Source organism: Streptomyces sp. NPDC027189, assembly GCF_055566975.1.
In genome coordinates this window covers 57,255-166,487 of record NZ_JBVHRI010000007.1, presented here as the reverse complement: position 1 = coordinate 166,487, position 109,233 = coordinate 57,255, and the positions used below count along the sequence as shown (strand labels likewise).

Genomic DNA, 109,233 nt, shown 5'->3' with positions numbered 1-109,233 from the left:
AGGGGCAGCCAGTGCGCCGACGCGGCGAGCGGCAGGCAGACCCAGTCCTTCATCGGGCGACCGCCCATGGGGTCGAAGAGGTGCGCGCCGGCGAGGGCAAGGGCCTCGGCGTGTTCGGGGGTGTCGCGGTGCAGGCGGACGACCAGTTCACCCTCGTGGAGGCCGACGAACGCCTTGCCGTTCGGGTCCTTGAGGCAGGGCATCCCGAACATCTTGGAGAGCTTCGCCCCGCGCGGTGCGAGGTCCTCGCCGATACGCGCGAACAACTGGTCCGCGTCCGCCATCAGGCGACCTTCCGTCCAGTGAGGGCGAGCAGCCGCTCCAGCGGGGTGGCGTCGGCGGCGGGTTCGAACTCCGGGCCGAAGGCTCCGTTGGCGCGGGCGCCCTCGGCGATCTGTCCGGCGACGGCCGTCGCGGTGGCGACCACGTCGTCGTCGGCCCTGAACGACTGACCCGTGGCGGTAGCCAGGTCCCAGCCGTGCACGGTCAGCTCCATGATGGTGATCATCCCGGCGAAGGGCGCGGGGTAGGTGCTCGACGCGAAGGGCGTTTCACCTTCCCAGGCGCCGGGCTCGGCCCACGCGGCGGCGAGCCGGTCGACGAGCGGCGGGAAGGCCACCCAGGGCGCCTCGGTCAGCTCCTTCGGCGCGTCGGCGGGGACCGACTCCTTCGCTGCGGCGTATCCGCTCATGACGAGCGTGCCGAGCAGGTGCTCGCTGAGCCGGTGGACGTCGAAGTCGGCGCAGGGCGTGGGGAGTTCACGCTTGCCGGTGAGGGCGGGCTGCTCGGCGTACGCCTGCAGGTTGCGGGCGGCGCGGGCAAGCTGGTCGGCGAGTTCCACGGGAGTGGCGTTCATCGGGGTTGCTCCTGTTCAAAAGGACTTGGACCGTCTCGGAAAGGACGGAAAAGGACGGCTCACAAAGACGGACTCGGCTCAGCCGAAAAAGGGATCGGCCTTGCCTGTCTCCGCGTACGACTTGAGCGCCGTGAACTTGGTGGCCCAGCCGTAGGTGAAGTTGCGATAGGCGTCGTCCTGCGCCGGGAATCCGGCGTGCGTGAAGCGCAGCAGGACCCCGCCCTCCGGGACGTCGAGGATCTCGTAGGTCTGCGTGGTGCCGGCCCACGGGCCGTTCTCCCCCGCCAGCACCAGGCGCCGGTCGCCCGACTCGGTGATCCTCAGCCGCCAGGGCTCCGGCACACCGGGGAAGCTCAGCGCGTGCTCGGCTCCGACGCCCTCTCCTATCTCGGCGTCCGCCGTGAACCAGCCACGTACGCCGGTCTCGGTGGTGATGGCTGCGCGGACGGTGTCCGCCTCGGCCTCGATGGTCAGCTGCATCGCGATGTCGGGCATCGGATGTCCTCCCGGGATCGTCAGGTCTGTCGCGAGTGTCCGGTATTGCCCCGAACCTCGTTCTTTAGCCGACACTAAAATAAGTACCGGGGCAGCGCAAGTTAAAGCCGTGACTAAAATAAGCAGCGTGGATCAGGTGAAGGCGATCAGTGAGCCGCGGCGGCGGGCGATTCTGCAGCTCGTGTGGCACGAGGAGCTGTCGGCCGGAGAGATCGCCGAGCGCTTCGACGTCACCTTCGGCGCGGTCTCCCAGCATCTGAAGGTGCTCCGCGAGGCGGGCCTGGTCGTCGTCCGAAAGGACGGCACCAAGCGGTACTACCGCGCGGACCGTGCTGGGATGGGACCGCTGGCCGCCTACCTTGAGTCCATGTGGGGCGACTCCCTGGACGCCCTGGCCGCGCTCGCCGAACAGGCCGAGCGGGAGGAGGAGCAGACGTGACCATCACCCCCGACGGCTCCGTCGTCGTACAGCGGCACATCAAGGCCCGCCCGGAGACCGTGTTCTCCTTCTTCACCGACACCGAACGCTGGCTGTCCTGGCAGGGCATCGAGGGCGTGTTCGACCCGACCCCCGGCGGCGCGTACCGGATGCGGGTCGTCGGTGACGCCACCGCCTCCGGGCGCTTCGAGGAGGTCGAGCCGTACACCCGGATCGTCTTCACCTGGGGCTGGGAGAACGAGGGCGACCCGGTGCCGCCCGGCAGCAGCCGGGTCGAGGTCACCCTCGCCCCAGAACCGGACGGCACCCTGCTCACGCTCACCCACTCCGGACTGCCCGAGCCGGCCCGCGAACCGCACCAGGAGGGCTGGAACCACTACCTCGACCGGCTCACCGTACGGGCGCCCGGCGGCGACCCCGGCCCGGACAGCTGGATGGAGCCGAAGCCCGCCTGAGCACCCCCGGAACCGGGGCCGCCGACGGCCCGGTCAGGTCCCCCACAGCCCGCGCCTGCGGTAACCCGCCTCCCAGAACAGGCGGTTGAGGACGCGGACGGGCGGCGGCAGCGCGCCGAGGAACGCGGCGCGGTCGGCGGGCGGGATGCCGTCGACGATCCACGGTACGAAGACGGCGGCCCCGCGCATGCCCTGCGTCTCGCGCATGCGTCCGGTGAAGGCGCCCCAGTCCGCGGGCGTCAGCACCTCCTGGATGAGCGGCAGGGCGCTCGCCTCCTCGTGCGCCAGGTGGTCGTCGAGGATCGCGGCCAACGCGTGGACCAGTTCGGCGAGTTCGGCCGACCGGTTCCTGAGGGCCGCGTCGACGGCGGCGAGTTGCGGGTCGAGGCGGGCGTGCTCCGCCTCCATCTCCGCGAGGAGGGCGATGTCCTGGGGGCGGCCCGCGACCTTGCGCTGCACCCGGGGCCACAGGTCGCTGTCCTCGGCGGTGTGGTGGATGTGCAGCTGGTGCGTGAAGTTGTCCCAGCCGGCGCGGACTTGAGGGGTGAAGGCGGTGCCGTCCGCCACGGCCTTGCCGAGGCGGTCCAGATCGCGCCGGAACGCGTCGTGGGCGGCGTACATGACGGTGAGGTCGATACTCATGAGGCGACTTCCTCCAGTTCGGGCTCGTACACGGCCAGCGCGTGCGGGTTGGCGGACGGGCCGCGGTGCCGGCGTACGGCAAGGCAGGCGAGCGCGCGGTCAGCAGGACCACGGCGGAGACGAGGATCGCGGGCCCCATCACGTCCACGAAGCCGTGGCCGAAGACCTGGCCGCCGAGCTCCCGCATGCGGTCGGCGACGTCGTGCGGCACTCCGGACGGGGCACCGGCCGACTGCCGGGCGTTCACGTCGGACTCCGCCTTGTAGAAGCCGTCGCGGTAGGCGGCGGGGAGCTGCCCGGCGCGCTGCCGCGCCTGGTCGGTGAGTGAGTTCGCGAGCTGGGCCTGGAGCACGGCGCCGACGACTGCACCCGCGAGCACCGAACCGACCTGCCGCAGCGCATTGTTGACGCCCGATGCGGCACCCGACAGGCGTGCCGGTACGTTGCGCATGACCTCCGTGGCCATCGGGACGAAGGTGCAGCCGGCGCCCAGCCCTGCCAGGAAGAGCGGGAAGGCGACCGTCGTCCAGCTCGAACCGACGTCGGCCGCGGCCACGATCCAGAACAGCGCGGCCGCCCAGGCGAGCAGCCCGGTCATCCGGATGGTGCCATTTCTTGAACACGATGCGTGTCTCCTTGTGCCGAAACCTCGGACTCGCGTTCAAGAGGGCGGCCGCGACGGCCGGTGTGACGCCGGAGAAGCCGCCTGAGACGAACGTCACATTTCGCCGTCCGATGTCACATTCGAGCCCCCTTTTCCCCTCGCAGTAGTGAGCGCAACAAGGGAGGCAAGGCATGTCCGAAAGCCCCGAGGCGGGCACCGACGGCGCGACGCGGGTCTTCGTCGACCACCGCGAGCTGCTGTTCGCGATCGTCTACAACATGCTCGGCAGCGTCGCCGACACCGACGACGTGCTCCAGGAGACCTGGCTGTCCTGGCAGGGCCGCGCCAACCGCACTCCGCTCGACGGAATCACCAACCCGCGCGCCTACCTCGTCCGAATCGCCGTGAACCACGCGCTGGCACGCCGCGCGGCCATCACCCGCCGCCGCGAGACATACGTCGGGCCCTGGCTGCCGGAGCCCCTGCTCGACCAGCCCGCCCCCACCGACTCCGCCGACCACCGGACTCTGCGGGCCGAGTCGGTGTCGCTGGCGATGCTCGTGGTCCTGGAGTCGCTGACCCCGCTGGAGCGGGCGGTGTTCGTCCTCAACGAGGTGTTCGGCTACCCGCACACCGAGATCGCGGAGGTCATCGACCGCAGCCCCGCCGCGGTGCGCCAGCTCGCGCACCGCGCCCGGGAGCACGTGCACGCCCGCCGTCCGCTGTACCGGGCCCATCCCCGGGTACGCCGGCAGGCGACCGAACGCTTCGTGGAGGCCGCGCTCGGCGGTGACATCGCCGCGCTGATGGAGATCCTCGCGCCGGACGTGACGGTGTGGACGGATGGCGGCGGCAAGGCACGCGCGGCCGGACTGCGCCCCGTGCACGGCCGGGACAAGGCGGCACGCCTGTTCGCCGGGTACGCCACGCGCCGCGCGACGAACCTCGACATCCGCTACCGCCGCGTCAATGGGGACGACTCCGCGGTGATCTTCGAGGGCGAGTCCCCGTACGCCGTCATGGTCATGGACCTCACCCCGGACGGCGAGCAGGTCTCCGACGTCTACATCGTCACCAATCCCGAGAAGCTCACGCACCTACGAAGGGACGAAGACGCCCAGGAGCCGAAAGGAGAGCACGCGTGACGACCGTCGAAGGGGCCGCCTCGCGCCCACCGGAGAAAGCGTCCGCAGACGAGCGCACAGCCGAGACGGCGTCCGCCGGCGACCGCCGGGGTGCGACGGCGTCCTCCGGCGAGCGCGTGGCCGACTGGTTCGACGGCCGGCTCGGCGTCTACGCGCTCGGCAAGCAGTATCTGCGCAAGGTCTTTCCGGACCACTGGTCCTTCCTGCTGGGCGAGATCTGCCTCTACAGCTTCGTCGTTCTCGTCCTCACCGGCGTCTACCTCACTCTGTTCTTCCACCCGTCGATGAACGAGGTGGTCTACCACGGCAGTTATGTGCCGCTGAACGGCATCCGCATGTCGGAGGCGTACGCCTCGACCCTGGACATCAGCTTCGACGTGCGCGGCGGACTGCTGATCCGGCAGATCCACCACTGGGCCGCGCTGATCTTCCTCGCCGGGATGCTGACGCATATGATGCGGCACTTCTTCACGGGCTCGTTCCGCAGGCCCCGCGAGGTGAACTGGCTGTTCGGCTGGACGCTGCTGCTGCTCGGCATGTTCGAGGGCCTGTTCGGCTACTCGCTGCCGGACGACCTGCTGTCGGGCACCGGACTGCGGTTCGTGGACGGGGCCCTTCTGTCGATGCCGATCGTCGGCACCTATCTGTCGTTCTTCCTCTTCGGCGGGGAGTTCCCCGGCCATGACATCGTCGCCCGCTTCTACTCGCTGCACGTCCTGCTGATTCCGGGCATCATGGCGGCCCTCGTGGTCGCCCATCTGATCCTGGTCGTCTACCACAAGCACACGCAGTTCGGCGGACCGGGGAAGACCGAACGCAACGTCGTGGGCACCCCGTTCATGCCGGTCTACATGGCGAAGGCGGGCGGATTCTTCTTCCTGGTGTTCGGCGTCATCGCACTGATCTCGGCGGTCGCCACCATCAACCCGGTCTGGGCGTACGGCCCTTACCGCGCCGACCAGGTGTCGACGGGCGCCCAGCCGGACTGGTACCTCGGCTTCGCTGAGGGGCTGGTCCGGGTCATGCCGGGCTGGGAGATCACCGTGGCGGGGCACACGCTCGTGCTCGGCGTGCTCATCCCCGTCGTCGTCTTTCCGCTGCTCCTGGTCCTGATCGGCGTCTATCCGTTCGTCGAGTCCTGGATCACGGGCGACCGGCGCGAGCACCATCTGCTGGACCGCCCGCGCAACCGGCCGATCCGTACGTCGCTCGGGACGGCCTGGATCAGCCTCTATCTGATCCTGCTCGCGGGCAGCGGCAACGACATCGTGGCGACACGCCTCCATTTGTCGATCAACACGGTGACCTGGACGGTGCGGATCGCCCTGATCGTGGTACCCGTCGTTGTCTTCGTCGCAACCCGCCGCATCTGCCTGGGACTGCAGCAGCGGGATCGTGAGCTGGTGGCGCACGGCCGTGCGACCGGCATCGTCAAGCGCCTGCCGCACGGCGAGTACGTCGAGGTGCACCGCCCGCTCAGCCGTGCCGAACTGCACACCCTGACCGAGCACACGCGACGGCTGCCGTCAGCCGGCCGGGACCTCCAGACGGCTGATCCGCAGCCCGCCGTCGGCGGCCCCCGGGTGCCCGCTGGTCATGAGGAGACGGAGCCGTGAACCGCGTACCGCGTCGAAGGTGATCACCGTCGGCGTGTCGGACGCGGTGGCCCAGTCGACGGCCGCGCCCTTCACCGGCACATACTCTCCGCCGTCCCAGACCGAGACCACGACCGACGCGGGCAGGGCATGCGTCCCGTCGACGGTGAAGGAGACCTCGACGCGGTCGACGGTGCGGGGGCGCGCCCAGGTGACCGAGACCCAGTCCTCGGGACGGGCTCCGTTGAACGCGGGCAGCAGGGCCGTCGCCGACTTGTAGAAGGCGTTGGACCAGCCGGTGACCGCGTCGCCGTCGAGCATGGCAGCGGGAAGGGTGTCGGTTCGGCCGGAGTAACTGGCGTCCGCGTACGGGTAGTCCGGGGCTGCGGGGTAGTCCGGTTCGAACGGCGTTGCCGGAGTGGTGGCCTTCGACCCGGCGGGGGTGGTGCGTACCGTCGTGGTCGCCGTACGCAGTCCTTCCGCGCGGGCGGTCACCTTCAGGGTGCCCGCCTTCGTCCCGGACCGGACGATCGCGAGCGCCTTGCCGTGGAAGGCGGTTCGGGTACTGGCCTGGTAGCGCTCGGCGCTCTCCTCACGTCCGTTGTCGAGACCGGCGAGCGAGCCGCCCGCCACGTCGAACGTGAGCAGGTCCTCGGCATCGGGCACCACGACACCATGGGCGTCGACCACCTCCGCGGTCACGAACAACAGTGAACGCCCGTCCGCCGCCAGCGCCTTGCGGTCCGGCGTGAGGCGTATCGCACGGGGCGTCCCGGCGGTGCGCAGGACGTCCGTCGCCACCGTCTTGCCGTCACGGCGGGCGACCGCCTTCAACTCGCCCGGTTCGTACGCCACTTTCCAGCCGAGGTGCAGCTTGCCCGCGCTGCCGTTCGGGCTGGTGTAACTCCCGGGATAGGGACCGTCGGTGAAGGTCTTGTCGTCGCCGGCCGCCTCCGTGGTCTCCAGGTACGGGCGCCCGTCCGCGGTCTTCTTGGTGTCGAACTGCCTGGTACCGAGGGACTTTCCGTTGAGGAACAGCTCGACGGTGCCGACGTTCGCGTAGGCCCAGACCTCGACCGTCTCGCCCGCCTCGTGGCTCCAGCTCATGGGCAGCAGATGGACCATGGGCTCGCCCGTCCACTGGCTCTTGAACAGGTGGTACATGTCCTTGGGGAAGCCGGCCGTGTCGACCGCCCCGAAGAAGGACGCCTTCACCGGAAAGACGTCGTACGGCGTGGGCTCCCCGATGTAGTCGATGCCCGACCACAGGAACTGCCCGGCGAACCACTTCCGGTCCCGGTCCTTCTTGTGCCCGTACTCGCCGCTCATCGTCCAGGAGGCGAGGTTGTTGTCGTACGAGGAGGTCGCGCGCCTGCCGGGGGTGTGGTTCTCGCCGGTGTTGAGGTGCTCCGGTTCCTGGTACGTGGAGCGGGTCGAGGTCTCGGACGACGACTCCGACTCGAAGAGGAACAGGTGCGGATAGGCGGCGCGCAGGGCGTCCACCGACTTGGCGGTGTTGTAGTTGAGGCCGAGCCCGTCCAGTTTGGCGAGCATGAGGTCGGCCGCGGAGCCCTTCGTGGGAACACGGCGGTACTTGTCCGAGCCGATGACCAGTGGCCGGGTGTCGTCCGCGGCCTTGATGGCGCCGATGATCCGGTCGGCCATGGCGAGCCCGGCGGTGGACGTGGAGTCGGGAACCTCGTTGCCAATGGACCACAGCACCACGGCGGGCGAGTTGCGGGCCGCGAGGACCATCTCGGTGGTGTCCTTCTCACACCACTCGTCGAAGAACCGGCCGTAGTCGTAGGTCGTCTTGCCCGTCCGCCAGCAGTCGAACGCCTCCACCATCATCACGATGCCCAGCTCCTCGCAGACCTGGATCATCTGCGGCGAAGGCGGATTGTGGGAGGTCCGGAAGGCGTTGACGCCCATCGACTTCATGATGGTCATCTGCCGGCGTACGGCGTCGATGCTGATCGCCGCCCCGAGCGCGCCCTGGTCGTGGTGCAGGTCGACGCCCTTGATCTTGGCGTGGGCGCCGTTGAGATGGAAGCCCTCGTCAGGGTCGAAACGGAACTGCCGGATGCCGAAGGAGGTGCGGTAGGTGTCGACGGTCTCGCCGCCGACCCGCAGCTCCGTCTCCAGGGTGTAGCGGTGGTCCGGGGTCGCAAAGTCCCACAACTTCGGCTTCCCGACGGTGAGTTCGTGAGTCTCGTCCGCCCGATCGCCGACCGTGACCGTGGTGGCCGTACGGGCAGCCGTACGGCCGTCGGGGTCGACGATCCGCGAGATCACCTCGACCGCGGCAGCGGCACCGGCTTCGTTGACGACGGTCGTGCGCACCCGTACCAGCGCCCGCTCCGCCGTGATGTCCGGCGTCGTCACGTACGTGCCCCACCGCTGGACGTGCACCGGCTCGGTGACCACCAGGCGGGCGTCGCGGTAGATGCCGCTGCCCGAGTACCACCGGCTGCTGGGAAGCTGGTTCTGCACCTTGACGGCGATGACGTTGGCAGTGGTGCCGTCCGTGTGCAGCAGCTCGGTGAGGTCGAAGGCGAACCCCGTGTATCCGTAGGGGTGGCGGCCCACCTCCTTGCCGTTGCAGTACACGTGGGCGTCCATGTAGACGCCGTCGAACTCCACGGAGATCCGCTTGCCGGCGAGGGTGGGCGGCAGTGTGAAGGCGGTGCGGTACCAGCCGAGGCCGCCGGGGAAGAAGCCGGTGCCGCTGGTCGTGCCGTGCTCCGTGGTGGGTGTCTGCTCGATGCTCCAGTCGTGGGGTACAGCCACCTGGCGCCACGCCGAGTCGTCGTAGCCGGGCTGGGCGGCGCCCTCGTACGCGCCCGTGGGGTCGGTGATGCCGCCCGGGTTGACCAGCGCAAAGCGCCAGCCGTCGCGCAACTCGACCGTGCGTCGCCCCGCGGCGCGCCCGGCGGGCGCCGCCCAGGCGTCGGCGGCGCCGGAGAGTGCGCCTGCCGCGGGTACGGCCGTTCCTGCGATCAATACCGATCTTCGAGTGACCGTCATGGCGGCTCTCCCTCATCAGGGCCCATAAGTCATCACAACTGATCGTGAACAAACAGATTCTGACGGGGTGACACACGCGGCCGTCAAGGGTCCGGCACTCACTTCCGCCCCGCACCTCACTTCGGCCGGAAATCCACCTTGCGGATGTGCCGCGTCGGCGGTCCTGGTTCCGGGGTGCGGAGACCTCCCAGCCACTAGGCTGGAACCCGAGTGACGCGCTTGTTCACTGTGAGTGTGCGCAATGGAGTGGCGACGATGAGCCCGGTCCACCCCGTCGACGAGGCCGCCACGGCACGGGCAGTCATCGACGAGAACGGCACCCTGGTCCTCTGGAACGAGGGGGCCCGCCGACTGCTGGGGTACGCACCGCAGGAGGTCGAGGGCCGCCCCGCCGCCGCCCTGCTCGACTGCGCGGACGGCACCACCCCTCCCGAACCCACCGGTGACCGCTGGAGCGGCACGCTCCCCCTGCGTCACCGCGACGGACACACCCTTCCCGTGTGGCTGCTGGCGCATCGCAGGGAAACGAAGGGCGAATGGCTCCTGGTCACCCCGCTGGAGGGCGCGGACCTGCGCGCCTATGACGACCCGCTGATCAGAGCAGTGCTCACGCAGTCGCCGTGCGCCATGGCGATCTACGACGAGCGGCTGCGCCTGTACGGAATCAACGACGCGATGGCCGAGCTGATCGGTCTCCCGGAGGACCGCATCCGAGGTCTCACGTTCTCCGAAATAGGCGGCAAACGAGAGAGTGAGCGGCTCGAAGAGGACCTCTACGGGGTGCTCAGCTCGGGGGAGGCGCGCGACGTGGAGACGTTCATGCGCGCGGGCGGTGAGGACCGCGCGCATGCCTGGATGGTGCGGATGGCCCCGCTCACCGACGCCGAGGGGCGTGTGCGCGGCGTGTGCCTGGCCGTACACGACTTCACCGAGCAGTACAGGGCCCGGGAGCGGCTGCGGCTGGTCAACGAGGCCAGCGTGCGCATCGGCAGCACCCTCGACGTCACCCGAACGGCCCAGGAGCTCGCCGACGTCCTTGTGCCCGCACTCGCCGACTTCGTCAGCGTCGACCTGCTCGATCCGCCGGAGCACGGGAGCGAGCCGCATCCCGAGCCGCCGACCGCCCCGATCACGCTCCGCCGCGCCGCCCATCGATCGGTGAACCCGGGTTCCCCCGAGGCGGTCGTCATGCTCGGCGCGGTCGACGTCTACCCCGCCTCCTCACCGCAGACCGACTCACTGATCGCCGGCCGGACGATCGTGGCACCGGACACGACCACCACGCTGGAGGAGTGGCTGGCCTGGGACAAACGCCGGTGGGAGCGCGTCGCGAAGCACGGCATTCACACCACCATGTCGGTGCCCATCCGGGCCCGGGGCCAGACCCTGGGCGTCGCGGTGCTCACCCGGTTCCGGCAGCCAGGCCCCTTCACCCCTGACGACGTACTGCTCGCCGAGGAGGTCACGGCCAGGGCCGCCGTCTGCATCGACAACGCCCGGCGTTTCTCCCGCGAGCGTGAGACCGCGCTGGCCCTGCAGCGCAGCCTGCTCCCTCAGTCACTGCCCAGGACGGCGGCGCTGGAGGAGGCGGCCTCGCGCTACCTCCCCGCGGCGCGTGCCGGGGTGGGCGGCGACTGGTTCGACGTGATCCCGCTGTCCGGGATGCGGGTCGCGATGGTCGTCGGCGACGTCGTCGGCCACGGTATCCAGGCCTCGGCGACCATGGGGCGACTGCGCACAGCCGTCCGCACGCTCGCCGACATCGACCTGGCCCCGGACGAGCTGCTCACACACCTGGACGACCTCGTCGTGCGGCTGTCCGACGATGCCGGGGCCGAAGCCACCACCGGGGAGGTCGGCGCCACCTGCCTGTACGCGGTGTACGACCCGGTCTCCCGGCGCTCCACCTTCGCCCGGGCAGGGCATCCGGCGCCCTTCATCGTGCCTCCGGACGGTCCGCCCCGGCAGATCGAGCTCCCGGCCGGACCGCCGCTGGGCCTGGGCGGAATGCCGTTCGAGTCCGTGGAACTCGAACTGCGCGAGGGCACGGTGCTGGCGCTGTACACCAATGGGCTGATCGAGAGCCACGGGCGAGATCCCGACGTCGGGCACCAGCTGCTCTCCCGAGCCCTGGAGCAATCGTCCCAGTCCCTGGAATGGGCGTGTCATGCGGTCCTGCAGGCGCTGCTTCCGGCCGGCGGCGCCCCGGACGACATTGCCCTGCTGCTCGCCCGCACTCACGGCCTGGCTCCCTCCCAGGTGGCGACCTGGGACATCCCGGCCGACCCCGCCCTCGTCGCGCCGATCCGCAAGCAGGTGGTCGAGCAGTTGGACACCTGGGGGCTCAGCGAGGCGACGTTCACGGCCGAACTCGTGGTGAGCGAGCTGGTCACCAATGCGATCCGGTACGGCGAGCCGCCCATACGGCTGCGCCTCATCCAGGACGCCTCCATCCTCATCTGCGAGGTTTCCGACGGCAGCCACACCGCCCCGCATCTGCGCCGGGCGAAGACCTACGACGAGGGCGGCCGCGGACTGCTCCTGGTCGCCCAGCTCACCCAGCGCTGGGGCAGTCGGCACACCGCCGAGGGCAAGACCATCTGGGCGGAGATGTCGCTGATCGGCGAGGACTGACGGCCTCCTCGCGGCGTCCGGCCCGGCGTCTGCTGTGATGGGCGGGCGCCACGATCACCTCCCGGAGGGCCGAACCCTGCAGACCCTGCTCGCCCAAGGCCTCTCCGGCGCACGGAACACCCCGCTCGCCGAAGCCGCCTCCACCCCCCTCAGCGCCCCGCTCGCCGAAACCGTCTCGGCCTCCCTCAACACCCCGCTCGCCGAAGCCCTCTCCGTCGTTCTGCTCGTCACGGTGCTCGTCTGCGCGGTGATCCGCCCCTTCAACTGGCCCGAGGCGGTCGTGGCGGTGCCGGCCGCCGGTCTGGTCGTGGTCACCGGCGCCATCTCCTGGGACCACGTGCGCGCGGAGGCCGGCCACCTGGGGCCGGTGATCGGATTCCTGGCGGCGGTCCTCGTACTGGCCCGGTTCTGCGACGACGAGGGGCTCTTCCAGGCGTGCGGAGTGTGGATGGCCCGCTGGGCGGCGGGGCAGCCCGGCCGTCTGCTGACCGCCGTCTTCGCCCTTGCCTCGACGATCACGGCGGCGCTCAGCCTGGATGCGACGATCGTGCTGCTCACACCCGTCGTGTTCGCCACCGCGGCACGGATGGGCGCCCGCCCCAAACCGCATGTGTACGCCTGCACCCATCTCTCGAACACGGCCTCGCTGCTCCTGCCGGTCTCCAACCTCACCAATCTGCTCGCGTTCACGGCCAGTGGTCTGAGCTTCACCCGGTTCGCCGCGCTGATGGTGCTCCCCTGGTTGGTCGCGATCGGCGCCGAGTACGTGGTCTTCCGCCGCTTCTTCGCCTGCGATCTGGGCGCGGCCGCGCCAGCACCGAGTGCCGACGAGCCGCCGGAGGTTCCGCTGTTCGCGCTGGTCACCGTGGGCTGCACGCTGGCGGGGTTCGTCGTCACCTCGGCGCTCGGCATCGATCCGGCGTGGTCGGCCGCGGCGGGGGCGCTCGTGCTCGCCACCCGCGCGCTCGTCCGGCGCCGCGCCACTGCGCTGACCGTGGTGCGGGCCGCCGCTCCGTCGTTCCTCGCCTTCGTCCTCGCGCTGGGCATCGTCGTACGGGCGGTGGTCGACAACGGACTCGCCGACGCCCTCGACGCCCTGCTCCCCAACGGCAGCAGCCTGCCCGCGCTGCTCGGCATCGCGGCGCTCGCCGCCGTGCTGGCCAATCTGATCAACAATCTGCCCGCGGTCCTCGTGCTGCTGCCGCCGGCCGCCGTATCCGGCCCCGGCGCGGTGCTGGCCGTGCTGCTGGGGGTCAACATCGGGCCCAATCTGACCTACGCCGGTTCCCTGGCGACCCTGCTGTGGCGGCGTATCGTGCACCAACACGAACACGGCGTCGACCTCAAGGAGTTCACCCGGCTCGGTCTGATCACCGTGCCTGCCGCGCTGGTCCCTGCCGTACTGGCGCTGTGGATCTCGCTCCACGTCATCGGAGGCTGATGGGCATGCGGGTGATCGTCTGGCTGGTCGAGGGAACATGGCCCGCGTGCGTGGACGCCGTACGCGCGCACGCACCGCACGCCACGGACGTGGTTCTGCTGCACGTCACCGAACCCGGCGTGCCCGGACTGGCGCACGGGGCCTTCGCCGGCCTGCTCGGCCGCGGACACTCCGAGCCCGACCCCGGCGACCGGCTGGAAACCCTCGGCACCACCTCGGCCACGCAGCTCCTCGACGCGGCGGCCGAGCGGCTGGGCCGCCCCGGCACACGCGTCGAACGCGACGGGCGCGTCGAGCGGGAAGTGGTCGCCGCCGCGGAGGGCGCCGACCTGCTCGTGCTGGCCCGCGACGGCGACCGCACCCGCCTGGGACCGCACAGCCTGGGACGGGCCGGACGCTTCGTCGTCGACCACGCGCCGTGCCCGGTGCTGCTGGTCTGGCCCGAAGCGGCACCGGACGTCACGACCATCCCGCCGCCTCCCCCGCACCGCTAGCGGTTCCGTTCCGGTAGGCGCCCGGAGGTGTGCCGTAGCGCTGCCGGAAGACCCGGTTGAAGTGGAAGGCGCTGGTGAAGCCGGAGGCCGCGGCCACCCGCTCCACCGAGAGCTCGGTGACCTCCAGAAGCCGGGCCGCGTGCAGCAGCCGGGCGTCGCGCAGGGCGCGCATCGGGGAGCGGCCGAGCTGCTCGGTGAAGAGGTGGGCGAATCGAGAAGGTGACAGGGCGACGGCCTCGGCGAGCAACCGTACGGTGTGCGGTGCGCTCGGGTCGGCCGCGATCAGCGATTCGGCCCGCCGGATGCGCGCGTCGATGTCGGGGCGGCGCCGCTCCGCCCGGGCGGTGGTGAGCAGGACGATTTCCTCGAGTGAGCAGAGGGTCAACTCTCGGGCGGCGGTGCCGTGCGCGACGGCGACCTCGCCGTCGGCGGGTTCCGCGGGGGCCGGCGGCGGGCCGTCTCCCGTCCAGCGGGCATCGGCGAGCATCCGGTGGAAGGCGGCCTCGATCCGGTCCTCGTTGCGCCGGGTAGGTCCGTGGCCCGGCGCGGGTCCGACGGCGTACAGCCCGTCATCGAGGGCGTACGGCCGCAGCCACCCCGACCAGGCCGCCCTGGCCTGGCAGTGCACCCACCAGAACGCCCAGTGCCCGGCGCCGGTTTCGACGGCATACCGGTGCGCGACGCCGGGCCCGAGGACCACCAGATCGCCGGCCCCGGCCACCACCTGCGACGCTCCCTGTGCGAGCCGCCCGCGTCCGCCCGTCGTCCAGGTGAACAGCCAGCTGTCCGCCCCGTGCGGCCGGTCGACGGCGTATCCCGGCCCTTGGTCGAAGCATCCGATGGTCACCAGGCCGGGCGGCGGGGACGGATCAGCAGCCGTGGACAAAGCGTCAGCACGCACAGACATCCTCCCGACGGGCGCACCCACCTAGCGTGAAGCATCTGCGACACCGAGGAGAAGGGACGGTCGGATGACAATCACGGACAGGCGCGGATTCCGGCAGTTCGAGGAGAGCGGCTTCGCGGTGGTGCGCGGACTGTTCGACCGCGTCGAAATCGACGCACTGTGTGCGGAGTTCACCGCGCTGCAAGCCGCCGGGCCGATCCCCGGGCATTTCGAACCCCGCGCCACGCAGACCGAGGGCCCAGCCGATCCGCTGCACGCCCATCCCCGCGTCATGCACCCGCACCGCATCAACGCCCTGTCCCTGCGCTGCCTCCTCGATCCGAGGCTGCGGAGCATCCTGGAGACCCTGCTGGGCGAGGAACCCCTCGCCGCGCAGAGCATGTTCTACTTCAAGCCACCCGGTGCCCGTGGCCAGGCACTGCACCAGGACAACTTCTATCTGCGCGTCGAGCCGGGTACCTGCGTGGCCGCCTGGATCGCCTGCGACGCGATCGACCGCGAGAACGGCGGTCTGGAGGTCGTACCGGGCACGCACCGGATGGATCTGTTCTGCCCGGAGGAGGCGGACGCGGCCCTGTCCTTCGCGCGCGAGTACGTTCCGCCGCCGCCCGGCCTCACCGCCGTCCCCGTCGACATGGCACCGGGTGACGTCCTCTTCTTCAACGGCAGTCTCGTACACGGCTCCGGCCCCAACCGCAGCCTCGACCGCTTCCGCCGCTCCTTCATCGGCCACTACGTCGGCCGCTCCACCGAGCGCATCGGCGGCTTCTACCGGACGCTGACGATGAGCGGGGATCCCGTCGCCCTGCCGGAGAGCGAGGGCGCGGGGCCCTGCGGCACGGAGTTCGCGGCGCGTACTGCCCACTGACCGGCCCGGTCACTCCGGCGACTCGGGCAGCAGCGGGGCCCCGTCGTCACCAGTGACTACGTCTCCGCCGCCGCGAACTCGTCCACCGGGCGGACCGGCAGGGCCAGTTCACGCCGCGGCCGACGCTCCACCCGACACCGACCGAAGTCATCCGGCGAACGCGGGAATCGCCGAGGTGAAGCCGAGGATCGCGTCGGCGACCGCCCTGGGGTTCTCCAGGAGCATCGCGTGGGTGCCGTCGATCTCTGCGACCGTCACCTCGGCGCGCTCGTCGACGAGTTGAGCCAGGTCTCGGGCGAGCCCCTTGGCGTACGCCGCCATCAGTTCGTCGAGCCAGTCCATGCCCGGGATCGACGGTACGGGCCGCAGCGCGCGCCCCAGCAGCAGCGGTACGGGCACCTGGTGGAAGAGCGCGAAGAGGTCGAGCGAGTCGATCGCGTCCAGCATCTCCAGCGCGTGTACGCGCTCCGGCCCCAACTCCAGCCGTCCGTCCGGTCTCTGGCGCATCGAGCGCAGGACACCGGCTTCCAACAGCTCGTAGGGGATGCCCAGTTGACCGGACATCGCGCGCTGCTGGGCGAGCACTGCCTTCAGCCCCTCGGCGGGAATCGGCTCGCCCGACACCGTCGCCGCCAGCTTCCGCACCTCGGCGAGCCGCTGCTCGACGTACGCCGGCTCCAGGCCCACGTACTGGTCGAGGCGGCCCCATGCGTATCCGTCGAGGTTCACCGCGCCGGGCGTGACCTCCGGATGCTCCAGCGCGTGGCGCACCGCGATCATCCCGCCGAGGGAGTGTCCGACGGGCACCGCGCCGCGGATTCCGTGCTCCTCCAGTACCGCCTCGATGTCCCCGAGCACGTGGGGAAAGTCCCAGGTGCCCGACGGCGAGAGACCGTGTCCGCGGAGGTCCACGGCGAGTACCCGGTGGTGGGGTACGAGGAGCGGGGCGACGGCCGCCCAGTCGGCGAGGGTGCGTCCAGCGCCGTGGAGCAGGAGCAGAGGCGGGCCGTCGCCCCCGTGCTCGTGGACGGCCAGTGCGATGCGGTCTCCGATCATGTCCTGACGATAGAGCTCGGATCAGGATTCCATGAGGAGCTTGAGCGTGGGCAGGGATCCGCCGGGAACTGCCGCAGCCGTCCGATGTCAGAGGGCCGAGGTCGGCGGCCGCGCAGGCCGCCCGGTCGGCCGTGCGACGCGCTCGTCGGCGCCGGCCCGAGCCCCGGCCCCGTGGAGGAGGTGACCGGCTGCCGTTCCGGACAGCGGGCCCTTGACGCGGGCGTGCTCGCACGCTTTGATCCTTGCGTGCCGTGGTGCGACCCGGCACGCAGAGGTGCGCCCAGCCGGTAGCGGACTCGGTTCAAGTCCGGCCAAAGTCGCCAGGATCGCGGGAAGCGTCCGAGGCGGGGTCGTACTCGCGATTGATGGAGCGGACATGCCCGTCAAGCGTGTTTCCCGCGTCGGAGGTCTGGGGGCAACCGCTGTCCTGACAACCCTCCTGACGCTGACCGGCTGCGGTTCAGGGAAGGACACCGGAGCCTCGCCGCACAGCCCGTCCGGTTCCTCCAGCGCTCCGGCCACGTCGTCGTCCCAGGCGCCTGCCTCCGCCTCGGCATCCTCCGCGGCCTCGGCCACCTCGTCGAGGCCCGAGCCCGGCTCGACCTCGAGGGGTGTCGAACTTCCGCCGCTGCACGCCGGCTTCGACTACCAGATCGGCGGCGCCTATCCCCCGCCCCCCGGTGTCCGGATCGTCAGCCGCGACCGTACGGCCTCGCCCGCGCCCGGCCTGTACAACATCTGCTACGTCAACGCCTTCCAGGCACAGCCCGACGAGCGGAAGCAGTGGCCCGCCGACCTGCTGCTGCGGGACGCGCACGGCAAGGTCGTGGTCGACCGCGACTGGGGCGAAGCGCTGCTCGACATCGGTACACCGGCCAAGCGCAAGCGGGTGGCCGCGCGGATCAACCGGTGGATCGACGACTGCGCCGACAAGGGCTTCGACGCCGTCGAGCCGGACAACTACGACAGCTACACGCGCTCCCGGCACCTGCTGACCGCCGACGACGCCACCGCCTTCATCACCCTGCTCTCGGCGCACGCGCACGCCCGGCAGCTGGCCATCGGCCAGAAGAACACCGTGGAGCTGGCGGGGCTCAGGGCCCGGACCGGGCTCGACTTCGCGGTGGCGGAGGAGTGCGGCGAATACGACGAGTGCGGGACCTACGCGAAGGCGTTCCACGACCGGGTGGTCGTCATCGAGTACACCGACAGCGGTCTGCGCAAGGCCCGTTCGGGCTTCGGCGACCGACTGAGCATCGTGCGCCGGGATGTGATGGTGTCGACGCCCGGCCATGCGGACTACGTCCGCAGGACCCGCTGACGGGAGGCGTGATGACTACAGCGATCGCACGCCGGACCCTGCTCGTCGGCGCCGCCGCCGCACCACTCCTAGCCGCCTGTGGCGGTGGCACCTCCGACGGCGTGGGCGCCGACGGCAAGGTCACCGTCGAGCTGTGGCACGGCCAGAACGACACGGGCAGGAAGGCCGTGGAGGCGCTGGTCGCCGGGTTCAACCGGACGCATCCGCGGATACGCGTCGACAGTTCGGGCGGCGGGGTCGTGGCCGACGCGATGCTGCAGAAGGTGACGGCCGCGCTCGCCGCGGGCTCGTATCCCGATATCGCCTACGTGTTCGGCTCGGACCTGGCCAGCATCGCGCGCAGCCCGCGGGTCGTCGATCTCACGTCGGCCGTGCGTGCGGGTCCCACACCGTGGAACGCCTTCTGGGGTCCGGTGCGGGAGGCGGTCACCGTCAACGGCAAGGTCCGGGCCGCACCGGCGGTACTCGACTCCCTGGCCGTCGTCTACAACAAGAAGCTGTTCCGGCAGGCCGGGGTCCCCTTCCCGAAGGCGGGCTGGAGCTGGGACGAATTCGTGGACACGGCAAGGAAGTTGACCGACTCCAGCCGGGGCGTCTTCGGCACGGGCTGGCCCGGGACGGGCGACGAGGACACCGTCTGGCGGCTGTGGCCGATGATCTGGGACCTGGGCGGGGACGTCGTCGCCGACGACGGCAAGGCCATCGGCTTCGCCGACCAGGGCGTTCGGGCGCTGGAGACCCTCGCCCAACTGGCCCGCGGCAAGAGTGTGTACGTCGACCCGAAACCCGGCGGCGAGCAGATGTACCAGGTCTTCCTGGGCGGCCGTATGGCCATGGTCGCGACCGGGCCCTGGCAGCTCCCTGACATCATCACCGCCAAGATCGACTACGACGTGGTGCCACTGCCGACGTATAGCGGCCGGCCGATCACCATCTCGGGCCCCGACACCTGGACCGTCTTCGACAACGGCTCCGCCCGCTCGCGCGCGGCCGTGGAGTTCGTGCGCTGGATGATGCAGCCGGCCCAGGACGTGCGCTGGGGTATTTCGGCGGGCAGCCTCCCGCTCAGCTCGGCGGCCGCGCGCCGACCGGAGTGGCGCCAGCAGTCCCATGACACCACGGGACTCAAGGTGTTCACCGACGCCCTGGCCTCCGCCCGCGTACGGCCCGTGCACGCGGCGTACCCGCAGATCTCGCAGGCGTTGGGGGAGGCGATCGTCTCCGTGCTGCTGGGCAAGGCCTCGCCCTCCCGCGCCCTGCGCCGGTGCGCCGACACGGCGGACGCGGCCCTGCTCATCCCCCGGTGACCTCAGTTTCCCGTGCGACTTCCAGGTGAGGGAGGCCGACATGTCCACTCTGCCCCGTGCCATCACGCTCGCGCCGGGGGCCGCGGTGTCCCCGGCCGCCGCGCGACGCGCCGCCCGCCGCCGTGCCCGACGCGAGACGGCCACCGCCTGGGGGTTCATCAGCCCGGCGGTGGTCGTCATCCTCGGTCTGAGCATCGTGCCGGTCGTCTGGTCGCTGTTGCTCTCCTTCCGGGCCGATGACCTGGTCACACCGGGCCGCTGGGTCGGCCTCGACAACTACCGGGCACTGGTCCAGGACCCCAACTTCCATACGGCGGTGGGAAATACGCTGCTGTACACGGCCCTGTACGTACCGCTCAGCCTGCTCGGCGGACTGGCGCTCGCCCTGGCGCTCAACCGCCGTATCCGGTTCATCGGCCTGTACCGGACGCTTGTCTTCGTTCCGTTCGTGGTGTCGGCGACGGCCCAGGGCGTGCTGTTCTCGTTCATCCTCGACCCGGAGTTCGGGGCGGCGAACTCGCTGCTGCACAAGCTGGGCGTCTCGCCGCAGGGGTTTCTGACCGACCCGGACCAGGCGATCTACCTGCTGGTGCTCATCTCGCTGTGGAGCGGGGTCGGCTTCTGCGTCGTGGTCTATCTCGCCGCACTCCAGGACGTGCCGCCCGAACTCGTCGAGTCCGCGCGGATCGACGGCGCGGGGCGCTGGCGGGTACTGCGCCACATCACCCTGCCGACCCTCACGCCGGTCACGGTCTTCCTGCTGTTGTGGCAGCTGATCACGGCGCTCCAGGTGTTCGACCTGATCTATGTGACGACCAAGGGCGGGCCCCTCGGCTCGACCACCGTCGTCGTCTACTTCGTCTGGCAGCAGGCGTTCCAGATGTTCACGGCCGGCTACGGGGCCGCGGCGGCGTACGTCCTCGCGGTGGCGCTGCTGGTGGCGGGCGGCGCGCTGCATGTCGTACGGCGTCGGCAGGAACGTACGAAAGGAGCGGTCCGATGAGTACGCCGGTCACTTCGAGCAAGCCGGTCACCTCACGGCGGTTCAGCGGCTGGCATCTGCTGCTGGCGCCCCTGGCCCTCTGCTTCGCGCTGCCCCTGGTGTGGCTGGTGCTGAGCTCGGTGATGACCAACGCGGAGATCAACCGGTTTCCGCCGGCGTTGTGGCCCAAGGGCGTCGACCTGGGCGGTTATCGCTATGTGCTCGGCAACGCCATGTTCCCGCGCTGGTTCGCCAATTCGTTCGTCGTCGCGGCTGTCGCTGTCGTGTCGAACCTGCTGTTCGGGGCGCTGGGCGGCTATGCGTTCGCGCGGCTGCGGTTCGCCGGGTCTCGGGTGCTGCTGGGGCTGATGCTGGCAACGATGGTGATCCCGTTCCAGCTGACGATGATTCCGACCTTCCTGGTGATGAGGCAACTGGGCCTGATCGACACGCTCGGCGCGCTGATCGTGCCGTCACTCGTCACTCCGTTCGCCGTCTTCCTGTTCCGGCAGTTCTTCCTCGCCCTGCCCAGGGAGATGGAGGAGGCAGCCTGGATCGACGGGTGTTCACGGCTGCGGGTGCTCTTCTCGATCGTGCTGCCGCTGGCCCGGCCCGCGCTGGCCACGGTCGCGGTGCTGACATTCCTGACCACCTGGAACGACCTGTCGTGGCCGCTCATCGCTATCAACCATGACACGCAGTACACGCTGCAGCTCGGGCTGACGACGTTCCAGGGGCAGCACCACACGAAGTGGTCGGCGGTGATGGCGGGCAATGTGATCACCGTGCTGCCGGTACTGGTGGCGTTCCTGCTGGCGCAGAAGACCTTTGTCCAGTCGCTCACGTCGAGCGGGTTGAAGGGATAGGCCGCCGTGACCGCCATGGGCTTGTACGAGGACTCCTTCGATCTCCTGGTGATCGGCGACGCCAATCCGGACGTCGTGGTCGGCCCCGTGCCGCCTGCGCTCGCCTTCGGGCAGCGTGAACAACTCGTCGAGCACGCCGGGTTGGTGCTCGGCGGATCTGCGGCGATCATGGCGTGCGGGGCCGCGCGGCTCGGGCTGCGGGTCGCGTTCGCGGGCCGGGTCGGTGCCGACCCCGCCGGCGCCTTCATACGCGACGCACTGGCCGCACGCGGGGTGAACGTCGATTTCCTGGTCACGGATCCCCACCTCCCCACCCCGCTCACCGCCGTTCTCACGGCAGAGGACGGAGACCGGGCCATCCTCACCGCGCCCGGCTGTCTGGCGACGACCTGCGCCGATGACGTGCCCAGACAATTGCTGGCCGCCACCCGTCATGTGCACGCGGCGTCGTTCTTCCTGATGCCCCGTCTGGCACGATCTCTGAGCCGGTTGTTCGCGCTGGCTCAAGAGCTCGGAGCGACGACGTCACTGGACACCAACGACGATCCCGCCGGCCGTTGGGAGCGTGACCTCCTCGACCCTGTCCTGAAGGTCACCGACATCCTGCTGCCGAACGCCGCCGAGGCCCTCGCGCTGGCTGGAGAAGGTCAACTCGCCCTCGCCGCAGCGTCATTGGCCCGCCGGGGTCCCCTGGTCGTGGTCAAGGACGGCGCGAACGGCGCCCTCGCCAGCGACGGAGTACGCACGCTGACCACGGACGCCGTACCGGTCGAGCCCGTCGACACCGTCGGCGCGGGAGACAGCTTCGACGCCGGATTCGTCGCCGCGACCCTACGGGGCCTCCGCCTTCGGTCCTCGCTCGCGGTCGGCGCGGCCTGCGGTTCGCTGTCGACACGACGTCACGGCGGTACGGCGGCCCAGCCCACATGGGACGAGGCCCGCGCCGCGACGTCGTACACCTCTGACACGTCGGGCGCTTCAGACACCTCTGACACCACCGACACCACTGGGATGGGGAGCCGCTCATGAACAACACCACGACCGCGAAGATCGCCTTCATCGGAGCCGGGAGTGTGGTGTTCACGCAGGGACTCCTCGCCGACCTGTTCACGTTCCCCGAACTCGCCCACGCGCGGATCGCGCTCCACGACATCGATCCGGAGCGGCTTGCGACGGCGGAGGGCGCCGCCCGCCACACCGCCACCGCACGCGGGGCCAAGCCCACGATCACCACGCATCTCGACCGGCGTGCGGCCCTGGAGGGCGCCGACTTCGTCATCAACATCATCCAGGTCGGCATGAACAAGGCCACCCGCACCGATTTCGACATCCCGGCCCGCTACGGCCTGCGCCAGACCATCGGCGACACGCTCGGCATCGGCGGCATCTTCCGCGCGCTGCGTACCTTCCCCGTGCTGCGCGACCTTGCCTCGGACATGGCCGAACTCTGCCCGAACGCCCTGCTGTTGAACTACACCAACCCGATGGCGATGAACGTCCTCTACCTGAGCCGTATCGCCCCCGACCTGCGCGTGACGGGCCTGTGCCACTCGGTGTACTGGACCATGCACGACCTGGCCCACCTCGTCGGCGTCCCCTTCGAAGAGGTGAACTACCTGGCCGCCGGGGTCAACCACCAAGCCTGGGTCCTGCGCTTCGAGCGTGCGGGGCAGAACCTCTATCCGCTGCTGGACGAGGCGATCGCCACGGACCCCGGGCTACTGCGCCGGGTCCGCGTGGACATGTACCGCCGCCTCGGCCACTACCCGACCGAGACCAGCGAGCACTCCTCCGAGTACGTCCCCTGGTACCTCCACCACGACAGCGAGATCGAACGGCTCCGGCTGCCGGTGGGCGCATACTTGGAGATCATCGAGGAGAACACGGCGAGCTACGAGCGCACTCGCGAGGCCCTGGCCACGGGCGCGCCCCTCCCCGTCGAGGGCACCCTGGAGTACGCCCCGCAGATCATCCACAGCACCCTCACCGGCACGCCGCGCACGATCTACGGCAATGTCCCCAACCGCGGCCTCATCGACAACCTCCCCGCGGACTCGGTCGTCGAAGTCCCCTGCCTCACCGACGCGCTCGGCGTCCAGCCGACCCGCGTCGGTGCGCTTCCACCACAATGCGCGGCCCTCAACAGCGCGTACATCGCCGTCAACGACCTCGTGGTCCGCGCCGCCACCGACCGCGAACCACGCCACATCCGCCACGCCGCGATGGCCGACCCCGCCACGGCCGCCGCCCTTCCAGTGGAACGCATCTGGGACCTGTGCGACGACCTCGTACGCGCCCACGGGGAGCTCCTCCAGCCGGAACTCAGGGCGGAGCTGGGCCACTGACGCCGCAGCGCCCCCGTTCGGCCCCTCCCCGAGAGCCGCGGTTGCGCTGGCGCAGCTGCGGGAGGCGTTGCACGAGGCGACCGTTCGGCTGCCAGTGATCGATGCCCAACCCAATGGCAGGCAGAGCCACACCGCCCTGATAGCCCGTGATCAGCGGGAAGCGGATCAGCTTCCAACGAGTGAATCCAGCCGTCCGGTGAGTGGCGGCCGAGGTGACAGCGGGAAGGCCATTCTGCATACCGGACAAGCGATGGGCAGGGAGCGTCCCGATGCCGAAGTTCCTCATCCAGGCCACCTACACGCCCGAGGGCACCAAGGGTCTGCTCAGGGAAGGCGCGAGTGCCCGCCGCGCCGCCGTCGACCAGGTCGTCACCGACCTCGGCGGCAATGTCGAGGCCATGTACTTCGCCTTCGGGGAGGACGACATCGTCCTCATCATCGACCTCCCCGACCCAGTCTCCATGGCGGCCATCAGCCTCACCGTCAAGGCCAGCGGCGCCCTCCACACCCGGGCCACTCCCCTTCTCACCCTCGACGACATCGACGAGGCCGTCCGCCGACAGGTCACCTTCCGCGCCCCCGGCACGTAGGCCAAAGGGCGAGCGAAGCGGTCGAACTCGTGGGCCACGCGGCCGGCCATAACGCGAGGGAGGACGACCGCAAGAGGTTCCCCGCCCGCCAGATGCGAAGGTCCGCCACGGTCACTACCGGTGGTTCACGGGCGCATCCCGTCATCAGCCGAACGCGCTGTGCCGTGTGTTGCCGTCCCCGACCAGCACCCCCTGGGCGCCGCAGACGCCCACCGTGAGGTGCCCCGGGCGGCGCTCCGCGCGGAGCACGGCGCGGGCCGCCGCGAGGATCTCCTCGTCCTTCTCCACCCCGGAACCGGTCAGCACCTGGAGCAGCCGAGTCCGCCACACGTCGGGGTCCGTCTCGTACGCGTCCAGCACCCGTACGCCGTAGCCGCCGCCCCCACTGTTGCCGCCGGCCCCGGCCAACCTCCGGCGGACCGCCTCTCTCAGCCCGGTGTAGAGGTCATGGACGGCTCCGCGTCCCGTGTCCGTGAGTCCGGCGGCCGCCCCTGTGGCCAGCGCGATGGCCACCAACTCCATCTCGGTCACTGGGATCCCCCTTCAGTTGTGCGGGTTGTGCGATGTCGTGTCCGTCACCATGGCCGGGGGTGCTGCAATGCTGATGAAATTCCGATGATGTACGGGAGCGGAGGCTTCGCGGTGGACGGGGGAACTCCTCAGCGGCTTCGGATCGAGTTACTCGGGCCGCTCCGGGCCTGGCGAAACGCCGCTGGACCTGGGCCCGGTTCGGCGACAGGCCGTACTCGCCGCGCTGGTGCTGTGTGCGGACACGCAGGTGAGCCACGAGCAGTTGCCCGACGACCTGTGGGACGGGCAGGTGCCGGCGTCGGGGCACAAGGTTCTGCCGAGCCACATCCACCCGCTGCGCAAGGCACTTGACGTGGCGAGCGCCGGGCCGACGGAGTCGGTGATCCGCAGCGGCAAGGGCCGGTACCGCTTCGTCGGCCACAGGGTCCGGCTCGATGCGACCGAGCTGGACGAACGGGCCGCCGAGGCGCGGCACGCGAAGGTGTCCGGCGACGTGACCACCGCGATGGACCGGTTCTCCGAGGCGCTCACCCTGTCGCACGGTCAATGACCTGCCGGGCGACGCCGGCCACCTGATCGGGCGGGAGGCCGAGCTGACACAACTGATCGCGCCTTCTCCGCCCGGATCCGTGTCGATCGTGACGGTGGACGGTACGGCCGGGGTCGGCAAGACCGCGCTCGTCGTACCCGCGCCCTCCTTCAGCACCAGTTGCTGAACCCGCTCACCGACCCCAGCTACGACTGGCTGGAGATGGACATCCGCAGCCGCCTAAGCCACGCCTACTTGGCGACAGGCCGCGTCCGCGAGGCGGGCGAGCAGTTCCAGACCGTGCTCGACGTGCACAGCGCCCGTGCGCGTCGCGCTGACAGTCCCTGAGCACCGTCGGTGGTGAAGCCGGATCCTGCTGGACGATGGCCTCGCTGTTGCCCGACGGACGTCGTGGGTCGCACGGATCGGACTGTGGCGGTGCATACTCTTGCCTTCCCCTGAGATGAGCAGGCTCGTACGGAGTGGACGTAACAGAGGGCATGCCGACATTCATGGCCAGCAGGCACGGGGACCGCGTGCCGGTGAGCAGCGCGACGCCGTCGAGGCGATTCGAGTGGCTTCGGCGGCACCGGCGGTGGGTGTTCGTGGTGGCCGTGGTCGCGCTGCTGGCCGAGATGGCGGTCGCGATGGTCACGACGGCCGTCGAGCAGACGCCGACGATCGACGAACCCGTTTACGTGGGCACGGCGGTGGTCTACGTGCAGGAGCACAGTCTGCGCTACAACCCCGAGCATCCACCGCTCGGCAAGCTGATCATCGGGAGCGGGGTGGTGTTCGCCCACGCTCATCTGGACGCGGGCTTCACGGGTGATCAGACGGCGCTCGGGCGGCGGGTGCTGTACGAGTCCGGCAACGATCCGGGGCGGGTGATGCTGTGGGCGCGGCTGCCGGTGATCGTGCTGACGCTGCTGTTCGGCCTTGTCGTGCTCGCCTTCGCGCGCGAACTCGTCGGCTCCGCGGGCGGGCTGGTGGCGCTCGCCCTGTACGCGTTCTCGCCCGACGTCATCGCGCACGGCTCGCTGGCGACGCTCGACGTACCGGCGTCCGGTTTCCTCCTGACGTCGGTGTGGCTGCTGTGGCGGGCGCGGCGGCGTCCGCTCCTGCATCTGCCGCTCGCCGGAGCGGCGCTGGGCGCTGCGGTGGCCACGAAGATGAGCACGCTGCCGGCCGTTCTGGTGCTGCTGCTCCTCGCGGTGGTGTCCGTGTGGCACGGTCGCGACCTCAGCCTGGTCAGGAAGGTTCGGCTCGGCGCGGCGGCCGCGGTCGGCATGGCACTGGTGGCCCTCGCCGTCGTGTGGGCCACCTATCTCGCCGTCGACCCACGGCTGCGCTGGACGACGCCCGCGCATCTCCCGGCCGTCCACGGGCTGCGCGGGCTGCTGATCGACTGGCTGCCCTTCCCGCAGCCGTACCGGGACGGGATGCGCGTCCAGTTCGGCTTCGAGAGCGCGACGTGGGAAGGCTTTCTCCTCGGTCGGCTCTACCGCGGGTCGCTCTGGTACTACCTGCCGGTCGCGCTGTTGGTGAAGACGCCGCTGGGCATGATCGCACTGTGGCTCGCCGGTGCCGTCGCGATGGTGGCCGTCCCTCGGCTGCGAACGGCAGCCCCGTACGTTCTGATCCCCCCGGCCGTGCTGCTTGGCGCGGCGATGCACGGTTCCCGCGACCTCGGCGTGCGCTACGCCCTGTTCGTACCGGTGTTCCTCGCGGTCGCGGCGGCCGGTGTCGTCGCCTTCCGGCGGCGGTGGGCGCACGTCGCCACGGCGGCCTTGGTCCTGTTCGTCGCCGTGAGTTCGCTGCTCACCTACCCGTACTACCTGCCGTACTCCAACGAGGCATTCGGCGGCCCCGCGCAGACCCATCTGCGTCTGCACGACTCGAACGTCGACTGGGGACAGGACTTGGGCCGCCTCGCCGACCGTCTGGACCGGCGCTACCCGCACGAGAAGGTCTGGCTCGTCTACAAGGGCGCCGGTGTGCCGTCGTACTACGGCATCGACGCGGCCGATCCGCGCAAGGCGCCGACGAGCGAGGTGCACGGGCTGCTCGTCGTGTCCGACACCTCGATCGCCAAGGCCGACGACCGGTTGGCGGCGCTGCTCGCCACCAGCACGCCCATCGACGAGGTCGGCCACTCGATCACGATCTACCGTCGGCCTTGAGCAGGTCCAGCACCCGCTCCCAGTGGAACTCCGCGCGGCCGCCGTCCTGTTGCGGCTCCCCGGAGTACGGGTCACCGAACCGGATGCCCATCCCGCGCAGCCGCTCGACACTCGCGCGGTAGGCGGGGTGGGCCGCCAACGCCTCGCTCACACACGGCAGTACGGCGATCGGGACGCCCAGGCCGTACGCCTCGCACAGGGTTCCCAGGGCGAGGGTGTCGGATATGCCGGCCGCCCACTTGTTGACGGTGTTGAAGGTGGCCGGTGCGACGGCCACCGCGTCCGGGGCCGGGAAGGGGCGCGGGTCGCCGGGGGACCGCCAGGCGGACCGGATCGGGCGGCCGGTCTGCGCCTCGACGGCCGTCGCGTCGATGAAGCCGAGGCCCTGGGGGGTGGCGAAGACGCCGACCTCCCAGTTCCGTTCCTGGGCGGCGGTGATCAGTTTGCTGATGTCCTCGGCGATGCCCGCCGCGCAGACGACGACGTAGAGGAAGGGCTTTTCGGCGTGTTGACTCACCCGGGAACCCTAATGAACACACGGGACTTGTCCGAGTCCGGGACCAGTACCAAGTCCGAGACTCGTACTGAGTCCAGGGCCTCTACCGAACCGGGAAGGTGTCTCCCCGCTCCGACTCCGGACGCGGGCCGAAGATCCGGCGCTCCTTCTCCTCGATCGGTACATCGTTGATGCTGGCCTCGCGCCGCGTCATCAGACCGTGCTCGTCGAACTCCCACAGCTCATTGCCGTACGACCGCCACCACTGGCCGTCGGCGTCGCGGCACTCGTACTGGAAGCGGACGGCGATGCGGTTGCCGTCGAAGGCCCAGAGGTCCTTGCGCAGGGCGTACTCGCGCTCGCGCGCCCACTTCGCCGTCAGGAGTTCCACGATCTCCGCGCGGCCCGTCACGAAGGTGTCGCGGTTGCGCCAGACCGAGTCCTCGGAGTAAGCGAGCGAGACCTTGTGGGGATCGCGGGTGTTCCAGGCATCCTCGGCGGCCTGGACCTTCTGGGCAGCGGTCTCACGGTTGAAGGGCGGCAGGGGCGGGCGGTCGGTCATGGGGATTCCTTGATCTCGGCGGTCTCGACAATCCGGATGGATGGAGAACGAGCGTTCTCCATCATGACTGCTAATCTAGAGAACGACCGTTCTCACGTCAAGGAGCCACCCGAATGAACAGCACGGCCGCCCGGGACCAGGCCCTGGCCCTCGCCCGGGAACAGGCGCTCGACGCCGCGGAGGAGCTGTTCTACGGGCGGGGCATCCAGACCGTCGGCATGGACGACATCCGCGGCGCGTCCGGCGTATCGCTCAAGCGGCTGTACCAGCTGTTCCCCGCCAAGGAGCAGCTTGTCGAGGCGTACTTGGAGCGGCGCGACATCCGCTGGCGACAGCGACTGGCCGAGCACGTCGACCAGTGCGAGCAGCCCGAAGAGCGGATCCAGGCCGTCTTCGACTGGCTGCGGCTGTGGTTCGCGGAGCCCGACTTCCGAGGGTGCGCCTGGATCAACTCGTACGGGGAACTCGGCGCCACCTCGCCCCGCGTGACCGCCCAAGTCCGCGCACACAAAAGGGCGTTCAAGGAATATCTGCGGAGGCTGGTGGCCGACGCCGGGCTCCCCTCCCCCCTCGCGGACCAGCTGTATCTGCTCGCCGAAGGCGCCATGGTGACCGCGGGCATCACGCGGACCACGGAGCCCGCCGAGCAAGCGGCGGAAGCGGCACGAGTGCTGGTGGCAGCCCAGCGATAGGGCAACCGCTCCCGGCTGTCCCTGCCCTGCACCGCAGGAATCCGATTCCTCCCCGGCCTGAAGGCCGGGGCATCTCGAAGGAATCAGATGACCTTCGAGCCTCGTACGGCCGTCAGGTCTCGGACACGGTGATGGCACTGACCGGGCAGGCCCGGGCCGCCTCCCGCACCATCGGGTCGCCGCCGCCGTCCTCGCGGCCCGGCAGCAGCTCGCTGAATCCGTCGTCGTCCTGGGTGAAGACGCCCGGGGCGGTGAGGGCGCACTGGCCCGCGCCGATGCAGACGTCCTTGTCGATGGAGATCTCGATGCTCATGTCCGCAGCCTCTTACCAGGTCACAGGGAGTTCCAGCATTCCCTGGATCGTGTCTCCGGGTTTGAAGGGGATGTCGTCGACCGGTGCGGCGAGCCGCAGCCCGGGGAACCGGTCGAAGAGCGACAGCAGCGCGATCTCCATCTCGGCCCGGGCGAGGTTCTGGCCGAGGCACTGGTGGATGCCGAAGCCGAACGCGATGTGCTGGCGGGCCGAGCGGTGCCAGTCCAAGGCGTCGGGTTCGGGGAAGGTGTGCCCGTCGCGGTTGATGACGGAGGTCGAGAAGATCACTCCCTCGTCGGCCTGGATCGTTTTCCCGGCCACCTCGATGTCCTCGGTGGCGACCCGCAGCAGCCCGTCCGCGATGGAGAGGAAGCGCAGCAGCTCCTCGACGGCGGCGGGCATCAGCGTCGGCTCGGTGCGTAGCTCCGCAAGCTGTTCCGGGTGCCTCAGCAGCGTGAACGTGCCGAGCGAGATCATGTTCGCCGTTGTCTCGTGCCCGGCGACGAGCAGGATCGTGGCCAGTGAGATCAGCTCCTCGCGATCGACCGTGCCCTCGCGCAGCTGATCATGGATGAGCTCGTCGAGGAGTCCGTCGCCCGGCTCCCGCTGCTTGCTGTCGATCAATGAGCCGAAGTACGCGTCCAGCTCGTTGCGCGCGTTCTGGATGTCGGCCGCGGCGGGGCCGCGCAGCAGTCTGCGGGACTTCTCCTCGAAGAAGTCGTGGTCGGCGTACGGGACGCCGAGCAGGGCGCAGATCACCATGGAGGGCACGGGCAGTGCGAAGGCGTCCACCAGATCGACCGGCGGGCCCTGCCCCGCCATCCGGTCGAGGAACCGGTCGACGGTCTCCTGGATGCGCGGGCGCAGCGTGGCGACCCGCTTGAGGGTGAAGCTCGGGACCAGCATGCGGCGTTGCGTGTGATGCTCGGGGTCGTCGAGTCCGAGCAGCGCGACGCGGCGGTTGCGCACCGCCGCGAACCGCTCCGTGAGCGCCGGGAAGGCGGGCAGGGTGCGGTCCGACGAGAGTCGCGGGTCGCTGAGGAGTTCACGGGCGGTGGCGTGGCCCGTGACCACCCACACGGCGCGCCCGTCGAACAGGGAGATCCGCGAGAGCGGGCGCGCCTCACGCAAGGGGTCGTAGGCGGTGGGCGGGTGGTAGGGACACGTACGGTCCTGGGGGAAGGCAATCGGTTCCGTCGTGGGGGGTTCCGTCGTGAGGGGCTCTGTCATGGTGACCTCGCAAGCGCTGGTTCCCTCTTGCCGATCATCATTAGATGCCCCGGGCATCTACACGGCCACGTGAAGTTCGGCCAGATGCGCCGGATGCGCGATCTGACCGAAGTGCGGGGGGAGCCGCCGCCGAGTTCTCGGGTTTCCCATGTGTGCCACCGCTCTGGTGGCGCACACATGGCCTGATCTTCTCCAGAGTAGCTCTCCGGTAATTCGCTTGCGTGGGCAAATCCGGTGGCCCCAGGATCTGCCCATGTCCACGATCGAAGCCTTCCTGCCGCTGACTTCCGCCACCGCTCGTCCGGTGCGGGTCCAGCAGCAGCCCGGCCGACCGCGGAGGCCTGCGCTTCCCCGGTCGTGACCGCCGCGCTCGTCGCGGGGCTTCTCGCGGGCTTCGGCATCGCCATGCCCGTAGGAGCGGTCGCGACCTACCTCGTCTTCCTCACCGCTCGTACATCCCTGCGGATCGGCGTCTGCGCCGCGCTGGGCGTCGCGACCGCCGACGGGCTGTATGCCCTGGTCGCCACGCTCGGCGGTGCCGCGCTCGCGGCCGCTCTGCAGCCGGTCCTGCTCCCGCTGCGCTGGGCATCAGGACTGGTGCTGGCCGCGCTGGCGACACGGGGCGCGGTCTCCGCGTTGCGCCAGTACCGCGGTCAGCGGCTCGCCGCCCGCTCGGCACCGGATCCGTCGCGCCCGTCGCGCGCGTATCTGGCGCTGCTGGGGATCACCCTGCTCAACCCCACCACGGTGATCTACTTCGCCGCGCTGGTGCTCGGCAGCCGTACCGCCGAGGCGGTGCGCCCCTTGGAGCAGGGGGTGTTCGTCCTCGCCGCCTTCGTCGCGTCCGCGAGCTGGCAAATCCTGCTCGCCGGGGGCGGCGCGCTGCTCGGACGTGCCCTGACGGGACAGCGGGGACAGCTGGTGACGGCGCTCGCGTCGAGCGCCGTGATCACGGTGCTGGCCGTACGGATGCTGGTTGCCCCGCAATGACGGGGCATCTGTCGGCTCCCGTCTCCGGGCCTGTCACATTTCCCCGCCGGGCTCCGTCGGTGCAGTGCTCGTCGACCACGGCGCGTGCGTCGAGGCGTGATCGGTGCGTACGGCGATGGGGGCGCCCCTGTGTCGTCTGTGTCGTCTGTGTCGTCTGTGTGCGGGAACGGCTCCACGGTGCCGCACGTGTCCGCCGGACGCGATTACACGCGAGGCAATGGTGCGGAAGATTCGGGTCCGCACTGGTGTTGAATCGTGCCGAGACACGACCAGTACGACGCGACGATGGGACGGAAGTCATGCCTCTTGAGGGCGAGTACGAACCCAGCCCGACGCAGTGGGTGCGGGAACAGGTGGAGCTGTACGAGAGCTCCGGCGGCACCAAGGGGAACACCCTGATGGACACGGGCCTGCCCGTCATCATTCTCACGACCCGTGGCGCCAAGAGCGGCAAGATCCGCAAGACCCCGCTGATGCGCGTCGAGCACGAGGGCCAGTACGCGGTGGTCGCCTCCCTGGGCGGAGCCCCCAAGCACCCGGTCTGGTACTTCAACGTCAAGTCCGACCCGCACGTGGAGCTCCAGGACGGCCCCACGCGCCATGGTCTGACGGCTCGTGAGGTCACCGGCGAGGAGAAGGCCCTGTGGTGGGAGCGCGCGGTCGCCGCGTATCCCCCCTACGCCGACTACCAGAAGAAGACCGACCGCGAGATCCCCGTCTTCGTACTGGAGCCGACCGACTGACGCCGGCCGGCTGACGAGCGCACACGCACAGCGGTGGCCCGCACCGGCCCCCCGCGCCGGTGCGGGCCACTCCCCCCCTGGTCAGGCGGCAGTGCGCCGCCACGCCTGTGCGGCGATCAGGATCGCCGACACCGCACCCGGCAGCGCCGCCACCGCTCCCGACGTCCCCGACGAGAAAACGAAGCCCAGCGGGCCGCCGACGAGGAACAGCACCGAGATCCACCACGGGAGCACGCGCGAGCGCAGCAGGGCCACGGTGATGAGCAGCGTCGCCAGAAGCGTGGCCAGTGCGCCAGGGGCCACCAGGCCCATGAGTTGGCCGTCGTGGGCATTGACGTAGTGGACGAAGGCGCGTCCGGCCGGCTCGTTCAGGGCGGCGCTGTCGGTCGCGTACGAGTAGACGGCGGCGATCGAGGCGAGCCCCGCGGCCAGGAACACCCCGGAGAGCACCGCGACCACGGAGCCGATCCGGGCGAGTACGGCTCCGCGTTCGCGCACCAGGATGCAGACGGCGACCGCGAGGCCGACGGTGAACACGGCGATGCCCACGCCTCCATAGGCGTAGAGCGTCCAGAAGGCGCCCCGGTTGTCGGCGACCTTGTCGTACGAGTTGCCGTCGCTGGGGTCCCCTCCCGGCGCCAGCCAGGTGAGCAGGAAGTTCATCACCTGTCCGACGACGACCGCGACCAGGGCGAGCGTGGCGAAGGGCCGCAGTCGGGGCGAGGGCAGGGTGTACGCGGGGCGTTCGGCGGTGGTGGCGTGGGCGGTCATGGCGGTCTCCCGGGCGTCCGACGTGATGGTGCGTCACTGCACTGTCGCGCGACGGGGGTTGGCGCCACATCGGAGCTGCCACGGGCAGATCCTGCGTGTCAGTACGGATACCGACGCCCGCCCTCCGGTCCTACCGTGAGCGCATGCCCTGGCCCCGCCGACTCTCCCTGGTCACCGCGTCATTGACAGCGCTCGTGACCGCAGGGGGCTGCGCGCTGCTGTTCCTGGATCCCGCCCCCGCCGCCGGGGATGTGCTCACCGTCGTCGGAGCGGCCGTGGTTGGGGCCTTCTCCACCGGCCTCGGCCTGTTCGTCTCCGGCCGCCGTCCGGCCAACCCGGTCGGCTTCCTGCTCACGCTCATCGGCCTCGTACCCCCGCTGATCATGCTCGGCGACACCTACGGCCAGGTGAGCGTCGACCGCTCGCGACTACTGCCCGGCGCCGAGGTTGTCCACCAACTCGGCGCCGGACTCTGGACGTTGTGGTATGTGCCGGTCATGCTCCTCGTGCTGGTCTTCCCGGACGGACGCCTGCCGGCCGGCCGCTTCCCGCGCCTGGTGCTGTACGGAGTCCTGATCGACCCGGTCGTCTTCGACGTGCTCGCCGCGCTCGATCCCACCCCGTACGACCCGCCCTTCGCGGACTTCGGACACCCACTGCCGACGGTGCCCGCGTCGCTGATGTGGGTGGCGTACGCCTCGCTCGGGCTGCTCATGCTGCTGCTCGTCGCCTCGATGCTGGTGATGCGGCGCCGCTACCGCACGGCCGAACCGGTGCAGCGGTCCCAGGTGAAGTGGTTCGCCCTCGGCGCTGTCGCACTGCCGGGCACGCTGCTGTTCTGCTGGACGGACTACCTGCTGTTCGGCGAGGTCGGGGTCTTCATCTGGCTGGGGCTCGTCGCCCTCTATCTCGGCGTGCCGTCGCTGACCGCGCTGGCCATCCTGCGACACGACCTGTACGACGTCGACCGCGCCACCAGCGCGGTCGTCACCTGGGCCGTGGTCACGACGGGGCTGCTCGGCGTGTACAGCGCGGCCGCCGCCTCCGGGGGTCTGGCCTTGGGCCGGGGCAGCGCGATCCTGGCATCCGCCGTGACCGCTCTGGTGGCCGCGGCGCTCGTCCCTGTCAAGAACCGGGTACGGCGGCGGGTGGACCGGCGCTTCTATCCCGCACGTCAGACAGCACTGGCCGCCGTACGGGCGCTGGAGCGTTCGGTGCACGAAGGCCGGGCGCGTCCCGAGGAGTTGGAGGATGCGCTGCGGAGCGCGCTGCGGGCTCCCGAGCTGCGCGTGGGCTATCTGCTGCCGGGCGGAACGGAGTTCAGGGACTGCGACGGCGTGCGGGTCACGGCGGGCCTCGAAGTCCGGGCCGCCGAGCGAGGCGAGATGGGGGTCCCCTCGGCCGGAGCCTGGGGGAGGGTGATCGGCGTGATCGACGGGCCGTGTCCGCGCGAGGTCGCCACCGCCTGCGTCTCGCTCGTCGAGACGGTACGGCTGCGGGCCGAACTCGCGGGCGCGCTCGGCGAGGTGGAGGCCAGCCGGAGCCGGTTGCTGCGCGCCGGCTACCGCGAACGGCGGCGCCTGGAGCGGGACTTGCACGACGGCGCCCAGTCACGGCTCGTCACACTCGGCATGGCGCTACGGCTCGCCCAGCGTCACCTCGACGACGGCACGGTCGACGTGGACGGCCTGCTCGACCAGGCCGTGGCCGAACTCGGCACCGCCGTCGCGGAGTTGCGTGAGCTGGCGCACGGTCTTCGGCCCAGCTCGCTGGACGACGGACTGGGCCCCGCGCTGGAGGCGCTCGCCGCGCGGGCGCCGGTGCGGCTGGACTGGCGGCTCGACGGACGGACGCTGCCCGACGACGTCGCGACGACCGCGTACTTCGTGGCGAGCGAGGCCGTCACCAACGCGGTGAAGCACGCGGAGGCCGCGAGCATCGGAGTCGTCGTGCGCGAGGACGGGGACGGCACGGTGCGGGTGACCGTGCGCGACGACGGGCGGGGCGGTGCCAACCCCCGTACGGGGTCCGGGCTCTCGGGGCTGACCGACCGAGTGGCCGCGCTCGGCGGACGGCTGCACATCACCAGCGGGGCCGGTGCCGGGACGACCGTGGAGGCGGTGCTGCCATGCGTATCGTGATCGGCGAGGACTCGGCGCTCTTCCGGGAAGGACTCGCGCGGCTGCTCGCGGACGCGGGGCACGAGATCGTCGGGCGGGCGGGGGACGCCCACTCGCTGGTGGCCGCCGTGGCCGAGGCGCGGCCCGATCTGGCCGTCATCGACATCCGGATGCCGCCCGATCTGACGGACGACGGGGCGCGGGCCGCGCGGCGTGTGCGCGACGAGTTTCCCGAGTTGGGCATTGTGCTCCTGTCACAGCACATCGAGACCCGCAACGCGGTGGAGCTGGTCGCGCAGGGACGGTTCGGCTATCTCCTCAAGGACCGCGTCTTCGACGTCGAGGACTTCCTGGAGGCGCTGCGGCGCGTCGCGGCCGGCGGATCCGCCCTGGACCCCGAGGTGGTCTCCCGCATGCTCGGCGCACACCGGGATCCCCTCGCCTCCCTCACCCCCCGCGAGGCGGAGGTGCTCGGGCTGATGGCCGAGGGCCGCACCAACCTGGGCATCGCACGGCGGCTGTGGCTCACCGAGCGGACCGTGGAGACCCATGTCGGCTCGATCATGGCAAAGCTCGGGCTCGCGACGGGCGAGGAGCACAATCGGCGGGTGCTGGCCGTGCTGGCGTATCTCACGGGGTGAGAGCCGAGCGGCCCGTGTCTCTCTCACGAGGTGCGGGGTTCGAGTCTCTGTCGCGGGTGGGGGGAACGCGTCTCTTTCGCGGGTGGGGGGAACGCGTCTCGCTTGGGGGTGGGGGAACGAGTCTCTTGGGGTGAGGGGTCCGAGCGGACGGTGCCTCCCTCACGTGCGGAGTCCGAGCCACAGGTGCGCACGCACCGCGTGCGGATTTCCGAGCGGTCGGCGCCTCCCAGGGCACGAGGTTCCCGAGCCACCGTTCACGAGGATGCCGGGCCGCTGAAATTTCCTCGGATTCGGCGCGCATGATCCGTCGCCGGCCGGGCACCCGAGCGTCAGGCCCCGCCGCGCTCCCCCGTCGCGGCGGGGCTTCCTCCTGCCGCGTCGCCCGGCGCGGCCGCCCGCGCCGTTCGTGCGTCGGTGACGTCGAGGAAGATCTGGTCGGCCTCCTGGACGGTGTGGGCGACGGAGCGCTTGATGCGGACGGCGACGTCTTCGACCTCCTCGCTGTCGAGCCCCGGGACGAGATCGATACGGGCGGCCACCAGGGTCGAGTCGAGGCCCAGCTGCATGGTCAGCAGCGCCTCCACGCTGTCGATCTCGGGCTGCGCCTCCAGCAGGGCACGGATCCTGCGGCTCTGCTCCTCGTCGGCGGCCTGCCCGATCAGCTGGTCGCGGGCGTCACGGCCCAGCCGGTAGGCGACGTACACGAGCAGCACCCCGATGGCGAGGGAGGCGGAGGCCTCCCACCCGACCTGGCCCGTGACCATGTGCAGCGCCATGCCGGCGGCGGCGAGGGTCACGCCGAGCACCGCGGTGCCGTCCTCGGCGACGACCGTACGCAGCGCGGGATCCCGCATACCGCTCCTACCGCCCTGCTGGTGGACCTGGTGGAGCGCGCGCAGCAGCGAGGCGCCTTCGGCGAGGAGAGCCACCGCGAGGACCGCGAGCCCCGCCACATAGCCGTGGAACGACTCCTCGGCGCCGTTCGTGAAGGCCTCGAAGCCCTGGAAGAAGGAGAAGCAGCCGCCCATCACGAAGATGCCGACGGCCGCGAGCAGCGACCAGAAGAACCGCTCCTTACCGTAGCCGAACGGATGCCGTCGGTCGGCGGGGCGGCGGCTGCGCCGCAGGGCGGCCAGCAGGAACAGCTCGTTCATGCTGTCGGCCACGGAGTGCGCCGCCTCCGAGAGCAGCGCGGGTGAGCCGGCGACCAGGCCGCCGACCGCCTTGGCCACGGCGATCAGCATGTTGGCGCCCAGCGCTACCAGCACGGTGACGCGGGTCTTGCGGTCCGAACGGTTCGGCCGGTCCGTCGAGTCGTTGCCCACACCGGCCGGTTTCCCAGGCCCGTCCGCCTCACACCGCGGGCACGGCGGGAATCGGGCAACGCCCACCCGGGCACCAGGTGCTGTGGGCGTGCGCCCACGACCTCTACCAGACGCCCGGATTCGGTGACACCGTCGACGGGACCGCGTGGGACGGGGCCGGAGGGTGCAGAGGTTCCGGCGCGTGCGCGTCCCTGACCGGAGAGGCAAAGGAGACCAGGTGTCCCAGAAGCGGAAGAAGCTCAAGCTCCCCCTCGCCTACAAGCCTCTGGGCTTCGTGCTGAGCTGGGCGAGCGGCGCCCTCGCAGGACTCGCCTTCCAGCAGACCTGGAAGGCGATACGTCACGAGGAGGACGCGCCGGACGCGCTGGACCAGGACCGCGGCTGGGGCGAGGTGCTGCTCGCCGCCGCCCTCCAGGGAGCGATCTTCGCGGTCGTCCGCAGCGCGGTGGACCGCACGGGCGCGACGGCCATCGAGCGCTCCACGGGTGCGTGGCCGTCCTCGGACAAGGACGGCCGGGGCTGAAGACCCCAAGGCCGGCTGGGACGCAGGACCCCAAGGCCGGCTGGGACTGAAGACCCGAGCGCGGCCGGGACTGAGGACCCGTCAGTGACCGAGGGTGAAGCCCCGCGGGAAGTCAGCCCTGCTTGGGCGCTGTCGAGCGCACCGCCCGGCGCAGCGTGAAGGAGTGCCCGGCCGGGTCGGCGTAGACCCGTTCCTCCTACGGGCCGGCCGCGTCCTTGGTATCGAGCGGGCGCCCGCCGAGGCCGACGACCCGGCGTTCCGCCTCGTCCAGGTCCGCCACATGGAAGTCCAGGTGGACCTGGAGGGCATTCTCGGGGCGCGGCCAGCTCGGCGGCGTCGCCGTCACGTCGCGGCGGAACGCCATCCGCATGCCGTCGGCACCCTTGATCTCCACGCGGTTGGCGGTCGCGTCCGTCTCCTCGGCTTCGAGCAGCTCTTTGTAGAAGGTGGCGAGCTTCTCGGGTTCGGCGCAGTCCAGCACCACGACGCCTGCCGTGACCAATGCCATGTGTCCTCCGCAGGGGTTCCCGGGCGCGGGCGGCCTCCTGCCACCGACTGCCCCACGCTCCCGGGTACCCCGTCCGGCGATTTCAGTCGGCCACCACCCACGCGCCGTCGCGCATGAGGTCGCGTCCCGAGATCTCGTTGGCCTCGCGCCAGGCCTGTACGAGCCGCGGAGTGACGCGGAAGTAGAGGTAGGCGGTGGTGAGTTGACGCGGGTCGAAGGCGGTCTTCTCGGCGAAGGCGTCGCCGACTCCGTCCGGCAGCTCGGCCGACTCCAGCGTCTCCACAGTGCCCTCGACGATGACCACGTCACGGGTCGGGCCGATGCCGAGGCGCGCCCTGCCGGTCGTCCGCAGGTTCCGGCCGGTCGGACTGGCGGCCGGGGTGGCCAGCAGCAGAGTCGTGCCGTCCCAGAGGAACGACAGGGGAATCAGATACGGAGGTCCCCCGTCGCCGTCGGCCGTGGACACCCATGCGTCCTCGTCGTTCTCCAGCCGGTTGAGCGTGTCCAGCTTGCGCTGTTTCGGGGTGCGGGCGGGCGGGTTCATCGTCGGGCAGCCTCCTGGTGGCCGTCGCACGGACAGGTCTTCAGGGTTGACGGGGGACGTCGTAACGACAGGTCTACGGGGTTGACGGGGGACGTCGTACGGACGGGTCTACGGGGATGACGTCTGAGCACTCCTCAGTGTGACGCGCCGGCGTTCTCCCCAGGCGCGTCTACACCTTCCCGCGCTCCGTGATCTCCTCCAGTCGCGCCGCCGCCGCGGTCAGCAGCATGTCCAGCGCCGCCGGATACGCGCTGCGTCGCATGTCCGCCACCAGATGGCGGGCCGTCGCCGCGATGTGCGGGTGTGTGTCGGCGGGCAACCGGGCGTACGTCGCCCTCCAGACGCCCGCCTCCGCCTCGCGCGCGGCCCGTGGGAGGGCGAGGCCCGCCGCGTCGAGGGCCGCGAACGACAGCGCCTGGTCTACGAACGCGTGGTAGATCCGTACGGCGTCGGGATCGGGGAAGCCCGCGCCGCGCAGCACACCGAGGATCGCCTCGACGGCCTCGATCTCGTGGACCCGGCCCGTCACACGGTAGGAGCTGAGGACCGCGGCCTGCGGATGGGCGAGGGACCCGGAGTGCACGCGCAGGCCCAGGTCCCACAGGTCGGCGCGCCACTCCCCGGTGGGGTGCCAGTCGCGCAGCGTGCGGCCGATGAGCTCGTCGGCGATGGCGAGCAGCAGATCGTCGGTGTCGCGGAAGTACCGGTACAGGGCGCTGGGGTCGGCGCCGAGGGCGAGGCCCAGGCGGCGGACGGTGAGGGCGTCGGCGCCGTGCTCCTTGAGCAGCCGTAGCGCCGTCTCGACGATCAGTTCCTCGGAGAGCACGACGCCCGTCTTGGTGGGGCGTCTGCGCCGACGGGCGGCGGGCGGGACGACTCGGTCGTTCGTGGACGTCATGGGCTCTCCCTCCGATGCGGGCACCTTATGTCAACATCGTTGACCTGTTAAGGCCCCGGGCAGTTTCATTTCCGGTCATCGGGCCGGAATCAGGCCCCCGGGTGCGATCGGAGCAGGCCATGACGCAGAAGCCGTACGGTGTGGATCCCCCTTCCTTGCGCAAGACCCTCGGCGTCGTGGACGGCGTCGCGATCGCCGCCTCGAGTACGGCGGCGACCACCAGCATCGGCATCGGGCTCGGGGTGACGGCCGGGGTGGTGGGGCTGCATCTGCCCGCCATCATGCTGCTGGCCTTCCTGCCGATCCTCGGGATCGCGGGCGCCTACTCCCGGCTGAACCGGGTCGAGCCGAACGCGGGCAACGGCTATGTGTGGGTGGGCCGTTCGCTGAATCCCTGGCTGGGTTTCCTGGTCGGCTGGGTGAGCATCGTGGCCACGGTGGCGTTCCTGGCGTACACCACAGCCGTGACCGGTTCGACGATGCTCCAGCTCGCCGGTGAGGCGGGGCTGCACCGGGTGGCGGGCCTCACGCTCGATCCGGGCTCCACCGCGCAGACGACGGCGGTGGGCATCCTGGTCCTCGTCGCCGTCACGTTCACCGCGATCACCGGGGTCAGGACCGCGGCGCGGCTGCAGAGCTGGCTGCTGGTCTTCGAGTACGTCGTCCTGCTGGGCTTCTGCGGATACGGCATCGTCACCGGGCCACATCCCTTCAGCCTGAGCTGGTTCGACCCGTTCGCGATTCCTTCGGCGTCGGCGCTCGCACAGGGGCTGCTGCTGTCGGTCTTCTGCTACTGGGGCTTCGAGGCGGCGTTCACCGTGAACGAGGAGGTGCGCGATCCACGGGACGCGTCGCGTGCCGGGACGATCACGCTGGTGACGATGCTGGGGCTGTTCCTGCTCGGCTCCATCGCCTTCCAACGTGTGCTGTCCGAGGAGGAGTTGGCCGGGCACGGCGCCCAGGGACTGGCCTTCTTCGGCGACCGGCTGGCCTCGCAGCCGCTGGCCGCGCTGCCGCTGGTGGCCCTGATGTTCTCGGCCGTCGCCTCGCTCCAGGCGGGGGTGATCCCGACGGCGCGCGGCATGTTCGCGATGAGCCGGGATCGTACGCTCGGGCCCGTCTGGGCCAAGGTCAGCACACGGTACGGGACTCCGGCGACCGGGACGCTGCTGATCGGCGCGATGGCGACGACCGTGGCCGCGCTCGCCCTGGTGATCCCCCGGCTGGCCGACATGATCATGGCGACGGTCAACGCGGTCGGAATCGTGGTCGCCCTCTCCTACGCGCTCACCGCGCTCGCGGCCGCCGTTCGCTTCCGGGGGCTGCTGCGCGAGGACTGGCGCCAGGGGATACGGGCAGTGGTGCTGCCCTCCTTGAGTGCCGCGGCGCTGCTCGGGCTCGGCGGCTACCTGGGCTGGTCCTTCTACACCTCCACCGACCATCTCGAAGTCAGCGCTGACAACGGGTGGTTCCTCCTGCTCACGCCCGCTGTGATGACCGTCTCCGGTTTCGTGGCCGCCGCGTGGGCGAAATGGGTCCGCAAGTCCCCGTACTTCCGTACCGGGCATGGCACCGACGCAGACGCACCACAGCTGCTCGCGACACCTCACTGAGAAGACCGCACGACACCCGCACGTCCCACCCCGGCAAGGAAACGGAACATGCACGCTGACCTCCTCTTCACCGGCGGCCCGGTCCTCACCCCCGAAGGCCGCACCGCGACAGCCGTCGCCGTGACCGGCGACCGGATCGCCGCCGTCGGACATTCCGAAGTCCACGACCTCGTCGGCCCGAAGACCGAGGTGGTCGACCTCGCCGGACGGCTGCTCCTGCCCGGCTTCCAGGACGCGCACGTGCACCCGGTCCCGGCGGGCCTGGAGCTCACTCAGTGCGACCTGACCGAGGCCAAGACGGCCGAGGACACGCTCGCCGCCGTCCGCGCGTACGCCGACGCCCACCCCGACCGGGAGTGGATCACGGGCGGCGGCTGGTCGATGGAGGCGTTCGAGGGCGGTACGCCGACCAAGGAACTGCTGGACGCCGTCGTACCCGACCGGCCGGTGTACCTGCCCAATCGCGACCACCACGGCGCCTGGGTCAACAGCCGCGCCCTGGAACTCGCGGGCGTCACCCGCGACACGCCGGACCCTGCCGACGGCCGCTTCGAGCGGGACGCCTCGGGCGAACCCAGCGGCATGCTGCAGGAAGGAGCCATGCAGTACGTCGGCCGGATCACGCCTCCGGCCACCCCGGCGGACCGGCTCGCGGCACTGCTGCACGCGCAACGGCATCTGCACGCGCTCGGCATCACCGCCTGGCAGGACGCGCTCGTCGGCACGTTCCTGGGCATGGACGATCCGTCCGGGGCCTATCTGACGGCCGCCCGCGACGGTTCACTGACCGCCCGCGTCGTCGGCGCCCTGTGGTGGGACCGCGCACGCCGGGCGGAACAGATCCCCGAACTCGTCGAGCGACGGGCCGCGTTGAGCCACGGACGGTTCCGGGCCACCAGCGTCAAGCTCATGCTGGACGGGGTCGCCGAGAACGGCACCGCCTCGTTGCTCGACCCCTATCTCGACACATGCGGCTGCGCGACGGCCAACCGGGGCACCAGCTTCATCGACCCGGCCCAGCTTCCCTCATACGTCACCGAATTGGACTCACTCGGGTTCCAGTGCCATTTCCACGCGCTGGGCGACCGGGCCGTACGCGATGCCCTGGACGCCGTCGAGGCGGCGCGGCAGGTGAACGGGCCGAGCGATACGCGTCCGCACCTGGCGCACCTCCAGGTCGTGCACCCCGACGACGTACCCCGTTTCGCGCGCCTCGGCGCCACGGCCAACATCCAGCCGCTGTGGGCCGCGCACGAGCCGCAGATGGATCAACTGACCATCCCGTTCCTCGGTGCCGAACGCGCCGCCTGGCAGTACCCGTTCGGGGCGCTGCTGCGCTCCGGGGCGCTGCTCGCGGCGGGCAGCGACTGGCCCGTCAGCAGCCCCGACCCGCTGCAGGGCATCCATGTCGCGGTCAACCGCGTGAGCCCCGAGGAGGCAGGCCCGGTGTTCCTGCCCGGCGAGCGCATCGGCCTCACGGCCGCGCTGACGGCGTACACGGCGGGATCGGCGTACGCGAACCACCTAGACGACACCGGGAGCGTACGGGAGGGGGCCCTGGCGGATCTGGTCATTCTGGACCGCGACCCGTTTGACGGGCCGCCGGAGGCGATCGCCGAGACGAAGGTGGCACTGACCTATGTGGGAGGCGAGCGCGTCCACGCGGCACCGAACGCCTGACGGCCGACTCCACCTGTGGCGAGGCGAGTTGAGACGCATCACACCCGCATCACGCGTTACAGATCTCACACCATAGATCGTTTAGGCTCTGGGCAGTCTCGAAGCGCGCTTGAGTCATCAACTATCGACTCAGATAGAGCAGTTCGAGTCAGCGGGCGACAATAGCGATCGCCCGTTCGCAGGGGCGGGGGCCTGTGATTCGTCTCAAGAGAGGACGCGAATGCCGCAGGACGTCAGGTTCGACCTCCCCTTCAAGACGCCCGTCAGCGAGCACCTGGAGTACGCCCGAGAGCGCCATCTGCGCTGGGTGTGGGACATGGGACTGGTGCGCAGCCAGGCCGGGTTCGAGGAGTACCAGTCCTGGGACCTCCCCCAGGCGGCGGCACGAACCTACCCCCACGCCTCGGCCGACGACATGGTCGTCCTGATGAACTGGTTCTCGCTGGCCTTCCTGTTCGACGACCAGTTCGACACCGGAAGGCCCGACCGCGCGGACCGCATAGCGGAGGTGGCGCGGGAACTGATAGCCACGCCGCTGCGCCCCGCCGGAACCACTCCCCGTGTGGTGTGCCCGATCACCGTCGCCTGGACGGAGGTCTGGGCCCACCTCTCGGATGGCATGTCCCTGACCTGGCGTACCCGCTTCGCCGCCTCCTGGGGACGCTTCCTCGTCGCGCACACCGAGGAGGTCGACCTGGCGGCGCGGGGTCTTGCGGGCACGCTCGGCCTCGATGAGTACGCGGAGTTCCGGCGCCGCACGGTGGGCATCCACCACAGCATCGACGCCGGTGAGCGCAGCCGCGGCTTCGAGGTGCCGGCGCAGGTGCAGGCGCATCCGCTGATGGTCCGGATGCGCGATCTCGCCGCGGACACCATCGGGTTCATGAACGACATCCACTCCTTCGAACGCGAGAAGCGTCGAGGAGACGGCCACAACCTGATAGCCGTGCTGCACCGCGAACGCGGCTGCAGCTGGCAGGAGGCCGCCGCCGAGGCGTACCGGATGACCACGGAGTGCCTCGGCGAGTACCTCGAACTCGAGACGCGCGTCCCGGAGATGTGCGAGGAGCTGGCCCTGAGCGCCGAGCAGCGCGCGCAGGTCCGGATGGGCGTGGAGGCCATCCAGCACTGGATCAACGGCAACTACGAGTGGGCCCTGACCTCGGGCCGCTACGCCGCGTCGAAGGAAGGGCCGACCGTCACCGCGGAGTTGGCGGGCAGGGGTTCGCTGGACGATCTGCTCGCTGTGTGACTCACCGTTGCTGCCCGGCCGGATCCTCCTACCGGGCAGCAACGGTCCGCCCGGTCCTCGCGGGGTGCGAGGACCGGGCCGACCGTCGTCCCCGCGCTCAGCACCGGGCCGCGGCCACGCGACCGTTGCGACACTCGAAGCGCTCCACACGGCCCGCATCCAGGCCCGCGCGTCGGAGCACGACGTATTGCGCGCCGCCTTCACCCCCCGAAGGGCACCTCAACTACGACCTTGCCGCCCGATCCGCCTTCACCTTCCGGTTGCTGGACTCGGGAGAGAGCGAGGAGGACATCCTGGAGGGGGCCGAACGTGCTGAAAGCGCCGCGGAAGCGGGGCCGGCCGATCGGGGCTTCGGCTACAAGAACCTCAGGTCCCAGGCCGAGGACCTCTCCCGCGCGCCGCTCGGCAAACGGCAGCGCCGCGCCACGGCCCGCATGAACGGCTGACCCCGGAGCACCAGCCGCCCTCAGGCGCTTCGGTGACGTCGAAGAGGGCGGCTCCGAGGCGCTCGCCAGCGGGATCGCGTGCCTTGGAAACCCTGAGCAGCACGTCGGAGAGGTCGGCTTCGCTCGGCACCCGCGGCGATCACTGCGCAGGCGTGCCTTCGGGAGCCTGGCGGCCCGCTTCCACGCTGCCTTTGATGCCGAGTTTTCTGCGCGCCCGCTGGTAGAACGTCGTGCCGCCCAGGCGTACGACTTGAGCCGCCGAGGGACAAGCCGTCACGGTGATCCGGTCGTCCGCGTCGAGGTAGCCGACCACTTCACCGTCGACCTCGACAGCAAGACGCCCTGTCGTAGGCAGCAGTTCGAGGGTGACGTCCTCGTCCGCCGGCAGGACGAGCGCCCTGTCGAACGACGAGTGGGCGCTGGCGGGGACGACGAGGATGGCCTCGACTCTGGGCGACATGATGGGGCCGCCCGCGGCGAAGCTGTACGCCGTTGATCCGGTCGACGTGGAGACGACGACCGCGTCGGCTGCGTATCGGATGAACTCATTGCCCTGGAGGCGGATCGCGATGGCGGCGAGTCCGCTGCCGGGTACCCGAACGAGGGCGATGTCGTTGAACGCACGGAACTCGCGCCCGTCCGGGAGGCGGGTCCGTACGGCCATGCGGGGCTCTGTGGTGTAGTGGCCCTGGTCGACTCGCTCCAGCGCCATGGGCAGGTCGTCGACGTCGATCTCGGCGAGGAAGCCCAACCGGCCCAGGTTGACGCCGAGCACCGGGGTGGCTGTGCCGAAGAGGAGTCGCATGGCGCGGAGCATGGTTCCGTCACCGCCGAGGCTCACGACCAGTCCGGCCCGGGCGACGAGGGCTGCCGCCGGCACGGACACCGCGCTGCAGTCGATACGGCCCACCTCGTCCGGCAGCCCCAGCACCTCGGTCTGGCTCTTGCGGGCCCATTGAACGACCGATTCGATGACCGGTCCCGGGTTGCGTCTGGGATGCAGGATCAGGCCGATCGATCCGATCAGGCCCATGAGGAGTCCCCTTCCGTTGGTACGCACGCCACGTCCGAACCTATCCCGCCACCTCTGCCCGGTATGGCAATCAGGACGGACCTGTGTGCTTACTGCCCGTTTGCCGCAGCGAAGGTGACGCAGGTCAGACCCATGCCCGGCCGGTAGTCCGCGGGTGCGAAGCCATGGTGGCGGCTGATCGCTCCTGTCTTGTCGTCGGCCTCATCGGCGACTGAGCCCCACCAGCCCAGCAGCGCGGCCGGCATCTTCGAGCCAATTCTGGAATCAGGAAGGTGATGGTCATGCGGGTGTTCGTGGCAGGCGGGACCGGGGTCCTGGGGCGGCGGCCCGTGCCGCAGCTCGTGACTGTCGTCAGGCAACGTCATTGATCGCTTTCCGGGGCCGGACTCTCGTAGGTCATGAACCAGTGGCTGTCGAAGTAGCGAGCGGTCGAGTGAGGGCGCAGTGGGTCGGTGAGCAGGCGGTAGATGAACTCCGCGGTCGAGCCGTCGAAGCGGTCCCACTCGGTGTAAGCGTCGTCTGTGACGAGGATGGGCCACCGGTCAGGGTCAGAACCCTCTGTGAGCCAGTAGAACGACGTCCTCTGCTCCGTGCTCGCCCACTGCAGCAACCCACCGGGCGCCGGATACAGGCGATATGGCTCCCACGGGCCGCCGCCGTCGACTCTGGCGCACCGCGCCCAGAACTCATTGAACTCGACGATATCCAGACTGCCGGGCGGCCCGTTGGGAAGCAGGAGACGGAGATAGCCGTCGAAGGCGCCGTACCCGAACCGCTCGACCAGCCCTTTGTAGTCACCGGGCAGCACCGTTCCAAGTCGCGTCTCGACCGCCGTCCAGTCGACCACGTCGCCCCGGTCCGGTGACCACCCTGTGACGGCAACGACACAGTCCACCCAGGAGGCATCCTCCGGCAGCCCATCCGGCTTCTCCATGGCCCGCTCGGCGACCAGCACAACCGGCCGCACATCTCCGTCGGCCAGGACCGCCCCGCAACCGATCCATCGGTCGGCGTACGTCCACGCGCGCATCTCGACGAGTTGATCCCCAAAGGGGACGAGGAGCGGCGCTCCGGTTCGTTCTGTCACCGTCGGATCGACGTACCCGCCTGCGGCCAGGTTGCGTGACCGCCCATACCGGCCGCTGAGTACCTTGCCGAAGTCAGGCAGGTCAATGCCGTCCTCTGCCGCCAGGCACATGTGCTCCGTCCCATGACCGACCTGGTTGCACGCCAGGTCCCCCTGATCCAGCGCCACCAGGGCGTGAATGGCCGCAAGCAACTCCTGTTCGTCCATGACCGGGAGTGAAGCACAAGCCAGTGACACCGCCCCGCCGAGCTGCGTCGGCTGCCCTGCAGACGAGCCGAACGGCACCGGAGTGCCGCACCCACTGCAACCGCAGACGACCGTCAACAACTCCGGACGGCTGTCCGACCAGGAGCACCAGACCTCAATGCCCACCCATCCAGTGGTTCGGGACGAAGAGGTCGTACCAGACGCGTGCCAGGTCGTGCGGGGACCCACGGGGAACACCGGATGCCGAGTCGGCGCCGAATCAAGGCGCACATCACAGCGCCTTCGCCCCTTGGCACCCGGGCTGCGGAGCACCCGGACAGCCAGGCAGCGTCCGCTGACGCCCTCAGCGCGCTCGGGGGAGCCTCGCGCGCCGTGGCTCCCCCTGCGCTCACAGCCCGGCGGTCTGCGATGCGAACTCCACCGGCAGGGTGTCGAGTCGCGCCTCCCAGGTGGAAGCGGTCGAGGTGAGTTCGTCCGCCGGTACGGCGAGGCGCAGGCCGGGCAGGCGGTGCAGCAGGACGTCGACGGCCGTCTCGATGATGGCCTGGCCTATGTTTTGGCCAGGGCACTCGTGCGGGCCGCCGCTGAACGCGAGGTGCGACTGGTTGCCGTACACCGAGACGCCCGCGTCGGGCCGGATTTCCGGGTCGAGGTTGCCGGCAGTGAGCCCGAGGACCAGGAGGTCGCCCTCCTTGATGTGCAGGCCGCCCAGTTCGAGGTCGGCGGTGGCGAAACGCCCCGGAAGCACCGCGAGCGGCGGGGTGTTCCACATGACCTCCTCTACGACCGAGGAGACGTTCAACTGACCGCTCACCAGCCCCGCGAGGCGGGAGGTGTCCGTGAGGACGAGCTGCAGCACGCGGGCGAGCAGGTTGCTCGTCGTGGTGTGGGCGGTGATCAGTACCAGGCGCAGATGGTTGAGGATCTCGTCCTCGTCGAGCTCCGCGTGGTGTTCGAGCAGCCCCGAGGTGAAGTCGGAGCCGGGCTCGACGCGCTTGCGCTCGGCGAGTTCGGCCAGGATCCGCATGATCCGGTCGTTGTGGACGAGGGCGTCCTCGCCGCCCTTGATGACATGAGCACATGACACGGCAAGGTTGCGTCCCTCGCCTTCGGCGAGCCCGAAGACCCTGGTCAGGACGAGCATGGGCAGGTACTCGGCGAAGTCCCCGACCAGATCGGCTTTCCCCTCCTCCGCGAACGCGTCGATCTGCTTGTTCGCGAAGTGCGTGATGTGACGGCGGATACCGCGCCCCGCCACGGCCTGCAGATTGTCCGTGACCGCACCGCGCAGTCTTCGGTGCGGCTCGCCGTCCTGCGACACGCAGTCGGGACGCCAGCCCACCATCTGCATGAGAGGGGAGGCGTTGTCGACGCGTCCTTCCTTCCAGTCCCGCCAGATCCGTGAATCCCGGCTGAACTGAAGAGGGTTGTCGAGCACGCGCCGGTTCTCGCGATAGCCGAGCACCAGCCACGCGGGAACATCGCCTTCCAGCAGTATCGGAGCGATGGCGCCGTGCTCCTTGCGCAGCCGGGCATAGATGCCGTGCGGATCGATCGCCGCGTCCGGCCCGTACAGCCGGGTCACGTCGTCGGCACCGCCGTGTGCGACGGGGCAACCGCGGGGAGCGTCGGGACCGTTTAAGGGCTGGTCGTTCATCGGGGCTCCAGAGCGACGGCAGAGCGTTCCTTGAGGTGACGTATCAGCGCGATGAGCACGTCACGGCTGGATGCCCGGTCGCGGGCGTCGCAGGCCACGACCGGGATGTGCGGGGAGATGTCCAGGGCGTCACGGATCTCTTCGATCGGGTGGTCCTTGGAGTCGGGAAAGACGTTCAGGGCGATGACGAAGGGAACGTCCTGCCGCTCCATCTCCTCGATGGCCCGGAAGCTGGAGGCCAGCCGCCGGGTGTCCACCAGGACCACCGCCCCGAGGGCGCCCTTGAACAGACCGTTCCACAGGAACCAGAACCGCTCCTGGCCCGGCGTCCCGAACAGATACAGGACGAGCTCGTCGTTGATGCCGATCTTGCCGAAGTCCAGGCTGACGGTGGTCTCCGCCTTGTCCGCCACGCCGATCAGGTTGTCGACGTCGGCACTGGCCTGGGTCAGCGTCTCTTCGGTGGTCAGCGGCTTGATGTCGCTGACCGAGCGCACCATGGTGGTCTTGCCGGTGCCGAAGCCACCGGCGATCATCACCTTCACCGAGCGGGTGCCCCCGGCCGTCTGCCGGTCGGGATGGTCAAAGCCTTTGAAGTCCACTGAGTACCTCCTCAAGGAGCGCGAGGTCGGGCCCGCTGCCGGCGCCTGACGCCGGGATGGGATTACGGGCTTCGACGCGGCCTGCGTCCAGCAGATCGGCCAGGAGCACCGCGAGAATGTTGAAGGGCAATCCGAGGTGGGCGCCCAGTTCGGCCACCGACAGCGGATCGCGGCAGCGCCGGATGATCTCCTCGTGCTCGTGCTGCATGACGGGTGCGGCCGCGGCGTGGGAGACGATCAGGGTCGCCACATCAAGGCTCGACGCCGAACCGCCCGGTCCGCTGCGGCCACCGGTGAGGACGTAGTAGCGCTCGAGACCGGACGGGTCCGTGGGCGGGCGGGGAGCACTCATCCAGAGTGCTCCTCCAGGCGCGGAGTGGTGCCGAGGAGCTCACCCATCCTGCGGGCCAGGTCCCTCATCTGGTGGCCGAGAAGACCCTGGTCGAGGCCTTCCTTGGCGAGCACTCCGAGGTACGTCTCCACACCGGCCCGCACCACGAACAGGTGGCCGCCGTCGACCTCGATCATCGCGAGCCGTAGCTGCCCGGCGTACCGGGGGAACTGCTCGGCCACCGGCTGGGCGAGCGCCTGCAGGCCCGCGACGACGGCGGCGAAACGGTCCACGTCGTCGGGGTCCTCGGCGCCGTAGGAGGTGATGGCCTTGCCGTCGCTCGATGCCACGAGGGCGAAGCGGATCTCCTGGATGCTCTCCGTCAGGTCGCGGAGCGCCCAGCTCACGTCGGTTCCCTGTTGCGTCATGTGGACTAGTCGCTCTCTTCAGTGCGGTACTCGGTGGACTCGCGTCCGACAGTCGTCTCGCGTGCGGCGCCCTGGTCGCGTTCCGTGGTCGTCGGCTCGACCGTCTCGCGCCCAGCCGTGGCGAACGCGGCCAGGCCCGCGAAGGACGCGTCCGGCGGTACGGCGGCCACGGTCTCCTCGGTCCGTTCGGCAGGTCTCGACCTGGTCGGCTCGCCCCGCTTGCTCCTGCGTCGGGGCAGTCCGCCGGGCGTGGTGTCCACGACCTCGACCGGCGCCTCGGTCGGGGCGGCGACGGGCTCTGCGCTCGACGTCACGGCAGCCGTCCGGTCGGCCTGGGCCGGGGCGGTCACCGTGGCCGGGAGCGGGCTGAAGTACTTGTGCGGGACCACGACGACCACCGAGGTGCCGAGCCAGGGCGAATCCGCGAAGGTGACACGGATGCCGTACCGGCGCGCAAGCGCCCCCACGACGCGCAGGCCGAGGTTGGCGTCCTCCGAAACACCACCGAGGCCCGGCCCTGCCGCAACACCTTCGAGCGCCTGTTCGGCCTCGCGCTTCTTCTCCTCACTCAGGCCCTTGCCCGCGTCCTGGATCTCGATGCCGACGCCGTTGGGCACCTCCTTGCCGGAGACGACCACGGGCTCGGTGGGCGGCGAGTAGCGCGCCGCGTTGTCGAGGAGGTGGGCGAAGATCAGCGTGAGGTGGTCCACCAGCCCGCCGTCGACGCCGAGTTCGGGCAGGTGGCGGACCTGGACGCGGTCGAAGTCCTTGATGCGGCCGATGCCGCCGCGAACCACGCTGAGCAGCCGCTGCGGTTCCTGCCACTGGCGTCCGGGCCGGTCCGAGCCGCCGAGCACGCCGATGCTGGCGGCGAGACAGTCGGCGGGGCCGATCTCCTGGTCCAGTTCCATGAGGCCCTGGGCGACCGCGGGCAGCCGCCCGTGTTCGCCCTGCATCTCGTGCAGTCGCCCGCGCAGCTTGCTGGTCAGGACGTGGATGCGGCTGCCGATACTGATCACTGCCTGCTCGGCGGAGGTCGAGCGGTCGAACTCCTCCTCCATGGCGATCAGCGCGGTCCTGAGAACCTTGCGCAGCTCTGCCCGCAGTTCGGGGCTCGCGTCCCGCTCATCGGCGACCGACGGCAGAATGTCATCGATGGCGTCGCCGGCCCGCAGCCGTTTGAGCGCGTCGGGCAGATATGTGTCGGCAAGTCGCGCGACGACGGCCTGCTGCAGGGCGAGTTGCTCCTGCCAGACCTGGCCCTCCTCGGCGATCCGCGACTCGAAGGCCATGGCCTCGCCGGAGAGCCGGGCTTCGTAGGCCTGGACCTCCTCGGTGAGTCGCGCCTCGAAGGCCTGGGCCTGCTCGGCGAGTTGGCCCTCCAAGGCGGAGCGCTCGGCCGTGAACTTGCGTTCCAGGCCTGCCACATGCTGCTGCCACTGCTGCGAATGCTCGGCCTGCGAGGCGCGGAAGTCGCCGGTGGCGCGACGCAGTTGGCGCTGGGTGCGGACGAGGAGTCTGACACAGACGGCGCTGGCCGCGGTGGCCGCGGCGCCGGCGAACGTCGCGGGGATCTGGACCTGGTCGGGTCCCGCGACGGCGGTGGCAACGGTTCCAGCGCCTAAGGCCAGCGGCATCAGCCACCAGCTGTACCAGGCGACGGGCGCACGCGCCGCCGGGGGCGGAGTGGCAAGTTCCATCTGCATCCTTCGAAAGCAACACGATCGAGCGGGGGGGTGTGCAGGCGCCGTACGCGTCGGGGAACGCAACGTGAGGCGACCGAGTGTGTTCGCGTCAACTCGCAGCGCCGCAGGGGAGCTTATCGGGTTCGAGATCATAACGATCAACTCCCCTCCCTTTACCCGTGAGTGTTCGGTCACGCTCCGGCAGAAATGTTCAGCAGCCTCCCCGGCGTCGCCCATCGGGTGCGTGCTCGTCAGCGCGGGGCCGATGTGCCCGAGGCCGAGAGACACACGGTGGGGCAGCCGAGGGCGCGGGCGTATTCCGTCCGCGCAACGGCTTGCGTAGACGCTGCAGAACTGGTTGCAGTGCGGGCAGGACGCCGGCGCGGTGGCGGCGCGGCTCACCGTGCGTCCGCAGAGGGTGCGCAGTCGGATGCGGACGAGCTCTTCAGGGAGCAACTCCACGATCCGACAGCCCAGTTCGAAATGCAGTCGGCGTTACGGTCACTCACCCGGCGGCCGACGGAGGCGTCCCGCTGATCTCACGCCCTGCGGAGCATGCGGTTGGCGCCGGCGGCGGCCGTCGTCGCGAGCAGCCAGCCCAGGCATACGAGGACCACGGCCGCCCACTGCAGTCCGCCGCGGGGGCTGAACGCCTGCTCCTGCCCGAAGTCAACGAGCGGCAGCACCAGGTCGAAGGTGTAGATCGCCGCCTGGAAATGGGGCGGCTTGCCCGGGTCGATGGCCTGCGGAGGCCACCGCGTGAACAGCAGGATTCCGCTGAGCATGATCGCGCACAGCCACCACGCGGCGCGCATCGGCCGGTAGCCGTACCCCACGGTGATGTTCTGGAGACTGCTCCACACCCGCCCCGGCCACGGCAGGGTGGCGCGCAGGCGCCGCTGCTTGGCGAGCAGGACCGTGCGCGCGTCTCCGTCGTGGCCGTGCCGGCGAAATGCGGAGGCCAGTTGTTCGTACGGCTGGGGGGTGAAGCCCTCGGGATCGCCGGCGAGCAGAGGAAGCCGCTGTACGGCGGGGAGTTGGGGCAGCAGGCTCTCGTAGACGACCCCCTCCAGGCGCACCGCGCTCGGCCAGCTGTCCGGCGTGCCGCGCAGGATGGTCAGGCGGGTGTGACTGAGGTCGACGGTTCCGTGCAGCGGCTCGCGAGGGCGCAGATGGAGTTCGGACGCGGTGGAGCGGCGACAGGTGAGGGCGGGAGTTCCGGACGGTACGTCGATGACGGCGTCCTGGAAGCAGACCCGGCTGCGCACGGTGATGCTGCTGAGCGTGACCCTGCCGCGCGCCGTGAACCCGTCGCAGCAGTTGAACACGGCACCCACGTCTATGCCGTGGGCACGCAGCGCGGGCCCTTGTTCAGCGGTGAGCGAGGCCCCTTCGAAGAGGGCGCCGCCACCCACCCGGGCGTCGCACAGATCGACAGTGCCCTGCGCGACGAGCCCCCCGCGGCAGTCCAAGTCCCCTCCTATGTGCAGCCTGTTGGCCTTGAGCGCAAGCCCCGACGGGTTGAGCAGCTCGGCCCGCTTGAGCACGACGCTGCCGCGTACGGAGGTGTCCCGCAGGTCGGTGCAGCCGTCGACGCGCAGCCCCGTGCCGGCCTGGATGTCCCCGCCGATGGTGGCGCACAAAAGCTGCAGCGCCCGCTCGCCGCGCCGCTCACCATGCCCGGTCAGGCGGCTGTTCTCCAGGTGCAGCGAGCCGCCGATCGAGGCGCCGTAGAGATCGATGGGGCCCTCGACCCGGCACCCGGAGATCTCGCACTTCCAGCCGGTCGTGACGCCCACGGCCGACAGGCCCGGCAGCACGCAGTCCCGCATCTCCAGCGCGCCCAGGTGCGCGCCGTCGAGGCAAGGTATCTGCTCGAAGTGGCAGTTGCGTAACCGTAAAGTCCCCGCGACAACGGCCTCGGCCAGGTCCAGCCGCCCGGTGATCCGCACATCCCTGAGCCTCAGCCGCGGCAGATGCCCCGCCTCGGCCGCCGGCGGCGCCAGCAACAGCCTCCGCACGACGGACGCCCGTACCTCGCCCCGGTCCGCGAACCACTCCCCTCGGCGGAACGCGGCCCACATCCCCCGTTCACTCCCGCTCCATCCACCCGGCGCGAGGCTGCCCGACACGTCAACTCCCCTTCCAACGACGGCAAAACGCTGCATCGCTACCCGCCGCTTCCGCACGACAACCCGAGCCGTGCGACGCCGGGTCGCCAAGTGGCCAACAACACGTGTGCCGCTGGGGGCGGGAAGGGAATTCATACCTGCGCCATGATCACCAAGAAGGGAGCACTGAGCCGTCGTGACAGTCACCGCGCCTCCCCCCATACCCAAGGCGGCAGGATCGTTTCCGCTGCTGGGTCACGCGCACCCCCTCATGCGCGACAACCTCGGCTTCATCGCCTCACTGCGTGGCTATGGGCGACTGGTCGAGATCCGCATCCCGAAGCCGATGATCGTCATCAATGACCCTGATCTGATCCGCACCATGCTGGTGGACCTCGGGCCGACCCTGGACAAGGGCCGCTTCTTCGAGAAGATGGGCCAGTTGCTCGGCGACAGCGTGGTGACCGCCGCGGGGGCGGAACACGTCCGCAGGCGACGCCAGTTGCAGCCCGCCTTCCGTCACACGGAGATCACCCGGTACGTCGACCTGATGCGCGAGCAGGTGACCGGTACCGTCGCGACGTGGACGCCAGGACAGACCATCGACGTGCGCGAGGCGATGGTCAAGCTCTCGCTCGACATGCTCGCCGCGACCGTCTTCGCCTCCAGCCTCGACGATCAGGCCTTCCAGCAACTGCGCCGCGACCTGTCGGTGGTGATGAACGGCGTCGGCGCGCGCATCATGCTCCCCGACTGGGTGGAGCGACTCCCGTTGCCCGCCAACCGGCGCTTCAATGCGGCCCGCGACGCCGTGCGAGCCACCATCGGTCAAGCGGTCGAAAAGCTGCGGTCTTCCGGCCATGACACCGGGGACATGCTGTCCCTACTGCTCCAGGCACAGGACGAGGAGACCGGCGAGCCGCTGACGGGGCACCAGATCTGTTCGGAGATCCTGACGTTGGCGGTGGCGGGCACCGAGACCACGGCGTCCGTGCTCTCCTGGGTCCTGTACGAACTCGCCCGCAATCCCGAGGTCGAGGAGCGGGTCCACGCCGAGCTGGACGAGGTCCTCGCGGACCGCCCGGTGGCTTTCGACGACCTCACCCGGCTGCCCTACCTGGGCCGAGTCATCACGGAGGCCCTTCGACTGCACCACACCGGCTGGCTCGTCACCCGCCGGACGCTGCACCACACCCGCATCGGGCAGTGGGAGATCCCGGCCGGAACGGAGCTGGCCTACTGCCAGCACGCCCTGCACCGGGATCCCGAGCTCTTCCCCGATCCGCTGACGTTCGACCCCGATCGCTGGCTGGACGACAGCCGGGCATCGCTGCCCGACGGGGCGTTCCTCCCATTCGGCGCGGGCAAGCACAAGTGCATCGGCGACCGTTTCGCCCTGGCCGAACTGACGACCGCGATCGCCACGCTCGCACGGGTCTGGCGCCTCGAACTCGCCCCTGGGCAGACGGTCCGTCCCGTGGCCCGGGCGACCGTACGCCCGAGCACGCTGCTGATGACGGCGAGTCCCCGAGAGGCGCCCGAGGCCTGACGCGGGGCAGCCTCACAGGACCAGGTAACTTCTTGGACAGGTGTCCCGTTATAGTGGACACCTGTCCAAGAAGTGCACGACCGAGCAGTGGGGCTTACTGACGATGGATACGGTCGCAAACGTGCTGGTAGGCCTCGTGGCCGCGCTGCACGCCTACATCCTGGTGCTGGAGATGTTCCTGTGGGAGAAGAAGCCGGGGCGGGGGCTGCACGGTTTCGACCCGGAGATGGCCAGGGCGACCGCGCCGCTGGCCGCCAACCAGGGGCTCTACAACGGGTTTCTGGCGGCGGGCCTGGTGTGGGGTCTGATCGCCGGGAATCCGACCGGGTTCCGCGTGCAGGTCTTCTTCCTGGTGTGCGTCGTGGTCGCGGGTGTGTACGGATCCGTCACCGCGAACCGCCGCATCCTCTTCGCACAGGCCCTGCCCGGCGCGGTCGCCCTGGCCGCCGTCCTCGTCGCGCGGTGACGCCCGAGGACCCGCGGGCCGCCCGGACCCGGGCGAAGCTGCGCCAGGCACTGCTGGAGGAGTGCGCCGAGCGGCCACTCGAGGAAGTCGGCGTCGCCGCGCTGGTGCGGCGGGCCGGAGTCGGCCGGGCCACGTTCTACGTGCACTACACCGACCTGGAGGCGCTGGCCGTCGACGCCTGCGCCGATGTCGTACGGGACGCCGTGGAGGCACTGCACGCGTGGCGCGGGCGGCCCGACCCGGTGTCCGCGCCGCCCGCCCTCCGCACATTCTTCGCCGAACTGGCCCCGCACGCCGCCCTCTACCGCGCACTCCTCGGCCCGGGCGGCGGTGGCCCGCTCGGTCTCGTGCTGCACCGGGATCTGCGCGCCCGCAGCCTGGCCGAGCGCACCCTGGCGGGCGCTCCCGATGCCCCGCTCGTCGCCTCCGCCGTCGCCGCCACCTTCGCGGGGGTGCTCGCAGACTGGCTGCACGGCCTGCTGGAGGGCACCCCGGAGGAAGTCGCCGATCAGGTCTGGCAGTTGCTGGTCGCCCTGCACCTGAGCCGCTGACGGGTCATTTGCAGCCCACCTGCTGCTTCGTCGCGGGCCACGCCTCCACGCCGTCGGGTGTGCGTATGTACGCCGTCGACTTGCCCGCCGTCAGCCAGAGTTCCCAGTCGTGGAAGCGGTAGCCAGTGTCCCGCGCGCCGACCGGCATACGGGCGTCCTGGTCGTACGCGGCGGTCAGCACCTGGCTCCCGAGCACCCCCCGCGGATCGCGCGCGTACTGCCTGAGCTCCCGGCCCTGGCCCAACCACAGGAAGTGCGCGCTTTCCCAGTCGCAGTGCTCCGCCCCGACCGAGCTGCTCACCTCGGTGGTGGGCACGCGGCGGCCGTCCCGATCCGTCCATATCTCGAACCTCGAGTCGGTGAAGCTCGCCGGGAGTTCGGACGGATCACAGGAGGCGGTGGCCTCCGGGCCCCATCCGGGGCGGTGCGGCTGGTCCTTGGCGACGACGACGGCGACCTTGGTCCTGCCCTTGACGTCGTACGAGAACAGGACACGGTCCTTGTCCTTGCGCTCCACCCGGTAGCCGTGGTCCGGCAGCCCGGGCTGGTCCATGTCGAAGTAGGCGTTCAGGCCCTCCTCCGGCGTCGAGCCGCCGTCCTTGCGGCCCCACTCGTCGCCCCCGCCGCCCATGTAGATCTCTCCGTCGCACTCCAGCGCCCGGCCCGCCGCGCCCGAACTCTCCTTGGCCGCGCGCACACTGCCGTCGCCGATCTCCTTGATCGGCACGTCCAGCGCTCCGGAGTACGGTGTGGCCGGGGGCGTTCCCTCGACCACGAGGTCGTCGCGCGTCCCGTCGTCGCACCCCACCACCGTCAGGCCGACGAGAGCCGCCACCGCGATCCACTTGCGCATCCCCACCCCTGTTCTCCGAACCACCGTGTCGCTCCTCCGACGCACGAGGGACGTGGATCGTTCGGCGGCCGGCGGGTGGCCTCGGGCGTGCGGCGCGGCCGACGACCGGGAAGGCCCCACTGCGCGTCGGTCAACGGCACACCCTGACCCACGTCCGGATGATCCGAACGGAGACGGCCTAGCGGGTCGTCTGGAACGTACGCCGGTATGCCTGCGGCGAGACACCGATCGCCGCGTGCAGATGCTGGCGCAGCGAGGTGCCGGTCGCGAAGCCGACCTCGCCGGCGATCTGGTCCACCGAGAGGTCGCTGGACTCCAGCAGATGGCGGGCGCGGGATACCCGCTGCTGGATGAGCCAGCGGCCGGGGCTCATGCCGACCTCGTCGTTGAAGCGTCGGGCGAAGGTGCGCAGGCTCATCCGGGCGTGGCCCGCGAGATCGGTCAGTGTCAGCGGGTCGCCGAGGCGGGCCAGGGCCCATGCACGGGTGGCGGCCGTGCTCGTCGCCGAGGGTTCCGGCACGGGCTGCTCGATGTACTGGGCCTGGCCGCCCTCCCGCAGGGGCGGGACCACACAGCGCCGGGCCACCTTGTTGGCCAGCTCGCTGCCGTGGTCCTTGCGGAGAATGTGCAGACAGACGTCGATGCCGGACGCGGCGCCGGCCGAGGTGAGAACCGAGCCGTCGTCGACGAACAGCACATCCGGGTCCAGCGACACACGCGGGAACAGACGCCGGAACTCGTCGACCACCTGCCAGTGCGTGGTCGCCCGGTGCCCGTCCAGCAGACCCGCCGCCGCCAGGACGAACGCACCCGTGCAGATGGAGACGAGGCGGGCGTCGGGCCGGATCAGGGCGAGCGCTGCGGTGAGCTCGTCGGAGGGCTCCGCGACGAGCCTCGCCGGGGCGATCGCCGCGATCACCACCGTGTCCGCCGTGGACAGCGCCTCGGGACCGTGGTCGGCGGTGACCGAGAAGTCGGCGTTGGTGCGGACCGGGCGGCCGTCGACGGTGCAGGTCACCACCTCGTAGCGGCCGTCCGCCGCGCCGAAGATCCGGCTGGGGATGCCCAGCTCGAAGGGATAGACGCCGTCCAGCGCCAGGACGACCACTCGCTCCACGGAATGCATGGCACGATCCTATCGAAGGTTGGCAATCATGCCATTTTCTTGCCGGGCCGACCCCGGCACGCTGGGACACCATGAGCACTGTGAACACCATGCGAGCCATCAGTCAGGACGTCCTCGGCGGTCCCGAGGTACTCAAGGAAGTGCAGGTGCAGCGCCCCGCGCCGCGCCCCAACGAGGTACTGGTCCGGGTGCGCGCGGCCGGCGTCAACCCCACCGACTGGAAGCACCGCGCGACCGGCGGCTTCCTCGGCGAGCCGCCCTTCGTCCTCGGCTGGGACGTCTCCGGCGTCGTCGAGGCGGCCGGAATCGGCGTCGCCCGCTTCAAGCCCGGGGACGAGGTCTTCGGCATGCTGCCCTACCCGTTCGGCCACGGCTCGCACGCCGAGTACGTCACCGCCCCCGCCCGCGCCTTCGCGCACAAGCCGTCCGGGATCGACCACATCCAGGCGGGCGCGCTTCCACTGGTCTCGCTGACCGCCTGGCAGGCCCTGGTCGAGACCGCCGACATCCAGCCGGGCCGGCGGGTGCTGATCCACGCGGCCGCCGGCGGGGTAGGGCATGTGGCCGTGCAGATCGCCAAGGCGAGGGGCGCGTACGTCATCGGTACCGCGAGCGCGGGCAAGCACGAGTTCCTGCGGGAGATCGGCGTGGACGAGGCGATCGACTACCGGGAGACCGACTTCACCGAGGCCGTGAAGGACGTCGACGTCGTCCTGGACACGATCGGCGACGAGTACTCCGTCCGCTCGCTGCGCGTGCTGCGCCCGGGCGGGATCGTGGTCTCGATCCTGCCGGTCGGGTCAAAGGACTTCTACGAGGAGGCCGAGCGGCTCGGCGTACGAGCGGTCAGGATGCTCGTCGACGCCTCCCACACCGGCATGAAGGCGATCGCGGAGCTCGTCCAGGCGGGGAAGCTGAGCGCGACGATCGCCGGCACCTTCCCGCTGTCCGATGCCGCCGAGGCGCATGCGCTCGGCGACACCGGCCGGACCACGGGGAAGCTCGTCCTGGTCGTCGACTGAAGGCAGTCGGCCAGAAGTCGCTGTCTAGATGATCTATTCCAAGGGGTCGGTGATCGTAGGCGATCAGTGAGCGTAGGACGGTTTGCCCGGTGGCGTCGTTGTGCCAGATCGCGGCGGTCAGCGCGAGGATGCGTTGCATGACGCGGGCTATGACACCTCCGGGTGTGAGCCCTCGGTGCCGTTCGAGGTCAAGCTGTCCCTTGAAGGTCTCGTTGATCGACTCGATGACCTGCCGCAACGGCTTGAACAGGGCTGCGCCAGGCCGTTCCCGTTCACCTTTACGGGCAGGCCGCAGCAACTGGACTCCATACTCGGACAGTTCGCGTTCGAAACCACGGCCGAAGTAGTTCTTGTCGCCGATGAGAGTCCGTCGGGGCGCTCTCGCAGAAGCTCGCATTCGGCTGCCAGGAGGTCAAGGAGGGTCTCGCGTTCGTCGGCCTTGGCCCCGGTCAGGGCGAAGGCGATGGGCAGGCCCTGAAGGGTGCAGATCAGGTGCAGGCGCAGGCCCCAGAAGAAGCGGCTGTGGCTGGCGCAGTAGCCGTATTCGGCCCAACCTGCCAGGTCGGAGCGTTTGACGGTCTCGCGGGAGCGGCCGCATTCCACCGAGGTGGAGTCCACGACCCATACGTCGTCGCTCCACACCGAGGTGGTGGTGGCCAGGATCCGGTTGACGCTTCGCATCAGACCGGCGGCCTTGCGCAGCCTCTCGTTGTAGCCGGGCTGCTCCGGCAGGTACGGGAACAGGTGCCTCAGGTGGGCCCGGGCATGCCGGAGCCAACGGGCCTCGGAGGTATAGCCGAGCATGGCCTGCATCATCGACAGCGTCACCAGTTCGGCATCGCTGAGCTGCGGCGTCATGCCGACCACCGGCCGCCACGGGGCGAGCTGCGGCGAATCCATCAGCAGGTCGTCGGTCCTGACGTAGAGTGCGGTCGCGAGGGAGTCTATGTCTGGCGTCACAACCTGACTGCGGACTCCCTCGTCTCATGCGCGCAGCCAACCCTTGGAATCGATCATCCAGTGAGACCGCTACCGTTCGGTACGAGACCGTTCGCGATTCAAGCGGCCGGTTTGTGCGCGGTGGCGTGTCGTCACGCCTAGTCCTCCGGTTCCCAGGCGCGGAGCAGGTCGAGCAGCTCCGGGTCCCCGTCGAGTTGCAGGGAGTCCGCCGAAATGCGGTCGTACAGGTAGAGGACCAGATCACTGGCTGTGCCGCGAATGGAGATGCCTGCCGCGTCCGGGTCCTCGCCGGTAGCGGACAGCCGGGTGGTCCGTGCACCGTCGCCGTCGACCGTGAGGCGCCAGGAGCGGCCCTCGGTGGCGTGGAAGTCGAAGGCGGTGGGCTTGTGCGGCCAGGCGCTCGTCGTGAAGCAGGTGATGAACAGGGTCTCCTCGACACCGTCGAGCGCCAACTCGACAGGCAGTGAGGCCGGCTCGCCCACGGTGAGCTGGGCGTCGTAGGTGTGCACCGCGATCTCCTGGACCTGGTGCCGTGCGACGCCACCGGCGGTGTGCGGCGTCTGCGTGTTACCCCAGCCGGTGAAGCAGCCCTGGTCCGGTCCGGCCTCCCGCAGGGCCGCCAGCAACAGCTCGGTTGAGGCGGCCAGCCAGGCCAGCACGGCCTCGCGCTCCTGCGGCGCGACCGCGTCACCCTGGGCCGGGGTCCTGGACGTGGCGTCCGGCCCGGCGGCGACGGTGGCCGCCCAGCGGCGGCGGCCCTCGCCGATGTGCTGCACCAGGTCGGACAGCGTCCACCCGGGGCAGGTCGGCACGGGCAGGTCGAGGCTGGGCGCGGCGGCGATCGCGGCGCGGAAGGCGGTTGCACGTTCGTCGATCAGCCGCAGCAGATCGGGAAACTCCAGAGTCTTGTGCACAGCGGTAGTTCTATCATCTTGATCCATTTGCCCGACAGCGGTTTTCCCAGCCGGTACGGCGGGGAACTCCGGCCCAGGCGAGCCCACGCTCGGGCTTCCGCTACGCCACAGCCGAGCCCCGCGTCCCAGGCGACAGACCCACGGTCCACTCGATCGCTCCGGCCGCCTCGGCCTCGGCCAAGATCGCGGTGGACAGCCGCTCCCAGGTCCCGTCCAACTCCCAGGTCCGGAAGCGGCTATACACGTCTGCCGGTGATGCTCATCCCCTGCTGCTGCCGACAACCGCAACAGGAGACCGCGTTCTTGCTGTTCAGCGCCTCAACGCGCAGCCCAGGACCCCTTGGAATCAATCATCTAGAAGGTGAGTACGGGCTTGATCGTCTTGCCCGCGCTCATGTCCCGCACCGCCCGCTCGATGTCCGCGAACGGATAGTGGCTGATCAGGCGGTGCAGCGGGAGCCGTCCGTCCTGGACGAGCGCGACCAACGCGGGGATGGAAGTCTGGGTCTCACTGTCGCCGAGGGTGAGGCCCACGACCTTCTTGCCGGGCAGCAACGCGTTGACGTCCAGGGCGACTTCGGTGCCGAAGGGCGGCGCGCCGACGACGACCAGGGTGCCGCGCGGGGCGAGCGCGTCGGCACCCATGCGCAGTACGGTGACACTGCCCGTGGTCTCCACGACACCGTCCGCGCCCCGGCCGTCGGTGAGGGCGAGCACCGCCTCGGTGACATCGGCCTCGGCCGCGTTCACGGTGTGCGTGGCGCCCAACTCCCGGGCCAGTTCGAGCCGTTCGGTGACCTTGTCCACGGCGATGACCGTGGTCGCGGGGGTCAGGGCCGCCGCCATCACCGCGGACAGGCCGACGGCTCCGGCGCCGAGGACGACGAGGCTGCTGCCGGCTTCGGGCTTCAGCACGTTCCAGACGGCGCCCACTCCGGTCTGCACCCCGCAGCCCAGCGGGGCGATGGACTCCAACTGGACGTTCGGATCGACTTTCACCAGGCTGCGCTCGTCCACCAACGCCCGTTCCGCGAAGGACGACTGCCCGAAGAAGTGGCCGCCGAGCGGCGCACCGTCGCGGCTGATCGTGCTGGTCCCGTCGGCGCGCCGACCGCCGATGAGGTTCAGCGGCAGCCAACTGGCGCAGTACGCGGGGTGTCCGTCACGGCAGTTGTGACAGCCGCCGCAGGAGGTGAAGGACAGGACGACATGGTCACCGGGGGCAACACCGGTGACATTCGCGCCGACGGCCTCGACGACTCCCGCCCCCTCGTGCCCCAGGACTCCGGGCAGCGGGAAGAGCAGACCGCCACTCGCCACACCGAGGTCGGTGTGACACAGGCCGGTCGCCACCATACGGACGAGGGCCTCGCCGGGGCCGGGCTCGTCCAGATCGACGTCGGTGAGGGTGAACGGCGCTCCTCCGGACTCGACCACGGCGGCACGAGTAGTGGTGGACATCGCATGAACTCCTTTGCGGGGGCGCTCAGTCGAGCGAGACGACGACGGACTTGACCTTGGTGTAGGCGGCCAGCGCCTCGGGCCCGTACTCCCGGCCGAAGCCGGAGTCCTTGACCCCGCCGAAGGGAACCGCGGGGTCGAGCATCGCCCAGTCGTTGATCCAGACGATGCCCGCCTGGAGCCGGTCGGCGACGCGGTGCGCGCGGGTCAGGTCGGTGGTCTGGATGCCCGAAGCCAGGCCGTACGGGGTGGAGTTGGCCAGCTCGACGGCCTCGTCCTCGGAGTCGAAGGCCTGCACGGTCAGGACCGGACCGAAGATCTCTTCCTGGATGACGCGGGAGTCGGCCGCGAGGTCGGCGATCACGGTGGGCTGGTAGTAGAAGCCGCCGTTCAGGTCGAGGCGCTCACCGCCGCAGACGATGCGGCCGCCCTCCTTACGGGCCAGGGCGACGTACTCCTCGACCTTCTTCAGGTGCTTGTCCCCCGCCATCGGGCCGACCACCGTGGCCGCGTCCCGGGGGTCGCCGACCGGCACACCGGGGACGGCGTCGGCGAGGATGCCCAGCAGGGTCCCGTACACGGAGCGCTCCACCAGCAGGCGCGGCCCGCCCATGCAGAACTGCCCGGTGTTGAAGACGAAGCCCTTGATGACCGCGCCGACCGCCGTCTCCAGGTCGGCGTCCGCGAAGACGAGGTGGGCGGCGTTGCCGCCCAGTTCCATGGTGACGGGCTTGAGCGCCTCACCGGCGACGCTCGCCGCATGCCGGCCGACGGCGGTGGACCCGGTGAAGGCGACTTTGTCGATGCCGGGGTTGCGCAGCAGCGCCTCGCCCGCGACCGGGCCGCTGCCGGTGACGACGTTCACGACGCCGTCCGGGACACCCGCTTCCTGGAGCAGCCGGGCCATGTACAGGGCGCTGAGCGGGGTCTCGTCGGCGGGTTTGTGCACCACGGCGTTGCCGGCCGCGAGCGCCGGGGCGAGCTTCGAACTGGACAGGATCAGCGGGAAGTTGAAGGGGGTGATCGCGGCGACCACGCCGAGCGGTCCGCGGCGCGTGTACGCGAAGGCGTTGAGCGGGGTGTCGCGGGTGGCACCGTCGAGAGTCTGGGCGAGCGCGGCGCAGTACTCGTACTCGTCGGCGGCGGTGAGCACGTCGACGGGGCGGCAGAGGGAGAGGGGCTTGCCGACGTCGAGGCTCTCCAGGGCCGCGAGCTCGTCGGCGTTCGCGCGGATCAGCTCGGAGACACGGTGCAGCACCCGGCCGCGCTCACGGCCGCTCATCGCGGCCCACGGGCCATGGTCGAAGGCCTCCCGTGCGGCGCGTACGGCCGCGTCGACATCGGCCGCGCCCGCCTCCGCGACGGTCGTGACCACCTGGCCCGTGGAGGGATCGATCACATCCGTACGCGCTCCGTCGGCCGCCTCGCGCCACTGTCCACCGATGAACAGCTGCCCGGGCCCACTCTCGAAGGTGGTCGTCATTGCCCACTCCTCAGCCTTGATCGCCAAGATTTCAACAAACAGGAATCCTGTTGGTTGGCAGTCTCGTTACGGACAGGTTTCCTGTCAATGCCTTAGGCTGAACACATGGTCGGCACCCAGGCAACCAAGGCACCCCCGTCATTGCTCTACATGGTCAAGCAGGTGGAACTCGTCGTGCGCTCACACCTTGACGAGCTGGTGAAACCGGCTGGAATCACCGCATTGCAGTACACCTCGCTCACCGTGCTGGAGCGGCACGACGGCCTTTCGGCGGCGCAGCTGGCGCGCGACTCGTTCGTGACGGCGCAGTCCATGGCCGACCTGGTGCGCTCACTGGAGAGTCGCGGACTGGTGCGCCGCGAGCGCAATCCGCGCAACCGGCGCGAGCTGCTGATCCTGCTGACCGACGAGGGACGCGAACTGCTCGCGCGGTTCGCGGGAGCCGTACGGGAGCTGGAGGAGCGCATGGTCCGGGACCTCACCTCGCACCAGACCGATCAGTTCCGTCAGGCGTTGTCCAAGGCGTGGCACGCACTGTCGTGAGGCGGGCACTCGGCCTCACAGGACCGTGGTGCACCGACAGCGGGGACAACTCGCCGCGCAAATCGAAGACATATGTCAACCGAACATGCTGGAATTCACTCCATCGAGGGTAACTTGCAGAGCAAGGAACGGTTTTGCAACCACGGGTGCCCCGTTGGCGTGTCTACGCTCGCCTGACGCCGTCGCCCTGGCCCCTGCCCTCGCGAGGCAGGTCAGCTGCCGGTTGGAGGTGATGACTTCGTGGCGCACGACCCCGCACCGCTCACCCGGCATCTGCGCATCCACCAGGACCGCGGTCACCTGGTGCTGGAGTTCCACGGGGAGATCGACATCCTCGCGGCCATGGAGATCACCCCGATCCTGGACTCCGCGACCGGGGGCCCGGCACCGCAGGTCGTGATCGACCTGCGGCCCGTCGACTTCTTCGACTGCTCGGGCCTGCGCCTGCTCTACCGGGCCAGGCGCCGTGTCCTCGCCCGGGACGGACGGCTGCACCTCGTCTGCACCCAGCCGCTGACCTTGCGCATCCTCCGGGTGACCGGCCTCGCGCGCCTGCTGCCGCCTTCCTCTTCGCTGGACGAGGCCCTGGCCCGGCCCGAGGCCACGTCGGGTTCCGTGTGACCGCTTCCGGCCCCCGGTGACTACTTCCGGATCTTTGTGACCTGCCCCGCCCCGACCGTCCTGCCACCCTCGCGGATGGCGAACTTCAGCCCCTCCTCCATGGCGATGGGCTGGATCAACTGCACCTGCATCGTGGTGTTGTCGCCCGGCATGACCATTTCCGTGCCCTTGGGGAGGGTCACCACTCCGGTCACGTCCGTCGTACGGAAGTAGAACTGCGGCCGGTAGTTGTCGAAGAACGGCGTGTGCCGGCCGCCCTCGTCCTTGGACAGGATGTACGCGCGTGCCTCGAACTCCGTGTGCGGGGTCACCGAGCCCGGCTTGATGACGACCTGCCCGCGCTCCACGTCCTCGCGCTTCACGCCCCGCAGCAGCAGTCCGACGTTCTCCCCCGCCCGGCCCTCGTCGAGGAGTTTGCGGAACATCTCGATACCGGTGACGGTGGTCTTCGTCTTCTGCTCGTGGATGCCGATGATCTCGACCTCGCTGTGGACCTTCAGCACACCGCGCTCGATGCGGCCGGTGACGACCGTGCCGCGGCCCGTGATGGTGAAGACGTCCTCGATGGGCATCAGGAAGGGCCGGTCGACGTCGCGTACCGGCTCGGGCACGAACTCATCGATCGCGGCGAGGAGTTCGAGGATGGACGCACTCCACTTCGGGTCGCCCTCGAGGGCCTTGAGCGCGGAGACCTGTACGACTGGGACGTCGTCGCCCGGGAACTCGTACTCGGTGAGCAGCTCGCGCACTTCGAGCTCGACGAGTTCCAGGATCTCCTCGTCGTCCACCATGTCGGTCTTGTTGAGCGCGACGACGATGTACGGGACGCCGACCTGGCGTGCCAGCAGGACATGTTCCTTGGTCTGCGGCATCGGCCCGTCGGTCGCCGCGACGACCAGGATCGCGCCGTCCATCTGCGCGGCGCCCGTGATCATGTTCTTGATGTAGTCCGCGTGCCCCGGGCAGTCGACGTGGGCGTAGTGCCGGTTCTCCGTCTGGTACTCGACATGGGCGATCGAGATCGTGATACCGCGCTGGCGTTCCTCGGGAGCCTTGTCGATCTGGTCGAACGGCGTGTAGGGGTTCAGGTCGGGGAACTGGTCGTGCAACACCTTGGTCATGGCCGCGGTCAGCGTCGTCTTACCGTGGTCGATGTGACCGATGGTGCCGATGTTGACATGCGGCTTGGTCCGCTGGAATTTCGCCTTCGCCACTGCAAGCCCTCCTGATCACCTGGGTGACGCCGAGCGTTGCTTCGCGGCTTGCCGGCCGAGCGCCGCACCTCCTACCCGGTGCGCGCTGCGCCGCCTTCCTGCCCGAGCCAACGGGCAGGAAGTTCCGCTCCTTCCTGTCTATTCGCTCTGCGGAGCGTCGAACAGGGCGCTGACGGACTCGCCGTTGTGAATGCGCCGCACGGCCTCGGCGAGCGCCGGGGCGATGGACAGGATGCGCAGCTTCTCCGTGTGGTCCGCGACCGGGACCGGCACGGTGTTCGTGCACACGATTTCCAGGATGTCGGGCTGTTCGGTGAGCCGCTTGAGCGCGCCGGCGGCGAACAGGCCGTGAGTGCAGGCGACCCGGATCGACCGCGGCCCCAACTCCCGCAACCGCTCAAGGAGTTCGAGGACCGTACTGCCCTTGGCGATCTCGTCGTCCAGCACGATGACATCGCGCCCGGTGACGTCGCCGATGACAGCGCTGATGCTCACCCGGTCGTCGGCGAACCGCTGCTTGGCACCGGCGGCCACCTGGGCGCCGATCAGCCGCGCGAACGCCGCCGCCTCCTTGGCGTTGCCCAGGTCCGGCGACACCACCGTGGTACGCGACAGGTCGTAACTGCGGAAGTGCGCGGCCAGCTCCCGCAGGGCGTGCAGGTGGTCGACCGGCACCGAGAAGAAGCCATGCACCTGCGGCGAGTGCAGCGTCATGGCGAGGACGCGGCTCGCCCCGGCCGCCACCAGCAGGTCCGCCACGAGCCGCCCGCCCATCGAGATCCGCGGCATGTCCTTCTTGTCCGAGCGGGCGTACGAGTAGTGCGGCATGACCACGGTGATCCGCCCGGCGGACGCGCCGCGCGCCGCGTCGCACATCATCAGCAGCTCGACGAGGTGCTCCTGCACCGGCGTGACCAGCGGCTGGATCAGGAAGACATCGCGCTCGCGGCAATTGGCCTGGAGCTGCACTTCCAGGCAGTCGTTGGCGAACCGGCTGACCCGGGTCGGGCTGAGGGGCACACCGAGATGCGCGCAGACCTCGGCCGCCAGCTCGGGATGGGCACTTCCGCTGAACACGGCGATGTCACGCACGACCGCTCCTTGCATGATCGAACCGGGTTGCGTCGCCGGTTGGCATGATCGACCCGGGGTGCGTGCTTCATGCTACTGGGCACCATTCGGCCACTCGACCGGGGGGAAATCCGGTTGCGGACAGTCACCCGGACCACGCCATCATGACGGTGCCAGTGCCCCCTCGAATTCAGGAGAACGGAATGCGCCGATTCCTCGGAACTTCCCAGCGCCCCCACCGGACGACTGTTCTCGAGGACTCGACCACGCATGCACGCACTGAACATCGGAATTCTGGCTCACGTCGACGCGGGTAAGACCAGCCTCACCGAGCGGCTGCTGTTCGACGGCGGCGCCATCGACCGGCTCGGCAGCGTCGACGCCGGGGACACCCGTACGGACGACGGGGAGATCGAGCGGCGGCGCGGCATCACCATCCGCTCGGCCGTCGCCGCCTTCACGGTCCGTGACGTACTCGGCGTCGGAGACGTACAGATCAACCTGATCGACACCCCCGGGCACTCCGACTTCATCGCCGAGGTCGAGCGGGCTCTGGAGGTCCTGGACGGTGTGGTGCTGGTGCTCTCCGCCGTCGAGGGCGTCCAGGCACAGACGCGTGTCCTGATGAAGACCCTGCGGCGGCTCGGCCTGCCCACCCTCGTCTTCGTCAACAAGATCGACCGGGCGGGCGCACGGGAGGAGGGGCTCCTCGACGACATCCGGCGCCGCCTCACGCCGTACGTCGTGCCGCTCGCCCGCGTGACGGACATCGGCACCGGGATCGCCCGCGTGCTGCCGCGCCCGCTCGACGACCTCGCGGCCGGCACGCTCGCCGAGGTGGACTCCGGCATCCTGGCCGCGCTCGTGGACGGCCCGCCGCCCACGCCGGACGACCTGTGGGCCGCGCTGGCCGCGCACACCGCCGACGGCTCCGTCCATCCGGTCCTCTTCGGCTCGGCGCTCGGCGGACAGGGCGTAGCCGAGCTGGTCGAGGCGGTGGTCCGGCTGATGCCCCGCCCGACGGTCCCCCGCTCCGGTGAACCACGCGGCACGGTCTTCGCCGTACGGCCCGGACCCGGCGGCGAGCGGACGGCGTACGTGCGTCTGTACGAAGGTGAGGTGACGCGCCGCGAACGGCTCACGTTCCTGCGCCGCGAGGCCGACGGCCGGACCACGCGGGTGCCCGGCCGGGCGCTCGGACTGGAAGTGATCGGGCAGCCCGGAACCACCTCCCTCACCCCGGGAAACATCGCCTCGCTGCGCGGCGTCGCGGGCATCCGCGTCGGCGACCGGCTCGGCGAAGTCACCGACCGCGCACCGCAGTTCGCGACCCCGACTCTGGAGACGCTGGTACGGGCCAAGCACCCCGCCCAGGCCGCCCCGCTGCGCTCCGCCCTCCTCGCGCTGGCCGACCAGGACCCGCTGATGCACGCCAGGCCGGCCGTGTCCGGCAGCACCGCGCTGCTGCTCTACGGCGAGGTCCAGAAGGAGGTCCTCGCGGCCACGCTCGCCCAGGACTTCGGCATCGAGGCCGACTTCGAGCCGAGCCGGGTGCGGTTCCTGGAGCGGCCGGACGGCACGGGTGAGGCGTACGAGGAGATCCAGCGCCACGGGCACACCGGGTTCTGGGCCACGGTCGGGCTGCGTATCGAGCCGGGACCGCGCGGCTGTGGCGGTGTCTTCACCTACGAGACCGAACTCGGCGCCTTGCCGCGGGCGTTCCACCAGGCCATCGAGGAAACGGTCCACGCGACCCTGCTCACCGGTCCGCGGGGATGGCCGGTGACGGACTACCGGGTCACGCTCGTCCGCTCCGGATTCGCCGCTCCGATCAGCACGGCCGCCGACTTCCGCGGACTCACCCCGCTCGTGCTGCGCCGCGCCCTGGAGCGGGCGGGAACACGGGTGTACGAGCCGTATCACGCGTTCGAGGTGGAGCTCCCGCTCGACGCGCTGGCCCCGGTGACAGCCCAACTGGCCGCCAGCGGAGCGGAGTTCAAGGAGACGACCGGAGGGCGCACCGCCTGGCTGGTCACCGGTGAGCTGCCGGCCCGGCAGGTGCGGGACATGGAGCTGCGGCTGCCGGGGCTGACGCATGGAGAGGGGGTGTGGTGGTCGCGCGCATCGGGCGACCGCCTCCTTCGGGCGCTGCGCTGAGTCTGTTCCAGAAGTCGTTGAGCGGAGCCGGGATGCGATCCACGACCTCGGTGAAGACCGGGGCGTCTGCGCGCTGCCCAGCGTTGACCACGGCGGCCAGGACATGCCCGGAGGCGGCGACCGCGAGGTGGAGCTCGATGGTCAGGCCGCCGCGCGAGCCCTCGGCCCCGGCAGCAGTACCGGGCTGCCGGGGCCAGGCTCAATCCGTGCGGGTCACTTCACGAAGCGGTACTTCAGGTGGGTGGCGAGGGGCGTGTCGACCACCCGGACCGGCTCGAGGTTCCGCCGCCCGGCGCCCAGTCCCTCGAAAAGCCGCCGCCCTCCTTGACCAGGGCCGGCCGGGGGCGGTGGGTGAGCACGAAGACCGGGGCCCGGAACGGCGGGTTGTCACCCCAGAACTCCTCGCCCGTGTCGTACATCATCCGGCCCATGACCACTGCTCCGGTGGCATCGAACCACTCGCGCATCAGCTCGGAGTCGCGGTTCTCCTCCCCGCCGGTCATGCCCTGGCGCTGCCGCCAGCTCGCCAGGTTGTGGATCCACTCGAAGAGCGGCTCGGCGCCGTCGCCTCCCGGGTTGTCAACGGCGACGTTGGTGCCGGCGACGTAGCCGTCGAGGGAGATGGCCATATCCGCGGTTACGGTCACGATGGAGTTGCTCCTGAAGTCCTGTGATGTGCTGCCTTTACCTTCACGTCGATCGGGAACGGATGCATTCGACATTCCCCGCGACATATCCTCGCCACTTGAGCAGCGAGCTGCGCCTTGGCGACGCGGCGTTGCGGACGAACTGCTGCAGGGCTTGCATGAGCCGTTCCGCCTCCTCAAGCCTCATACCCACGACGAGGCAAGATCGGCACACCTCGCGAAGCGCTACCAGCCCCTGCCCCGATGCCGGTGGATCGTCCAGCAGATTCGGTACGTCGAGCAGACGCCGTGCGCCCTGGGCGTACGGCGAACTGCGCTCGGAACGGGGTCCATCGGTACCCGACTTGCCCCGTCGTTGCTCCATCGGCCAACAAAGCTGCCTGTCAAGGGACTTGGAGGGTACACGGACGGTTGAAAGGAGGACCGTCGACATGACGACGTCCATCAAGCGCATGCCCGGCTGGGCAAAGGTGGTCAGCGCTTTCGTGCTGGTACTCGTGCTGCTCTTCGCCGGGCTGCGGCTGGCCCTCTTGCCGGGGCTGCGCGATGTGTTCGGCACCGAGACGCACGACCGGTCGGGCCCCGCCCTCCTCAAGTCGATCCAGGACATCAGCCGTTACGACGCGGCATCTGGCAACTTCCAGGTGGTCGTGGACCTGGAGAAGGACGCCAAGTACCTGCCCGACGCGATCCGCGGCACCCGCACGCTGTACGTGGGGGCCGGGACTGTCGACGCGTATGTCGACCTCGGCACGCTGGGCGAGAAGGACGTGACGGTCAACGCCGACCGTACGTCCGCCACGCTCCACCTGCCGCACGCGGCGCTGGGCAAACCCGCGCTCGACCCCGATCACTCCTACGCCGTCTCCAAACAGCGCGGTCTCCTCGACCGGATCGGCGACATCTTCTCCGACAACCCGAACGACGAGCGGGCCGTCCAGAAGCTCGCGGCCAAGCACATCGGCGACGCCGCGAAGGACAGCCGCCTCACCTCACGCGCCGAGGCGAACACCACCGGCATGCTGGAAGGCCTGCTGCGTTCTCTGGGCTTCACGGACGTGACGGTCACGTACGGTGCCTGAGCGGCCGAAGCCGACGTGGCCTGCCGGGTGGCAGTCCGCTGCGGGCAGGCAGACGATGGAAGGGGCAAGGGAAGGGAGCCGTCATGCTCGAGATCAAGACGGTCGACAAGCCGGATGAACGGCGTGATTTCCCCCGCGGCCACCTCGAAGCCGTCCACATGACCGGGCTCGACTTCGCCGTGGGAACCTTCGAACCGGGCTGGCGCTGGTCCGAGTCGGTGGGCCCCATCGTGGGGACCAAGAGCTGCGAGATCCACCACAACGGATATGTCGTCCAGGGGCGGATGCACCTCCGCATGGACGACGGCGGCGAAGGAGAAGTCGGCCCCGGCGATGTATTCGTGTGCCCGCCCGGGCACGACGCATGGGTCGTGGGCGACGAGCAGGTGATCGTGTACGACTTCGCGGGAGGCATGGCAACGGATTACGCGAAGGCGGCGAACGACTAGGACGTGTGGTGCGTTTCTGGTACCGGTCCTCTCTACCGGTCCTCTGTTTCAGTCTTCTGTCCCGGTCTCGTCGAAGCCGGGTGGCCGTCCACCGCGTGAGACTTCGCGTGGCGGGCGGCCCAGTTTCTCTTGGTGAGGTGCGATCGGCAGGCGGAAGAGGTGTGTCGTCACACCAGCACGGCGCCGCCGTCCGCGGTCACGATCGTGCCGGTGGCGAACTGCTGCCGCATGAGGAAGAGATACGCCTGGGCGATGTCTTCCGTCTCGCCGACGCGCCCCACGGGCAAGGACGCGGCCGTCTGCGCGTACAGGTCCTCGCGCTCTCGATCGGTCATCCGCGACCACAGCGGGGAGCGCACGACGCCTGGTGAGACCGCGTTGACGCGAAGCGGCGCGAGTTCGACGGCCATGGCTCGCACCATGGACTGAACAGCGCCGCAGATACTGGCGGCCACGGTCCAGCCGGCTCCCGGCCGGTCGGCGGCAATGCCCGTGGTGAGCACGATCGACCCACCTCGCCGCATGTGTGGTGCCGCGGCGCTGACCGCCGCCAGCGCCCCGAAATAGCGCAGTATCGTTCTGCCGCTGTCGACCACCACCTACTACACACGTACCGACATCGCCTACGTACCCATCGAGGACATCGGCCCCCATCAGGTCTGCCTCGCCTGGAGCAGCACCCGCCACTCCCCGCTCATCGACGAAGTCGCGGACCTCGCGGAGGCGCAGTACGCCCCGCACGTCACCATCAGCCCCTGGCCTTGCCGCCGAAGGCCTCCTTCCGGATGAGGTCGAAGAAGCTCGGCGTCCCCTCCGTCGTGCGCACGTCGACATAGGCGCGCACATGCGGACCCTCCACCGTCTGCCGCAGCAACGCGTGGGCGAGGTCGGCCCGCGCGGTATACCGGCCCGGCAGGCGCGACATGCCGATCTCGTAGTCGCTCACCGCCCCCGCGTCGAACAGGCCGCCCGGGCGGACGACCGTCCAGTCGAGGTCGGTCGCGCAGACGATCTCCTCCATGCGCCGCATGTCCTCGTACACCGTGCGGCCCATGAACCGCACGACTGCCGGCTCGAGCACCTTCCGGAAGAGCAGCCGCTCGCCCGGCGCCGGTGTCCCGAAGAGAACCGTGGAGGTCACGGCGACGAGGCGTCGTACGCCGTGCTTGATCATGGCCTGCGTGACGTGAGTGATTCCGGTGGAGTACACGCTGACCGGATCACGGCTGTAGGGGACACCGAGCGCCGAGATCACGGCGTCCTGACCGGCCACGGCGCGTTCCACCGCCTCAGGGTCGTACACGTCCGCCTCGACCACCCGCACCCGCGACCCCCTCACCGGAAAGTTCTCGGGCTGCCGCGTGACCGCGGCGACCGCGTGGCCTGCCGCGCTCGCCTGCTCGACGACCAGGCGCCCGGTCGGTCCGTTCGCTCCGAAGACGACGATGTTCATGGGGTGTCTCCCTCTGACTCCGACGGTTTTCGCGAACAAGAGGGCGGGGACGGCCGGAGTGTGACACCACAGCGAGCCTCTGAGACGCGGCCCACATTCTCCGGCGTGTTCGACCGCGCCCGGACACGGGTTCAGGGTCGGTCCGTTCCTAGGGGCACGACGCGCGGGGCAACCCGCTCAGCCGCCCAGAATCCCCGGCAGCGCCAGCGCCCCCAGCAGCGACGCGCCCGCCAGCATCCAGGCGACGTAATCGCCGATGTGGCCGGACTGGAGGCGCCGCAGCGGGCCTGTCCAGGGCTGCTCCCCCAGCAGCGTCGGGCGGGTCACGGCGAGTGCGGCCAGGCCCAGGGCCAGGGCGGTGGAGGCGAGGCCGAGGAGTACTCCGGAGAGGGTCCAGTGCGGCGAGGTGATCGCCCCGCCGGACCCCGCCTCGCTCACTCCGTGCCCCACCAGTTCGGCGAAGCCGGGCGCCACGCCCACGGCGAGGGACGCGGCCAGCAGCAGCGCGGGGACCGAGGTCATCGTGTCCGGCACGCGCTTCAGCCGGTGCCGGGTCTCCGGTTCCTCGCCGGTGCCGGTCGTCTCGTACGGCGACTCGTCCTTCGGCCTGGGGCCGAGGCCGAAGAACACCCGCGCGGCGACGCGCAGCACCGCGGCCGCGGTCACCGCCGACACGGCGACGAACACCACGGTGAGTGGTTCTCCGACCGCCTCCTCGGTGATCGCTTTCCCGAGCCCGGTCCCGAAGGGCGGCAGCCCGGCGAGGCCCAGCGCCCCGACGCCGAACATCACGCCGACTCCGCGCAGCGACCGGGCGCGGCCGTGCAGCGCGTGTTCGTCGACACCGCCGTACCGGTCGAGCAGGATGCCCGTGCAGGCGAACAGGGCGGCCTTCACCCCGGCGTGCCCCAGGATGTACAGCGCGACGCCTTCGTCCGCCTCGGGCGTGAGCCATCCGATGCCGATCACGAAGAGCCCCATGTGGGCGACCGTCGAGTACGCGAGCAGACGTTTCACATGCCGCTGGTACCAGCACATGAGCGCGCCGACCACGCTTGTCAGCACGCCGAGGACGACCAGGGCGCGCTCCACATCGGCCGCGGGGATCCCGCCGGGCCCGGAGAAGACCGTCCCGTACACCCGCCAGATGCCGTACGCGCCGAGTTCGACCATCACCCCGGACAGCAGCATGCACACCGGTGTCGGCGCGACCGCGTGCGCGTCCGGCAGCCAGAAGTGGAAGGGCACGGCCGCCGCCTTGACCAGCAGGGCGGTCAGGACGAGCACGAAGGCCGCGAGGGTGAGGGCGTCGGGCCCGCCGTGCTCGTCGAGACCGCGGCCGATCTTCACCATGGCGAGCTCGCCGGTGCGCGCGTACAGCAGCCCAATGCCCAGCAGCATGGCGTACGCGCCCAGGGAGTTGACGACCCCGAAGGTCAACGCGCCCTGCACGGCCTTCGCCTCCTCGACGCGATGGCCGGTCAGCGCGTACGCCACGACGCTCATCAACTCGAAGAACACGAAGGCGTCGAAGAGGTCGCCCGCGATCGCGAAGCCGCACATGCCGCCTTGGAAGAGCAGCATCAGGGCGGGGAAGGAGCCAGCGTGGCGGCGCGGCGGTTCCTCGAAGTAGCGCCAGGAATACGCCAGCGCCGCCAAGGTCAGCAGCGACGCGAGCGCCGCCATACCGAGCCCCGGGCCGTCGCCGACGAGGACGATCCCGACGCTCTCCCCCTCCTTGGGCTGCCAGCCGCCCACCCACTCGACCAGCGGCGGCGAGGAATTGAGCAGCAGGACGACGGCGAGTCCCGCCGTGCCCGCGGAGACGACGCAGCCCAGCGTCTCGGCGACGGCCCGCGGCAGCCGGCGGCCGCCGGCGACGAGCAGCCCGGCCCCGAGCAGCGGAAGGGCGACGAGGAGCGGCAGCAGGCGGTTCATCAGCCGCGCAGCTCCGAGAGTTCGTCGGGGTCGACGGTGCCGTGCCGTTTGGAGATCTGCATGACCAGGGCGAGCAGCAGCGCGGTGACGGTGGCGCCGACGACGACGTCGGTGAGGGCGAGGGCCTGCACGACCGGGTCCACCACGGGCCGTGAGCCGGGCTTGACGTCGGAGAAGACGGGGGCGGTGCCGCCGTCGCGGTAGCCGACGGCCAGCAGCAGGACGTAGGTGGCGGCCTGGCAGACCGCGAGGCAGCCCACGGCATGGATGAGGTTGCGGCTGGTGGCGATGCCGTAGCACCCGACGAGGAAGATCCACACGGCGACCGGATACGGCAGTACGGACATCACTTCCCGCCCTCCTGTTCGATCTCCACGGCCTGATCCAGAAAGCGGGCGAGCAGTACGACGACCGCGCAGGCGACCTCCATGCCGATGGCCGCGTTCAGGAGGGGAACGGTCCCGCCGGACGCCAGGGTGTTGAACGTGCCGTACGGGAGCAGGGTGTTGGCGAGGAACGCCGCGCCGCCGATGAGCCCCGCGAGACCCGTGACGAGATAGGCGGACGCGGCGAGCGCGTCACCGGCCTCGTACAGGCCGACCGGTCGGATCCGTTCCAGGGCCCGGTAGTCGGCGCCGAGATAGAGCAGGTGGAGGGCGGTCGCGGCGACCACGCCGCCCTGGAAGCCGCCGCCCGGACTGAGCTGTCCGTGGGCGATGACGTACAGGCCGGTGAGCAGGGCGACGGGCAGGACGATCAGCGCGTAGCGGCGCACGGGCAATGCCACGTAGGCGGGTTCCGGCTTCGCGCGCCGCTCGTCGCGGGTCTGGCGCAGCAGCACGACCGTGCCGAGGACCGAGGCGAAGAGAATGCTCATCTCGCCGAGGGTGTCGAAGGCGCGCTGGTCGAAGTTGACGGACGCGATGGTGTTGGCGGTGCGCCGGGCCAGCGACGCGCGGACCGCCCGGTCCCCGTACGGGTGTGCCGCGCCGCCGAAGCCGGGCAACTGCAGACAGGCGGCGATGAGCAGCGCCGCGAGGCCCGTACCGCCCACAGCCAGGATCCACAGCCGTACGCGCCGCGTCACCGGGCCTTGTCCTTCTTCCGCCCGCGTCGCCGGACCTTGCGGACCGACAGCAGCAACAGGAGCGGGGTCAGGGCGGAGCCCACGGCCAGCTGGGAGAGGGCCACGTCGGGGGCCTGCAGCACGGTGAACAGGACGGCCAGGGCCGTGCCGAGGACCGCGAGGACGAGGGCCTGGCGCTCGGGATCGCGCACCGCGACGGCCGCGGTGGCGCTGGCCGCCACCAACAGCAGCGTCACGACGATGAGCGGGTCATCCATGGCGGCTCCCCCCGAATCCGCCGGCCAGGGCCCGTGCCGCGATGAGGTTCCCGCCGATCAGCAAGGCGCCAGTGACCAGGAGCTTCACCATCGCGCGGCCCGGTCCGCCGGCCACGCACAGGGCGAGCACGACGACGGCACCGAACCCGGCGACCGCGTACGTGAGCCATGGAGCCTTCGGCGGGTCCTTCTCCAGATCCTCGGCGAGCAGCCGGGCGAAGACCAGGGTGCCGACCGGGCCGAGGAGGGCGAGGACCAGGGCGAGATCGACGTACGACGGCCGGTCGTAGCCCTGCGCGAGGAGCAGCAGGCTGGGGCAGGCCAACGACGTGGACAGGTTCTGCGCGACGATCCGGCGCCGCAGCGGCCCGGTGGCGACGCCCCACACCGTGGCGCCGAATCCCCCGGCGAGCGCGGCCGTCGCCGCGACGGTCCAGCCGTTCACCGCCTCCGCACCGCCCGCCGCGCACCGCCCGCCGCGACGGCGCCGACCAGCGCGGCGGCCACCCCCACGACGAGTTCCAGCGTGTCCACCGTGCTGATGAGGACCAGCCACAGCACCACGAGAGCGGCCCACCACGCGAGGAATTCGAGCGCGCCCCTGAGGGCGGCACGCAGGTTCATACGCCACCTCCGGGGCTCCTCTTTCTCCGCTTTGCCCAGAAATATCGGCTGCGCCATCCAAACATCGCCGTGCCCTGGCGAGGCGGCGGCGCGCGAATGGGCTGGTGCCCGGAGTGCCCTGCCGGCGCGAAGGGAAACCGGTCACGCAGCGGCGGGACGTCCGGGCCGTGCCCACTGTTCACGCGATCTGCTTCGGCGCGCGTGATCGGGCGGGAACTGGTGTGCTGGTACGGGGGGCCGTCGTTCTCGTTCCCGTTCCCGTTCCCGGAGGGATCCCGATGAGCACTTATCGAGCCGCACAGGTGGCCGCCGCCGGCAGTCCGTTCGAGATAGTCCAGCGTGAGGTGCCGCAACCGGGCCCCCGTCACGTACGAGTCGCCGTGGACGCCTGCGGAATCTGCCACAGCGACTCCGTCTTCGTCGACGCCCAGGTACCGGGCGTACGGTTCCCGCTGGTTCCCGGGCATGAGATCGCCGGGCACATCGAGGAACTCGGCGAGGACATGCAGGACAGAGGCTGGCGGGTGGGCGACCGGGTGGCGGTCGGCTGGTTCGGCGGCAGCTGCGGCCACTGCACGCCCTGCCGGCAGGGCGACTTCGTCGTGTGCCAGAACCTGAAGGTCCCCGGTTGGGCGTACGACGGCGGTTTCGCCGAGTCGGTGATCGCACCCGCCGACGCCCTCGCCCGGATCCCCGACGCGCTGGCGGCGCCCGATGCGGCACCTCTGGCCTGCGCGGGGGTGACCACCTTCAACGGACTGCGGCGCAGCTCCGCCCGGCCGGGCGATCTGGTCGCCATTCTCGGCATCGGCGGTCTGGGCCACCTCGGGGTGAAGTACGCGGCCGCGATGGGCTTCGAGACCGTGGCCATCGCCCGTGGAGCCGACAAGGCCGACTTCGCCAAGCAGCTCGGCGCGCACCACTACATCGACAGCACGGCGGACACCACTGTCGCGGACGCGTTGCAGTCCCTGGGCGGCGCCAAGGTCGTCCTGGCCACGGCCGCCAATTCCGACGCCATCACGGCGACCGTGGACGGGCTGTCCCACCGGGGCGAGCTGGTGGTCATCGGTGTGGACATGGAGCCGCTGGGGATCAGTCCGGTCCAGCTGCTCATGAGCGGCAGGATCGTCCGCGGGCACTCGTCCGGCACCGCACAGGACGTGCAGGACACCATGGCCTTCAGTGCCCTGCACGGGATCCGGCCGATGATCGAGACCGTGCCGCTGGACCAGGCCGATCAGGCGTACCGGAAGATGATGTCCGGCGCCGCCCGCTTCCGCATGGTGCTCACCAACGACTGACCGGGCCGGCGCCGCCCCGGTCGGCCACGTCTCACAACCGCGATCCCGAATCAACGCCCCCACAGGCCGTGCCGCTCGGCATCGAAGCCTCCATCGGGGGTAACCGCCCTTACCCAGAGGGCAGTTGAAACCGGGAGGATCGCATGGTCCGTACGGCGTTACGCACGCGTGCCGCGAAATCCGGGCGTCGGACGTCGGCGTCGCCGCGGAAGGCGAAGGAACTGCCGCTTCCCGTACGGCTGTTGGCCATGCTGTTCGCCTTCGTGGCCATGGTGGGCTTCGCCGCCGCGCTGGCCCGGCTGACGCTGGAGCCATCCCCGGCGTCGGAGGCGCTGGCCCACAGCAATCTCCACCCGGGCCGGTCGCTGCACGCCTACCTCTCCCAGCCGGAACTGCGCGACGCCGTCAAGCAGATCGGCGGGAACCTGTTGCTCGGGGTGCCCTTCGGGTTGCTGCTGCCCGTGCTGGCCCCAACGGCCCGGGGGATCCTGCGCGTTCTCGCGCTCACCGCCGCGGTCATGCTGCTCGTCGAGCTGGTCCAGGGCGCGCTCATCACCGGGCGCGCCTTCGACATCGACGATGTCATCCTCAACACGGCCGGGGCGCTGGTGGGTTATCTACTGCTCGGGCGCCGGCTCGGCCGGGCGGTACATCCGCGTGACCGTCATCGCACCCGTCGCACCCGTCGCACCCGTCGCGGCGATGCGAAGGCCTGACGCACGTCCTCGCCGTCCCTCGCATGCGTTGTCGCTGCCCCTCGCACGCGTTCTCGGCGAACTCGTCCCAGCACACAGAAGAGTTGGTCCGGACCAGACTCTTGACACCCCCTTACCTCACTTCTTAAATCAAGAGGCGAAGCATGCACCCCCCACCTCAGTCGGCCCACCCGTTTCCGGGGTCGCCGTACGGAAGAGAGAGTCATGGACTCCCCACGCCTGCTCCGCCGATGTCTCTTCGCCGCGCTGTCCGCCGCGCTCGTCGCGTCCGCCGCCGTCGCTCCCGTCCACGCGGGCCCCGCGACGACCGCGGCTGCCGCCGCCGTCACCTTCCAGGACAATTTCGACGGCCCCGCCGGTTCGGCCGTCGACTCGTCCAAGTGGCAGATCGAGACCGGCGACAACGTCAACAACCACGAGCGGCAGTACTACACGTCCGGCAACAAGAACGCGGCCCTGGACGGCCAGGGCCATCTGGTGATCAACGCCCGCAAGGAGAATCCGGCCAACTACCAGTGCTGGTACGGCACTTGCCAGTACACCTCGGCCCGGCTGAACACCTCCGGGAAGTTCACCACGACGTACGGCCATGTCGAGGCCCGGATGAAGATTCCGCGCGGGCAGGGCATGTGGCCCGCGTTCTGGATGCTCGGCACACCGGTCAACTGGCCGGACTCGGGCGAGATCGACGTCATGGAGAACGTCGGCTACGAGCCGTCGACCGTGCACGGCACGATCCACGGTCCCGGGTACTCCGGCTCGGGCGGCATAGGCGCCGCGTACTCCCTGCCGAACGGCCAGGCCTTCGCGGACGCCTTCCACACCTTCGCGGTGGACTGGGCGCCCGACTCGATCACCTGGTCGGTGGACGGCACGGTCTACCAGCGGCGTACGCCCGCCGATCTGGGCGGCAAGACGTGGGTGTTCAACAAGCCGTTCTTCCTGATCCTCAACCTCGCGGTCGGCGGTTACTGGCCGGGAGACCCCGACAGCTCCACCTCCTTCCCGCAGCAGCTCGTCGTGGACTCGGTGACGGTGACGACGAGCGACAGCTCCGGCGGCACCGGCGCTCCGATCAAAGGCCTCGCGGGCAAGTGCGTGGACGTGGCGGGGGCGAACTCAGCGAACGGCACCCCCGTACAGCTCTACGACTGCAACGGCACCGCCGCCCAGAACTGGACGGTGTCCTCGGACGGCACGATTCGCGCACTGGGCAAGTGCCTGGACGTCACCGACAACGGCACGGCGGACGGCTCCACCGTCCAGCTGTGGGACTGCACGGGCGGACCCAACCAGAAATGGGCCGTCAGCTCGGCCCACGACATCGTGAACCCCCAGGCAAACAAGTGTCTGGACGTCACGGGCAACAACTCGGCGAACGGCACGCGGCTGCAGATCTGGACGTGTACCGGCGCGGCCAACCAGAAGTGGACGGTGGGCTGAGAAGACCGCTCGGGCGGGCGAGCGGAGGGTCCGGCGGGGTTGACCCCGGCCGGACCCTCCGTGCTGAGCAGTCCTACGGTTCCTGACCGTCCGCCCGCGGCCCCCACCGCGGGCGGACGGAACCGGTCGGCCGGTGTCGGCCCGTCAGCAGCTCATCGCCCAGGTGTGCGAGTCGACGCCAGGGCGCTCCGCCCAGCCGTGGCCTCCCTCCCCTCTGCCGTCGTGGCGCATCCCGTCAGCGCTGGCGCTCCCAGTAGGGCCGGCACCGCCGGGCCCGTCGGCGTGATGGTGCGCAGCGCGCGAAGCAGTCGCACGCCTCAGCCGGCCTCGCAGCCCATCGTCGTATCGGCGACGCCGTCAAGACGGGCGCCCCAGGGCCAGTTGCCGGCCAGGTCGTGGGCGCGGATCAGCCGGTAGCAGCAGGTGTCGCGTCCCCAGTCGATGGCGTACACCGCGGTGTCGGCGTTGGACCGGAAAGAGGCGGCCTTGTCGTGGCGGAACTCCGGCACGTCCGTATAGCCGGGTGGTGTGTAGCACCGGGACGAGCCGTGCTGTCCAGCGGCGCTCCAGAAGCACACGTCTCCGGCCGGCGGCGCGCCGGCCGCGGTGGCTGGGGCGGTGCCCATGAGGGCGGTGGCGGCGGGCGGGCTGTTGCGGCAAGAGCGGCTGCGGGCACGGCGAAGCCACGGAACATGACGACTCCCGGCGGGAAAGGGGACGCCGGGGCGGTCGTGATCACCCGGCGAGATCAACGTGCCCTGGCGGGAGCGGGCACATGCGCGGTTCCCACCGAATGATGATCTTTGCTGGGGTGCGGGTGCGTTCGCGCCCCCGCAGCTCACACCGGTGCGAAATCCGCAGGTCCGCGCGCCCCCGAGCCGCCACTGGACGCCGTGCCGGCACCGGACGCTCGCGCGGCACGGCCGTACGTCGGCGTGTCACAGCCGGATGCCCTGGGCCCCTGCCCGGCGCTCCCCGGCCCACCCGAACCCTGCCCGGTATCAGCGCGGTTTCCAGGTGAGCTTGTCGCCGCCCACCCAGCGGACGACCTCCGGGTCGTCGAGGTCGTGGACGGTGATGCCGTAGGCCGCGGCGGTCTCCAGGACATCGGTGATCGCCTTGGCCTCGCCGACCACTTCGCCGTCGATCTCCATGATCCGGAACGGCGGCGTACCCGGCTGCACCCCGAGCACCATGATCCGTGGGTGGGAGATGTGGGGGCTCGCAATTTCGGTCATGAATAGAGCGTAGAGCGGTTACCCCGGGTCAGCCGTGGAGCGGTTGCAGCACCCCCGCCCCGGCGGCCCCACGTCCGGCCGGAGGGCCGGAATCGGCCTGTTCGCCCAGCCGGGTGAGCGGCCGGGGGACGCCCCTGCCTCAGAGCCCGCGGTCCGTTCGCCCTGCGGGCCCACGAGGCCTGGGCAACGGTGAACGGTGAAGGGAGCCGGAGCGAGCAGGCGCCGATGGACCCCGTCGAGGCCCTGGACCGGATCGCGTCCCCGCTGGAGCGGGACTAGGCGCCCACGCTCCCGGCCGGCTCGACTGGCAGATCCACGGCTGCGCCCGGGCCGAGGAGTGCCGGGTGCCCGCCGAGCGAGTGATCACCACATGGACCGCGGAGGAGCTCCTGACCTGGGCCGTGGACCGGGAGGCTCCGGCACGTGTGACAACCCGCTGACGTGGTCCCGCCTGATCTGATTTATTCGGCCCAGGACATCTCGTGGGTACGTGGAGAGGCGAAGACGTGAGTGAGAGCCAGGGGCCGGTGGGCGGTTCGTCGAGGGTGAATACCGGCGTGGCGCACAATGCCCGGGTCTGGAACTACTGGATCGGCGGCAAGGACAACTACCGGGTCGACCAGGCCGTCGGTGACCAGGTCGCGGCGATGTTTCCGGTGATCCGGGACGTGGCCCGGGCCGACCGCGCTTTCCTCAGCCGCGCGGTCGGGTATCTGGCCGCCGACTGCGGGGTGCGGCAGTTCCTGGACATCGGCACCGGGCTGCCGACCTTGGACAACACCCATGAGATCGCCCAGCGGATCGCGCCCGAGTCGAGGATCGTCTACGTCGACAACGACCCCATCGTGCTCGTCCACGCCCGTAGCCTGCTGACCAGCGCACCCGAGGGAACGACCGACTACATCGACGCCGATGTCCACCACCCTGACGGCATCGTCGAGGGTGCCACCGCGACCCTCGACCTCAGCGAGCCCGTCGCGGTCATGATGCTGGGCATCCTGAACTTCGTCCTCGACACCGAGCAGGCACAGGACATCGTCGGCCGGATCATGGCCGCGGTCCCCTCCGGCAGCTATCTCGCCCTCACCCACCCCACCACCGACCCCGACCTGGGCGGCGAGGGCAACATCGACGCCATGAAGTTCTGGAACGAGAACGCCACCCCGCCGATCACCGCCCGCAGCCGCGCGGAGATCACGGCGTTCTTCGACGGCCTGGAGCCGGTCGCGCCCGGAATCGTCTCGTGCTCGCGGTGGCGCGCCGGGTCCGGCTCCCCCGTGGCCGTCCCGCAGTTCGGCGCGGTGGCCAGAAAGCCCTGACCGGCGTGGCCCGTCGGGGCGCGGAGTTCCCGGCGGCGCCCCGTCTCCGCGAGGCCGTGACGCACGTCACCGCGCAAGCCGCCCCTTCCAGGGAACACTCCCCGGTAGTTACCCGTTGAACGATCCGTGGGTGCGGATGGGACAGTGTCCCCGGGCCTCACCTTTGCCCACAGGGACGATCGTTCGGCTGAAGCCCTGTGGAGCCTTTCGCCGAGAGGCGACCGCCATGCGTGCCCACCACAGGCGGCCCCGACCGAGATTCCCCCGTCCGGTCGGGGTCTTTTTCTTTGCCCGGGGGCGGCACCACGGCGTCCGCTTGACTTCGAGTCCGCTCCAATTCGTAGCGTGCGACGCATGACCACTGCACAGCACAAGATCGGCTCGGGCTTCGGTGCCCGGAGCACCGCCGACGACGTCCTCGAGGGAATCGATCTCTCCGGAAAGCTCGCGATCGTCACGGGCGGCTACTCGGGCCTCGGCCTGGAGACCACCCGCTCGCTCACCAAGGCGGGCGCCCGAGTCGTCGTCCCCGCCCGGCGCCCGGCCGTTGCCCGCGAGGCGCTGGACGGCATCGAGGGGGTCGAGACCGACGAGCTCGACCTCGGCGACCTGGAGAGCGTGCGCGCCTTCGCCGAACGGTTCCTCGCCTCGGACCGTGTCGTCGACATGGTGATCAACAACGCCGGGATCATGGCGTGCCCGGAGACGCGGGTCGGGCCCGGCTGGGAGGCCCAGTTCGCGACCAACCACCTCGGTCACTACGCCCTCGTCAACCGGCTCTGGCCCGCGATCCAGCCGGGCGGAGCGCGGGTCGTGTCCGTGTCGTCCACCGGTCACCACGCCTCCGGCATCCGCTGGGACGACGTGCACTGGCGGCACGGCTACGACAAGTGGGAGGCGTACGGGCAGGCGAAGACGGCGAACGTGCTGTTCGCCGTGCAACTCGACAAGCTCGGCCGCGAGTCCGGCGTACGGGCCTTCTCGCTCCACCCCGGTGGCATCCTCACTCCGCTGCAGCGGCACCTCCCCAAGGAGGAGATGGTCGAGCGCGGCTGGATCGACGAGAACGGCACCCTGCTGCACCCCGAGATCTTCAAGGCACCCGAGCAGGGCGCGGCCACCCAGGTGTGGGCCGCGACCTCGCCGCAGCTGGCCGGCATGGGCGGCGTGTACTGCGAGGACTGCGACATCGCCGAGCCCGCTCCTGAGGACGCGGAGATGCGATTCGGCGTACGGGACTACGCGGTCGACCCGGAGCAGGCCGCGCGGCTGTGGGAGCTGTCGGCGGAGCTGACCGGGGTCAACGCGTTCGCGTGACCTTGGCGAGACGCCAGGCCTGACCTCCGCGGCACGCCGGGCCTGACCTCCGCGGGACTTCAGGCCCGGCGTTCACGGGACCTCGTGCGCGGGCCATGAACTCGCGCAGGTCCGCGGTGAGTTGCTCGGCGTGCGTGGCGAACAGGCCGTGGCCGGCTTTCGCGTAGACCTTGAGCGTGCTGTCGGGCAGCAGCTCCGCCGCTCGGCGACCGGTCAGGTCCAGGGGCGCCGACGCGTCGTGCGTACCGTGGACGACGAGGACCGGCAGGTCGAGCTTGGTCAGCTCGGGGGCCACGTTCAGGGTGACCACGAGGTCGCCCAGGGCCGCCCCGGCCCGTGCGGTCGCTCCGTGGCAGCGGTTGACCATCGACTGCACATACGCCTCGGAGAGGTCGTTCCCTGGGAGGTCGAGCGCGAAGAACGCGCGGGCGCCGTCCGCGAAGAACGCGGCCCGGTCGCGTCGGAACGTCTCATTGCCGGCCTCGATGAGCGCCGGGTCCACGCCTGCGGGGTGATCCGCGGACCGCGCGGGCCCCGGCGCCATGCCCGCGACCAGCGCCACCCGGGCCACCCGCTCGACACCGTGCCGAGTCAGGCAGCGCACGATTTCGGCGGTGCCCAGGGAGTGCCCAACCAGCGTCACCTCCTGCAGGTCGAGATGGCGCAGCAGCCCGTCCAGATCGTCGGCGAGGCTGTCCAGATCGAAGCCGCCCCACACGTCGTCGGACCGGCCGTGCCCGCGCCGGTCGAGCCCGACACACCGGTACCCGGCGTCGGCGAGGGGCAGCATCTGGTACTCCCACATCTCCGTACCGAAGTAGCTGCTGTTGACGAACACGACCACCTGTCCGTCGGCGGGACCGTAGTCGACGAAGTGCAGCCGGGCGCCATCGACGGGGCTCTCGAAAAAGGGCATGGAAATCCTCCCTGAATCCGGTGACGGGCGTGTCGATCGGGTACGCCCTTCATGGTTCCGGGAGGCCGCCGGCGCGTCGATTACCTCACAGGTCATGCTCCGCCCGCTCCGGCGCCCTGTTGCCTGCGCTCCACCCGCTCACGCTGCGGAACCACCGTGTACTTCGGGTCCTCGGCCGAGGCGATCCCGGCGGCGAAGACGCCGAAGCGGGTGCAGGCGGAGCCCGTGAGCAGGGCGAGGCCGGACAGCGCCGCGGCGGAGCGGCAGCGGCCGCCGAGGGCGCCGGCCACGGTGAGGGCTCGGGCCGTGCGCAGCAGCACACCTGCCCTGCCCTCCCGGTAGGTCTCCGCGACGAGCCCGAGGCGCCGTTCCGCGGCCTCGGTGACCGCGGTCTCGGCGAGCGCGGCCAGCCCGCCGGCCCAGCGGGCGGGGGCGTTCTCGGAGGTCAGGCCGACCACCAGGGCCATGCCCGCGGCGGCGGCCGTCGCCGATGCGGCGAACAGGTGGGGCAGTTCGCGGTGGACGCCGTGCCACGCGGGCACTGCCGTGTCCGCCGCCAGCACTCCGGTGTACGCCGCAACGGCTGGTCCGAGGAGCGCGGCGGCGCCGGTCGCGGCCGCGCCGACGCGCGGCAGCCGACCCGTCACCGCGCCGGCCGCGGCCGCTCCCGCCGCGGGCCCGTACAGGGACAGCAGCCAGGATCCGACGCTCATCGGAGAGGTGGGCTTGAAGACCCGGAGCATGTTCGCGAAGCGGTCGGGTCGTCCCAGGTCGTTGATGAGCGCGGCGGCGGAGAGCGAGACGGCCACGAGCGAGCACACCTTCATCGCGGTCGCGGTGGTCGTACGCCCGGTCAGGTGGGCACCCGCCGCGAGCACCGACCCGGCGCCGGCGAGCCCGCCGAGGAAGAAGTATCCGGCGATGTCCCGGGCGGCCCAGGCGGGCGCCTTGATGACGGGCCGGCCGTAATACGACTCGAACTCCGCCCGCGGAACCATGAGTTGCTCCCCGCGACCGCGGCGTCCGCGGCCACTCCCCCGCCCACGTCGCGGGGGTTCCTGCGGGCTCGCGCTCCTGGAGCTGGTCATCGGCGCCCCTTCCCGGCCAGGGCGAACGACAGAGCCACACCGCCCAGCAGGGACAGGGCGGCCGCGCCCGCGTGCTTCCACATGGTGGGCAGGTCACGGGTGGTGACGACGGGGTCCGGGGGCAGCGCGAGTACGTCAGCGGTGTTCCGCGAAACCACCCACCCGGGATCAGTGGGCCTCCGCCAACCTGAAGTTGCAGGTCAAAGGGCTGGTGTGGCCGGTGCTCGGGGTGCTCGCGCTGGTCGTGCGCGGCAGTCTGCGGAGTAGATCATTTGACGGCGGGGGCGGGCTGTGGGTGGCCAGTTCACAGATTCCCTACGTGCGGCCGCATAAGGGGGTGACTGTGCGTGATCACCGGGTTGACGGTCGTCCTCCGTTGTGTGCTCAAGCTGCTGACGGGCTCCAGGGCGGGGGTCCGGTCGCCGTGGCTGACGGACCCCCGCTCGACGCTGACCGCTTACTGCGGCTGTGTTGCGATCTGGATCAGGTTGCCGCAGGTGTCGTCGAAGACTGCGGTGGTGACAGGACCCATCGCCAGGGGCTCCTGGGTGAAGCGAACGCCGAGGGCGTGCAGGCGCTCATACTCCGCCTCTACGTCGGTGACGGCGAACTGGGCGAGCGGGATGCCGTCCTTGACGAGCGCGTCGCGGTAGGGCTTGACGGCCGGGTGGCCGGCGGGCTCCAGGAGGAGTTCGGTGCCGTCGGGCTCGTCGGGCGCGACAACGGTCAGCCACCGGGTCTCCTCGCCCAGTGGGACGTCGTGCTTCTTCACGAAGCCGAGGATCTCGGTGTAGAAGTGCTCGGCCTTCGCCTGGTCGTCGACGAAGACGCTGGTCAGATGGATCTTCATGGAGTGCTCTTCTCCGGTCCGGATGGGGCGGGCATGGGCCATCGCTCGGCTATCTGCCGCAGCGGGGCTGTGTTCAGGTCGTGGAACTTGTAACGGCCCTCCCGTCTGGTCCCGACGAGCCCGGCGGCCTCCAGCAGGGCGAGGTGCTGGGAGACCGCCTGACGCGAGATGCCGAGCCGGTGCTTCATGCTCAGTCGCGAGCAGATCTCGAACAGCGTCTGTCCGGACTTCTCCGTGAGCTCGTCGAGGATGATGCGGCGGGTGGGGTCGGCCAGAGCTTTGAAAAGGTCGTCGGCCACGACCACAGGATAGGCAAGTGTCTACTTGCCTATCAAGTCGAGGGCGGCGGTCTGCGGGGTAGATCGTCTGTCAGCGGTTGACTTCGAGGTTCGTCAAGACAAGTAAGGCGCGCAGGAGGCGGGTCGCTTGGACGGGGTCGGTGCGGAGTTTGGTGAGGGTCCGCCAGTTCTTGAGGTGGGCGAAGCCGTGCTCGACCGGTGCCCGTCCGACGGCGAGGACGCGGTTGGCTTCCTTCTGGCCGGGTGTGAGCTTGTGGGTGCGGCTGGCGTGGAAGCCTGTGACGATCACAGGGGCGCGTACGTCGTTGTCCAGGCCGCGGAAGCCGAGGTCCGCGAGGGCACCAAGGCCGGCGGCGCGTAGGTGGGCCAGGATGTGATCGTGGCGGGCGGCGGTGTTGTCGTGGGTGCGGCCGGGCCGGGCTGCGGAGATCCAGATCAGGCGGCCCTTCTCATCGGTCAGGGCGAGGAAGTGCAGGCCATGACTGCGGTGCTTCCCGGAGTAGTTCCGCCGGTTTGCCCTTCCGGTGCGGCGCTGGGTGGGGATGAAGGTGCCGTCGATCAGGACCACCTCCCTGCCCTGCTTGGCGACCTTCCTCAGAGCGCGGTCCAGGCGCGGTGCCTGAGCGGCGAGCAGGGTGATCAGTTCGTCGCGCCAGCGGCGGACGGTGGACTCGGACACGTTGTTGCCGCTGGCCATGTCGGCCAGGCGCTGGTCGTGACGCAGCACGGCCAGGACGATTACCGCGATCCGTCCGGGCGGCAGGATCCGCCACCTGGAACGGATCGCCTTCAGGCGGCGACGCAGCAGGCCGGCGAGGTGGTTGACGGTCCGCGTGGACAGCGGCAGACGGCACCGGTAGACAAGCGGGCAGGTGTCCTCGGCGCGTTCTTTGGTTTTCGTCACACAAATCCAACGGCCGCCGGGGGCACCGTGGTTACGCCCGCGGCACACCACTCTGGGCGACAGCGTCTCCGGTCACAGGCAGGTGGTGAACTTGCCGTCGGGAAGTTTGCACAGCCAGCCGCGATCAACAAGTCTGACCAGCCTCCCGCGCAGCGGTTCAAGCTTGGCCCGTACGGCAACGTCGACTCCCAGCATCTCGCCGACCTGCCGGGTCATGACCGGCCCGGCGGCCTGCCGCACAGCGCCAAGAATGCGCTGGTAATCCGGCGGGAGCGTGGTCCTCTCCAGGTCCGGCGTGCGGTGCGGGATCAGCATCACCGCCCGGCCGCCCACCTGCCCTGGCGCCGGCGCGACCGAGGTGCGTTCGTCGGCGAGCTGTTCGCTCACCCTCTCAAGGACCCGCTCGGCGACGGCGAGCTCGTCCCGTTCGGCCCGCACCTCCGCCAGCTGCTTGGCCAGCTGTTCTTCGAGTTCGTCCAGTTCCGCGCGCCGCGCGGTGATCCGCTCCAGCAGCTCGGGATCCATGCACCGGATCGTAGATGGCCGCCTGGCCCCAGCGAGCAGGAACCAGCGAACCGTCCGGCTCTGTCAAATGATCTACTTCGCAGACTGCCGCGCACGACCAGCGCGAGCATCCCGAGCACCGGCCACACCAGCCCTTTGACCTGCGACTTCAAGTTGGCGGAGGCTCAGTGCGGAGCGCGCTCCTCCAAGGCCGTACGCCAGGCGGGGGACCGGCCCTCTTGTACGGGCTCGGCGCGTCGGCCGCCCCGCGCGAAGAAGTCGGCGAGGGGAAGGATCGCGGCACCGACCGTGACCGCGTCCGGGCCGAGCTTGCCGAGGTCGATGGAGACGCGCTCGGCGGGGTAGCGCAGGGCGTACGAGGTCGCGTACCGGCGTACGGCGGGCAGGAAGCGGGTTCCCAGCTGGAGGCCCGCCCAGCCGCCGATGAGGATCCGCTCGGGCTGGAAGAGATTGATCAGGTCGGACAGGCCGGCGCCCAGGTACTCGGCGGTCTCCTCCAGGACGGCGAGCGCCACCGGGTCGGGCTCCTCGTCGCCGGCGGGGTAGGCCGCGGCGAGCATCGCGGTGAGCGCGGTCTCCTCGTCGGTGCCCTCCGGGGGGCGTCCGCCCTCCTCGCGCCAGCGGTCCAGGAGCGCCTCCGCGCCCGCGTACGCCTCCAGGCAGCCCAGGGCGCCGCAGCGGCAGCGGCGCCCCCTGACCCGTACGGTCAGGTGCCCCCATTCCACGGACCGGCCGTTCTCCACCTCTTCCGTGACGAGGCAGGCGCCGACGCCCGAGCCGAAGAGGACGACGACCGCGTTGCGGGCGCCGCGTCCCGCGCCGAACCACATCTCGGCCTGGCCCAGGGTCCGGGCGCCGTTGTCCGCGAAGTACGGGACGGTGTCGGGGAGTTCGCAGGTGGAGCGGAGCAGGGATTCGAGCGGGACCGCGTCCCAGCCGATCGTCTGGCCGTGCACCACCGCACCGCGCTCCGGGGTGCGGGCCACGATGCCGGGGACGCCGATGCCGACGCCGAGGAGTTGCTCCGGGGCGATCTCCGCCTCGGCGAGGACCTCCGCGATGCCGTCGCGGATGTGGCCGACGATGAGCTCGACGTCATACTCCTGGCGCTTCAGGGGCCGGTCGGCCTCGAATCCCTGACGCTCCAACGGCCGTTCGGTGCGGGCGAGTTCGGTGAGGGTGAGGTCGAAGAGCTCGACGCGGACGCGGGTTTCGCCGACGTCCACGCCGATCATGTGGCCGCTGCCGGGTGCGACGCGCAGCAGGGTGCGCGGGCGGCCGCCGTCGGAGTCGACGCTGCCCGCCTCCTCGACCAGTCCGTCGGCGACGAGTTCGGCGACCACGTTGCTGATGGAACCGGAACTCAGTCCGGTGGCCGGGCCCAGTTCGTAGCGGCTCATCGGCCCGTCGAAATACAACCGTTGCAGTACGGCGGTGCGATTGCCCCGCCGCAGGTCACGCACTGTCCGCCCGTTCCGCCCCGCCATGAGATTCCCTTCCGGCCTGCCCGACCTGCAAGATACCCCTGCGCGATCCCTTGACGCGACTTTCTTCCGGGTCTTAACTCACGTCCTAAATTAAGCCATGAGGGTCGTTCGGGAAGTGAACACACTCCCGTGCGGCTCTCCTCTGGAAAGGGACGCCTGAGCCATGCGCAGAATCCGAGCCGCGGCCGCCGGTGCGGTCACCGTATCCATGCTGACCGCCGTGACCGCCTGTGGTGGCGGCTCGTCGACGGGGGGCGGGTCCAACGACTCGCCGAAGACGCTCACGTACTGGGCCTCGAACCAGGGCGCCACCATCGAGGTCGACAAGAAGGTCCTCCAGCCCGAACTCGACAAGTTCGAGAAGCAGACCGGGGTCAAGGTGAAGCTGGAGGTCGTGCCCTGGTCGGATCTGCTCAACCGGATCCTCACCGCCACCACCTCGGGTCAGGGCCCCGACGTCCTGAACATCGGCAACACCTGGAGCGCCTCCCTGCAGGCCACCGGGGCGCTGCTGCCGTGGGACGCGAAGAACTTCGACAAGATCGGGGGCAAGGACCGCTTCGTCGACTCGGCCCTCGGCTCGACGGGCGCGCAGGGCAAGGACCCGGCCGCGGTGCCGCTGTACTCGATGGCGTACGCGCTCTACTACAACAAGAAGATGTTCGCCGACGCGGGCATCGCGAATCCGCCCGCCACCTGGGACGAGCTGATCGCCGACGGCAAGAAGCTCTCCAAGGGCGGCAAGTGGGGCCTGGGCGCCGAGGGCTCGAACCCGTCCGAGAACATCCACCACGCCTTCGTCTTCGCCAAGCAGCACGGCGCCGACTTCTTCACCGCCGACGGCAAGCCCGACTTCACCAATGACGGTGTCGTCACCGCGGTCAAGCAGTACGTCGACCTGATGGCCAAGGACAAGATCATCGCCCCGGGCAACGCCGAGTACGCGCAGAACCAGTCGGTGAGCGACTTCGCCAAGGGCAAGAACGCGATGCTGCTGTGGCAGTCCGCGTCCGCCAACCTCACGTCGCAGGGCATGAGCGCGGACGCGTACGGCATCGCTCCGGTGCCCGTGCAGTCCGGCACCCCCGGCACCGGCACGAACGTCAACTCGATGGTCGCGGGCATCAACCTGGCGGTCTTCAAGAACACCGACAACCTCGACGGTGCCACGAAGTTCGTGAAATTCATGACCAGCGACGGCGAGCAGAAGATCCTCAACACGGCGTACAGCTCGATTCCGCCGGTCAAGGCCGCTCAGGCGGACACCACGTTCAACACCGCGGCGAACGCGGTCCTCAAGGACACCCTCGCCAACAGCGCCGCCGCACTTCCGCAGGTCGCCGACGAGTCCCAGTTCGAGATGGCGGTCGGTACCGCCGTCAAGGACCTGTTCGCCGACGCCGCCGCCGGACGCGCGGTGACCACGGCGTCGGTGAAGGCCAAGCTCGAGAAAGCCCAGCAGCAGATGCCGAAGAAGTGAGCGCGAGCACCGACATGACCACCACGACCGCCTCCGCCGAATCCGGCGAGCGGACGGTGCGCAAGGACTCTCCCGGTGCGGCGCGCGGCCCGCGCCGCACCGGGCGGATCAAGCGCATCGGACTGCCTTACCTGCTGCTTCTGCCCGCCCTGGTCCTCGAACTCCTGGTCCACCTGGTGCCGATGGTGATCGGCATCGTGATGAGCTTCAAGGAACTCACACAGTTCTACATCCGCGACTGGGGCACCGCGCCCTGGTCCGGCCTCGACAACTACAGGGTGTCGGTGGACTTCGACGCGCCCGTCGGCGAGGCGTTGCTCCACTCGTTCCTCGTCACCGTCGGCTTCACGCTGCTGTCGGTCGGCCTGTGCTGGCTGATCGGCACGGCGGCCGCGATCTACATGCAGGACACCTTCCGCGGCCGGGGCCTGCTGCGCGCCCTGTTTCTCGTCCCGTACGCGCTGCCCGTGTACGCGGCCGTCATCACCTGGGTGTTCATGTTCCAGCACGACAACGGCCTGGTGAACCACGTCCTGCACGACCAGCTGCACCTCAGCGACAAGCCGTCCTTCTGGCTGATCGGCGACAACAGCTTCTACGCGCTGCTCACGGTCTCGGTGTGGAAGGGCTGGCCGTTCGCCTTCCTCATCGTCATGGCCGGACTGCAGAACATCCCGGGCGAGCTGTACGAGGCGGCCGCCCTCGACGGGGCCGGCATGTGGCAGCAGATCCGCCGTATCACCCTGCCGTCGCTACGCCCGGTCAACCAGGTGCTGATCCTGGTGCTGTTCCTGTGGACGTTCAACGACTTCAACACGCCGTACGTCCTGTTCGGCAAGACGGCTCCCGAGGCCGCGGACCTCATCTCGGTCCACATCTATCAGGCGTCGTTCGTCACCTGGAACTTCGGCACCGGGTCGGCCATGTCCGTACTCCTGCTGCTCTTCCTGCTGCTCGTGACGGGCGTGTACCTCGTGCTCACCTCACGCGGACGGAGGACCGCCGATGTCTAGGTCCCCGATGGCCCCGCCGCGCTCCTTCCTCTGGTCCCGGCGGATCTTCCTCACGCTGCTCACCGGCTTCGTCCTGGTGCCCGTCTACGTCATGGTCTCCAGCTCTCTGAAGCCGCTCGCGGACGTCACGGGGAAGTTCCGCTGGCTGCCGAGCAGCCTGACCCTCCGCCCGTACATCGACATCTGGTCGACGATCCCGCTCGCCCGGTACTTCGTGAACTCGCTGATCGTGGCGGGCGCGGCGACGGTCTGCTCGGTGGTGATCGCGGTCTTCTCCGCGTACGCCGTCAGCCGCTACACCTTCCGCGGCAAGCGTGTCTTCACGGTCACCGTGCTGTCCACGCAGATGTTCCCCGGCATCCTCTTCCTGCTGCCGCTGTTCCTCATCTACGTCAACATCGGCAACGCCACCGGCATCGCCCTGTTCGGGTCGCGCGGCGGACTGATCCTGACGTATCTCACCTTCTCGCTGCCGTTCTCGATCTGGATGCTGATCGGGTACTTCGACTCGGTGCCGCGCGACCTGGACGAAGCGGCGCTGGTGGACGGCTGCGGGCCGCTCGGCGCGCTGTTCCGGGTCGTCGTTCCGGCCGCGATCCCCGGCATCGTCGCGGTCGCCGTCTACGCCTTCATGACCGCCTGGGGCGAGGTGCTGTTCGCGTCGGTGATGACCAACGACACCACACGCACGCTCGCCGTCGGGCTCCAGGGCTATTCCACGCTCAACAACGTGTACTGGAACCAGATCATGGCCGCCTCGCTCGTCGTCAGCGTTCCGGTGGTCGCGGGCTTCCTGCTCCTGCAGCGCTATCTCGTCGCCGGGCTGACGGCGGGAGCCGTCAAGTGACCGACTCTCCTCTTCCCGAAGGGACTTCCGTGACCATCGACCTTGCCGCACTCCCCGAGGACTTCCTGTGGGGCACGGCCACGTCGGCCTATCAGATCGAGGGCGCCGTCGCCGAGGACGGCCGCTCCCCCTCCATCTGGGACACGTTCTCGCACACCCCCGGCAAGATCGACAACGGCGACGACGGGGACCTCGCCTGCGACCACTACCACCGCTGGCGCGAGGACATCGCGCTGATGCGCCAACTCGGCACCAACGCCTACCGGTTGTCGGTCGCCTGGCCGCGCGTGGTGCCGGGCGGCGACGGCCCGGTCAACGCCAAGGGGCTCGACTTCTACGACGGGCTGATCGACGCGCTGCTGGAGGCGGGCATCACGCCGTCCGTCACCCTCTACCACTGGGATCTGCCGCAGGTGCTCCAGGACCGGGGCGGCTGGACGGTCCGCGAGACGGCGCACCACTTCGCCTCCTACGCGGCGGTCGTCGCGGAGCGGCTGGGTGACCGCGTCCAGCACTGGACCACGCTCAACGAGCCGCTGTGCTCGGCCTGGATCGGCCATCTGGAGGGCCGGATGGCCCCGGGCCTGACCGACCTCACGGCCGCGGTCCGCGCCTCCTACCATCTGCTTCTGGGGCACGGCCTGGCCACCCAGGCGGTCCGCGCCGCGGTGCCCGGCGCCCAGGTCGGCATCGTCAACAACCTGTCCAGCGTGGAGGCCGCCACCGACCGCCTCGAGGACGTCGCGGCCGCCCACCGCCTGGACGGACACACCAACCGCTGGTGGCTCGACCCGGTCCACGGCCGCGGCTTCCCTGCCGACATGCGCGAGGTGTACGGGATCGAACTCCCCGAACTCCCGGGCGACTTGGAGACCATGGCTCAGCCCTTGGACTGGCTGGGTCTCAACTACTACTTCCCGTCCACGGTCGCCGACGACCCCACCGGGCCGGCCCCGCGCGTGCGCACGGTCCGCCGTCTCGGCGTGCCCCGCACCGGCATGGACTGGGAGGTCGGCGCCGACGGTATCGAGCGCCTCCTGATGCGCCTGACCGACGACTACGGAGCCCGCAAGCTGTACGTCACGGAGAACGGCTCCGCCTACCCCGACGTCGTACGTCCCGACGGGACCGTCGACGACCCCGAGCGCACCAAGTATCTGGAACAGCACCTCGCGGCCTGCGCATCGGCGGTCCGCAAGGGCGTTCCGCTCGCCGGCTACTTCGCCTGGTCGCTGCTCGACAACTTCGAATGGGCGTACGGCTACGACAAGCGCTTCGGACTCGTGCACGTCGACTACACGACGCAGAAGCGCACGATCAAGGGCAGCGGGCACCGGTACGCGGACATCATCCGGGCCCATGGCGGGCGGGGGCGCAGCGCGGCATAGGTCCTGCCGCGAGGCAGACGGGAATGTGACGACAGGACCTAGCGGAGTTCGTCGAGGGCGGCGAGCAGTTCCGGGGCCACCGCCTCGCGCACCCAGGCGAGTCGTTCGGCGCTGGACGCGCGGGGCACGGTCTCGACGAGCATGATCAGGTAGAGGTAGCTGCGGTAGAGGGCGAGGCGTTGCCGGGCCGAGGGATCGAACTCGGCTCGACCGCCCGCCTCCTGATAGCCAGTCAGGAAGTCCCTGTCCTGCTTGATGTCGGCGAGCAGTGCCAGCGAGACGAAGTCGGCCAGCGGGTCGCCCCAGAACATGCGCTCGCCGTCGATCAGACCCCCGATCCGGGGCGCCGTGCCGTCCGGCCGCTCCACCAGGATGTTGCCCTGCCACAGGTCGAAGTGGACGAGGCGGGGGACGGTGACCTCGTCCAGGGCGTCGTACGCGGTCTTCGCCGTGCGGGCCACCTCGTCCACGGGGCGGGGCAGCCAGGCGTCATGGCGTCGAGCGTCGCCCAGGACGGCGTCGTACATGGTGGTGAAGGCGGTCCGCCAGTCGGGAGCGAGGGGGCCGAGGGCTCCGGAGGGGTAGCCGAAGCCCGGGCCGGTCACACTGTGGAGACGGGCCACCAGGTGACCCAACTCGATGCGCAGGACCGCCTGTTCACCGGGTTCCAGGTCACCCCACGGTGTGCCCGGGCAGTGGGTCATCAGGAGCTGGCGCTCCCCGGCCGTGACCACTTCGGGCGCGGGTACGCCGACCGTCGCGGCCGCCCGGTAGAACTCCGCCTCCGACCGGAGGAGTCCTCGCTCGTGGCTCAGACCGGGAGCGGTGGCCGGGGGAGGGATCTTCAGCACGTACCGGGTGCCGTCGGCGAGTCGTAGTTCCTCGACCGTGTTGTACGTCCCGCCCGACAGGGACCGGCAGTCGACGAGACTGTCGGGCGGCAGTCGCGCCGTGTCGAGAACCCGCCGAGCCCGCTCCCAGCTGTCCACCGCAGCCCCCCTGTCGCTTGTGGGCCCACTCTGCCAGGTGGACCCACAAGCACGTACTCCTTATCCGGGCGCAGGCGTCCTCATCCGGCGGCGTAGACGTCCTCGACGTAACGTCCCGACGCGATCAGGTCGTTCAGCCGGCGCTCGGAGTCGCCGCCCGGGGTACGGTCCGCGTGCAGCGCCCGGAAGGCCTCGCGGACACCGGGTGCCATGCGGGAGCGGCCGGGGCCGGTGGCGGAGATGTCGATCAGGGAGGTCGTGGAGACTTCCCACGGTGTGACGGGGCTTCTCTGCGGCTTGACTGGGCTTCTCTGCGGTCTGACGGAGGTTCTCTGCGGATCGGCTGGAGGCCGACCATCCGTTCCTGCTCGGCGGCGGCGTCTTCGCTCCAGACGTGATCGAGAGCTGGATCGCCTTCAAGCACGAGCACGAGATCGACCGATGCGGCTGCGCCCGCACCCGTACGAGTTCGCCCCTGCTTCGACGTCTGACCACTGTGTGGTCGAGGGTGTTCCGGGCGGTTGCAACCGCCCGGAACACTCACGACGCCAGAACAGCAGCGGGCTTACCTGGCGAGTTCGGCCGGTTCGTCCAGCCGCGTCAGCTTCCGCGGGTTTGCCATCGCGTGGATCCGGGCGACTTTCCCGTTCTCCACCACGAGGCTCACCGCGGCCAGTCGGCCGTCGATCTCGATCCGGCCCGCAGGCGCGCCGTTGAGCCACACGGCCGACACCACCCGGCCTGGGCGAGCGAGCATCTTCGCCACGAGTTCGGCCCCGTGGACCGGAGCCGGAGCGGCGGCCGAAAGCCCGCCACCGTCGGCGATCAGGACCACGTCCGGCGCCATGACGTCCAGCAGTTCCTGCAACTGGCCGGTGCGCAGCGCGGCCAGGAACCGCTCCACCACGGCCTGCTGCTCCGACCGGCACACCTGCACCCGCGGCCGCCGAGCCGCCACATGCTCGCGTGCCCGCCGCGCGATCTGCCGCACCGTGGCCGCGGACTTGCCAACGGCCCCGGCGATCTCGCCGTAGGGCATCTCGAAGACCTCGCGGAGCACGAACACCGCCCGCTCCGCCGGCCCGAGCGTTTCCAGCACGGTCAGCATCGCGATCGAGACGCTCTCCGCGAGTTCGACGTCCTCGGCGACATCAGGGCTGGTCAGCAGCGGTTCCGGCAGCCACTCGCCGACGTACTCCTCGCGGCGGCGCGACAACGTCCGCAGGCGGTTGAGCGCCTGCCGTGTGACGACCCGGATGAGGTACACCCGTGGGTCACGCACCTGCGCACGGTCGACGCCGGCCCACCGCAGCCAGGACTCCTGCACCACGTCCTCCGCGTCGGCCGCCGAGCCGAGCATCTCGTAGGCGACCGTGAACAGCAGGCTGCGATGGGCGACGAACGGGTCCTCGGTCATGCCGTCGACGCTACGCCGGACTTCTCAGGACGCGCGGCCAGCGGAATCTCGCAGGCATCGGAGTAGCCCTGCGACGTGATCCCGTGTGCCGTATTGCACCTGGTCGCCATGTTGGCGAAGCCGATGAACACGGTGAGTTCGACCAGCGCCGCGGGGCCGAGCCGGTCGAGCAGACGCTTCGACAGCTCGTCGGTGACGGTCGGCGGCGTGTTCGTCATGGCCTCGGCGTACTCGAGAACGTCGCGCTCCAGCGGCGTGAACACCTCCGACTGCCGCCAGCGCGGCACCTGGCTCGCCTTGGCCAAGTCCAGGTTCTGGTTCAGCGCGTGGAAGTAGTTGATATCGAGGCACCAGCTGCAGCCGACCTGTGCCGCGACGGCCATGTGCGCGAACGTCTTGAGGCTCGCGTCGGCCGCGTCCCACTGGCCCACCTTGGCCGAGAACTCCTGGTTGGCCTCGGCGAGCTTGGGGTTGTTCCACTGCACCTCGACGGGCTCGGGCACGGCACCGAGCTGCTTGATCATGTTTTCGCGGAGCTCGGCGCTGAGCTCGGCCTTCGGGACGCGAAGCGTCATGGTGTTCTCCTTGTACGTGTGCCTGTTTGGCCGTTGGGCATGAAGACACCGCCGGGCTCGCGCATGTGACAATCACCCTCGCCACCGCGCACGGATCATCAGCGAGCACAGGCCCGCGGCCTCTCTCGGACGACACTCACGCCACCTGGTTGAGGTCGAAAACAGCCTCTGATCTGGGTCTATCTTGATTGCGCTACTTGATGGGCGGCGTGGGAGGAAGGCGCGGGTGGACCTGACGCGGGCGGATGCCGTGGTGTGGCGGAATCGGGCGCTGTTGTTGTTCGACCGGATTCCGATGCCGGTCGCGGTGTGCGATGTGTACGGGGCGATCGTGCCGGCCAATCCGGCGATGGCGACCGACTGGGGTGAGACGCCGGGGCGGCTGCGGGGCCGTAACGTGCTGGATCTGTTCCGGCCGCAGGAGGCGACGCAGGTGGAGCGGATCGCCCAGGCGCTGCGGCTGCGGCATCACTCCCGGTATCCGATCTCGGTGCGCTGGGACGCGGCCGACGGTGTGCGGCGCCACGGGGAGCTGACCGCGGATCCCGTCAGCGACAGCGTCGAGGCGTCCACGGCCCGCCCTGCTGGTCACGCTCCGTGTGCTCGGCGAATGTCCCGGAGCCGCCGAACCGCCCGCCCCGCCCGTCACGGACGGCGAGGCCCGCATCCTCGCGCTGCTCGCCGGGGGCGCGACCACGGCGCGGGCCGCCCGGGATACGGGCCTGACCGTGGACGGCGTCAACTACCACCTGCGGCGGCTGTCCGAGCGCTGGGGCGCGGCCACCCGTACCGAACTGGTCGCCCGCGCCTACGCGCTGGGGATGCTGACGCCCGGCGTATGGCCGCCCACGGCCGTGCCGGCGCCCTGAGGGGCACCGAAGCGGGCGAGGCAGTGCCACACCATCTTCAGGTCCTGCAGTTCGTGACGTCCTGTACGTGCCGCGTCCCCGATGATCCGTGGGTCGAGGTATCCGTCCTCGGCGATACGGGCGCCGAGTGCGACGAACTCCGCACCGCGGAAGTCCGCGTGGCGGCGCAGCTCCGCGACGGAGAGCCGGTATCCCGGATGCCATTCGACCGGGCACGGCAGCCGCCGGGCAGCCGCCTCCACGGGCGTGTCCCGGTAGCTCGCGTCCAGGACCAGTGCCTCCATGTCCCGCGCCACTACGACCCGGCCGTGCACCTGTGCCTCGATGTAGTCGTCGAGGGCGTCCCGGTCGTCCGCCTCGGCCAGTTCGATCAGGGACATGCCGGCCGCCACGCCGAACGCGGACGGCTCGGCCGCGCTGTCGGGGTAGCAGAAGGTGGCGCGCCGCAATGCCTTGCCCGTCATCCGGAAGTGCGAGGAGCCGAACCGGGGTGACGCGCCGACCAGTTGGCGACGGAAGTTCAGCCCGCCGTACACAGGGCGCTCCTGCGCGGGCGCGGTGTCGTACGCCGCGCCGAAGATCCGGCTCTCCCAGCGCCAGCGGTCACCGCCGGGACGCGCGGTCAGCCCACCATTGCTCGTGCCCGTCACGAACTGCGAGCGGTACGTGCCGTCCTGGGCCAGCGCTTCCAGGATCGGGAGCCCGCGCACGAGCCGGTCCGGGTGGAAGTTCAGGGTCACCCGCAGCGTCGGATCCAGCGCGGGGCCCCTGGAGCGGGCCGCGACATGGCGGAGGGCCTGCTCCCGCGGTGTGCGGCCGTTCCCGAAATGCATTGGATGTCTCCCGCGAGGCTGGGTAACTTGACGCAAACCTAGTGCTCCTAGGTTTGCAGGCTCGCGGGTGTCACCCTCAAGGCCTGCAGGTTCCACCCATCGATACCCTCGATCCCCCAGGAGAGCTCCCCTATGAGATCACTCACCGAGCAGGACATCCGCAACTCATTTATCAACTGCTCCAAGGGAGAAGCCAAGCGCCTCGCGATACCCCGTGACCTCGACGACCGCCCCTGGGACGACCTGGACTTCCTGGGCTGGCGAGATCCCGGGGCGCCGGACCGCAGCTATCTCGTCACCGAACGGGCCGACGACATCGTGGGCATCACCCTGCGCTTCCCGTCCTCCCAACGCGGCTTCCTGCACCGCAGTATGTGCTCGCTGTGTCTGACGACCCACCCGGGCAACGGGGTCTCGCTGATGACGGCCCGCAAGGCGGGCACGGCCGGCCGCGAGGGCAACTCGGTCGGCGTCTACATGTGCGCCGACCTCGCCTGCTCCCTGTATGTGCGGGGCAAGAAGATCCCCGACCCCGGGAGCCGCTTCGAGGAGACCCTCACGGTGGAGGAGCAGATCGACCGGACGGTGGGGCGCCTGTCGGCCTTCCTGGAGAAGCTGTACGTCTGACTCCTTGCCGCCCCGGCACAGCCGTACGTCTACTTCCTGGACGTCTCGTTCGCGCCCATGTCCTGCGTGCCGATGACGGACAGCAGCTCCAGCTGCGCGGCGCCCTCGGTGCCCGGTGGGGCGGTGAACCACAGCAGGCGCTGGCGTCCGTCCTCGCTGAACAGGCTGTGGCAGTCCAGCTCGATGACGCCCAGCGCGGGGTGGACGATGCGCTTGTGGTCGGCCCGGCGCAGGGCCACGTCATGGGTGTCCCACAGGGCGGCGAACTCCTCGCTGCGTCGCCGCAGTACGGCCACCATCCTGGTCACCTCGCTGTCGCGACCGCGCCGGGCGGCGACAGCCTGGAGGTCGGCCACGAAGACCCGGGAGTGGTGCGGGTGTTCGTCGGGCGGATAGATCGCGCGAGCGGCGGGGTCGGTGAACCACCGGTAGACGAAGCTCGCCGCCGGGCCGCGTACCGCAGGGTGTCGGCCGACGAGGGCGGCGGCCGGCTCGTTCTGGACGAGGGTCTCGTGCAGATCGGTGATGACCTGGGCGGGGGTCGTCGTGAGCCGGTCCAACAGACCGAGCAGGGCCGGCTGGACATGCGCGGTCGGGCCGTGCGCCACCGGGGGCAGGGGCCGGTCGGCGAGGTGGAAGAGGTGGTCGCGCTCGTCGCCGCCCAGGCGCAGGGCCCGGGCGAGCGCGGCCAGGGTCTGCTCCGAGGGCTGGGCGCCGCGTCCCCGTTCCAGCTCGGTGTAGTAGTCCGCCGACAGGCCGGCCAGCTGTGCGACCTCCTCGCGCCGCAGGCCGGGCACCCGGCGCCGGGGTCCGGTGGGCAGGCCGACGTCGTCCGGCCGGATCCGGTCACGCCGGGACTTCAGGAACGCGGCGAGTTCGGGAAGGTTCACTCCCCCATCGTCACCCGACGAGCGAGGTCCGAACCAGGGGATGACAACCCCTGGGTGGGCGCAGCCCTGGCTGGGGACGACGTACCGGTTGATGGTGGACGGGACGGCGGAGCACGGCGACGACGTCGATCCCACGCCCTCGATTCCCGCCCTCGCCATTCCCGTAACCCACCGCAGAAGGAGATCGACATGCCGTTCGCGAACTTCAAGGTCCCCGCCGGCACCCTCACCGAGAAGCAGAAGGAGCTGATCATCACCCGCACCACCGACCTGTACGCCGAGATCTACGGCGAACGCGCTCGCGCCACCACCCTGGTACTGGTCGAGGAGGTCCCCGACGGCGGCTGGGGCATCGGCGGGGACGTACTGACCCTCGCCAAGATCCAGCAGACGCCGGAGGGCTAGAGGGAGGGACGTCGGCTGCAGGGCCAGCCCGCGCTACCGGACGAACCCGCCATCGCCACCCCGCCGGCCACCCTCACGGTTTCAGTGCTCGAAGGACTCTCGGCAGGCTCTCGTAAGCGCCGCCGGGCTTCACCGATCGGATGGGGCCCTGCGCGCCTGGGGAGGCGCCGTCTGCAACTGCTGGGGCTGCTTGCCGCGTTCCGCGTCGTACCGGGCGAGGACGGCGAGGAGGTCCGTCACGGTGAGACCGGCTTCGGCGGGGTGCCGGAGGAAGGCCCCTGGATCGATGCGGTAGGTGTTGGAGCGTCCCTGCCGGGTGTGGGAGAGATAGCCCTCCTGCTCCAGATCGGAAATGATCTTCTGGACGGCACGCTCGGTCAGCCTGCAGCGCGCCGCCATGTCGCGGATCCGGGTGTTGGGGTCCTCGGCGATCGCCGCCAGCACACGCGCGTGGTTGGTGAGGAACGTCCAGCCTGTGTGTGTCTCCGGTACTGCACCCATGAAGCCAGAATATGGCGCGACATTCACGAAAACAAAAGGGTGAAAGAAATTTCATGTATCGCTTGACGGGTGACGCAGCTTGGCCGAGCCTGGAAGAGGTGGAGACGGGCTGATGCCTCGGGAGCGGCTGCGATGTCACAACGTGCGCTTTCCCCCACGACCGGGGAGGCTGCCTCCTGCGCGGCGGACGCCTCGCCGAGTGAGCGTCCGCAGCCATGGCTGCAGATCGAAACGTACCCGGCAGACGACCGCGTGCTGGTCGTGGTGTCCGGCGACCTCGACATCGACACCGAAGAGACGCTCCAGGGCGCCCTGCGCGACGCCCTCGCCGGCTCCGTCAGCGGCGTGGATCTCGACCTGAGCGGAGTCGAGTTCTGCGACTGCTCCGGGCTCAACGTCCTGCTGCGTATGCGCAGACGTGCGCTGGCGGACGCCAAGACCGTCGCCATCCGCACCACCGGCGCCACGGTCGAGAGGCTGCTCGACCTCACTCACACGCATCCCCTGTTCGCGTGGACGAACGAGGACGCGCAGTACGACGATGCCGATCAGGACCTGCGCATCGAACTCCTCCAGCTGCGGCAGGCCATGCAGACCCGTCCCGTCATCGACCTGGCCCGCGGCGTCCTGATGGCCACCTTCGCCCTGAGTGCCGAGGCCGCCTGGAAGGTCCTGGTCACGGTCTCCCAGCGCACCAACACCAAACTGCGCCACGTGGCCCAGGACTTGGTGAACAGCGTCAACGGCGACCCGCTGCCCGAGCCGCAGCAACAGCAGTTCGCCGCGGCGGTCGCCGACCACAGCACACACTCGGCGCCGCCCTCGGATGCTCAGGGCTGAGCGCGGCGACAGCTCTCCTCGCGATGTCGGCTCTGGGCGCCCTGCGGTGTCGACTCTCGACGCCCGGCCCTGTCAACTCTCCGCGATGGCAAGCACGATCTTGCCCCGGTTGTCGCGTCGCTCCAGACGCTCGTGGGCCGCGCGCGCCTGGTCCAGCGGGAGCACGGTCTCGACCGGTACGCGGTATGTGCCGGACGCGACCCGCTCGGCCAACTCCCGCAGGTCCGCTCGGGGGTCGTAGCCGTGGATCTGCAGGTTGGTGAGCTGGAAGCCGAGGACGGCCGCGTTCTTAGGGTAGAAGTCGCGGGTGTCGACGGTGCTCGGCTCCAGCGCCACATTGGCGAGGGCGACCACCCGCCCCCCGTGCCCGATCTCACGCAGGCTCCGTCCGAAGGCGCGGCCGCCGACGGTGTCGAGCACGACGTCAGCGCCGCGCCCCTCGGTCAGCCGCAGCACCTCTTCGACCTCCGCGTCGTCGGGGTGCGCCGAGGTGTCGAGGGTGACGTGGGCACCCAATTCGGCGGCCCAGGCGGTCTTCTCCGGTGAACCGGCGACCGCGACCACCCGCGCGCCGGCCTCGGCGGCGATCTGCACGGCCGCGCTGCCGACCCCGCTCGCGGCGGCCTTCACCACCACGGTGTCGTCCTTGGTCACCTTGGCCAGATGGCGCAGGCAGTACCAGGCGGAGAGCCAGGCGACCGGCAGGGTGGCGGCCTCCGTCAGATCCACGCCGTCCGGCAGGACCGTCACCCGCCCGGCCGGTACGACGGCCAACTCGGCGTAGAAGCCAGGGGCGTTCACGCTGTCCAGGGCCATGACCCGCTGCCCGACTCTGATGCCGGTCACCCCCTCCCCCACCGCGGCGACGATTCCGGCCGCCTCGACGCCCGGTATCAGCGGCGGCCGTCCGGCCCGGTGGTACACCCCGGCACGGATCAGCGCGTCCGCCCGGTTCACGCCCGCCGCCACGACCTTCACCAGCACCTGGCCGGGTCCCACCACCGGATCGGGCACCTCCACCGGCACCAGCACCTCGGGCCCGCCGAACTCGTCGATCCGCACCGCACGCATACCCGTACCCGCTCTCTCATGGCGACGCCGGAGCACCGCTCCACCCACTGGAACGGTGACACCGGTTCAATTGGTGTCACGATGCGACACCCCATGAACCGGTGTCAAGCGCTAAGCTCGGACCATGACCAGCCCCGCCCCGGACCCGATGCCGGCGTTCCCTTTCATCGGCGGCCGTCCTTGCCTGAACTTCGTCGCCACGCTCGGCAAGCGCCACACCGGTACGCCCCTCGAACGACTCCCCGACCCGGACGCCCTCGCCCGCTGGATCGGCGAGGCGGGTCTGCGCGCCGGGGCGGACGACGCGCCGGTCCGGGTCACCGAGGGCGATCTGGCCCACGCCCGCACGCTGCGCGAGGCCGTCTACCGCCTCGTACGCGACGCGATGGACGGAGACACCCCGGAGCCGGCCGATGTCGCGCAGGTCAACGAGGCCGCCGCCCGTCCCGACCTCGCTCCGCAGCTCGGCGAGCCGGAAGGGAGCCCTCAGCCGCCCCCGCGCTGGACGGCCGCCGATCCCGGGCCTGCCGCCTTGGCGACGGTGGCCCGGGATGCGGTCCTTCTGCTCGGAAGCCCTCTGCTGGCCAGGGTCAAGGAGTGCGAGAACCCCGACTGCTCGCTGCTCTTCCTGGACGACTCCCAGGCCCGGCGCCGCCGCTGGTGTTCCATGGACCGCTGCGGCAATCTCGCGAAAGTGGCCGGTTACCGGTCCCGCAGCCGCGCCGCCTCCACCCGATGAAGGTGGATCAGGATGTCGTGGCTCGGGGCAAGCGCGATGTCGTACGGCCCGTCCGGGTAGTCGGTGCCGATACTGCGGGTCGGCCGGGCCTCGTTCAGCCAGTCGTGGGCCGGTGATCCGACCGTGCGCAGGTCGAGCACGTAGTCGCGGTATCGCACACGGTCCAAGGTGCGCTCGTTCGTGCCGGCGCCGGCGGTCCCCAGGGTGAAGCGCTGCACCTTGCCGTCCGGGCCTGTGGCGTTGAACGAGCCGCGGTCGAAGGTGAGGCCCACACTCACATACGCCGAGCCGAGGCTGTCCCGCAGGAAGGCGCCCTGCATCCTGGGGTAATTGGCCGGGTCGTACGTCTCGTAGCCGACGTGGGCGTCGTGCGCGGAGAGCAGGACCTTGGTGCCCGTGTGCCGCTGCCACCAGGCGACGTTGTCCGCCATCAGCGAGTCGCGGTACCGCATGGCGGCGGCGATCTGCGTCCGGTCCTCGAAGTCGAAGGCGTATCCGCGGGCGGTCTGGTCGATGGCCGTCGCATGCTGGACCGCCCAGTCGTACGCCTCCTGGTCGGTGCCTGAAGGCTGTTGCTTCAGCAGCTTCAGGGCCTCGCCCGTCCTGACCGCCATCTCCTTGCGTTCGGCGAGAGGCTTGTTGAAGTACTGCTCCATGTATGGCCCCGTCGCCACGGTGGGGCGCAGGCCGCGGTAGAGCTCGGTGAAGGCCGCGCAGAGCTCAGGGTGGGTGCGGGCCACATAGTCGGTGACCTTGTCGTAGAGCTCGGGTCCGGCCCAACCGAAGTCGTCGCCCATGAACTGGACGGGGTCGTGCGGGTGTTGGACGTTGTAGGCGCGCATCCACGAGACGAGCGCCAGATAGTCCGAGTTGTTCCACCACGAGTAGTCGCGCTGGAACTCGTCGCTCATGATGCGCCGCGGGTCGCCCTTGCCGTGCAGCACGTAGTCGTTGAGGCGCAGACCGGTGCTCCAGGAGCCCTCCAGGGCGAAAGTGCGGAAGCCCTTCTCCTCGACGAGATGGCGGAAGACGCGGTCCTTGAGGGCGAAGAAGTCGTGCGAACTGTGCGTGGCCTCGCCGAGGCCCACCACGCGCGCGTCGCCGATCATGCGGTCGAGGGCGCGCAGATCGCTCGTGTCGCCGTACGGCTCCACGGTCCGCAGCGGGTGTGCGCCGCGTTCGAGGGCCGCGACGACCTGGTCGTCGGTCGTCACGGTCGCGTAGTCGGTCGTCGCGGTGGCCGACGCCGGGGGCGCGCCGCCCAGGGACGTGCCGAGGCAGATGAGCAGGGACAAGGCGTATCCGGACCGATGCCGTTTCATGATCCAAGGCTCCCGTGCGGTGCTCCCGCGGACCATCCGGCAGGCCTCCCATCGGGGTTGGGGAAAACCTCGCGACGGGCACTGCGGTTTTCCCCAGGCTCCCAGTGATGGCTTCAGGACGCGGTGGGCGTCCAGTGCGGGTCCCGGCCGAGGAAGGCGAGCAGCGCCTCGGCTCGGCTGTAGCCCTCGGACACCTCGCGCGCGGGGGCGAACACCCCGAACGAGTCGCGCAGATGATCGGCGAGCCGCTCGGCGGCGGCCCAGATGCCCTCGGCCAACTCGTTGTCCAGCGGCGCGTCCTGGCCCGTGGCGACGGCGATGTCCCAGGCGTGCACGGCCGCGTCCATGGCGCCTGCCGCGGCGGCGAGACGCAGCGGCAGCGGCAGCGGCCCCAGGGGGGTCGCCACCTCCTCGGCGTCGGCGGGCAGGGCCGCGTAGGTGTCCGCGACGTCACGCAGCACCTTGTCGAGCGCGGCCTGCGCGTCGGCGTCCAGCAGGTCGGCCGGCCGGAAGGCGTCGGAGTCGGGCCAGCCGGCGCCGGTGATCGCGGCGCCGTACGCCTGCTGATCGAGTCGCGCGTGGTTGAGCACCTGGCGTACCGTCCACTCACTGCACGGTGTCGGCGAACCCCACGCCTCCTCCGGCACGGCCGCGACCACCTCGCGCAGGTAGGCGTGCGCCCGCGTCAGCAATTCGATGCCCTCGACGTTGTTCATCCTGGTCCCCTCCCGGCGCCCATCGGCTGATGAGGACAATCTAGGGCGGCTTGCGGACAGATACGGTCCTCAATAAATACGTTCGGTACACCTGTGGAACGGGAAAAGCCCAAGGATGCGAGAGGTACGTGAGGAATGGGCGACATCGGTCGCCCAGCTCGTGAAGCGACACCGTGAGCCGGTGGTCGTCCAGACCGTCAGGTCGACGGCCGCCGCGACGATCGCGTACGTCATCGCTCTGCACCTCAGTCCCGAGCCCGCGCCGCTCACCGCGCCCCTCACCGCGCTGCTGGTCGTGCAGGTGACGCTCTACTCCACGATCACCACCGGTGTCCGGCGCGTGAACTCCGTGGTGGCCGGCGTCGTCATCGCCATCGGTTTCAGCATCCTCGTGGGGCTGACCTGGTGGAGTCTGGCGCTGATCATCCTCGCCTCGCTGGCGGTCGGGCATCTCGTACGGGTCGACGAGTTCGTGCCCGAAGTGGCGATCAGCGCCATGCTGGTCCTCGGTGTCACCAGGGTGGGCGACACGGCTTGGGCACGGGTCGTGGAAACGCTGATCGGAGCCGTCGTGGGGCTCGGCGCCAACCTCGTGTTCCCGCCTCCGGTGTGGGTGAGCGAAGCCGGCCGGTCCATCGAGGATCTGGCGCGCCGGACGCGGCAGTTGATGCTGCGGATCGGCGAGGAGGCCGCGGGCCGCACCCCCTTCCAGCTGGCGGCCGAGCGGCTGCACGAGGCGCGCCGGCTCGACCACGACATCGTCGCGGTGGACGCGGCGCTGCGGCAGGCCGAGGACAGCCTCAAGCTCAACCCACGCGTGCGCGAGGGTTTGCTGTCCCGGGTCGTGCTGCGCACCGGACTCGACACGCTGGAGATCTGCACGGTGGTCCTGCGGGTCCTCGCGCGCAGCCTCACCGATCTCGCCAAGGAACGTGAACCCCAGCCGCTGTTCGAAACGCAGGCCGGGGCCACCCTGGAGCAGCTGCTGTCCGAGGTCGCGGACGCCATCGTCAGCTTCGCCGTCCTGGTGACCACCGATGTGAGCCAGAGCGCCGCGTCGGCCGAGGCACGGCTCAGCGCGGAACTCACCACGGCGGCCGCCACCCGGGACAAGCTCGCCCAGCTCTTCCTCGAAGAGATCCAGCGGGACGCCCGTCAGTGGCAGCTGCACGGCGCCGTCCTGACGGAGGTCAACCGCATCATCGACGAGCTCGACACCGAGCACCGCACCCGCCGGCTCCTGGAGGAGCTGGACCGCGCCACCCGCGAACAGCGCGAGCGCCGACCGCGCCTCACCCGCCTGCGCCAACACCTGCGCCTCCCGGATCGGCTGCGCCGCGACCGGAACCACCGCGCTGCTCCTCGTCGTTCTACGTGAGGAAGCGGTACAAGGAAGTGGTCCGAGAAAGTGGTCCGACGTAGAGGCATGGCTACGGCGTCGAGACAGCGATACGACGAGGGGGCGGGCGGATGACCGAGGGCACCGTACGGATCGACGGAGACACACTGCGGCTGCCGGGCGGGGTGCAGGTGCGGTTCAAGCGGACCCTGCGGCTGCCCGAGACCGGCACGCACGCGCTGCCTCCGGGGCTCGGCGACTTCCCGATCCGGCGCGTCGAGGACTACGCGGACACGGTGCCCTCCGAATGGCGGGCACGCGGTGGTGTGATGCTGCCCGTGTATCTGCGCGAGGCGATGTGGCTGAGTTTCGCCGGGACGTCGGAGCCGGCCGCCCTGCAGGTCGGCGTGGGCAAGGTGTGCGCGGTCTCGGGCAAGAAGTGGAGTTCCCGGCTCACCCGGCACCCGCAGAACTATGTGGTGCTGCCGCGCCAGCCATGGCTCGACGGCATCAACTCCGGGAAGGGAACCGTCCGCCAGTTCGTGGCGGTGCCGCTGGGGCTGGGAGCCACCGTCGAGGGCCAGGTCACCGGCGAGGAGGTGTGGGGCGGCATACAGCTGCAGTCCTTCCCGCTCAAC

General features: G+C 70.1%; 111 protein-coding genes and 7 pseudogenes (2 of these 118 running past the window's edge). 54 read left to right on the top strand and 64 right to left on the bottom strand.

Going from position 1 to position 109,233, the window contains the following annotated elements; genetic code table 11:
* The 3 genes from ACZ4RZ_RS19340 to ACZ4RZ_RS19330 form a co-directional block, all read right to left on the bottom strand.
* Nucleotides 1-284 carry the 5' portion of a hypothetical protein gene (locus tag ACZ4RZ_RS19340; protein ID WP_467746052.1) on the bottom strand. 31 nt of this gene lie to the left of the window's left edge, so the window shows 284 of its 315 coding nt (coding positions 1-284); the start codon lies at nt 282-284; its stop codon lies off the left edge, out of view.
* Complete coding sequence (locus tag ACZ4RZ_RS19335) at nt 284-856, bottom strand: TIGR03086 family metal-binding protein (protein WP_467746051.1); 573 nt, start codon at nt 854-856, stop codon at nt 284-286. Before ACZ4RZ_RS19335 ends, ACZ4RZ_RS19340 begins: the two co-directional genes overlap by 1 nt.
* A gap of 78 nt (nt 857-934) precedes the next feature.
* Nucleotides 935-1,351 (bottom strand): SRPBCC domain-containing protein, encoded by a 417-nt coding sequence (locus tag ACZ4RZ_RS19330; RefSeq protein ID WP_467746050.1) that lies wholly within the window; start codon nt 1,349-1,351, stop codon nt 935-937.
* Between the two features lie 127 nt (nt 1,352-1,478).
* Here ACZ4RZ_RS19330 and ACZ4RZ_RS19325 point away from each other — a divergent pair, with 127 nt between their 5' ends.
* Both ACZ4RZ_RS19325 and ACZ4RZ_RS19320 read left to right on the top strand, forming a co-directional pair.
* Nucleotides 1,479-1,790, top strand: a complete 312-nt coding sequence (locus tag ACZ4RZ_RS19325) for an ArsR/SmtB family transcription factor (protein WP_467746049.1) — start codon at nt 1,479-1,481, stop codon at nt 1,788-1,790.
* Complete coding sequence (locus tag ACZ4RZ_RS19320; RefSeq protein WP_467746048.1) at nt 1,787-2,245, top strand: SRPBCC family protein; 459 nt, start codon at nt 1,787-1,789, stop codon at nt 2,243-2,245. The genes ACZ4RZ_RS19325 and ACZ4RZ_RS19320 overlap by 4 nt, the downstream gene beginning before the upstream one ends.
* 33 nt (nt 2,246-2,278) lie before the next feature.
* Here ACZ4RZ_RS19320 and ACZ4RZ_RS19315 read toward each other — a convergent pair whose 3' ends face one another.
* A complete protein-coding gene (locus ACZ4RZ_RS19315; RefSeq protein ID WP_467746047.1) occupies nt 2,279-2,887 on the bottom strand; it encodes a hemerythrin domain-containing protein in 609 nt (202 codons plus the stop codon).
* Between the two features lie 154 nt (nt 2,888-3,041).
* Between ACZ4RZ_RS19315 and ACZ4RZ_RS19310 the strand changes: the two genes are divergently transcribed.
* Complete coding sequence (locus tag ACZ4RZ_RS19310; protein WP_467746045.1) at nt 3,042-3,215, top strand: hypothetical protein; 174 nt, start codon at nt 3,042-3,044, stop codon at nt 3,213-3,215.
* 102 nt (nt 3,216-3,317) lie between these two features.
* On the opposite strand, the pseudogene ACZ4RZ_RS19305 reads toward ACZ4RZ_RS19310, so the two are convergent.
* A pseudogene (locus ACZ4RZ_RS19305) lies at nt 3,318-3,485 on the bottom strand (MFS transporter); the annotation flags it as partial.
* A 197-nt stretch (nt 3,486-3,682) separates the two neighbouring features.
* Here ACZ4RZ_RS19305 and sigJ (ACZ4RZ_RS19300) point away from each other — a divergent pair.
* Together sigJ (ACZ4RZ_RS19300) and qcrB are read left to right on the top strand one after the other, a co-directional pair.
* Nucleotides 3,683-4,636 (top strand): RNA polymerase sigma factor SigJ, encoded by a 954-nt coding sequence (sigJ, locus tag ACZ4RZ_RS19300; RefSeq protein ID WP_467746044.1) that lies wholly within the window; start codon nt 3,683-3,685, stop codon nt 4,634-4,636.
* 116 nt (nt 4,637-4,752) lie between these two features.
* Nucleotides 4,753-6,252, top strand: coding sequence for a cytochrome bc1 complex cytochrome b subunit (gene qcrB / locus ACZ4RZ_RS19295; RefSeq protein WP_467746470.1), 1,500 nt, complete (start codon nt 4,753-4,755; stop codon nt 6,250-6,252).
* On the opposite strand, the gene ACZ4RZ_RS19290 is transcribed toward qcrB, so the two are convergent.
* Entirely contained in the window at nt 6,163-9,258 is a 3,096-nt protein-coding gene (locus tag ACZ4RZ_RS19290) for a glycoside hydrolase family 2 TIM barrel-domain containing protein (protein ID WP_467746042.1), read from the bottom strand. The genes qcrB and ACZ4RZ_RS19290 overlap by 90 nt on opposite strands.
* 255 nt (nt 9,259-9,513) lie before the next feature.
* On the opposite strand from ACZ4RZ_RS19290, the gene ACZ4RZ_RS19285 reads away from it, so the two are divergent.
* Genes ACZ4RZ_RS19285 through ACZ4RZ_RS19275 form a run of 3 tightly spaced genes read left to right on the top strand, consistent with a single transcriptional unit; the run spans nt 9,514 to nt 13,827 of the window.
* Entirely contained in the window at nt 9,514-11,892 is a 2,379-nt protein-coding gene (locus tag ACZ4RZ_RS19285; RefSeq protein ID WP_467746040.1) for a SpoIIE family protein phosphatase, read from the top strand.
* A 37-nt stretch (nt 11,893-11,929) separates the two neighbouring features.
* Nucleotides 11,930-13,333 (top strand): arsenic transporter, encoded by a 1,404-nt coding sequence (locus ACZ4RZ_RS19280; protein WP_467746039.1) that lies wholly within the window; start codon nt 11,930-11,932, stop codon nt 13,331-13,333.
* 5 nt (nt 13,334-13,338) lie between these two features.
* Complete coding sequence (locus ACZ4RZ_RS19275; protein ID WP_467746038.1) at nt 13,339-13,827, top strand: universal stress protein; 489 nt, start codon at nt 13,339-13,341, stop codon at nt 13,825-13,827.
* Here ACZ4RZ_RS19275 and ACZ4RZ_RS19270 read toward each other — a convergent pair.
* Nucleotides 13,793-14,734: a helix-turn-helix domain-containing protein gene (locus ACZ4RZ_RS19270; RefSeq protein ID WP_467746036.1), complete on the bottom strand. Its 942-nt coding sequence runs from the start codon at nt 14,732-14,734 to the stop codon at nt 13,793-13,795. The two genes, ACZ4RZ_RS19275 and ACZ4RZ_RS19270, sit on opposite strands and share 35 nt — an antisense overlap.
* Before the next feature lie 64 nt (nt 14,735-14,798).
* On the opposite strand from ACZ4RZ_RS19270, the gene ACZ4RZ_RS19265 reads away from it, so the two are divergent.
* Nucleotides 14,799-15,602 (top strand): phytanoyl-CoA dioxygenase family protein, encoded by an 804-nt coding sequence (locus tag ACZ4RZ_RS19265; protein ID WP_467746035.1) that lies wholly within the window; start codon nt 14,799-14,801, stop codon nt 15,600-15,602.
* 147 nt (nt 15,603-15,749) lie between these two features.
* On the opposite strand, the gene ACZ4RZ_RS19260 is transcribed toward ACZ4RZ_RS19265, so the two are convergent.
* Nucleotides 15,750-16,658 carry an alpha/beta hydrolase gene (locus ACZ4RZ_RS19260; RefSeq protein ID WP_467746033.1) on the bottom strand — a complete coding sequence of 303 codons (909 nt, stop codon included), beginning with the start codon at nt 16,656-16,658 and terminating at the stop codon, nt 15,750-15,752.
* Nucleotides 16,659-17,034: 376 nt separating this feature from the next.
* Between ACZ4RZ_RS19260 and ACZ4RZ_RS19255 the strand changes: the two genes are divergently transcribed.
* The 7 genes from ACZ4RZ_RS19255 to ACZ4RZ_RS19225 all read left to right on the top strand — a co-directional run bounded on the left by ACZ4RZ_RS19255 (nt 17,035) and on the right by ACZ4RZ_RS19225 (nt 24,069).
* A complete protein-coding gene (locus tag ACZ4RZ_RS19255) occupies nt 17,035-17,979 on the top strand; it encodes an endo alpha-1,4 polygalactosaminidase (RefSeq protein ID WP_467746031.1) in 945 nt (314 codons plus the stop codon).
* 11 nt (nt 17,980-17,990) lie between these two features.
* Nucleotides 17,991-19,286, top strand: a complete 1,296-nt coding sequence (locus tag ACZ4RZ_RS19250; protein ID WP_467746030.1) for an ABC transporter substrate-binding protein — start codon at nt 17,991-17,993, stop codon at nt 19,284-19,286.
* A 40-nt stretch (nt 19,287-19,326) separates the two neighbouring features.
* On the top strand, nt 19,327-20,289 hold the full coding sequence (locus ACZ4RZ_RS19245; RefSeq protein WP_467746028.1) for a carbohydrate ABC transporter permease: 963 nt from the start codon (nt 19,327-19,329) through the stop codon (nt 20,287-20,289).
* Nucleotides 20,286-21,134, top strand: a complete 849-nt coding sequence (locus tag ACZ4RZ_RS19240) for a carbohydrate ABC transporter permease (RefSeq protein WP_467746027.1) — start codon at nt 20,286-20,288, stop codon at nt 21,132-21,134. The genes ACZ4RZ_RS19245 and ACZ4RZ_RS19240 overlap by 4 nt, the downstream gene beginning before the upstream one ends.
* A 15-nt stretch (nt 21,135-21,149) precedes the next feature.
* Nucleotides 21,150-22,163 carry a carbohydrate kinase family protein gene (locus ACZ4RZ_RS19235; protein WP_467746468.1) on the top strand — a complete coding sequence of 338 codons (1,014 nt, stop codon included), beginning with the start codon at nt 21,150-21,152 and terminating at the stop codon, nt 22,161-22,163.
* Nucleotides 22,160-23,479 carry an alpha-galactosidase gene (gene melA / locus ACZ4RZ_RS19230; RefSeq protein ID WP_467746026.1) on the top strand — a complete coding sequence of 440 codons (1,320 nt, stop codon included), beginning with the start codon at nt 22,160-22,162 and terminating at the stop codon, nt 23,477-23,479. The genes ACZ4RZ_RS19235 and melA overlap by 4 nt, the downstream gene beginning before the upstream one ends.
* A gap of 269 nt (nt 23,480-23,748) precedes the next feature.
* Nucleotides 23,749-24,069 (top strand): GYD domain-containing protein, encoded by a 321-nt coding sequence (locus ACZ4RZ_RS19225; RefSeq protein WP_467746024.1) that lies wholly within the window; start codon nt 23,749-23,751, stop codon nt 24,067-24,069.
* Nucleotides 24,070-24,213: 144 nt separating this feature from the next.
* Here ACZ4RZ_RS19225 and ACZ4RZ_RS19220 read toward each other — a convergent pair whose 3' ends face one another.
* The gene (locus ACZ4RZ_RS19220) at nt 24,214-24,600 is read right to left on the bottom strand and encodes a hypothetical protein (RefSeq protein WP_467746023.1); all 387 of its coding nucleotides are present in this window, start codon (nt 24,598-24,600) and stop codon (nt 24,214-24,216) included.
* A 247-nt stretch (nt 24,601-24,847) separates the two neighbouring features.
* Between ACZ4RZ_RS19220 and ACZ4RZ_RS19215 the strand changes: the two genes are divergently transcribed.
* Entirely contained in the window at nt 24,848-25,150 is a 303-nt protein-coding gene (locus ACZ4RZ_RS19215) for an AfsR/SARP family transcriptional regulator (protein ID WP_467746021.1), read from the top strand.
* A gap of 491 nt (nt 25,151-25,641) precedes the next feature.
* Complete coding sequence (locus ACZ4RZ_RS19210) at nt 25,642-27,312, top strand: phospholipid carrier-dependent glycosyltransferase (RefSeq protein ID WP_467746019.1); 1,671 nt, start codon at nt 25,642-25,644, stop codon at nt 27,310-27,312.
* On the opposite strand, the gene ACZ4RZ_RS19205 is transcribed toward ACZ4RZ_RS19210, so the two are convergent.
* Nucleotides 27,290-27,829 (bottom strand): flavoprotein, encoded by a 540-nt coding sequence (locus ACZ4RZ_RS19205; protein ID WP_467746017.1) that lies wholly within the window; start codon nt 27,827-27,829, stop codon nt 27,290-27,292. The genes ACZ4RZ_RS19210 and ACZ4RZ_RS19205 overlap by 23 nt on opposite strands.
* 82 nt (nt 27,830-27,911) lie before the next feature.
* Nucleotides 27,912-28,370, bottom strand: a complete 459-nt coding sequence (locus ACZ4RZ_RS19200; RefSeq protein WP_467746016.1) for a nuclear transport factor 2 family protein — start codon at nt 28,368-28,370, stop codon at nt 27,912-27,914.
* Nucleotides 28,371-28,483: 113 nt separating this feature from the next.
* On the opposite strand from ACZ4RZ_RS19200, the gene ACZ4RZ_RS19195 reads away from it, so the two are divergent.
* Nucleotides 28,484-29,062: a TetR/AcrR family transcriptional regulator gene (locus ACZ4RZ_RS19195; RefSeq protein WP_467746014.1), complete on the top strand. Its 579-nt coding sequence runs from the start codon at nt 28,484-28,486 to the stop codon at nt 29,060-29,062.
* A 112-nt stretch (nt 29,063-29,174) separates the two neighbouring features.
* Here the strand turns inward: ACZ4RZ_RS19195 and ACZ4RZ_RS19190 are convergent, their stop codons facing one another.
* Together ACZ4RZ_RS19190 and ACZ4RZ_RS19185 are read right to left on the bottom strand one after the other, a co-directional pair.
* Nucleotides 29,175-29,369 (bottom strand): ferredoxin, encoded by a 195-nt coding sequence (locus tag ACZ4RZ_RS19190; RefSeq protein ID WP_467746467.1) that lies wholly within the window; start codon nt 29,367-29,369, stop codon nt 29,175-29,177.
* Between the two features lie 18 nt (nt 29,370-29,387).
* Nucleotides 29,388-30,605: a cytochrome P450 gene (locus ACZ4RZ_RS19185; RefSeq protein WP_467746012.1), complete on the bottom strand. Its 1,218-nt coding sequence runs from the start codon at nt 30,603-30,605 to the stop codon at nt 29,388-29,390.
* A gap of 357 nt (nt 30,606-30,962) precedes the next feature.
* Between ACZ4RZ_RS19185 and ACZ4RZ_RS19180 the strand changes: the two genes are divergently transcribed.
* Both ACZ4RZ_RS19180 and ACZ4RZ_RS19175 read left to right on the top strand, forming a co-directional pair.
* Nucleotides 30,963-31,595, top strand: coding sequence for a LysE family transporter (locus ACZ4RZ_RS19180; RefSeq protein WP_467746010.1), 633 nt, complete (start codon nt 30,963-30,965; stop codon nt 31,593-31,595).
* 299 nt (nt 31,596-31,894) lie between these two features.
* The gene (locus ACZ4RZ_RS19175; RefSeq protein WP_467746008.1) at nt 31,895-32,338 is read left to right on the top strand and encodes a nitroreductase family deazaflavin-dependent oxidoreductase; all 444 of its coding nucleotides are present in this window, start codon (nt 31,895-31,897) and stop codon (nt 32,336-32,338) included.
* A gap of 81 nt (nt 32,339-32,419) precedes the next feature.
* On the opposite strand, the gene ACZ4RZ_RS19170 is transcribed toward ACZ4RZ_RS19175, so the two are convergent.
* Nucleotides 32,420-33,109, bottom strand: a complete 690-nt coding sequence (locus ACZ4RZ_RS19170) for a DUF4386 family protein (protein ID WP_467746006.1) — start codon at nt 33,107-33,109, stop codon at nt 32,420-32,422.
* A 143-nt stretch (nt 33,110-33,252) separates the two neighbouring features.
* Here ACZ4RZ_RS19170 and ACZ4RZ_RS19165 point away from each other — a divergent pair, with 143 nt between their 5' ends.
* Complete coding sequence (locus ACZ4RZ_RS19165) at nt 33,253-35,250, top strand: sensor histidine kinase (RefSeq protein ID WP_467746005.1); 1,998 nt, start codon at nt 33,253-33,255, stop codon at nt 35,248-35,250.
* Nucleotides 35,238-35,870: a response regulator gene (locus ACZ4RZ_RS19160; RefSeq protein WP_467746003.1), complete on the top strand. Its 633-nt coding sequence runs from the start codon at nt 35,238-35,240 to the stop codon at nt 35,868-35,870. Before ACZ4RZ_RS19165 ends, ACZ4RZ_RS19160 begins: the two co-directional genes overlap by 13 nt.
* A 329-nt stretch (nt 35,871-36,199) precedes the next feature.
* On the opposite strand, the gene ACZ4RZ_RS19155 is transcribed toward ACZ4RZ_RS19160, so the two are convergent.
* Complete coding sequence (locus ACZ4RZ_RS19155) at nt 36,200-37,138, bottom strand: cation diffusion facilitator family transporter (protein ID WP_467746465.1); 939 nt, start codon at nt 37,136-37,138, stop codon at nt 36,200-36,202.
* A 274-nt stretch (nt 37,139-37,412) separates the two neighbouring features.
* Between ACZ4RZ_RS19155 and ACZ4RZ_RS19150 the strand changes: the two genes are divergently transcribed.
* On the top strand, nt 37,413-37,718 hold the full coding sequence (locus ACZ4RZ_RS19150) for a DUF4235 domain-containing protein (protein ID WP_467746002.1): 306 nt from the start codon (nt 37,413-37,415) through the stop codon (nt 37,716-37,718).
* Nucleotides 37,719-37,830: 112 nt separating this feature from the next.
* Here ACZ4RZ_RS19150 and ACZ4RZ_RS19145 read toward each other — a convergent pair.
* The 3 genes and pseudogenes from ACZ4RZ_RS19145 to ACZ4RZ_RS19135 all read right to left on the bottom strand — a co-directional run bounded on the left by ACZ4RZ_RS19145 (nt 37,831) and on the right by ACZ4RZ_RS19135 (nt 39,668).
* Nucleotides 37,831-38,226: pseudogene (locus ACZ4RZ_RS19145) on the bottom strand (VOC family protein).
* An 82-nt stretch (nt 38,227-38,308) separates the two neighbouring features.
* Nucleotides 38,309-38,770 (bottom strand): pyridoxamine 5'-phosphate oxidase family protein, encoded by a 462-nt coding sequence (locus ACZ4RZ_RS19140; protein WP_467746001.1) that lies wholly within the window; start codon nt 38,768-38,770, stop codon nt 38,309-38,311.
* Nucleotides 38,771-38,939: 169 nt separating this feature from the next.
* Nucleotides 38,940-39,668, bottom strand: coding sequence for a TetR/AcrR family transcriptional regulator (locus ACZ4RZ_RS19135; RefSeq protein WP_467745999.1), 729 nt, complete (start codon nt 39,666-39,668; stop codon nt 38,940-38,942).
* 119 nt (nt 39,669-39,787) lie between these two features.
* On the opposite strand from ACZ4RZ_RS19135, the gene ACZ4RZ_RS19130 reads away from it, so the two are divergent.
* From ACZ4RZ_RS19130 to ACZ4RZ_RS19115, 4 genes and pseudogenes are all read left to right on the top strand, one after another.
* Nucleotides 39,788-41,281, top strand: coding sequence for an APC family permease (locus tag ACZ4RZ_RS19130; protein WP_467745997.1), 1,494 nt, complete (start codon nt 39,788-39,790; stop codon nt 41,279-41,281).
* Nucleotides 41,282-41,329: 48 nt separating this feature from the next.
* Nucleotides 41,330-42,961 (top strand): amidohydrolase, encoded by a 1,632-nt coding sequence (locus tag ACZ4RZ_RS19125; RefSeq protein WP_467745996.1) that lies wholly within the window; start codon nt 41,330-41,332, stop codon nt 42,959-42,961.
* 220 nt (nt 42,962-43,181) lie between these two features.
* The gene (locus ACZ4RZ_RS19120) at nt 43,182-44,213 is read left to right on the top strand and encodes a 7-epi-alpha-eudesmol synthase (protein WP_467745995.1); all 1,032 of its coding nucleotides are present in this window, start codon (nt 43,182-43,184) and stop codon (nt 44,211-44,213) included.
* Nucleotides 44,214-44,370: 157 nt separating this feature from the next.
* Nucleotides 44,371-44,659, top strand: a pseudogene (locus ACZ4RZ_RS19115) (DUF6204 family protein).
* 139 nt (nt 44,660-44,798) lie between these two features.
* Here ACZ4RZ_RS19115 and ACZ4RZ_RS19110 read toward each other — a convergent pair.
* The 9 genes from ACZ4RZ_RS19110 to ACZ4RZ_RS19070 all read right to left on the bottom strand — a co-directional run bounded on the left by ACZ4RZ_RS19110 (nt 44,799) and on the right by ACZ4RZ_RS19070 (nt 53,821).
* Nucleotides 44,799-45,692: an NAD(+)/NADH kinase gene (locus ACZ4RZ_RS19110; RefSeq protein WP_467745993.1), complete on the bottom strand. Its 894-nt coding sequence runs from the start codon at nt 45,690-45,692 to the stop codon at nt 44,799-44,801.
* Between the two features lie 89 nt (nt 45,693-45,781).
* Nucleotides 45,782-46,057, bottom strand: coding sequence for a hypothetical protein (locus ACZ4RZ_RS19105; RefSeq protein WP_467745992.1), 276 nt, complete (start codon nt 46,055-46,057; stop codon nt 45,782-45,784).
* Nucleotides 46,054-46,986 (bottom strand): hypothetical protein, encoded by a 933-nt coding sequence (locus tag ACZ4RZ_RS19100; protein ID WP_467745990.1) that lies wholly within the window; start codon nt 46,984-46,986, stop codon nt 46,054-46,056. Before ACZ4RZ_RS19100 ends, ACZ4RZ_RS19105 begins: the two co-directional genes overlap by 4 nt.
* Nucleotides 46,987-47,374: 388 nt before the next feature.
* Nucleotides 47,375-48,643 (bottom strand): cytochrome P450, encoded by a 1,269-nt coding sequence (locus tag ACZ4RZ_RS19095; RefSeq protein WP_467745988.1) that lies wholly within the window; start codon nt 48,641-48,643, stop codon nt 47,375-47,377.
* Nucleotides 48,640-49,245, bottom strand: coding sequence for a GTP-binding protein (locus ACZ4RZ_RS19090; protein WP_467745987.1), 606 nt, complete (start codon nt 49,243-49,245; stop codon nt 48,640-48,642). Before ACZ4RZ_RS19090 ends, ACZ4RZ_RS19095 begins: the two co-directional genes overlap by 4 nt.
* Nucleotides 49,226-49,597 carry a DUF742 domain-containing protein gene (locus ACZ4RZ_RS19085; RefSeq protein WP_467745986.1) on the bottom strand — a complete coding sequence of 124 codons (372 nt, stop codon included), beginning with the start codon at nt 49,595-49,597 and terminating at the stop codon, nt 49,226-49,228. Before ACZ4RZ_RS19085 ends, ACZ4RZ_RS19090 begins: the two co-directional genes overlap by 20 nt.
* The gene (locus ACZ4RZ_RS19080; protein WP_467745984.1) at nt 49,594-50,004 is read right to left on the bottom strand and encodes a roadblock/LC7 domain-containing protein; all 411 of its coding nucleotides are present in this window, start codon (nt 50,002-50,004) and stop codon (nt 49,594-49,596) included. The genes ACZ4RZ_RS19085 and ACZ4RZ_RS19080 overlap by 4 nt, the downstream gene beginning before the upstream one ends.
* 5 nt (nt 50,005-50,009) lie before the next feature.
* Complete coding sequence (locus tag ACZ4RZ_RS19075) at nt 50,010-51,704, bottom strand: sensor histidine kinase (protein ID WP_467745983.1); 1,695 nt, start codon at nt 51,702-51,704, stop codon at nt 50,010-50,012.
* Between the two features lie 524 nt (nt 51,705-52,228).
* Complete coding sequence (locus ACZ4RZ_RS19070; RefSeq protein ID WP_467745982.1) at nt 52,229-53,821, bottom strand: bactofilin family protein; 1,593 nt, start codon at nt 53,819-53,821, stop codon at nt 52,229-52,231.
* A gap of 175 nt (nt 53,822-53,996) precedes the next feature.
* Between ACZ4RZ_RS19070 and ACZ4RZ_RS19065 the strand changes: the two genes are divergently transcribed.
* From ACZ4RZ_RS19065 to ACZ4RZ_RS19055, 3 genes are all read left to right on the top strand, one after another.
* Entirely contained in the window at nt 53,997-55,349 is a 1,353-nt protein-coding gene (locus ACZ4RZ_RS19065; protein ID WP_467745980.1) for a cytochrome P450, read from the top strand.
* 103 nt (nt 55,350-55,452) lie between these two features.
* Complete coding sequence (locus ACZ4RZ_RS19060) at nt 55,453-55,815, top strand: DUF1304 domain-containing protein (RefSeq protein WP_467745978.1); 363 nt, start codon at nt 55,453-55,455, stop codon at nt 55,813-55,815.
* Complete coding sequence (locus tag ACZ4RZ_RS19055) at nt 55,812-56,366, top strand: TetR/AcrR family transcriptional regulator (RefSeq protein WP_467745976.1); 555 nt, start codon at nt 55,812-55,814, stop codon at nt 56,364-56,366. The genes ACZ4RZ_RS19060 and ACZ4RZ_RS19055 overlap by 4 nt, the downstream gene beginning before the upstream one ends.
* Nucleotides 56,367-56,370: 4 nt before the next feature.
* Here the strand turns inward: ACZ4RZ_RS19055 and ACZ4RZ_RS19050 are convergent, their stop codons facing one another.
* Together ACZ4RZ_RS19050 and ACZ4RZ_RS19045 are read right to left on the bottom strand one after the other, a co-directional pair.
* Nucleotides 56,371-57,219, bottom strand: coding sequence for a hypothetical protein (locus tag ACZ4RZ_RS19050; protein ID WP_467745974.1), 849 nt, complete (start codon nt 57,217-57,219; stop codon nt 56,371-56,373).
* 178 nt (nt 57,220-57,397) lie between these two features.
* Entirely contained in the window at nt 57,398-58,345 is a 948-nt protein-coding gene (locus tag ACZ4RZ_RS19045) for a GlxA family transcriptional regulator (protein ID WP_467745972.1), read from the bottom strand.
* A gap of 71 nt (nt 58,346-58,416) precedes the next feature.
* Here ACZ4RZ_RS19045 and ACZ4RZ_RS19040 point away from each other — a divergent pair, with 71 nt between their 5' ends.
* Nucleotides 58,417-59,367: an NADP-dependent oxidoreductase gene (locus tag ACZ4RZ_RS19040; RefSeq protein WP_467745970.1), complete on the top strand. Its 951-nt coding sequence runs from the start codon at nt 58,417-58,419 to the stop codon at nt 59,365-59,367.
* 49 nt (nt 59,368-59,416) lie between these two features.
* On the opposite strand, the pseudogene ACZ4RZ_RS19035 reads toward ACZ4RZ_RS19040, so the two are convergent.
* The 4 genes and pseudogenes from ACZ4RZ_RS19035 to ACZ4RZ_RS19020 form a co-directional block, all read right to left on the bottom strand.
* A pseudogene (locus tag ACZ4RZ_RS19035) lies at nt 59,417-60,327 on the bottom strand (IS982 family transposase); the annotation flags it as partial.
* A 137-nt stretch (nt 60,328-60,464) separates the two neighbouring features.
* Nucleotides 60,465-61,241 carry a maleylpyruvate isomerase family mycothiol-dependent enzyme gene (locus ACZ4RZ_RS19030; RefSeq protein WP_467745968.1) on the bottom strand — a complete coding sequence of 259 codons (777 nt, stop codon included), beginning with the start codon at nt 61,239-61,241 and terminating at the stop codon, nt 60,465-60,467.
* 354 nt (nt 61,242-61,595) lie between these two features.
* Nucleotides 61,596-62,702, bottom strand: coding sequence for an NAD(P)-dependent alcohol dehydrogenase (locus ACZ4RZ_RS19025; protein WP_467745967.1), 1,107 nt, complete (start codon nt 62,700-62,702; stop codon nt 61,596-61,598).
* A 25-nt stretch (nt 62,703-62,727) separates the two neighbouring features.
* The gene (locus ACZ4RZ_RS19020) at nt 62,728-64,185 is read right to left on the bottom strand and encodes an aldehyde dehydrogenase family protein (RefSeq protein WP_467745965.1); all 1,458 of its coding nucleotides are present in this window, start codon (nt 64,183-64,185) and stop codon (nt 62,728-62,730) included.
* A 105-nt stretch (nt 64,186-64,290) separates the two neighbouring features.
* Between ACZ4RZ_RS19020 and ACZ4RZ_RS19015 the strand changes: the two genes are divergently transcribed.
* Together ACZ4RZ_RS19015 and ACZ4RZ_RS19010 are read left to right on the top strand one after the other, a co-directional pair.
* The gene (locus tag ACZ4RZ_RS19015; RefSeq protein ID WP_388863374.1) at nt 64,291-64,728 is read left to right on the top strand and encodes a MarR family winged helix-turn-helix transcriptional regulator; all 438 of its coding nucleotides are present in this window, start codon (nt 64,291-64,293) and stop codon (nt 64,726-64,728) included.
* A gap of 240 nt (nt 64,729-64,968) precedes the next feature.
* Nucleotides 64,969-65,349 (top strand): anti-sigma factor antagonist, encoded by a 381-nt coding sequence (locus ACZ4RZ_RS19010; RefSeq protein WP_467745963.1) that lies wholly within the window; start codon nt 64,969-64,971, stop codon nt 65,347-65,349.
* A gap of 20 nt (nt 65,350-65,369) precedes the next feature.
* On the opposite strand, the gene tuf is transcribed toward ACZ4RZ_RS19010, so the two are convergent.
* Nucleotides 65,370-66,563 carry an elongation factor Tu gene (tuf, locus tag ACZ4RZ_RS19005; protein ID WP_467745961.1) on the bottom strand — a complete coding sequence of 398 codons (1,194 nt, stop codon included), beginning with the start codon at nt 66,561-66,563 and terminating at the stop codon, nt 65,370-65,372.
* A gap of 138 nt (nt 66,564-66,701) precedes the next feature.
* Nucleotides 66,702-67,655 carry a ribose-phosphate diphosphokinase gene (locus ACZ4RZ_RS19000; protein WP_467745960.1) on the bottom strand — a complete coding sequence of 318 codons (954 nt, stop codon included), beginning with the start codon at nt 67,653-67,655 and terminating at the stop codon, nt 66,702-66,704.
* A 249-nt stretch (nt 67,656-67,904) separates the two neighbouring features.
* On the opposite strand from ACZ4RZ_RS19000, the gene otr(A) reads away from it, so the two are divergent.
* On the top strand, nt 67,905-69,791 hold the full coding sequence (gene otr(A), locus ACZ4RZ_RS18995; RefSeq protein WP_467745959.1) for a tetracycline resistance ribosomal protection protein Otr(A): 1,887 nt from the start codon (nt 67,905-67,907) through the stop codon (nt 69,789-69,791).
* 233 nt (nt 69,792-70,024) lie between these two features.
* Here otr(A) and ACZ4RZ_RS18990 read toward each other — a convergent pair whose 3' ends face one another.
* On the bottom strand, nt 70,025-70,438 hold the full coding sequence (locus ACZ4RZ_RS18990; protein WP_467745957.1) for a dihydrofolate reductase family protein: 414 nt from the start codon (nt 70,436-70,438) through the stop codon (nt 70,025-70,027).
* A gap of 431 nt (nt 70,439-70,869) precedes the next feature.
* Here ACZ4RZ_RS18990 and ACZ4RZ_RS18985 point away from each other — a divergent pair, with 431 nt between their 5' ends.
* Together ACZ4RZ_RS18985 and ACZ4RZ_RS18980 are read left to right on the top strand one after the other, a co-directional pair.
* Nucleotides 70,870-71,520: a DUF4230 domain-containing protein gene (locus ACZ4RZ_RS18985; protein WP_467745955.1), complete on the top strand. Its 651-nt coding sequence runs from the start codon at nt 70,870-70,872 to the stop codon at nt 71,518-71,520.
* Between the two features lie 83 nt (nt 71,521-71,603).
* Nucleotides 71,604-71,969, top strand: coding sequence for a cupin domain-containing protein (locus tag ACZ4RZ_RS18980; RefSeq protein WP_467745954.1), 366 nt, complete (start codon nt 71,604-71,606; stop codon nt 71,967-71,969).
* A gap of 167 nt (nt 71,970-72,136) precedes the next feature.
* On the opposite strand, the gene ACZ4RZ_RS18975 is transcribed toward ACZ4RZ_RS18980, so the two are convergent.
* The 8 genes from ACZ4RZ_RS18975 to ACZ4RZ_RS18940 form a co-directional block, all read right to left on the bottom strand.
* Nucleotides 72,137-72,565, bottom strand: a complete 429-nt coding sequence (locus tag ACZ4RZ_RS18975) for an SDR family oxidoreductase (RefSeq protein ID WP_467746463.1) — start codon at nt 72,563-72,565, stop codon at nt 72,137-72,139.
* Between the two features lie 152 nt (nt 72,566-72,717).
* Nucleotides 72,718-73,422, bottom strand: coding sequence for an NAD(P)-dependent oxidoreductase (locus ACZ4RZ_RS18970; RefSeq protein WP_467745953.1), 705 nt, complete (start codon nt 73,420-73,422; stop codon nt 72,718-72,720).
* Nucleotides 73,423-73,599: 177 nt separating this feature from the next.
* Nucleotides 73,600-75,360, bottom strand: coding sequence for a complex I subunit 5 family protein (locus ACZ4RZ_RS18965; protein WP_467745951.1), 1,761 nt, complete (start codon nt 75,358-75,360; stop codon nt 73,600-73,602).
* Nucleotides 75,360-75,707, bottom strand: a complete 348-nt coding sequence (locus ACZ4RZ_RS18960; RefSeq protein ID WP_467745950.1) for a sodium:proton antiporter — start codon at nt 75,705-75,707, stop codon at nt 75,360-75,362. The genes ACZ4RZ_RS18965 and ACZ4RZ_RS18960 overlap by 1 nt, the downstream gene beginning before the upstream one ends.
* Nucleotides 75,707-76,447: an MnhB domain-containing protein gene (locus ACZ4RZ_RS18955; protein ID WP_467745948.1), complete on the bottom strand. Its 741-nt coding sequence runs from the start codon at nt 76,445-76,447 to the stop codon at nt 75,707-75,709. Before ACZ4RZ_RS18955 ends, ACZ4RZ_RS18960 begins: the two co-directional genes overlap by 1 nt.
* The gene (locus tag ACZ4RZ_RS18950; RefSeq protein ID WP_467745946.1) at nt 76,444-76,704 is read right to left on the bottom strand and encodes a hydrogenase subunit MbhD domain-containing protein; all 261 of its coding nucleotides are present in this window, start codon (nt 76,702-76,704) and stop codon (nt 76,444-76,446) included. Before ACZ4RZ_RS18950 ends, ACZ4RZ_RS18955 begins: the two co-directional genes overlap by 4 nt.
* The gene (locus tag ACZ4RZ_RS18945; RefSeq protein ID WP_467745944.1) at nt 76,697-77,149 is read right to left on the bottom strand and encodes a monovalent cation/H+ antiporter complex subunit F; all 453 of its coding nucleotides are present in this window, start codon (nt 77,147-77,149) and stop codon (nt 76,697-76,699) included. Before ACZ4RZ_RS18945 ends, ACZ4RZ_RS18950 begins: the two co-directional genes overlap by 8 nt.
* Nucleotides 77,146-77,328: a hypothetical protein gene (locus tag ACZ4RZ_RS18940; protein ID WP_467745942.1), complete on the bottom strand. Its 183-nt coding sequence runs from the start codon at nt 77,326-77,328 to the stop codon at nt 77,146-77,148. The genes ACZ4RZ_RS18945 and ACZ4RZ_RS18940 overlap by 4 nt, the downstream gene beginning before the upstream one ends.
* Nucleotides 77,329-77,606: 278 nt before the next feature.
* Here ACZ4RZ_RS18940 and ACZ4RZ_RS18935 point away from each other — a divergent pair, with 278 nt between their 5' ends.
* The 3 genes from ACZ4RZ_RS18935 to ACZ4RZ_RS18925 all read left to right on the top strand — a co-directional run bounded on the left by ACZ4RZ_RS18935 (nt 77,607) and on the right by ACZ4RZ_RS18925 (nt 80,791).
* The gene (locus tag ACZ4RZ_RS18935) at nt 77,607-78,632 is read left to right on the top strand and encodes an alcohol dehydrogenase (protein ID WP_467745941.1); all 1,026 of its coding nucleotides are present in this window, start codon (nt 77,607-77,609) and stop codon (nt 78,630-78,632) included.
* A 143-nt stretch (nt 78,633-78,775) separates the two neighbouring features.
* Nucleotides 78,776-79,348, top strand: coding sequence for a VanZ family protein (locus ACZ4RZ_RS18930; protein ID WP_467745939.1), 573 nt, complete (start codon nt 78,776-78,778; stop codon nt 79,346-79,348).
* Between the two features lie 204 nt (nt 79,349-79,552).
* A complete protein-coding gene (locus ACZ4RZ_RS18925) occupies nt 79,553-80,791 on the top strand; it encodes a ricin-type beta-trefoil lectin domain protein (protein ID WP_467745938.1) in 1,239 nt (412 codons plus the stop codon).
* A gap of 317 nt (nt 80,792-81,108) precedes the next feature.
* Here ACZ4RZ_RS18925 and ACZ4RZ_RS18920 read toward each other — a convergent pair whose 3' ends face one another.
* Nucleotides 81,109-81,417 (bottom strand): hypothetical protein, encoded by a 309-nt coding sequence (locus ACZ4RZ_RS18920; RefSeq protein ID WP_467745936.1) that lies wholly within the window; start codon nt 81,415-81,417, stop codon nt 81,109-81,111.
* A 375-nt stretch (nt 81,418-81,792) separates the two neighbouring features.
* Nucleotides 81,793-82,029 carry a hypothetical protein gene (locus ACZ4RZ_RS18915; protein ID WP_467745934.1) on the bottom strand — a complete coding sequence of 79 codons (237 nt, stop codon included), beginning with the start codon at nt 82,027-82,029 and terminating at the stop codon, nt 81,793-81,795.
* Nucleotides 82,030-82,310: 281 nt separating this feature from the next.
* Here ACZ4RZ_RS18915 and ACZ4RZ_RS18910 point away from each other — a divergent pair.
* The 3 genes and pseudogenes from ACZ4RZ_RS18910 to ACZ4RZ_RS18900 form a co-directional block, all read left to right on the top strand.
* Nucleotides 82,311-82,469, top strand: a pseudogene (locus ACZ4RZ_RS18910) (PHP domain-containing protein); the annotation flags it as partial.
* 66 nt (nt 82,470-82,535) lie between these two features.
* On the top strand, nt 82,536-83,348 hold the full coding sequence (locus tag ACZ4RZ_RS18905; RefSeq protein ID WP_467745933.1) for an SAM-dependent methyltransferase: 813 nt from the start codon (nt 82,536-82,538) through the stop codon (nt 83,346-83,348).
* A 354-nt stretch (nt 83,349-83,702) separates the two neighbouring features.
* Nucleotides 83,703-84,665: an SDR family NAD(P)-dependent oxidoreductase gene (locus tag ACZ4RZ_RS18900; protein ID WP_467745932.1), complete on the top strand. Its 963-nt coding sequence runs from the start codon at nt 83,703-83,705 to the stop codon at nt 84,663-84,665.
* Here the strand turns inward: ACZ4RZ_RS18900 and ACZ4RZ_RS18895 are convergent.
* The 8 genes and pseudogenes from ACZ4RZ_RS18895 to ACZ4RZ_RS18860 form a co-directional block, all read right to left on the bottom strand.
* A complete protein-coding gene (locus ACZ4RZ_RS18895) occupies nt 84,649-85,581 on the bottom strand; it encodes an alpha/beta fold hydrolase (RefSeq protein ID WP_467745930.1) in 933 nt (310 codons plus the stop codon). The genes ACZ4RZ_RS18900 and ACZ4RZ_RS18895 overlap by 17 nt on opposite strands.
* A gap of 92 nt (nt 85,582-85,673) precedes the next feature.
* Nucleotides 85,674-86,579 (bottom strand): NrfD/PsrC family molybdoenzyme membrane anchor subunit, encoded by a 906-nt coding sequence (gene nrfD, locus ACZ4RZ_RS18890; protein WP_467745928.1) that lies wholly within the window; start codon nt 86,577-86,579, stop codon nt 85,674-85,676.
* Between the two features lie 86 nt (nt 86,580-86,665).
* Nucleotides 86,666-86,806 (bottom strand): annotated as a pseudogene (locus ACZ4RZ_RS18885) (4Fe-4S dicluster domain-containing protein); the annotation flags it as partial.
* A 320-nt stretch (nt 86,807-87,126) separates the two neighbouring features.
* The gene (locus ACZ4RZ_RS18880; RefSeq protein ID WP_399095016.1) at nt 87,127-87,519 is read right to left on the bottom strand and encodes a VOC family protein; all 393 of its coding nucleotides are present in this window, start codon (nt 87,517-87,519) and stop codon (nt 87,127-87,129) included.
* Nucleotides 87,516-87,818, bottom strand: a complete 303-nt coding sequence (locus tag ACZ4RZ_RS18875) for an ArsR/SmtB family transcription factor (RefSeq protein ID WP_399095013.1) — start codon at nt 87,816-87,818, stop codon at nt 87,516-87,518. The genes ACZ4RZ_RS18880 and ACZ4RZ_RS18875 overlap by 4 nt, the downstream gene beginning before the upstream one ends.
* Nucleotides 87,819-87,888: 70 nt before the next feature.
* Nucleotides 87,889-88,722: a transposase family protein gene (locus ACZ4RZ_RS18870; protein ID WP_467745926.1), complete on the bottom strand. Its 834-nt coding sequence runs from the start codon at nt 88,720-88,722 to the stop codon at nt 87,889-87,891.
* A gap of 72 nt (nt 88,723-88,794) precedes the next feature.
* Complete coding sequence (locus ACZ4RZ_RS18865) at nt 88,795-89,247, bottom strand: hypothetical protein (protein ID WP_467745925.1); 453 nt, start codon at nt 89,245-89,247, stop codon at nt 88,795-88,797.
* 164 nt (nt 89,248-89,411) lie between these two features.
* A complete protein-coding gene (locus tag ACZ4RZ_RS18860; protein WP_467745923.1) occupies nt 89,412-90,734 on the bottom strand; it encodes an ROK family transcriptional regulator in 1,323 nt (440 codons plus the stop codon).
* A 163-nt stretch (nt 90,735-90,897) separates the two neighbouring features.
* Here ACZ4RZ_RS18860 and ACZ4RZ_RS18855 point away from each other — a divergent pair, with 163 nt between their 5' ends.
* The 4 genes from ACZ4RZ_RS18855 to ACZ4RZ_RS18840 are packed head-to-tail and all read left to right on the top strand — an operon-like array spanning nt 90,898 to nt 95,462.
* The gene (locus ACZ4RZ_RS18855) at nt 90,898-92,214 is read left to right on the top strand and encodes an ABC transporter substrate-binding protein (protein WP_467745921.1); all 1,317 of its coding nucleotides are present in this window, start codon (nt 90,898-90,900) and stop codon (nt 92,212-92,214) included.
* A 14-nt stretch (nt 92,215-92,228) separates the two neighbouring features.
* Nucleotides 92,229-93,227 (top strand): carbohydrate ABC transporter permease, encoded by a 999-nt coding sequence (locus tag ACZ4RZ_RS18850; protein ID WP_467746461.1) that lies wholly within the window; start codon nt 92,229-92,231, stop codon nt 93,225-93,227.
* 7 nt (nt 93,228-93,234) lie between these two features.
* A complete protein-coding gene (locus ACZ4RZ_RS18845) occupies nt 93,235-94,074 on the top strand; it encodes a carbohydrate ABC transporter permease (protein WP_467746460.1) in 840 nt (279 codons plus the stop codon).
* A 29-nt stretch (nt 94,075-94,103) separates the two neighbouring features.
* Nucleotides 94,104-95,462, top strand: a complete 1,359-nt coding sequence (locus ACZ4RZ_RS18840) for a GH1 family beta-glucosidase (protein ID WP_467745919.1) — start codon at nt 94,104-94,106, stop codon at nt 95,460-95,462.
* Between the two features lie 38 nt (nt 95,463-95,500).
* On the opposite strand, the gene ACZ4RZ_RS18835 is transcribed toward ACZ4RZ_RS18840, so the two are convergent.
* The 4 genes from ACZ4RZ_RS18835 to ACZ4RZ_RS18820 all read right to left on the bottom strand — a co-directional run bounded on the left by ACZ4RZ_RS18835 (nt 95,501) and on the right by ACZ4RZ_RS18820 (nt 98,443).
* Nucleotides 95,501-96,451: a phosphotransferase family protein gene (locus ACZ4RZ_RS18835; protein ID WP_467745917.1), complete on the bottom strand. Its 951-nt coding sequence runs from the start codon at nt 96,449-96,451 to the stop codon at nt 95,501-95,503.
* Between the two features lie 80 nt (nt 96,452-96,531).
* Nucleotides 96,532-96,663 (bottom strand): hypothetical protein, encoded by a 132-nt coding sequence (locus ACZ4RZ_RS18830; protein WP_467745915.1) that lies wholly within the window; start codon nt 96,661-96,663, stop codon nt 96,532-96,534.
* 353 nt (nt 96,664-97,016) lie between these two features.
* Complete coding sequence (gene sigJ, locus ACZ4RZ_RS18825; protein ID WP_467745914.1) at nt 97,017-97,868, bottom strand: RNA polymerase sigma factor SigJ; 852 nt, start codon at nt 97,866-97,868, stop codon at nt 97,017-97,019.
* Nucleotides 97,865-98,443, bottom strand: coding sequence for a carboxymuconolactone decarboxylase family protein (locus ACZ4RZ_RS18820; RefSeq protein ID WP_467745912.1), 579 nt, complete (start codon nt 98,441-98,443; stop codon nt 97,865-97,867). Before ACZ4RZ_RS18820 ends, sigJ (ACZ4RZ_RS18825) begins: the two co-directional genes overlap by 4 nt.
* Before the next feature lie 226 nt (nt 98,444-98,669).
* On the opposite strand from ACZ4RZ_RS18820, the pseudogene ACZ4RZ_RS18815 reads away from it, so the two are divergent.
* Nucleotides 98,670-99,312: pseudogene (locus ACZ4RZ_RS18815) on the top strand (PAS domain S-box protein).
* Here the strand turns inward: ACZ4RZ_RS18815 and ACZ4RZ_RS18810 are convergent.
* Nucleotides 99,252-100,145 carry a DUF3626 domain-containing protein gene (locus ACZ4RZ_RS18810; RefSeq protein ID WP_467745911.1) on the bottom strand — a complete coding sequence of 298 codons (894 nt, stop codon included), beginning with the start codon at nt 100,143-100,145 and terminating at the stop codon, nt 99,252-99,254. The pseudogene ACZ4RZ_RS18815 and the gene ACZ4RZ_RS18810 overlap by 61 nt on opposite strands.
* Before the next feature lie 132 nt (nt 100,146-100,277).
* Here ACZ4RZ_RS18810 and ACZ4RZ_RS18805 point away from each other — a divergent pair, with 132 nt between their 5' ends.
* A complete protein-coding gene (locus ACZ4RZ_RS18805) occupies nt 100,278-100,772 on the top strand; it encodes an FBP domain-containing protein (protein WP_467745909.1) in 495 nt (164 codons plus the stop codon).
* A gap of 29 nt (nt 100,773-100,801) precedes the next feature.
* Here the strand turns inward: ACZ4RZ_RS18805 and ACZ4RZ_RS18800 are convergent, their stop codons facing one another.
* Nucleotides 100,802-101,662, bottom strand: coding sequence for a helix-turn-helix transcriptional regulator (locus tag ACZ4RZ_RS18800; protein WP_467745907.1), 861 nt, complete (start codon nt 101,660-101,662; stop codon nt 100,802-100,804).
* Between the two features lie 189 nt (nt 101,663-101,851).
* Between ACZ4RZ_RS18800 and ACZ4RZ_RS18795 the strand changes: the two genes are divergently transcribed.
* Nucleotides 101,852-102,067: a tautomerase family protein gene (locus ACZ4RZ_RS18795; RefSeq protein WP_467745906.1), complete on the top strand. Its 216-nt coding sequence runs from the start codon at nt 101,852-101,854 to the stop codon at nt 102,065-102,067.
* A 129-nt stretch (nt 102,068-102,196) separates the two neighbouring features.
* On the opposite strand, the gene ACZ4RZ_RS18790 is transcribed toward ACZ4RZ_RS18795, so the two are convergent.
* A complete protein-coding gene (locus ACZ4RZ_RS18790; protein ID WP_467745904.1) occupies nt 102,197-102,568 on the bottom strand; it encodes a helix-turn-helix transcriptional regulator in 372 nt (123 codons plus the stop codon).
* Nucleotides 102,569-102,700: 132 nt separating this feature from the next.
* Between ACZ4RZ_RS18790 and ACZ4RZ_RS18785 the strand changes: the two genes are divergently transcribed.
* Nucleotides 102,701-103,408 (top strand): ANTAR domain-containing protein, encoded by a 708-nt coding sequence (locus ACZ4RZ_RS18785; protein ID WP_467745903.1) that lies wholly within the window; start codon nt 102,701-102,703, stop codon nt 103,406-103,408.
* A gap of 72 nt (nt 103,409-103,480) precedes the next feature.
* Here ACZ4RZ_RS18785 and ACZ4RZ_RS18780 read toward each other — a convergent pair whose 3' ends face one another.
* Entirely contained in the window at nt 103,481-104,479 is a 999-nt protein-coding gene (locus ACZ4RZ_RS18780) for a quinone oxidoreductase family protein (RefSeq protein ID WP_467745901.1), read from the bottom strand.
* 124 nt (nt 104,480-104,603) lie between these two features.
* On the opposite strand from ACZ4RZ_RS18780, the gene ACZ4RZ_RS18775 reads away from it, so the two are divergent.
* A complete protein-coding gene (locus ACZ4RZ_RS18775; RefSeq protein WP_467745899.1) occupies nt 104,604-105,218 on the top strand; it encodes a CGNR zinc finger domain-containing protein in 615 nt (204 codons plus the stop codon).
* On the opposite strand, the gene ACZ4RZ_RS18770 is transcribed toward ACZ4RZ_RS18775, so the two are convergent.
* Complete coding sequence (locus ACZ4RZ_RS18770; RefSeq protein ID WP_467745897.1) at nt 105,182-106,540, bottom strand: erythromycin esterase family protein; 1,359 nt, start codon at nt 106,538-106,540, stop codon at nt 105,182-105,184. The genes ACZ4RZ_RS18775 and ACZ4RZ_RS18770 overlap by 37 nt on opposite strands.
* Before the next feature lie 113 nt (nt 106,541-106,653).
* Nucleotides 106,654-107,256, bottom strand: a complete 603-nt coding sequence (locus ACZ4RZ_RS18765; protein ID WP_467745896.1) for a TIGR03086 family metal-binding protein — start codon at nt 107,254-107,256, stop codon at nt 106,654-106,656.
* Between the two features lie 115 nt (nt 107,257-107,371).
* Here ACZ4RZ_RS18765 and ACZ4RZ_RS18760 point away from each other — a divergent pair, with 115 nt between their 5' ends.
* Both ACZ4RZ_RS18760 and ACZ4RZ_RS18755 read left to right on the top strand, forming a co-directional pair.
* Nucleotides 107,372-108,634, top strand: coding sequence for an FUSC family protein (locus ACZ4RZ_RS18760; RefSeq protein ID WP_467745894.1), 1,263 nt, complete (start codon nt 107,372-107,374; stop codon nt 108,632-108,634).
* A gap of 92 nt (nt 108,635-108,726) precedes the next feature.
* Nucleotides 108,727-109,233, top strand: partial view of a hypothetical protein gene (locus tag ACZ4RZ_RS18755; RefSeq protein ID WP_467745892.1) — the beginning only. It continues 549 nt past the right edge of the window; only the first 507 of its 1,056 coding nucleotides appear in the window; the start codon lies at nt 108,727-108,729; its stop codon lies beyond the right edge, outside the window.

Bases quoted from the DNA above. Each gene is read 5' to 3' on its own strand.
- ACZ4RZ_RS19335 (WP_467746051.1), bottom strand. From the start codon at position 856: ATGAACGCCACTCCCGTGGAACTCGCCGACCAGCTTGCCCGCGCCGCC.
- ACZ4RZ_RS19330 (WP_467746050.1), bottom strand. From the start codon at position 1,351: ATGCCCGACATCGCGATGCAGCTGACCATCGAGGCCGAGGCGGACACC.
- ACZ4RZ_RS19315 (WP_467746047.1), bottom strand. From the start codon at position 2,887: ATGAGTATCGACCTCACCGTCATGTACGCCGCCCACGACGCGTTCCGG.
- sigJ (WP_467746044.1), top strand. From the start codon at position 3,683: ATGTCCGAAAGCCCCGAGGCGGGCACCGACGGCGCGACGCGGGTCTTC.
- ACZ4RZ_RS19290 (WP_467746042.1), bottom strand. From the start codon at position 9,258: ATGACGGTCACTCGAAGATCGGTATTGATCGCAGGAACGGCCGTACCC.
- ACZ4RZ_RS19285 (WP_467746040.1), top strand. From the start codon at position 9,514: ATGAGCCCGGTCCACCCCGTCGACGAGGCCGCCACGGCACGGGCAGTC.
- ACZ4RZ_RS19280 (WP_467746039.1), top strand. From the start codon at position 11,930: ATGGGCGGGCGCCACGATCACCTCCCGGAGGGCCGAACCCTGCAGACC.
- ACZ4RZ_RS19275 (WP_467746038.1), top strand. From the start codon at position 13,339: ATGCGGGTGATCGTCTGGCTGGTCGAGGGAACATGGCCCGCGTGCGTG.
- ACZ4RZ_RS19270 (WP_467746036.1), bottom strand. From the start codon at position 14,734: ATGTCTGTGCGTGCTGACGCTTTGTCCACGGCTGCTGATCCGTCCCCG.
- ACZ4RZ_RS19265 (WP_467746035.1), top strand. From the start codon at position 14,799: ATGACAATCACGGACAGGCGCGGATTCCGGCAGTTCGAGGAGAGCGGC.
- ACZ4RZ_RS19260 (WP_467746033.1), bottom strand. From the start codon at position 16,658: ATGATCGGAGACCGCATCGCACTGGCCGTCCACGAGCACGGGGGCGAC.
- ACZ4RZ_RS19255 (WP_467746031.1), top strand. From the start codon at position 17,035: ATGCCCGTCAAGCGTGTTTCCCGCGTCGGAGGTCTGGGGGCAACCGCT.
- ACZ4RZ_RS19250 (WP_467746030.1), top strand. From the start codon at position 17,991: ATGACTACAGCGATCGCACGCCGGACCCTGCTCGTCGGCGCCGCCGCC.
- ACZ4RZ_RS19245 (WP_467746028.1), top strand. From the start codon at position 19,327: ATGTCCACTCTGCCCCGTGCCATCACGCTCGCGCCGGGGGCCGCGGTG.
- ACZ4RZ_RS19240 (WP_467746027.1), top strand. From the start codon at position 20,286: ATGAGTACGCCGGTCACTTCGAGCAAGCCGGTCACCTCACGGCGGTTC.
- ACZ4RZ_RS19235 (WP_467746468.1), top strand. From the start codon at position 21,150: ATGGGCTTGTACGAGGACTCCTTCGATCTCCTGGTGATCGGCGACGCC.
- melA (WP_467746026.1), top strand. From the start codon at position 22,160: ATGAACAACACCACGACCGCGAAGATCGCCTTCATCGGAGCCGGGAGT.
- ACZ4RZ_RS19225 (WP_467746024.1), top strand. From the start codon at position 23,749: ATGCCGAAGTTCCTCATCCAGGCCACCTACACGCCCGAGGGCACCAAG.
- ACZ4RZ_RS19210 (WP_467746019.1), top strand. From the start codon at position 25,642: ATGGCCAGCAGGCACGGGGACCGCGTGCCGGTGAGCAGCGCGACGCCG.
- ACZ4RZ_RS19200 (WP_467746016.1), bottom strand. From the start codon at position 28,370: ATGACCGACCGCCCGCCCCTGCCGCCCTTCAACCGTGAGACCGCTGCC.
- ACZ4RZ_RS19195 (WP_467746014.1), top strand. From the start codon at position 28,484: ATGAACAGCACGGCCGCCCGGGACCAGGCCCTGGCCCTCGCCCGGGAA.
- ACZ4RZ_RS19185 (WP_467746012.1), bottom strand. From the start codon at position 30,605: ATGACAGAGCCCCTCACGACGGAACCCCCCACGACGGAACCGATTGCC.
- ACZ4RZ_RS19175 (WP_467746008.1), top strand. From the start codon at position 31,895: ATGCCTCTTGAGGGCGAGTACGAACCCAGCCCGACGCAGTGGGTGCGG.
- ACZ4RZ_RS19170 (WP_467746006.1), bottom strand. From the start codon at position 33,109: ATGACCGCCCACGCCACCACCGCCGAACGCCCCGCGTACACCCTGCCC.
- ACZ4RZ_RS19165 (WP_467746005.1), top strand. From the start codon at position 33,253: ATGCCCTGGCCCCGCCGACTCTCCCTGGTCACCGCGTCATTGACAGCG.
- ACZ4RZ_RS19160 (WP_467746003.1), top strand. From the start codon at position 35,238: ATGCGTATCGTGATCGGCGAGGACTCGGCGCTCTTCCGGGAAGGACTC.
- ACZ4RZ_RS19140 (WP_467746001.1), bottom strand. From the start codon at position 38,770: ATGAACCCGCCCGCCCGCACCCCGAAACAGCGCAAGCTGGACACGCTC.
- ACZ4RZ_RS19135 (WP_467745999.1), bottom strand. From the start codon at position 39,668: ATGACGTCCACGAACGACCGAGTCGTCCCGCCCGCCGCCCGTCGGCGC.
- ACZ4RZ_RS19130 (WP_467745997.1), top strand. From the start codon at position 39,788: ATGACGCAGAAGCCGTACGGTGTGGATCCCCCTTCCTTGCGCAAGACC.
- ACZ4RZ_RS19125 (WP_467745996.1), top strand. From the start codon at position 41,330: ATGCACGCTGACCTCCTCTTCACCGGCGGCCCGGTCCTCACCCCCGAA.
- ACZ4RZ_RS19120 (WP_467745995.1), top strand. From the start codon at position 43,182: ATGCCGCAGGACGTCAGGTTCGACCTCCCCTTCAAGACGCCCGTCAGC.
- ACZ4RZ_RS19110 (WP_467745993.1), bottom strand. From the start codon at position 45,692: ATGGGCCTGATCGGATCGATCGGCCTGATCCTGCATCCCAGACGCAAC.
- ACZ4RZ_RS19105 (WP_467745992.1), bottom strand. From the start codon at position 46,057: ATGACGTTGCCTGACGACAGTCACGAGCTGCGGCACGGGCCGCCGCCC.
- ACZ4RZ_RS19100 (WP_467745990.1), bottom strand. From the start codon at position 46,986: ATGGACGAACAGGAGTTGCTTGCGGCCATTCACGCCCTGGTGGCGCTG.
- ACZ4RZ_RS19095 (WP_467745988.1), bottom strand. From the start codon at position 48,643: ATGAACGACCAGCCCTTAAACGGTCCCGACGCTCCCCGCGGTTGCCCC.
- ACZ4RZ_RS19085 (WP_467745986.1), bottom strand. From the start codon at position 49,597: ATGAGTGCTCCCCGCCCGCCCACGGACCCGTCCGGTCTCGAGCGCTAC.
- ACZ4RZ_RS19080 (WP_467745984.1), bottom strand. From the start codon at position 50,004: ATGACGCAACAGGGAACCGACGTGAGCTGGGCGCTCCGCGACCTGACG.
- ACZ4RZ_RS19075 (WP_467745983.1), bottom strand. From the start codon at position 51,704: ATGGAACTTGCCACTCCGCCCCCGGCGGCGCGTGCGCCCGTCGCCTGG.
- ACZ4RZ_RS19060 (WP_467745978.1), top strand. From the start codon at position 55,453: ATGGATACGGTCGCAAACGTGCTGGTAGGCCTCGTGGCCGCGCTGCAC.
- ACZ4RZ_RS19050 (WP_467745974.1), bottom strand. From the start codon at position 57,219: ATGCGCAAGTGGATCGCGGTGGCGGCTCTCGTCGGCCTGACGGTGGTG.
- ACZ4RZ_RS19045 (WP_467745972.1), bottom strand. From the start codon at position 58,345: ATGCATTCCGTGGAGCGAGTGGTCGTCCTGGCGCTGGACGGCGTCTAT.
- ACZ4RZ_RS19040 (WP_467745970.1), top strand. From the start codon at position 58,417: ATGAGCACTGTGAACACCATGCGAGCCATCAGTCAGGACGTCCTCGGC.
- ACZ4RZ_RS19025 (WP_467745967.1), bottom strand. From the start codon at position 62,702: ATGTCCACCACTACTCGTGCCGCCGTGGTCGAGTCCGGAGGAGCGCCG.
- ACZ4RZ_RS19020 (WP_467745965.1), bottom strand. From the start codon at position 64,185: ATGACGACCACCTTCGAGAGTGGGCCCGGGCAGCTGTTCATCGGTGGA.
- ACZ4RZ_RS19015 (WP_388863374.1), top strand. From the start codon at position 64,291: ATGGTCGGCACCCAGGCAACCAAGGCACCCCCGTCATTGCTCTACATG.
- ACZ4RZ_RS18985 (WP_467745955.1), top strand. From the start codon at position 70,870: ATGACGACGTCCATCAAGCGCATGCCCGGCTGGGCAAAGGTGGTCAGC.
- ACZ4RZ_RS18980 (WP_467745954.1), top strand. From the start codon at position 71,604: ATGCTCGAGATCAAGACGGTCGACAAGCCGGATGAACGGCGTGATTTC.
- ACZ4RZ_RS18970 (WP_467745953.1), bottom strand. From the start codon at position 73,422: ATGAACATCGTCGTCTTCGGAGCGAACGGACCGACCGGGCGCCTGGTC.
- ACZ4RZ_RS18965 (WP_467745951.1), bottom strand. From the start codon at position 75,360: ATGAACCGCCTGCTGCCGCTCCTCGTCGCCCTTCCGCTGCTCGGGGCC.
- ACZ4RZ_RS18960 (WP_467745950.1), bottom strand. From the start codon at position 75,707: ATGTCCGTACTGCCGTATCCGGTCGCCGTGTGGATCTTCCTCGTCGGG.
- ACZ4RZ_RS18950 (WP_467745946.1), bottom strand. From the start codon at position 76,704: ATGGATGACCCGCTCATCGTCGTGACGCTGCTGTTGGTGGCGGCCAGC.
- ACZ4RZ_RS18940 (WP_467745942.1), bottom strand. From the start codon at position 77,328: ATGAACCTGCGTGCCGCCCTCAGGGGCGCGCTCGAATTCCTCGCGTGG.
- ACZ4RZ_RS18935 (WP_467745941.1), top strand. From the start codon at position 77,607: ATGAGCACTTATCGAGCCGCACAGGTGGCCGCCGCCGGCAGTCCGTTC.
- ACZ4RZ_RS18930 (WP_467745939.1), top strand. From the start codon at position 78,776: ATGGTCCGTACGGCGTTACGCACGCGTGCCGCGAAATCCGGGCGTCGG.
- ACZ4RZ_RS18925 (WP_467745938.1), top strand. From the start codon at position 79,553: ATGGACTCCCCACGCCTGCTCCGCCGATGTCTCTTCGCCGCGCTGTCC.
- ACZ4RZ_RS18920 (WP_467745936.1), bottom strand. From the start codon at position 81,417: ATGGGCACCGCCCCAGCCACCGCGGCCGGCGCGCCGCCGGCCGGAGAC.
- ACZ4RZ_RS18915 (WP_467745934.1), bottom strand. From the start codon at position 82,029: ATGACCGAAATTGCGAGCCCCCACATCTCCCACCCACGGATCATGGTG.
- ACZ4RZ_RS18900 (WP_467745932.1), top strand. From the start codon at position 83,703: ATGACCACTGCACAGCACAAGATCGGCTCGGGCTTCGGTGCCCGGAGC.
- ACZ4RZ_RS18895 (WP_467745930.1), bottom strand. From the start codon at position 85,581: ATGCCCTTTTTCGAGAGCCCCGTCGATGGCGCCCGGCTGCACTTCGTC.
- nrfD (WP_467745928.1), bottom strand. From the start codon at position 86,579: ATGGTTCCGCGGGCGGAGTTCGAGTCGTATTACGGCCGGCCCGTCATC.
- ACZ4RZ_RS18880 (WP_399095016.1), bottom strand. From the start codon at position 87,519: ATGAAGATCCATCTGACCAGCGTCTTCGTCGACGACCAGGCGAAGGCC.
- ACZ4RZ_RS18865 (WP_467745925.1), bottom strand. From the start codon at position 89,247: ATGGATCCCGAGCTGCTGGAGCGGATCACCGCGCGGCGCGCGGAACTG.
- ACZ4RZ_RS18860 (WP_467745923.1), bottom strand. From the start codon at position 90,734: ATGGCGGGGCGGAACGGGCGGACAGTGCGTGACCTGCGGCGGGGCAAT.
- ACZ4RZ_RS18855 (WP_467745921.1), top strand. From the start codon at position 90,898: ATGCGCAGAATCCGAGCCGCGGCCGCCGGTGCGGTCACCGTATCCATG.
- ACZ4RZ_RS18850 (WP_467746461.1), top strand. From the start codon at position 92,229: ATGACCACCACGACCGCCTCCGCCGAATCCGGCGAGCGGACGGTGCGC.
- ACZ4RZ_RS18845 (WP_467746460.1), top strand. From the start codon at position 93,235: ATGGCCCCGCCGCGCTCCTTCCTCTGGTCCCGGCGGATCTTCCTCACG.
- ACZ4RZ_RS18830 (WP_467745915.1), bottom strand. From the start codon at position 96,663: ATGGCACCCGGTGTCCGCGAGGCCTTCCGGGCGCTGCACGCGGACCGT.
- sigJ (WP_467745914.1), bottom strand. From the start codon at position 97,868: ATGACCGAGGACCCGTTCGTCGCCCATCGCAGCCTGCTGTTCACGGTC.
- ACZ4RZ_RS18820 (WP_467745912.1), bottom strand. From the start codon at position 98,443: ATGACGCTTCGCGTCCCGAAGGCCGAGCTCAGCGCCGAGCTCCGCGAA.
- ACZ4RZ_RS18810 (WP_467745911.1), bottom strand. From the start codon at position 100,145: ATGCATTTCGGGAACGGCCGCACACCGCGGGAGCAGGCCCTCCGCCAT.
- ACZ4RZ_RS18805 (WP_467745909.1), top strand. From the start codon at position 100,278: ATGAGATCACTCACCGAGCAGGACATCCGCAACTCATTTATCAACTGC.
- ACZ4RZ_RS18795 (WP_467745906.1), top strand. From the start codon at position 101,852: ATGCCGTTCGCGAACTTCAAGGTCCCCGCCGGCACCCTCACCGAGAAG.
- ACZ4RZ_RS18790 (WP_467745904.1), bottom strand. From the start codon at position 102,568: ATGGGTGCAGTACCGGAGACACACACAGGCTGGACGTTCCTCACCAAC.
- ACZ4RZ_RS18785 (WP_467745903.1), top strand. From the start codon at position 102,701: ATGTCACAACGTGCGCTTTCCCCCACGACCGGGGAGGCTGCCTCCTGC.
- ACZ4RZ_RS18780 (WP_467745901.1), bottom strand. From the start codon at position 104,479: ATGCGTGCGGTGCGGATCGACGAGTTCGGCGGGCCCGAGGTGCTGGTG.
- ACZ4RZ_RS18775 (WP_467745899.1), top strand. From the start codon at position 104,604: ATGACCAGCCCCGCCCCGGACCCGATGCCGGCGTTCCCTTTCATCGGC.
- ACZ4RZ_RS18770 (WP_467745897.1), bottom strand. From the start codon at position 106,540: ATGAAACGGCATCGGTCCGGATACGCCTTGTCCCTGCTCATCTGCCTC.
- ACZ4RZ_RS18765 (WP_467745896.1), bottom strand. From the start codon at position 107,256: ATGAACAACGTCGAGGGCATCGAATTGCTGACGCGGGCGCACGCCTAC.
- ACZ4RZ_RS18760 (WP_467745894.1), top strand. From the start codon at position 107,372: ATGCGAGAGGTACGTGAGGAATGGGCGACATCGGTCGCCCAGCTCGTG.